The 108,404-nt window shown below is 61.6% G+C and carries 100 protein-coding genes and 3 tRNA genes; 62 read left to right on the top strand and 41 right to left on the bottom strand.

From position 1 onward, the window contains the following. Positions 1-33: 33 nt before the first annotated feature. Entirely contained in the window at positions 34-717 is a 684-nt protein-coding gene (locus NDI72_RS14420; protein ID WP_113155391.1) for an HAD family hydrolase, read from the bottom strand. Positions 718-861: 144 nt separating this feature from the next. Between NDI72_RS14420 and rpiA the strand changes: the two genes are divergently transcribed. The 8 genes from rpiA to NDI72_RS14460 all read left to right on the top strand — a co-directional run bounded on the left by rpiA (position 862) and on the right by NDI72_RS14460 (position 8,805). After that, entirely contained in the window at positions 862-1,551 is a 690-nt protein-coding gene (gene rpiA / locus NDI72_RS14425; protein WP_206546308.1) for a ribose-5-phosphate isomerase RpiA, read from the top strand. A 22-nt stretch (positions 1,552-1,573) separates the two neighbouring features. Next, the gene (locus tag NDI72_RS14430) at positions 1,574-2,125 is read left to right on the top strand and encodes a DUF2059 domain-containing protein (protein WP_206546307.1); all 552 of its coding nucleotides are present in this window, start codon (positions 1,574-1,576) and stop codon (positions 2,123-2,125) included. Between the two features lie 287 nt (positions 2,126-2,412). Next, positions 2,413-3,798 carry a glutathione-disulfide reductase gene (gene gor / locus NDI72_RS14435; protein WP_283800791.1) on the top strand — a complete coding sequence of 462 codons (1,386 nt, stop codon included), beginning with the start codon at positions 2,413-2,415 and terminating at the stop codon, positions 3,796-3,798. 1 nt (position 3,799) lies between these two features. Further along, positions 3,800-4,381: a gamma-glutamylcyclotransferase family protein gene (locus NDI72_RS14440; RefSeq protein WP_283800792.1), complete on the top strand. Its 582-nt coding sequence runs from the start codon at positions 3,800-3,802 to the stop codon at positions 4,379-4,381. Between the two features lie 154 nt (positions 4,382-4,535). Continuing rightward, a complete protein-coding gene (locus tag NDI72_RS14445; RefSeq protein WP_206546304.1) occupies positions 4,536-5,912 on the top strand; it encodes a class II 3-deoxy-7-phosphoheptulonate synthase in 1,377 nt (458 codons plus the stop codon). Positions 5,913-6,012: 100 nt separating this feature from the next. After that, positions 6,013-6,444, top strand: a complete 432-nt coding sequence (locus NDI72_RS14450; protein ID WP_113155385.1) for a GFA family protein — start codon at positions 6,013-6,015, stop codon at positions 6,442-6,444. Then, positions 6,441-7,034 carry a hemerythrin domain-containing protein gene (locus tag NDI72_RS14455; RefSeq protein WP_206546302.1) on the top strand — a complete coding sequence of 198 codons (594 nt, stop codon included), beginning with the start codon at positions 6,441-6,443 and terminating at the stop codon, positions 7,032-7,034. Before NDI72_RS14450 ends, NDI72_RS14455 begins: the two co-directional genes overlap by 4 nt. Positions 7,035-7,119: 85 nt before the next feature. Beyond that, a complete protein-coding gene (locus tag NDI72_RS14460; RefSeq protein ID WP_283800793.1) occupies positions 7,120-8,805 on the top strand; it encodes an NAD+ synthase in 1,686 nt (561 codons plus the stop codon). Between the two features lie 129 nt (positions 8,806-8,934). Here the strand turns inward: NDI72_RS14460 and NDI72_RS14465 are convergent, their stop codons facing one another. Genes NDI72_RS14465 through NDI72_RS14475 form a run of 3 tightly spaced genes read right to left on the bottom strand, consistent with a single transcriptional unit; the run spans position 8,935 to position 10,263 of the window. Then, complete coding sequence (locus NDI72_RS14465; protein WP_206546300.1) at positions 8,935-9,555, bottom strand: ATP-dependent Clp protease proteolytic subunit; 621 nt, start codon at positions 9,553-9,555, stop codon at positions 8,935-8,937. A gap of 40 nt (positions 9,556-9,595) precedes the next feature. Then, a complete protein-coding gene (locus NDI72_RS14470; protein ID WP_283800794.1) occupies positions 9,596-9,952 on the bottom strand; it encodes an SRPBCC family protein in 357 nt (118 codons plus the stop codon). After that, positions 9,949-10,263 carry an ArsR/SmtB family transcription factor gene (locus tag NDI72_RS14475; RefSeq protein ID WP_113155380.1) on the bottom strand — a complete coding sequence of 105 codons (315 nt, stop codon included), beginning with the start codon at positions 10,261-10,263 and terminating at the stop codon, positions 9,949-9,951. Before NDI72_RS14475 ends, NDI72_RS14470 begins: the two co-directional genes overlap by 4 nt. Positions 10,264-10,327: 64 nt before the next feature. Between NDI72_RS14475 and NDI72_RS14480 the strand changes: the two genes are divergently transcribed. Beyond that, entirely contained in the window at positions 10,328-11,644 is a 1,317-nt protein-coding gene (locus NDI72_RS14480; RefSeq protein WP_328850143.1) for an MFS transporter, read from the top strand. Positions 11,645-11,693: 49 nt separating this feature from the next. After that, the gene (gltX, locus tag NDI72_RS14485) at positions 11,694-13,067 is read left to right on the top strand and encodes a glutamate--tRNA ligase (protein WP_283800795.1); all 1,374 of its coding nucleotides are present in this window, start codon (positions 11,694-11,696) and stop codon (positions 13,065-13,067) included. On the opposite strand, the gene NDI72_RS14490 is transcribed toward gltX, so the two are convergent. After that, a complete protein-coding gene (locus NDI72_RS14490; RefSeq protein WP_283800796.1) occupies positions 12,985-14,085 on the bottom strand; it encodes a DUF2865 domain-containing protein in 1,101 nt (366 codons plus the stop codon). The genes gltX and NDI72_RS14490 overlap by 83 nt on opposite strands. Before the next feature lie 199 nt (positions 14,086-14,284). After that, entirely contained in the window at positions 14,285-16,600 is a 2,316-nt protein-coding gene (locus tag NDI72_RS14495) for an NADP-dependent malic enzyme (protein WP_206546296.1), read from the bottom strand. Positions 16,601-16,909: 309 nt separating this feature from the next. Here NDI72_RS14495 and NDI72_RS14500 point away from each other — a divergent pair, with 309 nt between their 5' ends. After that, a complete protein-coding gene (locus NDI72_RS14500; protein ID WP_113155375.1) occupies positions 16,910-17,746 on the top strand; it encodes a UDP-2,3-diacylglucosamine diphosphatase in 837 nt (278 codons plus the stop codon). A 19-nt stretch (positions 17,747-17,765) separates the two neighbouring features. Here the strand turns inward: NDI72_RS14500 and dgcA are convergent, their stop codons facing one another. Further along, positions 17,766-18,749 (bottom strand): N-acetyl-D-Glu racemase DgcA, encoded by a 984-nt coding sequence (dgcA, locus tag NDI72_RS14505; protein WP_113155374.1) that lies wholly within the window; start codon positions 18,747-18,749, stop codon positions 17,766-17,768. A gap of 115 nt (positions 18,750-18,864) precedes the next feature. Between dgcA and NDI72_RS14510 the strand changes: the two genes are divergently transcribed. The 4 genes from NDI72_RS14510 (at position 18,865) to NDI72_RS14525 (ending at position 22,964) form a co-directional block, all read left to right on the top strand. After that, complete coding sequence (locus NDI72_RS14510; protein ID WP_113155373.1) at positions 18,865-20,055, top strand: ABC transporter permease; 1,191 nt, start codon at positions 18,865-18,867, stop codon at positions 20,053-20,055. Between the two features lie 12 nt (positions 20,056-20,067). After that, the gene (locus NDI72_RS14515) at positions 20,068-20,880 is read left to right on the top strand and encodes an ABC transporter ATP-binding protein (RefSeq protein WP_113155372.1); all 813 of its coding nucleotides are present in this window, start codon (positions 20,068-20,070) and stop codon (positions 20,878-20,880) included. Positions 20,881-20,890: 10 nt separating this feature from the next. After that, on the top strand, positions 20,891-22,264 hold the full coding sequence (locus tag NDI72_RS14520) for an MlaD family protein (RefSeq protein WP_113155371.1): 1,374 nt from the start codon (positions 20,891-20,893) through the stop codon (positions 22,262-22,264). A gap of 97 nt (positions 22,265-22,361) precedes the next feature. Next, entirely contained in the window at positions 22,362-22,964 is a 603-nt protein-coding gene (locus NDI72_RS14525) for an ABC-type transport auxiliary lipoprotein family protein (RefSeq protein WP_283800797.1), read from the top strand. A gap of 282 nt (positions 22,965-23,246) precedes the next feature. Here the strand turns inward: NDI72_RS14525 and NDI72_RS14530 are convergent, their stop codons facing one another. Next, the gene (locus NDI72_RS14530; protein WP_283800798.1) at positions 23,247-24,287 is read right to left on the bottom strand and encodes a zinc-dependent alcohol dehydrogenase family protein; all 1,041 of its coding nucleotides are present in this window, start codon (positions 24,285-24,287) and stop codon (positions 23,247-23,249) included. A gap of 162 nt (positions 24,288-24,449) precedes the next feature. Further along, positions 24,450-29,285 carry an apolipoprotein A-IV repeat region-like domain-containing protein gene (locus tag NDI72_RS14535; protein WP_283800799.1) on the bottom strand — a complete coding sequence of 1,612 codons (4,836 nt, stop codon included), beginning with the start codon at positions 29,283-29,285 and terminating at the stop codon, positions 24,450-24,452. Positions 29,286-29,552: 267 nt separating this feature from the next. Between NDI72_RS14535 and NDI72_RS14540 the strand changes: the two genes are divergently transcribed. Together NDI72_RS14540 and NDI72_RS14545 are read left to right on the top strand one after the other, a co-directional pair. Next, the gene (locus NDI72_RS14540; RefSeq protein ID WP_113155368.1) at positions 29,553-29,912 is read left to right on the top strand and encodes an Hpt domain-containing protein; all 360 of its coding nucleotides are present in this window, start codon (positions 29,553-29,555) and stop codon (positions 29,910-29,912) included. Between the two features lie 155 nt (positions 29,913-30,067). Continuing rightward, the gene (locus tag NDI72_RS14545) at positions 30,068-30,388 is read left to right on the top strand and encodes a 2Fe-2S iron-sulfur cluster-binding protein (RefSeq protein ID WP_113155367.1); all 321 of its coding nucleotides are present in this window, start codon (positions 30,068-30,070) and stop codon (positions 30,386-30,388) included. Between the two features lie 79 nt (positions 30,389-30,467). Here NDI72_RS14545 and NDI72_RS14550 read toward each other — a convergent pair whose 3' ends face one another. After that, positions 30,468-31,097: a DUF922 domain-containing Zn-dependent protease gene (locus NDI72_RS14550; protein WP_349632275.1), complete on the bottom strand. Its 630-nt coding sequence runs from the start codon at positions 31,095-31,097 to the stop codon at positions 30,468-30,470. A gap of 152 nt (positions 31,098-31,249) precedes the next feature. On the opposite strand from NDI72_RS14550, the gene folP reads away from it, so the two are divergent. The 3 genes from folP to folK are packed head-to-tail and all read left to right on the top strand — an operon-like array spanning position 31,250 to position 33,005. Next, a complete protein-coding gene (folP, locus tag NDI72_RS14555; RefSeq protein ID WP_283800801.1) occupies positions 31,250-32,095 on the top strand; it encodes a dihydropteroate synthase in 846 nt (281 codons plus the stop codon). Between the two features lie 7 nt (positions 32,096-32,102). Then, on the top strand, positions 32,103-32,462 hold the full coding sequence (gene folB, locus NDI72_RS14560) for a dihydroneopterin aldolase (protein WP_206552784.1): 360 nt from the start codon (positions 32,103-32,105) through the stop codon (positions 32,460-32,462). Beyond that, complete coding sequence (folK, locus tag NDI72_RS14565; RefSeq protein ID WP_283800802.1) at positions 32,463-33,005, top strand: 2-amino-4-hydroxy-6-hydroxymethyldihydropteridine diphosphokinase; 543 nt, start codon at positions 32,463-32,465, stop codon at positions 33,003-33,005. Between the two features lie 42 nt (positions 33,006-33,047). On the opposite strand, the gene NDI72_RS14570 is transcribed toward folK, so the two are convergent. The 4 genes from NDI72_RS14570 to NDI72_RS14585 form a co-directional block, all read right to left on the bottom strand. Beyond that, positions 33,048-33,593 carry a hypothetical protein gene (locus NDI72_RS14570; RefSeq protein WP_283800803.1) on the bottom strand — a complete coding sequence of 182 codons (546 nt, stop codon included), beginning with the start codon at positions 33,591-33,593 and terminating at the stop codon, positions 33,048-33,050. Positions 33,594-33,799: 206 nt separating this feature from the next. Beyond that, complete coding sequence (locus NDI72_RS14575; protein ID WP_113155361.1) at positions 33,800-34,864, bottom strand: YcjF family protein; 1,065 nt, start codon at positions 34,862-34,864, stop codon at positions 33,800-33,802. Continuing rightward, the gene (locus NDI72_RS14580) at positions 34,861-36,339 is read right to left on the bottom strand and encodes a YcjX family GTP-binding protein (protein ID WP_283800804.1); all 1,479 of its coding nucleotides are present in this window, start codon (positions 36,337-36,339) and stop codon (positions 34,861-34,863) included. The genes NDI72_RS14575 and NDI72_RS14580 overlap by 4 nt, the downstream gene beginning before the upstream one ends. 79 nt (positions 36,340-36,418) lie before the next feature. Next, entirely contained in the window at positions 36,419-36,928 is a 510-nt protein-coding gene (locus NDI72_RS14585; RefSeq protein ID WP_283800805.1) for a SixA phosphatase family protein, read from the bottom strand. A 267-nt stretch (positions 36,929-37,195) separates the two neighbouring features. On the opposite strand from NDI72_RS14585, the gene dksA reads away from it, so the two are divergent. Further along, the gene (gene dksA, locus NDI72_RS14590) at positions 37,196-37,612 is read left to right on the top strand and encodes an RNA polymerase-binding protein DksA (RefSeq protein WP_113155358.1); all 417 of its coding nucleotides are present in this window, start codon (positions 37,196-37,198) and stop codon (positions 37,610-37,612) included. Between the two features lie 202 nt (positions 37,613-37,814). Here dksA and NDI72_RS14595 read toward each other — a convergent pair whose 3' ends face one another. After that, entirely contained in the window at positions 37,815-38,732 is a 918-nt protein-coding gene (locus tag NDI72_RS14595) for a flagellar biosynthetic protein FliO (RefSeq protein ID WP_283800806.1), read from the bottom strand. Between the two features lie 227 nt (positions 38,733-38,959). On the opposite strand from NDI72_RS14595, the gene cckA reads away from it, so the two are divergent. After that, entirely contained in the window at positions 38,960-41,545 is a 2,586-nt protein-coding gene (gene cckA, locus NDI72_RS14600) for a cell cycle histidine kinase CckA (protein WP_113155356.1), read from the top strand. 93 nt (positions 41,546-41,638) lie between these two features. On the opposite strand, the gene pncB is transcribed toward cckA, so the two are convergent. Continuing rightward, entirely contained in the window at positions 41,639-42,943 is a 1,305-nt protein-coding gene (gene pncB / locus NDI72_RS14605; protein ID WP_113155355.1) for a nicotinate phosphoribosyltransferase, read from the bottom strand. A gap of 321 nt (positions 42,944-43,264) precedes the next feature. Between pncB and NDI72_RS14610 the strand changes: the two genes are divergently transcribed. Further along, a complete protein-coding gene (locus NDI72_RS14610; RefSeq protein ID WP_206552785.1) occupies positions 43,265-43,534 on the top strand; it encodes a hypothetical protein in 270 nt (89 codons plus the stop codon). 19 nt (positions 43,535-43,553) lie between these two features. Here NDI72_RS14610 and NDI72_RS14615 read toward each other — a convergent pair whose 3' ends face one another. Next, entirely contained in the window at positions 43,554-45,086 is a 1,533-nt protein-coding gene (locus NDI72_RS14615) for an acyl-CoA carboxylase subunit beta (protein ID WP_206546283.1), read from the bottom strand. A 107-nt stretch (positions 45,087-45,193) separates the two neighbouring features. Continuing rightward, entirely contained in the window at positions 45,194-45,634 is a 441-nt protein-coding gene (locus NDI72_RS14620; RefSeq protein ID WP_113155353.1) for a VOC family protein, read from the bottom strand. 227 nt (positions 45,635-45,861) lie between these two features. Here NDI72_RS14620 and NDI72_RS14625 point away from each other — a divergent pair, with 227 nt between their 5' ends. Genes NDI72_RS14625 through NDI72_RS14640 form a run of 4 tightly spaced genes read left to right on the top strand, consistent with a single transcriptional unit; the run spans position 45,862 to position 48,665 of the window. Beyond that, positions 45,862-46,458 (top strand): cold-shock protein, encoded by a 597-nt coding sequence (locus tag NDI72_RS14625; RefSeq protein ID WP_113155352.1) that lies wholly within the window; start codon positions 45,862-45,864, stop codon positions 46,456-46,458. A 34-nt stretch (positions 46,459-46,492) separates the two neighbouring features. Next, entirely contained in the window at positions 46,493-47,020 is a 528-nt protein-coding gene (locus tag NDI72_RS14630; RefSeq protein ID WP_206546282.1) for a DUF192 domain-containing protein, read from the top strand. A 24-nt stretch (positions 47,021-47,044) separates the two neighbouring features. Further along, positions 47,045-47,809, top strand: a complete 765-nt coding sequence (locus tag NDI72_RS14635; protein WP_283800807.1) for an alpha/beta fold hydrolase — start codon at positions 47,045-47,047, stop codon at positions 47,807-47,809. Then, positions 47,796-48,665, top strand: coding sequence for an alpha/beta fold hydrolase (locus NDI72_RS14640; RefSeq protein WP_283800808.1), 870 nt, complete (start codon positions 47,796-47,798; stop codon positions 48,663-48,665). Before NDI72_RS14635 ends, NDI72_RS14640 begins: the two co-directional genes overlap by 14 nt. 21 nt (positions 48,666-48,686) lie before the next feature. On the opposite strand, the gene NDI72_RS14645 is transcribed toward NDI72_RS14640, so the two are convergent. Then, positions 48,687-49,487 (bottom strand): enoyl-CoA hydratase/isomerase family protein, encoded by an 801-nt coding sequence (locus NDI72_RS14645; protein WP_283800809.1) that lies wholly within the window; start codon positions 49,485-49,487, stop codon positions 48,687-48,689. Between the two features lie 108 nt (positions 49,488-49,595). On the opposite strand from NDI72_RS14645, the gene cysE reads away from it, so the two are divergent. After that, positions 49,596-50,432 carry a serine O-acetyltransferase gene (cysE, locus tag NDI72_RS14650; protein WP_113155347.1) on the top strand — a complete coding sequence of 279 codons (837 nt, stop codon included), beginning with the start codon at positions 49,596-49,598 and terminating at the stop codon, positions 50,430-50,432. Between the two features lie 303 nt (positions 50,433-50,735). Next, the gene (locus NDI72_RS14655; protein WP_113155346.1) at positions 50,736-50,942 is read left to right on the top strand and encodes a DUF3126 family protein; all 207 of its coding nucleotides are present in this window, start codon (positions 50,736-50,738) and stop codon (positions 50,940-50,942) included. A 101-nt stretch (positions 50,943-51,043) separates the two neighbouring features. Here the strand turns inward: NDI72_RS14655 and NDI72_RS14660 are convergent, their stop codons facing one another. Then, positions 51,044-51,712, bottom strand: coding sequence for a hypothetical protein (locus NDI72_RS14660; protein ID WP_283800810.1), 669 nt, complete (start codon positions 51,710-51,712; stop codon positions 51,044-51,046). A 179-nt stretch (positions 51,713-51,891) separates the two neighbouring features. Here NDI72_RS14660 and NDI72_RS14665 point away from each other — a divergent pair, with 179 nt between their 5' ends. Together NDI72_RS14665 and NDI72_RS14670 are read left to right on the top strand one after the other, a co-directional pair. Further along, a complete protein-coding gene (locus NDI72_RS14665) occupies positions 51,892-52,212 on the top strand; it encodes a DUF6949 family protein (RefSeq protein ID WP_283800811.1) in 321 nt (106 codons plus the stop codon). A gap of 72 nt (positions 52,213-52,284) precedes the next feature. Next, positions 52,285-52,812 (top strand): gamma carbonic anhydrase family protein, encoded by a 528-nt coding sequence (locus NDI72_RS14670; protein ID WP_283800812.1) that lies wholly within the window; start codon positions 52,285-52,287, stop codon positions 52,810-52,812. A 199-nt stretch (positions 52,813-53,011) separates the two neighbouring features. On the opposite strand, the gene NDI72_RS14675 is transcribed toward NDI72_RS14670, so the two are convergent. Beyond that, positions 53,012-53,626, bottom strand: a complete 615-nt coding sequence (locus NDI72_RS14675) for a transglutaminase-like cysteine peptidase (protein WP_113155342.1) — start codon at positions 53,624-53,626, stop codon at positions 53,012-53,014. 228 nt (positions 53,627-53,854) lie between these two features. Here NDI72_RS14675 and NDI72_RS14680 point away from each other — a divergent pair, with 228 nt between their 5' ends. Then, entirely contained in the window at positions 53,855-54,571 is a 717-nt protein-coding gene (locus tag NDI72_RS14680; RefSeq protein WP_283800813.1) for a haloacid dehalogenase type II, read from the top strand. A 22-nt stretch (positions 54,572-54,593) separates the two neighbouring features. On the opposite strand, the gene NDI72_RS14685 is transcribed toward NDI72_RS14680, so the two are convergent. Together NDI72_RS14685 and NDI72_RS14690 are read right to left on the bottom strand one after the other, a co-directional pair. Beyond that, positions 54,594-55,211 (bottom strand): PilZ domain-containing protein, encoded by a 618-nt coding sequence (locus tag NDI72_RS14685; RefSeq protein ID WP_113155341.1) that lies wholly within the window; start codon positions 55,209-55,211, stop codon positions 54,594-54,596. A 91-nt stretch (positions 55,212-55,302) separates the two neighbouring features. Beyond that, on the bottom strand, positions 55,303-55,941 hold the full coding sequence (locus NDI72_RS14690; RefSeq protein ID WP_113155340.1) for a PAS domain-containing protein: 639 nt from the start codon (positions 55,939-55,941) through the stop codon (positions 55,303-55,305). A gap of 486 nt (positions 55,942-56,427) precedes the next feature. Here NDI72_RS14690 and NDI72_RS14695 point away from each other — a divergent pair, with 486 nt between their 5' ends. Together NDI72_RS14695 and NDI72_RS14700 are read left to right on the top strand one after the other, a co-directional pair. After that, positions 56,428-57,108 carry a rhomboid family intramembrane serine protease gene (locus tag NDI72_RS14695; RefSeq protein ID WP_349632276.1) on the top strand — a complete coding sequence of 227 codons (681 nt, stop codon included), beginning with the start codon at positions 56,428-56,430 and terminating at the stop codon, positions 57,106-57,108. A gap of 89 nt (positions 57,109-57,197) precedes the next feature. Further along, positions 57,198-57,629, top strand: a complete 432-nt coding sequence (locus NDI72_RS14700; RefSeq protein ID WP_113155338.1) for a CBS domain-containing protein — start codon at positions 57,198-57,200, stop codon at positions 57,627-57,629. 36 nt (positions 57,630-57,665) lie between these two features. Here NDI72_RS14700 and NDI72_RS14705 read toward each other — a convergent pair whose 3' ends face one another. After that, the gene (locus NDI72_RS14705; protein ID WP_113155337.1) at positions 57,666-57,923 is read right to left on the bottom strand and encodes a YjhX family toxin; all 258 of its coding nucleotides are present in this window, start codon (positions 57,921-57,923) and stop codon (positions 57,666-57,668) included. A gap of 310 nt (positions 57,924-58,233) precedes the next feature. On the opposite strand from NDI72_RS14705, the gene gatB reads away from it, so the two are divergent. The 4 genes from gatB (at position 58,234) to NDI72_RS14725 (ending at position 61,561) form a co-directional block, all read left to right on the top strand. Further along, entirely contained in the window at positions 58,234-59,736 is a 1,503-nt protein-coding gene (gene gatB, locus NDI72_RS14710) for an Asp-tRNA(Asn)/Glu-tRNA(Gln) amidotransferase subunit GatB (protein ID WP_206552391.1), read from the top strand. After that, positions 59,729-60,235, top strand: coding sequence for a GNAT family N-acetyltransferase (locus NDI72_RS14715; RefSeq protein WP_283800815.1), 507 nt, complete (start codon positions 59,729-59,731; stop codon positions 60,233-60,235). The genes gatB and NDI72_RS14715 overlap by 8 nt, the downstream gene beginning before the upstream one ends. Positions 60,236-60,620: 385 nt before the next feature. Next, the gene (locus tag NDI72_RS14720) at positions 60,621-61,019 is read left to right on the top strand and encodes an NADH:ubiquinone oxidoreductase subunit NDUFA12 (RefSeq protein ID WP_113155334.1); all 399 of its coding nucleotides are present in this window, start codon (positions 60,621-60,623) and stop codon (positions 61,017-61,019) included. Positions 61,020-61,132: 113 nt separating this feature from the next. Beyond that, complete coding sequence (locus tag NDI72_RS14725; RefSeq protein WP_206547493.1) at positions 61,133-61,561, top strand: DUF2155 domain-containing protein; 429 nt, start codon at positions 61,133-61,135, stop codon at positions 61,559-61,561. Between the two features lie 34 nt (positions 61,562-61,595). Here NDI72_RS14725 and aat read toward each other — a convergent pair whose 3' ends face one another. The 7 genes from aat to NDI72_RS14760 all read right to left on the bottom strand — a co-directional run bounded on the left by aat (position 61,596) and on the right by NDI72_RS14760 (position 70,173). Then, the gene (aat, locus tag NDI72_RS14730) at positions 61,596-62,216 is read right to left on the bottom strand and encodes a leucyl/phenylalanyl-tRNA--protein transferase (protein ID WP_283800816.1); all 621 of its coding nucleotides are present in this window, start codon (positions 62,214-62,216) and stop codon (positions 61,596-61,598) included. A gap of 123 nt (positions 62,217-62,339) precedes the next feature. Next, the gene (gene accC, locus NDI72_RS14735; RefSeq protein WP_113155331.1) at positions 62,340-63,683 is read right to left on the bottom strand and encodes an acetyl-CoA carboxylase biotin carboxylase subunit; all 1,344 of its coding nucleotides are present in this window, start codon (positions 63,681-63,683) and stop codon (positions 62,340-62,342) included. Between the two features lie 16 nt (positions 63,684-63,699). Beyond that, a complete protein-coding gene (gene accB, locus NDI72_RS14740; RefSeq protein ID WP_113155330.1) occupies positions 63,700-64,170 on the bottom strand; it encodes an acetyl-CoA carboxylase biotin carboxyl carrier protein in 471 nt (156 codons plus the stop codon). 21 nt (positions 64,171-64,191) lie between these two features. Beyond that, positions 64,192-64,635, bottom strand: coding sequence for a type II 3-dehydroquinate dehydratase (gene aroQ, locus NDI72_RS14745; protein WP_206547495.1), 444 nt, complete (start codon positions 64,633-64,635; stop codon positions 64,192-64,194). 130 nt (positions 64,636-64,765) lie between these two features. Next, positions 64,766-65,533: a DsbA family protein gene (locus tag NDI72_RS14750; protein WP_206547496.1), complete on the bottom strand. Its 768-nt coding sequence runs from the start codon at positions 65,531-65,533 to the stop codon at positions 64,766-64,768. Between the two features lie 74 nt (positions 65,534-65,607). Continuing rightward, positions 65,608-66,978, bottom strand: coding sequence for a M48 family metalloprotease (locus NDI72_RS14755; protein ID WP_113155328.1), 1,371 nt, complete (start codon positions 66,976-66,978; stop codon positions 65,608-65,610). Positions 66,979-67,170: 192 nt separating this feature from the next. Continuing rightward, positions 67,171-70,173: an Rne/Rng family ribonuclease gene (locus NDI72_RS14760; protein WP_283800817.1), complete on the bottom strand. Its 3,003-nt coding sequence runs from the start codon at positions 70,171-70,173 to the stop codon at positions 67,171-67,173. Between the two features lie 687 nt (positions 70,174-70,860). On the opposite strand from NDI72_RS14760, the gene NDI72_RS14765 reads away from it, so the two are divergent. The 3 genes from NDI72_RS14765 to prfB all read left to right on the top strand — a co-directional run bounded on the left by NDI72_RS14765 (position 70,861) and on the right by prfB (position 76,067). After that, positions 70,861-72,027, top strand: a complete 1,167-nt coding sequence (locus tag NDI72_RS14765) for an N-acetylmuramoyl-L-alanine amidase (protein WP_222473919.1) — start codon at positions 70,861-70,863, stop codon at positions 72,025-72,027. A 332-nt stretch (positions 72,028-72,359) separates the two neighbouring features. Then, the gene (locus tag NDI72_RS14770) at positions 72,360-74,816 is read left to right on the top strand and encodes a penicillin-binding protein 1A (RefSeq protein ID WP_283800818.1); all 2,457 of its coding nucleotides are present in this window, start codon (positions 72,360-72,362) and stop codon (positions 74,814-74,816) included. A gap of 119 nt (positions 74,817-74,935) precedes the next feature. Further along, a protein-coding gene (gene prfB, locus NDI72_RS14775) for a peptide chain release factor 2 (protein ID WP_113155324.1) occupies positions 74,936-76,067 on the top strand; the annotation gives its coding sequence in 2 pieces (ribosomal slippage) (positions 74,936-75,004 and positions 75,006-76,067; 1,131 coding nt in all). Positions 76,068-76,133: 66 nt separating this feature from the next. On the opposite strand, the gene NDI72_RS14780 is transcribed toward prfB, so the two are convergent. Both NDI72_RS14780 and NDI72_RS14785 read right to left on the bottom strand, forming a co-directional pair. Continuing rightward, on the bottom strand, positions 76,134-77,435 hold the full coding sequence (locus NDI72_RS14780) for a M23 family metallopeptidase (protein ID WP_283800836.1): 1,302 nt from the start codon (positions 77,433-77,435) through the stop codon (positions 76,134-76,136). Positions 77,436-77,616: 181 nt separating this feature from the next. Next, positions 77,617-78,096 (bottom strand): peroxiredoxin, encoded by a 480-nt coding sequence (locus NDI72_RS14785; RefSeq protein WP_283800819.1) that lies wholly within the window; start codon positions 78,094-78,096, stop codon positions 77,617-77,619. Between the two features lie 194 nt (positions 78,097-78,290). Between NDI72_RS14785 and NDI72_RS14790 the strand changes: the two genes are divergently transcribed. Beyond that, positions 78,291-81,569 carry a YhdP family protein gene (locus tag NDI72_RS14790; protein WP_283800820.1) on the top strand — a complete coding sequence of 1,093 codons (3,279 nt, stop codon included), beginning with the start codon at positions 78,291-78,293 and terminating at the stop codon, positions 81,567-81,569. Positions 81,570-81,646: 77 nt separating this feature from the next. Here NDI72_RS14790 and tyrS read toward each other — a convergent pair whose 3' ends face one another. After that, the gene (gene tyrS, locus NDI72_RS14795) at positions 81,647-82,900 is read right to left on the bottom strand and encodes a tyrosine--tRNA ligase (RefSeq protein WP_113155320.1); all 1,254 of its coding nucleotides are present in this window, start codon (positions 82,898-82,900) and stop codon (positions 81,647-81,649) included. A 66-nt stretch (positions 82,901-82,966) separates the two neighbouring features. Then, on the bottom strand, positions 82,967-83,641 hold the full coding sequence (locus tag NDI72_RS14800) for an alpha/beta hydrolase (RefSeq protein WP_113155319.1): 675 nt from the start codon (positions 83,639-83,641) through the stop codon (positions 82,967-82,969). A gap of 260 nt (positions 83,642-83,901) precedes the next feature. On the opposite strand from NDI72_RS14800, the gene NDI72_RS14805 reads away from it, so the two are divergent. The 8 genes from NDI72_RS14805 to NDI72_RS14840 all read left to right on the top strand — a co-directional run bounded on the left by NDI72_RS14805 (position 83,902) and on the right by NDI72_RS14840 (position 91,456). Then, complete coding sequence (locus tag NDI72_RS14805; RefSeq protein ID WP_283800821.1) at positions 83,902-85,065, top strand: cysteine desulfurase family protein; 1,164 nt, start codon at positions 83,902-83,904, stop codon at positions 85,063-85,065. A gap of 183 nt (positions 85,066-85,248) precedes the next feature. Further along, positions 85,249-86,772 carry a Fe-S cluster assembly protein SufB gene (gene sufB, locus NDI72_RS14810; RefSeq protein ID WP_090326480.1) on the top strand — a complete coding sequence of 508 codons (1,524 nt, stop codon included), beginning with the start codon at positions 85,249-85,251 and terminating at the stop codon, positions 86,770-86,772. A gap of 27 nt (positions 86,773-86,799) precedes the next feature. Further along, positions 86,800-87,555, top strand: a complete 756-nt coding sequence (gene sufC, locus NDI72_RS14815; protein ID WP_283800822.1) for a Fe-S cluster assembly ATPase SufC — start codon at positions 86,800-86,802, stop codon at positions 87,553-87,555. 9 nt (positions 87,556-87,564) lie between these two features. Then, positions 87,565-88,836, top strand: a complete 1,272-nt coding sequence (gene sufD, locus NDI72_RS14820) for a Fe-S cluster assembly protein SufD (protein WP_206547500.1) — start codon at positions 87,565-87,567, stop codon at positions 88,834-88,836. A 159-nt stretch (positions 88,837-88,995) separates the two neighbouring features. After that, positions 88,996-90,237, top strand: a complete 1,242-nt coding sequence (locus tag NDI72_RS14825; protein WP_206546258.1) for a cysteine desulfurase — start codon at positions 88,996-88,998, stop codon at positions 90,235-90,237. Positions 90,238-90,242: 5 nt separating this feature from the next. Continuing rightward, positions 90,243-90,641, top strand: coding sequence for an SUF system Fe-S cluster assembly protein (locus NDI72_RS14830; RefSeq protein ID WP_283800823.1), 399 nt, complete (start codon positions 90,243-90,245; stop codon positions 90,639-90,641). 98 nt (positions 90,642-90,739) lie between these two features. Beyond that, entirely contained in the window at positions 90,740-91,120 is a 381-nt protein-coding gene (gene sufA, locus NDI72_RS14835; RefSeq protein ID WP_113155314.1) for a Fe-S cluster assembly scaffold SufA, read from the top strand. A gap of 9 nt (positions 91,121-91,129) precedes the next feature. Continuing rightward, positions 91,130-91,456, top strand: coding sequence for a TfoX/Sxy family protein (locus NDI72_RS14840; protein WP_283800824.1), 327 nt, complete (start codon positions 91,130-91,132; stop codon positions 91,454-91,456). 91 nt (positions 91,457-91,547) lie between these two features. Here NDI72_RS14840 and NDI72_RS14845 read toward each other — a convergent pair whose 3' ends face one another. After that, positions 91,548-92,990, bottom strand: coding sequence for a DEAD/DEAH box helicase (locus NDI72_RS14845; RefSeq protein ID WP_283800825.1), 1,443 nt, complete (start codon positions 92,988-92,990; stop codon positions 91,548-91,550). Positions 92,991-93,153: 163 nt separating this feature from the next. Beyond that, positions 93,154-93,927, bottom strand: coding sequence for an NAD kinase (locus NDI72_RS14850; RefSeq protein ID WP_113155311.1), 774 nt, complete (start codon positions 93,925-93,927; stop codon positions 93,154-93,156). Positions 93,928-94,088: 161 nt separating this feature from the next. Here NDI72_RS14850 and NDI72_RS14855 point away from each other — a divergent pair. The 6 genes from NDI72_RS14855 (at position 94,089) to NDI72_RS14880 (ending at position 99,873) form a co-directional block, all read left to right on the top strand. Further along, positions 94,089-94,164, top strand: a tRNA-Thr gene (locus NDI72_RS14855). 190 nt (positions 94,165-94,354) lie between these two features. Next, positions 94,355-94,690, top strand: coding sequence for a hypothetical protein (locus tag NDI72_RS14860; protein ID WP_283800826.1), 336 nt, complete (start codon positions 94,355-94,357; stop codon positions 94,688-94,690). Positions 94,691-95,218: 528 nt separating this feature from the next. Then, on the top strand, positions 95,219-95,704 hold the full coding sequence (locus NDI72_RS14865; protein ID WP_425523540.1) for a Csu type fimbrial protein: 486 nt from the start codon (positions 95,219-95,221) through the stop codon (positions 95,702-95,704). 20 nt (positions 95,705-95,724) lie between these two features. Next, positions 95,725-96,441, top strand: a complete 717-nt coding sequence (locus NDI72_RS14870) for a fimbrial biogenesis chaperone (protein ID WP_283800827.1) — start codon at positions 95,725-95,727, stop codon at positions 96,439-96,441. Beyond that, entirely contained in the window at positions 96,410-98,815 is a 2,406-nt protein-coding gene (locus NDI72_RS14875; protein WP_283800828.1) for a fimbria/pilus outer membrane usher protein, read from the top strand. Before NDI72_RS14870 ends, NDI72_RS14875 begins: the two co-directional genes overlap by 32 nt. A gap of 146 nt (positions 98,816-98,961) precedes the next feature. After that, complete coding sequence (locus NDI72_RS14880; protein WP_283800837.1) at positions 98,962-99,873, top strand: Csu type fimbrial protein; 912 nt, start codon at positions 98,962-98,964, stop codon at positions 99,871-99,873. Positions 99,874-99,945: 72 nt separating this feature from the next. Here the strand turns inward: NDI72_RS14880 and NDI72_RS14885 are convergent, their stop codons facing one another. Then, positions 99,946-100,794 carry a TrmH family RNA methyltransferase gene (locus tag NDI72_RS14885; RefSeq protein WP_206552506.1) on the bottom strand — a complete coding sequence of 283 codons (849 nt, stop codon included), beginning with the start codon at positions 100,792-100,794 and terminating at the stop codon, positions 99,946-99,948. 187 nt (positions 100,795-100,981) lie between these two features. Here NDI72_RS14885 and NDI72_RS14890 point away from each other — a divergent pair. The 4 genes from NDI72_RS14890 to NDI72_RS14905 all read left to right on the top strand — a co-directional run bounded on the left by NDI72_RS14890 (position 100,982) and on the right by NDI72_RS14905 (position 103,613). Continuing rightward, a tRNA-Tyr gene (locus tag NDI72_RS14890) sits at positions 100,982-101,066 on the top strand. A 30-nt stretch (positions 101,067-101,096) separates the two neighbouring features. Next, positions 101,097-101,170 (top strand) — tRNA-Gly (locus tag NDI72_RS14895). A gap of 517 nt (positions 101,171-101,687) precedes the next feature. Next, positions 101,688-102,116, top strand: coding sequence for a bleomycin resistance protein (locus tag NDI72_RS14900; protein WP_283800838.1), 429 nt, complete (start codon positions 101,688-101,690; stop codon positions 102,114-102,116). Between the two features lie 465 nt (positions 102,117-102,581). Next, positions 102,582-103,613: an alpha/beta hydrolase family protein gene (locus NDI72_RS14905; RefSeq protein WP_283800829.1), complete on the top strand. Its 1,032-nt coding sequence runs from the start codon at positions 102,582-102,584 to the stop codon at positions 103,611-103,613. Here NDI72_RS14905 and NDI72_RS14910 read toward each other — a convergent pair. From NDI72_RS14910 to NDI72_RS14920, 3 genes are all read right to left on the bottom strand, one after another. Further along, positions 103,576-104,652 carry a helix-turn-helix domain-containing protein gene (locus tag NDI72_RS14910; protein WP_283800830.1) on the bottom strand — a complete coding sequence of 359 codons (1,077 nt, stop codon included), beginning with the start codon at positions 104,650-104,652 and terminating at the stop codon, positions 103,576-103,578. The two genes, NDI72_RS14905 and NDI72_RS14910, sit on opposite strands and share 38 nt — an antisense overlap. A 64-nt stretch (positions 104,653-104,716) precedes the next feature. Then, positions 104,717-106,135, bottom strand: a complete 1,419-nt coding sequence (locus NDI72_RS14915; RefSeq protein WP_283800831.1) for a hypothetical protein — start codon at positions 106,133-106,135, stop codon at positions 104,717-104,719. Further along, complete coding sequence (locus NDI72_RS14920; RefSeq protein ID WP_283800832.1) at positions 106,128-106,889, bottom strand: hypothetical protein; 762 nt, start codon at positions 106,887-106,889, stop codon at positions 106,128-106,130. The genes NDI72_RS14915 and NDI72_RS14920 overlap by 8 nt, the downstream gene beginning before the upstream one ends. A 421-nt stretch (positions 106,890-107,310) precedes the next feature. On the opposite strand from NDI72_RS14920, the gene NDI72_RS14925 reads away from it, so the two are divergent. Next, positions 107,311-107,532 (top strand): hypothetical protein, encoded by a 222-nt coding sequence (locus tag NDI72_RS14925; protein WP_113155302.1) that lies wholly within the window; start codon positions 107,311-107,313, stop codon positions 107,530-107,532. 123 nt (positions 107,533-107,655) lie between these two features. After that, positions 107,656-108,147: a DUF2867 domain-containing protein gene (locus NDI72_RS14930; RefSeq protein WP_283800833.1), complete on the top strand. Its 492-nt coding sequence runs from the start codon at positions 107,656-107,658 to the stop codon at positions 108,145-108,147. The last annotated feature ends 257 nt before the right edge of the window (positions 108,148-108,404 follow it).

Consider the following 108,404-nt stretch of genomic DNA (forward strand, 5'->3'; position numbering starts at 1 on the left):
GGCCGGGTGTCAAGCGGGCTTTCGAAACTGATTTCAGGATGCCGTGGCGGCGATCAGGCTCTCGGCCATCTCGACAGTCAGTTCGTCGAACCCCGAGATGACGCGGGACGGTTCGAATGCGCTGACATGGCGGTCCGTATAGCCGAAGTCGACTGCAATGACGGGAATGCCGGCCGCCTTGGCAGTGTCGATGTCGGTGCGCGAATCGCCCACCATCACGGCACGCTCCGGGTCGGCCCCGGCCATGGCGATGGTGCGCAGAAGGTGGCCCGGATCGGGCTTGCGCATCGGAAACGTGTCGCCGCCGCAGATTGCCTTGAAATGACCGATCACGCCCAGCGCCTCGAGAAGCGAGAGCGACATGCCTTCAAGCTTGTTGGTGCAAACGGCGGTCGTGTATCCCGCAGCCTGAAAGCGTTCGATGGCTTCGATCGCGCCGGGGAACGGTTTTGAGCGGCCGGGAACATTGGCCGTATAGTGGTCGAGGAAGATAGCCTGCAGCGCGTCGAGCTGGCCTTCCGCAAGATGCCGCTGGCGCAGCGCGAAGGCGCGTTCAATCATCACGCGGCTGCCAAAACCGACAATGCGGTTGATGTCTTCGCTTTTCACCGGTTCCATGTCGACGGTTGCAAGGCAGTGGTTGAGGCTGTCGAGCAGGTCGGGTGCCGTATCCACGAGCGTGCCGTCGAGGTCGAAAACGATGATTGGCGCTGACATGTTGTCCCCTTCTTGAATAATCTTGGGATAGCGCGCAGTGCAGGTCTAGGCAAGGTATGCCGCTTATGTGCCTTGCATTGCGGGGAGCGGTAAAACGGGTTAGGAACCGCTCAGAACGGACCGGGGGCTAAATTGTCGGCTGATATGCGTGAATTGAAGATCGAGGCGGCGCGTGCCGCATTGGACCAGGTGCAGGATGGAATGCGTTTGGGAATCGGCACCGGATCGACTGCCGAAGAATTCGTGCGCGTTCTGGCCGAGCGCGTCGCTGGCGGGCTTTCCGTCATCGGTGTGCCGACGTCGGAACGCACGGCTGCGCTCTGCAAAGAACTCGGTGTGCCGCTGACCACGCTGGACGAAACGCCTGAACTCGACCTCACCATCGACGGCGCCGACGAGATCGGCCCGGAACTCGGCCTCATCAAGGGCGGTGGCGGCGCGCTCCTGCGCGAAAAGATCGTGGCTGCTGCCTCGCAGCGCATGATCGTCATCGCTGACAAGACCAAGATGGTCGAATCGCTCGGTCGCTTCCCGCTGCCCATCGAGGTCAACGCGTTTGGTCTGCGCGCCACCGTGGTGGCCATTGAAAAGGTTGCGAAAGAGCTTGGGCTTGAAGGACCGCTTGCGGTTCGTGAGCGCGATGGCAAACCCTTTGTGACCGATGGTGGACATCTCATCGTCGATGCATCTTTTGGCCGCATTCCCGATCCAAGAGCATTGGCAATCGCCTTGAACGCCATACCCGGCGTTGTTGAACATGGCCTGTTTCTCGACCTTGCCGACACCGCCTTCGTGGCGGGAGACGGTCAGGTGCGAACCGTCGGGGCCGCATGAACAAGAATGGAGTGAGAAACACATGAACCTGGCAACCCGCATGCGCCTTGCCGCTGCCTCTGCAGCCGTGGCGATGACGTTCGCATTCGCTCCTGCCAACGCGCAGGACATTTCCGCTTCGCATCTTGCTGCGGCGCGTTCCGCAATCGATGCGATTCACGCGACCGACGATTTCGATGGCGTGCTGCCGCAGGCCGCCGCCGCGCTGAAGTCCGAGCTGATCCGCAAAAACCCGGATCTGGTGGCGCTCATCAACGCCACGGTGGACGAGAAAGCCATCGAGCTTGCAACCCGCCGTGTGGATCTCGAGCGTGAGGCCGCTCAGGCCTATGCCCGCGTGTTCACCGAGCAGGAGCTGACCGAGATCGCGAATTTCTACGATTCGCCCACCGGTCGTAAGCTGATCGAGGACGGTCCAATCGTGACCCGCGAAGTGCTCAAGGCCGGCGAGATCTGGCGTCGCGGCATTGCCCGCGATCTGGCGCAGATGGTCGGCGAGCAGATCCAGGCCGCCGCCCAGGCGACCGGTGGCGGAGCTGCTGCCGGCGAGGGCGAAGCCGCCCCGGCCCAGTAAGCTTTCGATCACGAAACAGTTAGAGCCCGGTCGTCGCACCGGGCTTTTATTCTTGTGCGGCGGTTTCTACCTCTGGATCGCTGCGCGTCCATCCGGACGCACAACGGGCGATCTGGACGATCGACGGGGCATCGGAACAACCCGAAAACCGGATGCCACTTTCCGGTCCGATGCTCTGGACCGCTGTAGGATTTTGGCGCCACGCGTTGGCGCCGCATGTTTGCGATAGGGGCGCAATTCGCTTTCGAGACGCGCTCCGCAAGGCCCTGGGGGGCGAGGATCAGAAGATGAGCGAATTCGATTACGATCTCTTTGTCATTGGTGGCGGATCGGGCGGCGTGCGCGCTGCGCGTCTGGCGGCGGGGCTTGGAAAGCGCGTCGCCGTGGCCGAGGAGTACCGTTTCGGCGGCACCTGCGTCATTCGTGGCTGCGTCCCGAAAAAGCTCTATGTCTATGCCTCGCAGTTTCCCGAGCATTTCGAGGATGCCGCCGGTTATGGCTGGACGGTGCCGGAAGCCACTTTCGACTGGAAGACGCTGGTCGCCAACAAGGAACGCGAAATCACGCGGCTTGAAGGGCTTTACCGCAAGGGGCTGGAAAATTCCGGGGCCGAGATCATCGAAGCCCGCGCCACGCTGGTTGATCGCCATACGCTCGATGTTGGCGGCAGGCGCGTGACGGCTGACAAGATCATCATCGCTGTCGGTGGTCGTCCCAACCCGCATCTGGCGCTTCCCGGCCACGAACATTGCATCTTCTCGAATGAAGCCTTCGATCTGGCGGAACTGCCCAGGGCCATCGTCATCGAGGGTGGTGGCTATATCGCCGTCGAGTTCGCCAACATCTTCCATGGCCTGGGCGTCGACACAACGCTCGTTTACCGGGGCAAGGAAATCCTGTCGCGTTTCGATCAGGATCTGCGCCGCGAGCTTCACGCCACGATGGAAGCGAAGGGCATCAAGATCCTGTGCCATGACGTGCTGACCGAGGTCGAAAAGCGCGGCGAGGGCGATCTTCTGGTGCATCTGAAATCGGGCAAGACAATCGAGGCAAGCCAGGTCATGCTGGCCATTGGCCGTCTGCCCAACACGGAAGGTCTCGGGCTTGAGGCTGCCGGCGTGGAGACGGGCAAGGGCGGCGAGATCCCGGTCGACAATTACTCGCGCACCAATGTCGACAATATCTGGGCGCTGGGCGACGTCACCAACCGCGTGCAGCTCACCCCGGTCGCGATCCACGAGGCCATGTGCTTCATCGAGACCGAGTACCGGAACAACCCGACCGAGGTCGATCATGACATGATCGCCACGGCCGTGTTCTCGCAGCCCGAGATCGGCACTGTGGGCCTCTCCGAAGATGAGGCCGCGAAGCGTTTCGACAGGCTCGAGATCTACCGCGCCAGCTTCCGCCCCATGCGTCACACCCTGTCTGGCCGTCAGGAAAAGATGCTCATGAAGCTCGTTGTCGATGGCGACAGCCGCCGCGTGATCGGCGCTCATGTGATGGGTCCGGATGCCGGCGAGATGGCGCAGCTTCTGGGCATCGCCTTGAAGGCGCGCCTGTCGAAGGACGATTTCGACCGCACCATGGCCGTGCATCCCTCCGCCGCCGAAGAGCTTGTGACCATGTACGCGCCGACCTATCGCGTCGAGAAGGGCGAGCGGGTCGGCTGACATGGACAGGCGTGCGGGTGAAGGCGCTCTGGTCGCCTATTTCGGTTATGGATCGCTCGTCAATCGCGACACCCACCGCACCGAGATCGTCGACGCGCTGCCTGCGCGCCTGAAAGGCTGGCGACGCCACTGGGTGCGTCGTGACGAAGAAAGCAGCCGCGCGCTTCTGAGCGTGCGGCGCGATCCGGCATCCGTCATCGACGGGCTCCTGGTGATTGACCGGGCGGAAAACCTGCCGGCGGTCGATCTGCGCGAAGAGCGCTATCAGCGCGTGTCGCTTGTGCCAGCAGACCTTGAGCTTTCGGCGGACTTGCCCGCCGATTGCCCGCTTCACGTCTATGAAGCGAACCTGGTTCATGCGCCCGTTCGGCTTGAAATCATCCAATCCTATCTCGACGCCGTGCTTCAGGGATTCCTGCGTGAATATGGCCGTTCCGGCGTCGAGCGCTTCGTCTCCGAGACCGAAGGATTTGACGCGGAAATTCTTGCTGATCGCAAGACGCCAACCTACCCGCGTGCGGTGGTGCTCAGCGATGAAGAAAAGAGCCTGTTCGATGCAATTTTGATGCAAAAAATTGAATGAAATGCAGTTTTCGTGCGTCGGTGTTTCCTGTCCGCCACAATTGCGGGCTAGTATCGGGCGCATCCTTTGGTTAAGGAGATGGCCTTCCAGTATCCGTCTTGGAGTTTTGAGCGGATAGAGGGCATGATCCTATAGCAACTGTCGAGTAAGCAAGATGACGAAGTGGTCGCCGAATTCGTGGAGAAACAAGCCTATCCTGCAGGTTCCGGCTTATCCGGACGCCGCCGCCCTGGCCGAGGTCGAGGCGCGCATGGCCACGTATCCGCCGCTCGTTTTTGCAGGTGAGGCGCGCAAGCTCAAGAAACAGCTCGCTGCCGTGGCCGAGGGCAACGGTTTTCTGCTGCAGGGCGGCGATTGCGCCGAGAGCTTTGCCGAGCATGGCGCGGACAATATCCGCGACTTCTTCCGCGCATTCCTGCAGATGGCCGTCGTCTTAACCTATGCTGGCTCGCAGCCCGTGGTGAAGGTTGGCCGCATTGCCGGTCAGTTCGCCAAGCCGCGCTCCTCTGACAACGAGACCAAGGGTGATGTGGTTTTGCCGAGCTACCGCGGCGACATCATCAATGGCATTGAGTTCGAGGAAAGCTCGCGCATTCCCGATCCGGCGCGCCAGGAAATGGTCTATCGCCAGTCGGCAGCGACCCTGAATCTGCTGCGCGCTTTCGCGCAGGGCGGGTTCGCCAATCTGGACAACGTTCACAAGTGGATGCTGGGCTTCCTGTCCGACAGCCCGCAGGCTGAGCGTTACCAGGAACTGGCCAACCGCATTTCCGAGACGGTCGATTTCATGCGCGCCATCGGCATCACCGGTGAAAGCACGCATGCGCTGCGTGAGACGGATTTCTACACCAGCCATGAGGGCCTGCTTCTCGGTTACGAAGAGGCGCTCACGCGCGTCGATTCCACCTCCGGCGACTGGTACGCAACGTCCGGCCACATGATCTGGATCGGCGACCGCACCCGCCAGCCCGACCATGCGCATGTGGAATACTGCCGTGGCATCAAGAACCCGCTCGGCCTCAAATGCGGTCCTTCGCTTTCGCCGGACGGTCTGCTTGAGCTGATCGACATTCTGAACCCGGAAAACGAACCGGGCCGTCTCACCCTGATCGCCCGCTTTGGTGCGGACAAGGTGGGCGACTACCTGCCCAAGCTCATCCGCGCGGTGGAGAAGGAAGGGCGCAAGGTCGTCTGGTCCTGCGATCCGATGCACGGCAACACCGTCACGGCCGCTGGCTACAAGACGCGTCCCTTCGACCGCATTCTCAAGGAGGTTCAGACCTTCTTCGAGGTGCACCGCGCCGAAGGCTCGCATCCGGGCGGTCTGCATGTGGAGATGACCGGCAAGAACGTCACCGAGTGCACGGGCGGCGCGCGCGCCATCCGCGACGAGGAACTGCAGGATCGCTACCACACCCATTGCGACCCGCGTCTCAACGCCGATCAGGCGCTCGAACTGTCTTTCCTGGTGGCTGAACTCCTGAAAAAGGACCGTGAGGCTCTGCCGGCAGACAAGGTCGCCAACGCGTGAAGCTGGCCTGAACCCTGGGTTCAGGCTTTCGCGATGCCTGTTGCGGCGCGCGGCTGATATCATGGTTCCGAAACGGTTCGACTGGTTTCGGAGGGATGCCATGACTGAACGACATGACGGATCGTGCCTTTGTGGCGCGGTCCGTTTTCACACTGAGGGCGCGCTGCGTGGCGTCGTCTATTGCCATTGTTCGCAGTGCCGCAAGCAGACCGGGCTCTATTACGCCGCCACCGATGTGGATGTCTGTAACCTTGCCATTGAGGGTGAAGACAGTCTCACCTGGTATGCGGCATCCGGTTTTGCCAAGCGCGGTTTCTGCAAAACCTGCGGCTCTGCGCTTTTCTGGAAGCGGGACGGCGCAGACCGGGTTTCCATCCTTGCCGGCGCGTTCGATCTGCCATCCGGCCTTGCGGCGGAACGTCATATTTTCGTGGCCGGCAAAGGCGATTTCTATGCTATCGCCGACGGGTTGCCGCAGCATGCGCGCGGCAGTCCCGATATTATCGTTGCCGGGAGTGATACACAGGAATGACCGAATTGCCCGAAACGCTGAGGCTGGATACGCGCCCCGGTCTGCCTGCCGATCTGCGCTATCTCGTGGAAAAATACCCGCGCGAGGTCTGGCCCACCCATCCCAATCTCGGCGAGATGGCGCAGTTCTGGCTGCAACGGCACGACATGTTTCGCGAACTTGGCGGCATGTTGAAGACCAGCATGGGCGATTACAGGGAAGGGCGTCTCGCGCCGCGTGAGTTCGCCGGCTGGTTTGCGCCCCGCCTTCGCTTCTTCCTGCAGCAGCTCAATGGCCACCACCAGATCGAGGATATGCATTACTTTCCGGTCTTCGCCGCTGCGGAGGCGCGGATGAAACACGGCTTCGATCTTCTGGACAGCGATCATCACGTCATCCATGACGCGCTGGAGCGCAATGCGCAGGCAGGAACCGCTTTCCTTCAGGCGCTTCAGGCCGATCAGGATCGCCAGCGATTTGCCGCCGACGCCTATGCGCGCGAGAACGAGGCGCTGCTTGCCATGCTTCTGCGGCATCTGGACGATGAAGAGGATCTGATCATCCCGCTCATTCTCGACCGCAGTGAGGAGGGGCTTGGCGTCAGCCTCTGATCCCCGGCAGCGTGTTGCAAGCAGGGGATGCAAAGGCTAAACGCTTTGAAGTCCAAGCAGTTCTCGCCCATTGAACAGGAACGTCATGGCCCCCAAACCTGCCTCTCCCGATATTCTGCGCATCGCCACCGCCCAGCTCAATCCGGTTGTGGGCGATGTGGCTGGCAATTTAGCAAAGGCGCGTGAAGCACGCGCGGATGCTGCCCGTCATGGCGCCGATCTGGTCCTGTTCACCGAACTGTTCATCGCCGGCTACCCGCCGGAAGATCTGGTTTTGAAGCCTGCCTTCGTTGAAGCGTGCGAGCGCGCGGTGCGGGAACTCGCCGAAGAGACGAAGGACGGCGGCCCCGGTGTCATCATCGGCGTTCCGTTGAAGCGCAAGAGCGGTCTGCACAATGCGGTCATGGTGCTGGATGGTGGTGAGGTGATCGCCGAGCGTTACAAGCTGGACCTGCCCAATTACGGCGAATTTGACGAAAAGCGCGTCTTCCAGCCGGGGCCGGACATGCCGGGACCGGTCAATTTCCGCGGCATTCGCATCGGCATTCCTGTCTGCGAGGACATCTGGGGCGATCTCGATGTGTGCGAAACGCTGGCCGAATCCGGCGCGGAGATGCTTCTGGTGCCCAACGGCTCGCCCTATTATCGGGGTAAAGTCGAGGTGCGCCACCAGGTGGTCATCCGTCAGGTGATCGAGAGTGGCCTGCCGATCCTCTACGCCAACCAGCTTGGCGGTCAGGACGAGCTTGTCTTTGACGGCGCATCCTTCGCCATTCAGGCCGACAAGTCGCTGGCCTTCCAGATGAGCGAATTCGAGGAAGCCGTTTCCATCTCCACATGGAAGCGGGATGGCGAGGGGTGGCGCTGCGACGATGGCCCGCTTTCGAAGATCCCGGAGGCCGAAGAGGCCGATTATCGCGCCTGCATGCTGGGCCTGCGCGATTATGTGAACAAGAACGGCTTCAAGAATGTGGTGCTGGGCCTTTCCGGCGGCATCGATTCCGCGATCTGCGCGGCGCTTGCCGTTGATGCTCTGGGCGAGGAGCGGGTGCGCTGCATCATGCTGCCCTATCGCTACACGTCCGAGGAATCGCTCAAGGATGCGCAGGATTGCGCCCGCGCGCTCGGCTGCCGTTATGACATCGTGCCGATCTCCGAGCCGGTCGAGGGCTTTTCGAGTGCGCTCGCCGCGCTCTTTGAGGGCACGAATGAAGGGGTGACGGAGGAGAACCTCCAGAGCCGTACCCGTGGCACCATCCTCATGGCCGTCTCCAACAAGTTCGGCTCCATGGTCGTCACCACTGGCAACAAGTCGGAAATGTCGGTCGGCTACGCGACGCTCTATGGCGACATGAATGGCGGGTTCAATCCCATCAAGGATGTCTACAAGATGCAGGTCTACGCCCTGTCGGCGTGGCGCAACACGACTGTGCCGCCCGGCGCGCTCGGTCCATCCGGCGAGGTCATCCCGCAGAACATCATCGACAAGGCGCCCTCGGCAGAGCTGCGCCCCGACCAGACGGATCAGGATTCCCTGCCGCCCTATCCGGTGCTCGACGATATTCTGGAATGTCTGGTGGAAGGCGAGATGAGCGTCGACGCCATCGTCGCGCGCGGCCATGACCGCGACACGGTGCATCGCATCGAGCATCTTCTCTACATCGCCGAGTACAAGCGCCGGCAGGCAGCGCCTGGCGTCAAAATCACGAAGAAGAATTTCGGGCGCGACCGTCGCTATCCGATCACGAACAGATTCAGGGATCGTTCGTAAGGCTCTGTTTCGAAATTGCTTTCTGAATTTTCATGCGGCTCGCGCCAATCCGGTGCGGGCCGCGTTTCTATTTGCAGATTGAGTCCGGGATGAAGTGCAGAGTGCTGTTTCTACTGTCTTTTCCCGTTTCTATCGCTCTCTCTCGTTTTCCAGTTCCGCCCGCGTTGAGTAGACCCGGTCCACCAGCCCCCAGTCGCAGGCTTCCTGCGCGGTCATGAAGAAATCGCGGTCGAGCGTGCGCTCCACCTCGTCTTCCGTGCGCCCGCAATGATGCGCATAAAGCCCGATCAGCCGCCGCTTCAGTTTGAGGATGTCCTCGGCATGGCGCTGTACGTCGGATGCCTGGCCGCGAAAGCCGCCGGAGGGCTGATGCAGGACGATGCTCGCATTGGCGAGTGCAGCGCGGCGACCGGCTTCCCCGCCCATCAGGAGGAATGATCCCATGGAGCCGGCAGTGCCCATGCACACGGTCGCCACCGGGCTCTTGATGAAGCGCATCGTGTCGTAGATCGCAAAGCCGCTCGACACCACGCCGCCCGGCGAGTTGATGTAGAATGAGATTTCCCGCTCCGGGTTCTCCGACTCCAGAAACAGAAGCTGCGCGCAGATCAGTGCAGCCGAGTCGTCGTTCACCTCGCCATTCAGAAAGATGATCCGCTCCCGCAGGAGCCTTGAAAAGATGTCGAAGGAGCGTTCGCCTTTCGGCGATTGCTCCACCACCATGGGGACGAGCGCCATCGTTTCGCGCATGCGCGATCTCCTTTGTTGTCGATGTCGGTTTGCGTGGGCGTCAGGCGGCGCGCGCCATCGGCACTCCATTGGCATTGGCGGCCATGCGCGGCAACGTGCTGGCGCTGTGCGTCAGACGAAAATGCGTGTGCCCGCCGGGGGCGGGGCTGATCTCGAAGGTGACCAGCGTATCCGGCGCGTCGGTGTTCCGGTCGCGCCAGGCATAGCGAACACGCGAGCAGGGCTCTTCGTCCACCATCTCATAGGCGGGCGATGTCTCGCCGTCGCCGGGTTCGCCGAGCCAGCTTGCCGCCAGTTCGGGAATGGTGAGGGCACGCCAGACCTTCTCCGGCGATGATTTCAGAACATACTCCAGAACGATGTTTTCGTTCGTCTTTTCGTCGTTCGCGTCGCTCACTGGTCCATCTCCCTGAGCAGCGTTTTGAGCCTGTCGACCCGTTCGGGCCAGAAGGCGCGATAGCGGGCGAGCCAGTCGACCACCGGGGCGAGCCCGTCGGGCCGGATGCGGTAGCGCATCTGCCGGCCGCTCTTTTCCTCTTCGATCAGGCCCGCGCTGCGCAGCACGGCCAGATGCTGCGAGATCGCCGGCTGTGACATGGCGAGCCCTTCGCGCAGCTCTGTCGCGTTGCGTTCGCCAGCACTCAGCCGTTCCAGCATGTGCCGGCGGGTCGGGTCGGCCAGCGCCTTGAAGATATCCGTTTCTGTCATGCGCAATAGATAAGTCGATTCTTATGTATTACGCAAGGGGGCTTCTGGCGCATTTCATGGGGCCATCGCGGCCATTGCCATATTTGTGCCTGCGTCTACGATGCGCCCAACCCGCTTTCGCGGTCTTCCCACGGCGCGCGCCGCCAAGCTCCAGAGTTCGTCGATGTCCTATCTCGTCTTTCTTCGCGAAAATGCGCGCTGGCTTGCGGGCGGCTTCCTGCTCACGCTGTTTTCTTCTTTCGGGCAGACCTTCTTCATCTCACTCTCGGCAGGCGATATCCGCGCCGAATATGATCTGTCCCACGGGGCGTTCGGCACGCTCTACATGCTGGCGACGCTCGCCAGCGCCTTCACCCTGCCAAAGCTTGGCCAGATCGTTGACCGCCATTCGGCGCGAACGGTCACCTTCATCATTATCCCGCTTCTGGCGCTCGCCTGTGTCTCGATGGCGCTGTCGCATTCCATCATCGTCCTGGTGGTCACCATCTACATGCTGCGCCTGTTCGGGCAGGGGATGATGACCCACAATTCGCTGACCGCCATGGGGCGCTGGTTTTCTGCCCAGCGCGGCCGTGCGGTCTCCGTCGCCACGCTCGGGCACAATGTGGGTGAGGCGATCCTGCCGCTCGCTTTCGTTGCTGTTGCAGCGGTCGTCGGCTGGCGCAACAGCTGGTTCATCGCCGCTGGCCTGCTGCTCGTTTTCGCACTACCGGTCATCACCGGCCTGATCGCTGTTGAGCGCGCCCCGCGCGACAGCGATCCGGTATCACGCCGCAGCACCGTGCGTGACTGGACGCGCGGCGAGGTGGTGCGCGATCCGGTTTTCTATCTTCTGCTGCTCGGCGTCATGGCGCCGGGCTTCATCGGCACCACCATCTTCTTCCATCAGATCTATCTGGTGGATCTGCGCGGCTGGTCGCTGGAGGTGTTTGCATCTTCCTTCACCTTCATGGCGTCCATGACGGTCATTTTTGCGCTGATCTCGGGCCAGTTGATTGACCGTTTCTCCGCTGTCGCGCTTCTGCCCGGCTTCCTGATCCCGCTGGGGGCTGCCTGTCTCATTCTGGCAGGCAGTGAGGCCCAGTGGAGCGCCTTCGCCTTCATGGGGCTGATGGGTGTGTCCTACGGCTTCTCGTCCACCCTGTTCGGCGCGCTGTGGCCGGAAGTCTATGGCATCCGGCATCTGGGCTCCATTCGCGCGCTCACGGTCGCGATCATGGTCTTCGCCACGGCGATGGGGCCGGGCATTACCGGCTTTCTGATCGACCGTGGCGTGAGCTACCCGCTGCAGATCAGCGTGATGGGCGTCTATTGCCTTGCGGCATGCGTGGTTCTTTTCTTTGTCTCGCGCTCTCTGAGCGCGCGGCTGAAAGGGGCCTGAGGCCACGTTCTTCTTGCCAGCTGCGGCACTTTTGGCTACGCCCGCAGGCATGACAGTCACCGTTCGTTTCGCGCCGTCTCCGACCGGCCACATCCATATCGGCAACACCCGCACCGCGCTTTTCAACTGGCTCTATGCGAAGAAGCATGGCGGCCGTTTCATCCTGCGTTTCGACGACACGGATGTGGAGCGCTCGCGACAGGAATATGCCGAAGGCATCGCCCGCGATCTCACCTGGCTTGGCATCGAGCCGGATCAGACGGTCGCCCAGTCGGCGCGCTTTGATCGCTATGACGCCGCGGCTGAAAAGCTGAAGGCCGCAGGCCTTCTCTACCCCTGCTACGAGACGCCCGAAGAGCTGGAGCGCCGGCGCAAGATCCGCCTGTCGCGCCGTCTGCCGCCCGTCTATGGCCGCGAGGCGCTGAAACTCACCGAGGAGGAGAAGGCTGCACTTGAAGCCGAGGGCCGCAAGCCGCACTGGCGCTTTCTCCTGCCCAATTTCGCAGACGATCCCTTCGTGACCAGCCGCACCGAGGTGCATTGGGACGATGTGGTGCGCGGGCCGCAGACGGTCGATCTGGCTTCCATGTCCGATCCCGTCCTCATTCGCGGCGACGGCACTTATCTCTATACGCTTCCTTCCGTGGTCGATGACATTGATCTCGGCGTCACGCACATCATCCGTGGTGACGATCACGTCACCAACACTGGCGCGCAGATTGCGCTGTTCCGGGCGCTGCGCGCTGAGCCGCCGGCCTTCGGCCACCACAATCTTCTGACCACGGTTTCTGGCGAAGGGCTTTCCAAGCGCACAGGCGCACTTTCCGTGGCGAGCCTTCGTGAAAGCGGCATCGAACCCATGGCGGTGGCGTCGCTGGCCGTCCTGATCGGCACGTCGGAAAACGTAACGGCTGCCGCATCCATGGATGAACTCGCTGCCCTGTTTGACCCCACTTCCACATCGAAATCGGCTGCCAAGTTCGACCCGGCAGAGCTATCAGGTCTCAGCCGGCATCTCATTCAGGCCATGACGTTCGGCGATGTGAAAGAGCGGCTGGCGGGGCTTGGCATTGCCGGCGTCGATGCAGAAGCCTTCTGGCTTGCCGTGCGCGGCAATGTGGAGACGGTCGCCGAGGCGGCTGACTGGTGGGCCATCCTTCGCGGGAAACCTGCTCAGGATGCCGTTCTTTTGGACGAGGATCGTGACTTTGTTCGCGAGGCGGGGAAGCATCTCCCGCAGGAGCCATGGGACGCCGAGACCTGGCGCGCATGGACGGGCGCCGTGAAGGCGGAGACGGGCCGCAAGGGCCGGGGCCTCTTCATGCCGCTGCGGATTGCCCTTACGGGGCGGGAGCAGGGGCCGGAGCTCGCAGGTCTATTGCCCCTTTTGGGTCGGGAAGAAACGCTGGCCCGACTATCCTGACACGGCGCTGCTCGGCCTCGTCGTCGAGCGACCGCGCCGGGTTAGGACCCTGCTGAAGCGCTGATGCATCGCCAGCGCTGTCTATCGGTTTTGGTTCTGGCGCCTTTGCAATGTAGAAGCTCGCCTCCTTTGCGCTGGCAGCTTCACTGGCCGGAAATTCCTCTTTCACTTCCGGTTCCTGCCACGGTTCACCGCGGGCGAAGCCTTGCAATTCGACCGCCCTCTGGCCGGCAATAATCGTGAAATTCCTGTCCTTGCGACAGCCGCACGCGGCTTTCGAGACCCCGTTTTCACGGTAGCTGAAAGCCTTGGGCAACTCCCGATACGGCGTGCCGTCCGCGACCGAGATCATGTTTTCGGCTTCTTCGTTCAGCACGTCATGCGCGTAAAGCGCCACTTCTGCGCCCGGGCACCGGGCCGTGCATGTCTCGGCATCTCGTGAGAACTTGTCTTTCGAGACTGAAAACGAGATCGGGAAATAATATCCGTCACACGTGCGAACGCACATGGTCTGGAAGACCGTGCCAGGGCGACGCAGCTTCCGGGAGCTCGTGGTGCCCGAATTTGCCGCCTTCTTGGCCTTGCGAGGCCGGGATGCCGTTTTTGCATCGCAATTGTTTGCCTTGAGCGCGGCGCGGATTCGAGAGCGCTGGCCAGGAGAACCACCACCCTTCCAGCCCCGCTGACGCCGCAATTCGGCAATGTTCTGCGTCATACGGGCGGCAGATCTGTTGAGTTGCGCGCATTGCCGGGCATTATCCCCGAAAATGGCGAACCCGCATCGCATCTTTCTGAGCCGGGCGCGAACGACGCCGAGTTCTTTCTTCTGTTTGGCAATTGCCCGATCGTAGCGTTTGGCTTTGCTGGACGATCCGCCAGAGGCTGCGGCGAGCTGTGTTTCAAGCTTTCTGCATGTGCGCGACTTCGCCTCGGCGTCTGCAATGGTTGCAGCCATGCCGACCATGCTAATGACAGCCACAAGCATCAAACAGAACAGGTTTTTGCCGCGCAGATACATCACTCGTACCGTTCAAACAGCGCCGGTCAGAGTGGGGATACTCATTCCACGCTCACAGGCCTCCAAAACCGCACTGGTTTCCGAGACACCACCGGCTGATTGGCGCGAAGATGCGCCAATCAAGTTAAGTTACGGTTAGAAATGCAACTCTATCGCGAAATTTTGATCCGTGACAACTAAAATTGCGACTTTTCCGCAATCAGCTTGTCATGATGGCCTTGCTCTTCTGCAGCGCCTCGACGGCGGCCAGCGCAGTCATGTTCACAACACCGCGCGACGTGACGGACGGCGTGAGAATATGCGCCGGCATGGCGGTGCCGAGAAGGATTGGGCCGACATGCAGCGCGTCGGTCATCACCTTGAGCGTGGTCAGGGTGATGTTGGCTGCATCGAGGCTCGGGAAGACCAGAAGATTCGCCTCACCGGAAAGAGCGGCCTGCGGATAGACACGCTGGCGCAGCACTTCCGAGAGCGCGGAATCGCCATGCATCTCGCCTTCGGACACCAGGTCCGGCGCAACGCGCTTCAGCGTCAGCGCCGCTTCGCGCATCTTGATGGCGCTTTCGGAATCGCGCGACCCGAAGTTCGAATGCGACAGCAGCGCCGCCTTCGGCTCGATGCCGAAACGGCGGATTTCCTCCGCAGCCAGGATCGTCGTTTCCACGATCTCGGAAGCCGACGGGCAGAGCGTGACATAGGTGTCGGTGAAGAAGGTCACGCCGAACTGCGAGATCAGCATGGAGAGGGTGGAGAGATCGCGCACGCCCTCGCGCCTGCCGATGATCATGTCGACATAGCGCAGGTGTTTTTCGAAACGCCCTTCCAGACCGCAGATCATGGCGTCGGCCTCGTCACGCATCATGGCGATGGCGGCGATCACCGTGGTATTGGTGCGCACCAAGGTGCGTGCGGCCTCCGGCGTCACGCCACGACGGCCGGCAAGCTGCACCAGCATATCGACATAGTCGCGATAGCGCGGATCGTCTTCCGGGTTGATGATGGAGAAGTCTTCGCCCGGACGAATGCGCAGGCCATAGCGCTTGAGGCGCGTTTCCACCACGTGCGGGCGACCGATGATGATCGGCTCGGCAATGCCTTCCTCGATCACCACCTGGGCTGCGCGCAGCACGCGCTCATCTTCGCCATCCGCATAGATGACGCGCTTGGTGCCCGCACCCTTGGCGGCCGAGAAGACAGGCTTCATCACCAGGCCGGAGCGGAACACGAAGCGGTTCAGCCGGTCCAGATACTGGTCCATGTCCTCGATGGGCCGCGCCGCGACGCCACTCTTCATCGCCGCTTCGGCAACCGCCGGCGCAATGCGCAGGATAAGCCGCGGGTCGAAAGGCGAGGGGATCAGGAAGTCGGGTCCGAAGATCGGCGTCTCGCCCGAATAGGCGCGCGCTGCGACATCGGAAGGTTCTTCGCGTGCAAGGCCCGCAATCGCCTTCACGGCGGCGCGCTTCATTTCCTCGTTGATCGCGGTTGCGCCCACATCGAGCGCCCCACGGAAGATGTAGGGGAAGCACAGGACGTTGTTCACCTGGTTCGGGAAGTCCGAACGCCCGGTGCAGATCATGGCGTCAGGCCGCGCTTCGCGCGCCACGTCCGGCATGATCTCGGGAACGGGGTTGGCAAGCGCCAGGATCAGTGGCTTTTCAGCCATGTCAGCCAGCATTTCCGGCTTCAGGACACCGGCCGCCGAGAGGCCCAGGAACACATCCGCTCCGCCGATCACTTCGGCAAGCTTGCGGGCGTCCGTATCCTTCACATAGGGCGCTTTCCAGCGGTCCATCTCTTCCTTCCGGCCCTCATAGACGACGCCGTGGCGGTCGGTGAGCCAGATATTCTCGGTCTTCGCACCCAGCGAGACCAGCAGGTTGAGACAGGCAAGGGCGGCAGCGCCAGCACCGGAGGAAACGATCTTAGCCTTGGCAATGTCCTTGCCGGCAAGCTCCAGCCCGTTCATGACGGCTGCGGCAACAATGATCGCGGTTCCGTGCTGGTCGTCATGGAACACCGGAATGCCCATGCGCGCCTTGAGCTGTTCCTCGACCTCAAAACACTCCGGAGCCTTGATGTCCTCAAGATTGATGCCACCGAAGGTGGGCTCGAGTGCTGCGACGGTTTCCACCATCCGGTCGATTTCCGGAGCATCGATTTCGATGTCGAAAACATCAATGCCGGCAAACTTCTTGAAGAGGACCGCCTTGCCCTCCATCACGGGTTTGGAGGCAAGCGGGCCGATATTGCCGAGGCCGAGCACCGCCGAACCATTGGAAACCACGGCGACGAGATTGGCGCGGGCGGTGTAGTCTGCCGCCGTGCTCGGATCGTCATGGATGGCCATGCAGGGAGCCGCAACGCCCGGCGAATAGGCAAGCGCCAGATCGCGCTGGTTGCCGAGCGGCTTGGTCGCCTGGATCTCCAGCTTTCCCGGCATGGGATGGCTGTGGAAGAAGAGCGCGGCTTCGTCGAATTCGGATCGTTGCGGTTTCTTGGTATTGGAAGACATCCAGCGGCTCCACATCATGGCTCTGTCGGTGGGGCCGTTTGGCTCGCGGCCCGGCGTTCGCGCGCCTTTCCGTTCCCGCAGGGAACAAGGCACTCAAACGATTTGAATCATCACTTGTGCTTAGGCGCTCATAACTGCTTTTTCCAGCGTTGAATGCCGAGAAGCAGTTTCATCCGCCAGAATTGCTGCTTTCGGGCTGTTCTGACGCAGGATGGGGCCGGGTTTGCGGTAACGCTACGGAATCCGTCATATGCCTGTGACATGAATCTGGCCATAGAATGCGCGACTTAACAGGGCTCAGGCGGGACAATGACCGGCGCTGAACATCGAAAATTTCGCGCACTCTTCATCTCCGACATTCACCTCGGTTCGAAACCGGCCAAGGCCGAGTTTCTGATCGATTTTCTGCGTTATCACGATGCGGAGCAGATCTATCTGGTTGGCGATATCGTCGATGGCTGGCGTCTGAAGCGCTCCTGGCACTGGCCGGCTGCCCATAATGACGTGGTGCAGAAGCTCCTGCGCAAGGCGCGCAAAGGCACCGGGATTACCTATATCGCCGGCAATCACGACGAGTTTCTGCGCTCGTTTCAGGGCGTGCATTTCGGCGGCATCGTCGTTGCCGACCGCGTGATCCATGAGGCAGCAGACGGGCGCAAATTCCTCGTCATCCATGGCGACCAGTTCGATCAGGTGGTGCACAATGTGCGCTGGCTCGCCTATCTGGGCGACAAGGCCTACGATCTCGCCATCGTCGTGAACCGGGTCATCGCCCGGGTGCGCCGCATTCTGGGGCGGCCTTACTGGTCCTTCTCTTCCTGGGCGAAGATCAAGGTCAAGAAGGCGATCAAGTTCATCAGCTCGTTTCAGGATGTTCTCGCCCAGGAGGCGCAGCGCTCGGAAGTCGACGGCGTCATCTGCGGTCACATCCACCATGCCGCGATGGAAGACATTCGCGGCGTCACCTACATGAACACGGGCGACTGGGTGGAAAGCTGCACGGCGCTGGCCGAGAATTTCGACGGGAGTTTCGAAATCATCACCTGGGCGCAGATCCTTGAGACGGCGCCTGTCCCGGCCACCCGGGAAATCGAGAAACGCGGCGTTGTGACCGCGTTCCGAAAGGATGGGGTCAAGGCCGCCTGAGCGGCCCCGACCCTGCGCCTCAGCCCCAGAGCTGTGGCGAAGGCGGCGAAACGAGCGAGCCCGAATAGCTGAGCCCGTGCGCACGGTCCTTTGCCAGAAGCAGCGGGCCGTCGAGATCCACGTAATCTGCGCCCTGCGCAAGAAGCACGGCCGGCGCCATGGCGAGCGACGTGCCCACCATACAGCCGACCATCACGCCAAAACCCATTTCGCGGGCGCGGTCGCGCAGCTCCATCGCGGCGGTCAGGCCGCCGGTCTTGTCCAGCTTGATGTTCACGAAATCATAGAGCCCGGCGAGTTCGGGAAGGCTCTGCGCCGTGTGCACGCTTTCATCTGCGCAGATCGGAACCGGATGCGGGATTTCGCGCAGGATTTCATCCTTGCCGGCCGGCAGGGGCTGCTCGATCAGCGCCACGTGAAATTCGGCCGCTGCAAGCATGTTTTCGCGAATGTTCTCTTCGGTCCAGCCTTCATTGGCGTCAACGATGAGGCGGCTGTCGGGTGCTGCGCCCGCCACGGCGTGAATGCGCGCGGCATCGTTTTTGCCACCCAGCTTCACTTTCAGGAGAGGGCGGGTCGCATGGGCGCGGGCCTGTGCGGCCATCTCCTCGGGTTCCGCCAGCGAGATCGTATAGGCGGTCTGGAGCGGACGTGGCGGGATCGGGCAGGCCGCAGTCGATGCGCGCTTGCCTGAAAGCTTCGCTTCCAGATCCCAAAGCGCGCAGTCAACGGCGTTGCGCGCCGCACCTGCCGGCATGGCGGCGATCAGATCGGCGCGGCTGATGCCGTTGGCGATCTCCTGACGCGCGGCCTCGATCTGGCCGACCACACTGTCCTCGGATTCGCCATAGCGCGGATAGGGCACGCATTCGCCGTGACCGCTGACGCCGTTTTCACTCACCGTGCATCTGACGACTCGCGCCTCGGTGCGTGAGCCTCGGGAGATTGTGAAGACGCCGGCTATCGGAAAACCTTCGATGTCTGTGGCCAGTTCGCGTGTCATTTCCGCCCTTCTTCTCGCAAAAAATCACAATTATCAGAGGAACAAGCCTTATATGCCCCCTCCGGGAGCCCGCAACCGGTTCCCTTTGGACCTGCTCCACACTAATGATGGTGCCATGTTGACCAATTCCGTTGACGACGCAAGCGACGCAGGACGTCCCTCCGGCCAGAATGGCGAGCCGCGCCTCGAAATTCACGAGGAGGGGAGCGCGCTTTCCTGTCGTCTGTCGGGGGCGTGGAACACACGCACGGTTGCCAAGGTCGATGCGCGCATGCGCAAGCTCGAAGCGCAGAACAGCCTGCAGCATGTCGGGCTGGACCTTTCTGGCATCACCAGCCTCGATACGGCCGGAGCCTGGCTGATCGAGCGCCTCGTCTACGCACATCAGTCGCGCGGTGTTGAGGTCGAGCTGACCGGAGAGAGCGAAGCGGCCAGAATTCTTTTGCCGGCTGTGCGCGAAGCGGTCGTGCAGGACGGCGAAGCCAAGCCGCGCCCCAAGGGCTCGATCATCATCAACACGCTGGAGCGGATCGGACGCGCCATGTACGAGGCGCGCGACGACATCGTCTATGGCGCGCATATTCTCGGGGCCACCATTGGCGGCGCGCAGATGAAGCTTGGCCGCACCCATGCCATCAACCCGGCGGCGATCGTCAGCCAGATCGACCGCATGGGCGTCGGCGCGGTGCCGATCATCGTTTTGATGTCGGCCATCGTCGGCGCAATCATTGCCCAGCAGGGCGCGTTCCAGCTTCGCTATTTCGGTGCGGAGATCTTCGTTGTCGATCTGGTCGGCATCCTGATCCTGCGCGAGCTCGGCGTGCTGATGACCGCGATCATGATCGCCGGTCGCTCCGGCAGCGCCATCACTGCTGAAATCGGGTCCATGAAGATGCGCGAGGAGGTCGATGCGCTGACCGTCATCGGCCTCAATCCGGTCGGTGTTCTGGTGTTCCCGCGCCTCGTCGCGCTGATGGTTGGCGTTCCGTGCCTGACCATTGTCGCCAATTTTGCCGCCCTTGGCGGCGCGATGCTGATCGCGTGGCTCTATTCGGGCATTCCGCCGGAAGCGTTCATCGACCGGCTTCGCGATTCCATCGATCTTTCAACGATCTTCGCCGGTTTGATCAAGGCGCCCTTCATGGCGCTCATTGTCGGCATCATCGCCTCCATTGAGGGGATGAAGGTGGGCGGCAGTGCGGAATCGCTCGGCAATCACGTCACCGCCTCGGTGGTGAAGGCGATCTTCGTGGTGATCGTGGTGGATGGTCTGTTCGCCATCTTCTATGCGGCAATCGATTTCTAGGGTTTTGGGCGTATGGTGCTGATCGACGAACAGCGGGAGACGCAGACGGGCGAGACGCGGGACGTGGTCCTGTCGGTGCGCGACGTCACCGTTGGTTTTGGCGACACCGTGGTGCTCGACGGCCTGTCTCTCGATGTTTATCGGGGTGAGATCCTCGGCTTTGTCGGCGCATCGGGTTCGGGGAAGTCCGTCCTTCTGCGCACCATTCTGGGCCTCATTCGCAAGCGTTCCGGCATGATCCGCCTTCTGGGGCAGGATCTCGACAAGGCCAATGACGAGCAGCGCCTCAAGGTGGACATGCGCCAGGGTGTTCTGTTCCAGCACGGTGCGCTGTTTTCAGCGCTCACCGTTCTGGAAAACATTCAGGTGCCGATGCGGGAATATCTCGATCTTCCGCGCGCCCTTATGGATGAGCTTGCCTATCTGAAGCTCGAACTGGTGGGCCTGCCGCGCACGGCCGCGCCCAAGTTTCCGTCCGAACTTTCAGGCGGCATGATCAAGCGCGCAGCACTTGCGCGGGCTCTGGCGCTCGATCCGGACATTGTTTTTCTGGACGAACCGACCTCGGGGCTTGACCCGATCGGCGCTGCGGAATTCGATGAGCTGGTCGGTAAACTGCGCGACACGATGGGGCTGACCGTCTATATGGTCACGCACGATCTCGACAGTCTTTTGACGGCGTGTGACCGCATCGCCGTTCTTGGTGGCAAGCGTGTTCTGGTGGATGGCACCGTCGACGACATGCTCGCATGCGACGATCCTTGGGTGAAAGCCTATTTCAGGGGAAAGCGGGCCCGGCAGATCGACCGTTCCGCAAGAGGTTAGCAGGCATATTATGGAAACCAGAGCCAACTACGTTCTTGTCGGCTTCTTCACCGTTCTGGTCATTCTGGCCGCGTTCGGTTTCGTCTATTGGTCTGCCAATATCGGTGACCGGGGGGAGACGGCGCTGCTGCGGTTTCGCATTCCGGGTTCCGCTTCCGGCCTCTCGCGCGGCAGCGCAGTGCTGTTCAACGGCGTGAAGGTGGGTGACGTTCGACGGGTCTATCTCGATCTTTCCAACCCCAGCGTTGCAATTGCCGATGCGCAGGTGGATCGCCTGACGCCGATTACCAGTTCCACCAAGGCTGATGTCGGGCTTGCCGGCCTGACGGGCACCGCGAATATCGAAATGACCGGCGGCAACCCAAACGAACCCAATCTGTTTGATCTCGCCGAGGACGAAGACACTGTTGCCGAGATCCAGGCCAGCCCCTCGGCCGTGACCAATCTTCTTCAGACCGCACAGAGCCTGCTGACGCGGGCGGATTCCGTTGTCGATCAGCTTGAAGGGTTCACGCAGGATGCCCGTCAGCCGCTGACCGAAACCGTCAAGAACGTGCAGCGCTTCTCCGAGGCGCTTGAGCGCAACGCGTCCGGCATTGATGATTTCCTGTCCAATGTGAGCGATCTCTCCGGCACCATTTCCAAGGTTTCCGGGCAGCTCGACAGCACGCTCAAGGCCGCCGAAGAACTGATCACCTCCGTGGACCGGGACAAGGTCTCTTCGATGGTGACCAACTTCGATGAATTCTCGGCGCGTCTCGAAAAGGCCAGCCGCAACATCGACACGGTGATGAGCAGCGTCGATGAAACGGTCCGCTCCATCGGCACCTTCTCCACCAACGCCAATCAGACGCTGGCCAAGCTCGACGGCGTGCTCGACAGTGTCGATCCGGCGACCGTCAAATCCGCTGTGGGGAATTTCGAGGAAGCGAGTGCAACGGTGAACCGGGCCGCCAAGAGCATCGCCGATGTCAGCGAAACCGTGGACAAGCGCAAGGAAGACATCGATTCCTTCATCACCAATGCAAGCGAACTCGCAAGCCAGCTCAACAAATCGTCCGTGCGGCTCGATTCCGTTCTGGCAAAGCTCGACGGCATGCTTGAATCCGGGGATGGCGAGGGCCTGATGGCCGATGCGCGCGAGACGCTCAAATCCTTCCGCAAGATGGCCGAGACGCTCACCGTCCGCGTTGATGCGATTTCCGGCAATCTGGAGCGCTTCTCGGGCGGTGGTCTGCGTGAGGTGGAGGCGTTGGTACGCGACGCCCGGCGTTCGATCAACCGCATCGAAAGCGCGGTCTCGGACTTCGAGCAGAACCCGCAGCGCATCATTACCGGTGGGGATGGCACGATTCGTCGCTACGATGGGCGGGTGCGGCGTTGACATTCATGCTGCATCATCCCAAACAAATTAAGGATTTTGCATTTCTAGAGGGGCGAATCTCCCCGGTTTGTCCGGCGTTTGGTTCGAGGAGCGTTTTTTGAAAACGAGTGCGAGGATTTCCGCGCTGTTGGTGCTTGGAAGCGTGTTGGCGGGCTGTGCGGCTCTGCCGGGGGGCGGTCCTGCACCGGTTGATGCCTTTGACCTGACGCCACCGCCGGTTTCGACCGATGGCCGACGCGCAGCGCGAACGCAGATCCTCGTCACCGAACCCACCGCCATCAAGATGCTTGATGGACAGGACATCGTCGTTAAGACCTCAGGCGGCGCCATCCAGTATCTGGGCGGCGTTCGCTGGGCTGATCGCCTGCCGCGCATCGTACAGACCAGCATGGCCGATCTTTATCAGCGCTCCGGTCGCTTTGGTGGCGTTGGCATGCCGGGTGAAGGTCTGGCCATTGACTATCAGATCCTCGCGGATCTGCGCAGTTTCGATGTGCAGGTCAATGGCGCGAAGCGTGCCGAAGTCGAGCTGTTCGTCCGCGTTCTGAACGACCGCAATGGCGTCGTGCGGGCCTCGCGCACCTTCCGCGCGTCTGCTCCCGTCACGGGGACGGGCTCGGAGGCTTTCGCCGCAGCACTCGACCGCGCGTTCAGCGCCGCCGTGGTCGACCTGGTGGACTGGACAGTCACCAGTATCTAGATCGCTCTGCGATCAGTCAGATACCATCACATTCGTGATATGGAATTTGCGGCCACAGTGCGGAGCGTGGTTCGCCCCTCGACAGGCTCAGGGGGCTCACCATGAGGGGGCATTGTCTCTGAAATCCGCCGCAACACCTTTGATCGAGGTTTCCTGCAAGCGGCCTCTTCCCTCATGGTGAGCTTGTCGAACCACGCATCGCATGAATGCAATGCGATTGCGCGCTATGTTCAGACGCTCGTTACCATCGTTCTGCGCCCCGCTGAACCGTCCCTCAAACCTTTAGAAACGGTCGACCACGGTCACGCCGGTCGCCTGAAAGCTGTCCATCCCCGTCAGCGCTTCTATGGCCTCTTCCAGCGCGATGCGCTTTCCGATGAGACGCTGCGGCTCCACCTTGCCTGTGGCGATCATGGCCATCATCGCATCGTAGCGATGGGCCTGCATGCCGTGGCTTCCCAGTATTTCCAGCTCATTGGCAATGATCTGCGCCATCGGAACCTGCGGCGTGCTTTGCTCCGCCACCATGAGGCCGATCTGCACATGCCTGCCGCGTTTGCGCAGGTTGCGGATGGAGTTGAAGCAGGTCTCGGGATGACCAAGCGCATCGATGGAGACATGCGCGCCACCCTGGGTGATCTCGCGCACCGCTTCGGCCACATCAGGAACCGTTCTGGCGTTGATCGTGGAGACCGCACCCAGCGCCTTTGCTAGCGCGAGCTTGTCGTCGGCAATGTCCACCGCCACGACGTTTGCCCCAAGCGCATTGGCGATCATGATGGCTGAAAGCCCCACACCGCCGCTGCCGTGAACGCTCACCCAATCACCGGCTTTCGTCCGGCCCTGATCCACAACCGCGCGAAACGAGGTGGCGAAACGGCAGCCGAGGCTGGCGGCGGTCACGAAGTCCATGTTTTCGGGCAGGGCGACGAGGTTCAGATCCGCCTGATGGATGGACACATATTCTGCGAATGAGCCCCAATGAGTGAAGCCGGGCTGAAACTGGTGGTCGCAGACCTGCTGATGTCCTGCATGGCATTGCGGACAGCCACCGCACCCACCGACGAAGGGGACGGTGACCCGGTCACCGATCTTCCATTTGCTGACGGAACCGCCGACAGCGGCCACGGTCCCTGCCAGTTCATGTCCGGGCACATGCGGCAGTTCGATGTCGTCATCATGCCCCATCCATCCGTGCCAGTCGCTGCGGCAGACACCTGTCGCTTCGACCTTCAACACCACGCCATGCGGTTCCGGCGTCGGGTCGGGGAGGGTGGCCAGACGCGGCATCTCTCCAAATGCCTCAAAGAACAAGGCCTTCATTCTGTCCCTCCCGATTCTGTGTCAGTCTTTCCATATCGGATTGCCTGAACGCAGCTTTGTCAAAGCGTTTTGCACGGCGCTTGTCTGGACATGCCTGTGACGCCGGCCACAAAAAAAACGGGCCCTCGCGGGCCCGTTTTCATTGGTGAGGGTTCGTCTGCTTTAGCGCAGGCGACCGCTGGCATGGGCCAGCATGGTGTAAACCTTGCCTGTGTCGGAGGTCAGGTAGGTCTGGGTCATCATGTTGTCGCGGTCCGAACGGGACACGTCGCGCAGCAGCTTCTCGAAATCGCGGCAGTAAAGGTCTACGGCCGAATGGAACTCGGGGTCGGAACGATACTTGCGCTGGATCTCGTCAAAGGTCTGCTGGCCCTTCAGCGTGTAGAGACGGCGCGTGAAGACATTGCGCTCACCGCGGCGGTAACGCTCCCAGAGGTCGATGGACGCTTCGTGGTCGATTGCGCGTGCAATGTCGACCGACAGCGAGTTGAGCGATTCGACCACATGAAGCGCCGAACGATCTTCCTTCTGGACCGATGGTGCAGCCGGTTCGCGTCCCTTGCCGCCTTCCTCGCTTGAGGCGCTGCGCAGAAGATCGCGGATCCAGCCACCGCCGGGCGCCTGAGGCGCTGCCTGCGGTGTCGGGCTGGGGGCACGAGCGGTTTCCTGCAGACGCTCTGCCGGGCGAGGCGCCACGGGTGCAGCGGGCTGACGCGGACGCTCGATCACGGGCTGCTGCGGTGCGACGGAGGCTGCCGGCGCCTGCGGAGCGGGCGTCGGGGCCTGTGTCGGCCGGGGCTGCTGAAGCGGAGCGGGCGCTGCGGTCAGGCGTGTCTCGCTTGCCTGTTCCACATGGTACATCTTGCCCGATTTCGAAACGATGTCCGAAAGCTCCTTGAGCGCGTTGACCTGCTCGCTGATCGCGTTGCGCATGGCCGAGGTCGACTGTTTGGCTTCGGCCGGGAGTTCGGCAATGCCGCGCTTCACATCGGTGCGGGTCTGCTCCAGCTCGGTGCGGATCTCCGAGGCGGTGCGACGGATCTCGTCGGTTGCGCCGCTGAAACGGCTGGTTGCCGATTCCACGACCTCTGCAATCGCTTCGCGGATGCCGTCCACCGACTGGCGCGTACGGCCCTCGGCGGAGGTCAGGATGCGCTCCACGAAGTCCTCGAACGAGTTCATCGTCTTTTCGATGTGCTCGGACTTTTCCACCAGACCGCTTGCCAGCGCTTCCAGCGCCTTCTGGCGGTCTTCCAGATTGCCGGTCAGGCCGGACTGGGCGCGCTCGAGAAGCTCCGATGCGGTTTCCAGAACCTTGCTGTGGTCCTCGAAACGGCTGGCGATGGCCGAAACCTCGCGCAGGGTCCGCTCCGAGAAGTCGGCGAGGCGACCGGAGTTCGCATTGATGAGGCTTGCCGAATTGGAGAAGGTCTCCGCGGCTTTCTCTGCATTCTCGGCAAAGGATGTGGCCGTGCCGCTCAGGCGCTCGTCCACCTCGGAAAGGTTCCGGGAGGCGGTGGAGATGAGTGCGCCGAGGCGCTGACCGGAAACACCGAGCTTCTGGAGAAGATCGTCGATATTGCCGGTAATGCTCGCCTGTGCCTGCTCGAAGGCCGAGAGGGTCTCGTGGGTGCGGTTGGAGAGTGCGTTGACCAGCGCGGCATTCTCCGACTGCAGACGTTCGGTCGTCTCTTCGGTGATGGCCCGGATGCTGGAGCGCAGCTGGCCGCCGCTCTCGGCAAACTTGTCGACCAGCGGCTTCGCCGTCTCGTCAAGAATGCGCGACAGTTCGGAGGTGCGGCCTGCAAGCATGGCGTTGAGTTCGCGCGTCCGCTCTTCAAGATTGGACACGGTCTCGCTGGTGCGCTTGCCGATATGGTCGTCCACGGAGGCGAAGGTCTGGGCAATCGTATCTGCGGTGGAGACCAGACGCGCCTGCGTTGTCGAAAGCTGCTGGTTGACGTGCTGGGCAACCGATTCTGCGCTCTCACGCAGACGGGCGTCCGCATCCTCAATGCCGCCGGAGATCGCACCGGCAATCGTGCTGGCGCTGTTGGACAGACGCTCCTGAAGGCCCGACAGCGTATCGCTCATGGCATTGGCGCGCGCATCCAGCTCAGCCGACGTCTGATGCGTACGGGCGATGATGCGCTGATCGAAGTTCTCGAACGTGCTGGCCAGCTGTTCGGTGCGCTCTGCGAGCTGCTCCGAAGTCTGGTCGACACGGCTGACCAGCTTGCGGTCGGCGGCGTCAAACGTGTCGGTGATTGCCTTGGTGTGCTGCGACAGCGTTTCCGCCGTCGTCTCGAGACGCGAAGCGATACGGCCGTCGACCTCTGCGAAGGTCTGGGCGAACACGCCTGCGCGTTCGGTGAAGCGCGCCGAAGCGTCGTCGAAGGTGCGATCAATGTCCTCGATGCGCGAACCCAGCGTGGAAGCGGTCTGCTCGGCGCGGGCGGCAATGCGCTTGTCCGCATCCTCGAACACCCTGGAGGCTTCCTGGTTCAGCGTGGAGGTGGCTTCGATCACCTTGTCACGCAGCGCGCCTGCCACGACCACCGCGCTGTTTTCCAGCGTGGAGCGGACATTCTCGACGCCCATGGAGAGTGCTTTCTCCATGGTCTGCGTACGCTCTTCGATGATGTTCGTCTGCTTGGAGAACATCTCGTTGACGCGGGTTGCCTCGTCCTCGATCACGGCGTTCAGCGCCTGACGACGCTCGTCGATCTTCGCGATGTTGACGTCCAGCGCCTCGGCGAAGCCGTCGCGCGTCTTGGCCAGGTGCTGAACCTGCTCGCCAATGCCTGCCTCGAAGGTCGTGCGGGCTTCGTCGAGCTTCTCCATATCCGACTGGAAGGCGCCGGAGAGGCGCTGATGCGTCTCCTCGAAGGCTTCGATCTGGCGCTTTGCAGCGTCGCTCATGCGCGCCTGCGTCGCGTCGATCCGCTCGATGCCTTCATCGAAATGGGCGCTCATCTGCGACCAGTTCTGATCGATCTGCTTGCCGAAGTCGCTGGCGGTGTTCTCCAGCATGATGCTGGTGGAGGCCACGAGATCGGACATCTCGGAGCCGAGTGCGGCCTTGCCGGCTTCCACGGCTGCCGAAACATCGTCCTTGCCCTGGGCAAAGGTCGTGGCGATCTCGCGGGTGCGTTCCACCAGCGTCTCATTGATGCTGCGTGCGCGGGCCTCAAGCGCCGAATTGAGCTTTTGCGTGCCCGAGTCGAGCGCTTCTGCGCGGGTGGTGAACTCGGAGATCAGAGCGCGGCCGCGCTCGGTGATAGCGGTTTCCAGCTGACCGAGGCGCGAATCGAACTCGCCGGTCAGGGATTCGCTTGCTTCGCCGAGCGAAGAGAGCAGGGCCGTGCTGCGCGTCTCGAACAGCGTGTTGAGCGAGCGCGTGGTCTGGTCGGTGCGCTCGGCCAGCGTGGCCATGCGCTCGTCGAACAGGGTGCTCAGCGTCTTTGCGGCATCCTCGGTTTCCTGCGTCAGCGTGCCGAGGCGCGATTCCAGAACCCGGGTGAGGTTCTGTTCGGCGTTCTGCGTGTTCTCGCTGAACGTCGCGATGCGCGAATCGAGAACGCTGCCAATCTTGCTCACAGCCTGTTCAGCGCCATCGGTGAGGGCCGAAACGCGCGAATCCAGCAGTCCGCCAATCTTTTCATTGGCTTCCTCGGTGCGCTCGGCGAGCGTCGCCATACGCGTGTCGAACAGCGTGGTGAGCGTCTGCGTCGCGTCTTCCGTGCCCCTGGTCAGCGAGGCAATGCGCGTGTCGAGCAGGTTGGCAACCGCATCGCCGGACGTGGTGATGCGCTCGGACAGGCTCTGAATGCGATCGTCGATGCCCTTGTGCAGGTTGCCGCCGGTGCCGTCGAGCTGCTTGAGCAGCGTTTCGCTGGAAGCGTTGACCGAGGCGGCAAGCTGGCGCGAAGCATCAGCGATGGTGGCGCGGATGCGCTCGCCGGCCGTGTCCAGCTCGTCTTTCAGGATTTCGTGTGCGCCGGCGATTGAAGCGCGCACGCGCTCTGCGTGGCCGACAATGCCTTCGCGCTCTGCGCCAAGGCCGTCCACGAGATGGCGAATGCGCGATTCGTTGGCCGAGTAAGCGCGCTCGAGTTCGCTCACTTCCGTGTGGACCAGCGATTCCAGTTCCACGGCGCGGGTGAGGGTGCGGTCCATGCCGTCGCCCATTGCCTGCACCTCGCGGCGCACGGCCTGGCCGACCGTCATGACGCGCTCATGGGCAAGGCTCTCCGGCTCTGCAAGGCGGAAAGCGGCTTCAGCCATGGACTGGGCTGCCAGGCGCATTTCCTGTGCGCGGCGCACCATCACGGCAAAGCCCCAGAAAAGGATCACGGGAACGATGATGCCGATGAGCAGCGCAATGGCGTGCGGAGCCGCCATGAAGGCTTCGGTGGAGCGAATCTGCCAGAGATCGGAGCCGTAAAGCAGCTGGCCAAGCATAAGGCCGCCGCCGACCCAGAGAACCGAAAGGGCTGCCACGAGCCAATAGGCGGTGTTGGGTGCGCGACGATCGAATTTGCGCATGACGCTCGAAAAGTCGCCGGCGCGGTCGTCATTGGCAGGTGCGAAGGGCTGTGAGGCTGTCTGTTCGGGCGCGGGTTCGACCGGGGTGAGGTCCTTGCGATTGGCCGGCGCTTCGAGATTGGCGGGCTTGGGCGCAGCAGTGCTGGCCGCCGGGGCTTCTGCCTTGGCGGGCGCGGGCTTCTCTGCTTCGCTGGAGCCCTTGGGGGCATCCTTTTTGTCGCTCAAGGGGCTCTCGCTCACGGTGACTTTCTCGTCTCCGTTCTGATCGCGGTTTTCGCGTGCGAGTTCCTCAGCCGCTGCAGAAATCTGCGCTTCCAGATCCTCCATGGATGCGGCGATGTCCAGATCGCCGTTCTCCAGTCCGTCCGCAAGCTCCAGATCGAGTGCATCCTCGAGTTCCTTCGCAAAATCGCGCTTGGATTGATTTTTCTTTGCTACTGTACGCGCCATACCGCCAAACCTTCAGCTACTCACCGCCGGAGTCCCATACGCAAACTTCGGGACCTCGTACTCCGACACTATGCCCAAATTGAGCCAAGCGTATCGTAATGGGACATCGCGCTGTTGAAAACATCCAATCAGCCGGATGTGTAAAAGTTTAAACATAAGGTTAACGTGGTTTTTGGCGAATTACTCATTTTGCACCGATGCCGTTAACCCGTTGTCCATCCGGGATTAATAGTGTGTGAAGGGTGACGTTGGGGGAAGTAAAGTCGGATGCCGGCAAACATTAAGGCCGAAGCCCCGGGCAGGGTGAGGGAACTGGGGCCGGAAGGGCTTCCTCTCGATATGGAACACCTGACCCGGCAGACGCTCGGAGACAAGGCCCTGGCGACCGAGGTGCTGAAACTGTTCCAGACACAGACACTTGGGCTTGTGGATCGCATGGAGGCGGCAGACATGCGCAACCGCCGCGAGCTGGCCCATGCGCTGGTCGGTTCGGCCCGGGGCATTGGCGCGTTCCGCGTTGCCGAATGCGCCGCGCGCATCGAAAAGGGCGAAACCGGTCCGGGCGAAATCATGCACCTGTCGAGCCTCATCGACGAAGTGCATGAATTCATTTCATCTTTATCCTGATCAACCCGCTGCGGCATCGCCGACAGATTGCGTTTCCCGATCAAAGCCAATATGTGAAGCGCCAAGTCTTGGCGTCGGGTGCGTTCGAACAGGGCCGGAGTGCCCGCTTCATGCTACGCGACGAAACGCTTTCACTATTCTGCCGGGAAACTTGCATGCCGAAAATCTCCTACATCGTCCCCGATGGCACACGCTTTGACGTAGAAGCCGAGAATGGCTCCACTGTCATGGAAAACGCCATCCGAAACGCCGTTCCGGGCATTGAGGCAGAGTGCGGCGGCGCTTGCGCCTGCGCCACGTGCCATGTCTATGTGGATGACCAGTGGGCGGAAACGGTCGGCCAGCCGGAGGCCATGGAAGAGGACATGCTGGACTTCGCCTATGAAGTGCAGCCCACTTCGCGCCTTTCCTGCCAGATCATTGTTCGTGACGAGCTTGACGGTCTCGTGGTGCGCATTCCCGAGCGGCAGGCCTGATTTTCAGGCGTGCTGGCGGAAGGGGGCGGGTGCCAGCCTCTGCCCCTCTGCCCGCGGTCGCTTCAGCGGGGGCTCCGGTTTAGCCGGGATTGCGCCCGCGTTCGAGCTGCTCCAGCCGATAGTTGAGGAGGCGCATCAGCCTCCATTCAAAATTCCCGCTTTCAATACGGTCGAAGCGCGCCTGCGCTGCATCGTGTGCATTCAGCGTTTTCTCGGTGATTTTTTCGGCGCGTTCCTGAAGCGCCTCGCAGGAAGCGCGTGGCCTGAGCCGGGCCACATCTTCCTCGATCTTGCGGGCATAGCGCTTTGCAATGCCAAGATGGCTTTCTTCGTGCCGCTTGATGTCTTTCGAAAGCGTGTCCCAGATCAGCGCGGTTTCGGGCTCGGCGCGCTTGCGGTTTCGCCAGCGCGGCAGGAAGACCTGCGCATCCACCGAAACATTCACGGCGGCGATCCGGCAGCGCCTCTCATCTTCCTCGTAAGTGATCTTGGTTTTGAACTCCATGCGCGTCGCGCCCGGGTGCCGTTGCCCGGTGCTTTGCACTTCCGGGCCGCGGGAGCGCAGCTGCTCCTCAATCTCTCCAAGCGTTTTCCCGCCGATGGAGAAATAGCTGTAGCTGCGCGAAATATCGGCGCTTGCTGCTGGAAGAACGCTGGCAGCCATAAGGACAGGCGCCAGAAAGGTGAGAGTAAGCGTCGTGCGTTTCATCATGTCTCCGATACTCACCCTGCGACCTTGGCTGAGCGATGGCAACCCCGGATCGGCGGAGCGCCGACTCAATCTGTTCACCACATTGCGGTTGATTTTGGCGGCAATGAGCCGCAAAAACGCCTGATTGTGATCCGGAGGCCAAAAGCCCGATGACCATTCCGACATGGAAGCTTGCCCACGGGCGCGAACTTGCGCTTGGACCGGAAGCGATTGTGATGGGGATTCTCAACGTCACACCGGACAGTTTTTCCGATGGCGGCGCGTTTCTGGATGCCGATCATGCGCTTCGTCAGGCCGAGAGGCTCGTGAGTGAGGGCGCGCGAATCATCGATATTGGCGGCGAATCCACCCGTCCCGGCAGTGAACCGGTCTCCGCTGCCGAAGAGCAGGACCGCATCCTGCCGGTGTTCGAGGCCCTTGCCGGTCGCGACGATGTTTTGCTCTCCGTCGATACCTACCGGGCCGAGACCGCGCGGCTCGCAGTCACCGCCGGCGCGCATATCGTCAATGATGTGTGGGGCCTTCAGCGTGAGCCCGACATTGCCGAGGTTGCCGCTGCAACCGGTGCAGGCCTTGTCATCATGCATACCGGCCGCGAGCGTGAGAAGCTCCCCGATGTGATTGCCGATCAGTTCGCGTTCCTGCGCCAATCGCTTAAAATCGCCAGTGGGGCAGGGGTGCGCGATGAGCAGATCATGCTCGACCCCGGTTTCGGCTTCGCCAAGGATGTGGATGAAAACATCGAGATCATGAATCGCTTTGGCGAACTCTCGGGTCTTGCGTTTCCGCTGCTTGTCGGTACATCCCGCAAGCGTTTCGTTGGTGCGATAACCGGTCATGAGAAGGCCGAAGACCGCGATGCGGGAACCGCAGCGACGAGTGCGCTGTTACGAATGAACGGTGCAGCCGTTTTCCGGGTGCACAATGTCGCAATCAACAGGGATTCGCTAAAGGTGGCGGATGCTATGCTGGCGACCAGAGAACGGGCCGGGTGAGGCGATGATGTATGTGATCCGGATGATGAACTGCGCTTTCTTCGCGCGGCATGGCGTCCTCGACGAGGAAGAGAGGCTGGGTCAGCGTTTCTATGTCGACGCGGTTCTGACGGTGGAGCCCGGTCGGGCCCTGAGCGACGATTCCCTGGAGGGCACCGTCGATTACGGGGCGGCCTTCAAGGTCATCGAAGAGATTGTTGCCGGCAAGCGGCGTTTTCTCATCGAATCGCTGGCGCTTGAGGTTGCCAGGGCGCTCTGCGCCCGCTTTCCCGAGATCGCCCGGTCCGACATCACGATCCGCAAGCCGAATGCACCGGTTCCGGGTGTTCTCGACTATGTCGAGGTTTCGGTGGCCTGGCCCCAGTAAATGCCGAAAACGCACGATGCCTATCTTGGTCTGGGCGGCAATATCGGAGAGCCGCGCCGGGCAATGCAGCTGGTCCTGCAGGCGCTGGATGAGCGCGCGGATACTGCAGTTCTTTCGGTTTCCGCGCTCTATCGCACGCCGCCCTGGGGTGTGGTCGATCAGCCGGATTTCCTGAACGCCGTCGCTCTGGTGCGCACCGAACTCGCACCCCACGCCCTGCTGGAGGAATGTCTGTCCATCGAGCGCGCGCTCAAGCGTGTTCGCGCCGAGCGCTGGGGGCCGCGCCCCATTGATGTGGACATTCTGCTTTATGGCGATCTGAGCATTGATGATGAAGGCCTGACCATTCCCCATCCGCGTATGGGCGAGCGCGCCTTTGTACTGGGTCCGCTGTCCGAGATCGCGCCGGGGATCGAGATTGACGGTCAGATGATCGAAAGCCGCCTTGCGACGCTCGATCAGGCCGGCATGGAGCGCATTACCGCCGATGGCGGCTGGTGGCGCAGCCCACCAAACAACCCGACAAACAAAAAGAGCGGCTGACGGCCGCTCTTCTTTCAGTCTCTGATTTCTGGGCCCGCGTGACTACTGGCGGGCAATGGCTTCAAGGCCACCCGATTTGGTGCGCTTCAGCTTCATGCCGATCACCGGGACCATGTCATCTTCCACCTGCACGGAGATGGTGATGTGCATGGTGTTGTTGTCGCTGATGCGGGCACGCATCGCGCCACTGAGCGACGAGCGGTGCAGTGCAAACACAACGTCCTTCCCCATCACCTTGCCGCCCGTGACATCCAGCCCCTTGCCGGCTGCACCGTCGAGGAAGGTGCCGCGATAGTCGGAACCGGTGAGAACCACATTCGCTTTCATGGGCTGGTTGAAAACGCCGACACGGCAGCTTCCGTCGAGCGCCATGCCGATTTTCTTGTCCGGCGTGCCGCCGTCGAAATTGCAGACGAACTTCGTGCCCTTGTATTTGCCGGCCACGATTTCACCCGGACCGGACCAACTCCCCTCGACAGTCTGGAAAAAGCGCCGCTCCTTCTCTGAAGCTTCCGCCTTGCCGGCGAGGCCGGAGATCGGAGCTGCTGCCGCCGTCAGAAGAGCAAGCCTGAGCGCGAATTTAAGCATGAGCGAAGTGACCAAACTTGTTTGAAACTGGGAACTGCGGGGAATCTTGCCGCAGATTGGTTAAGGCTTTGTCTACCATGTCCCGGCTTCTGTTTGGAGACGGTTCCCGCTTCAAACCTCGGTTGCAATGCACGCTGCCGGTCGGGTGTGTCTTTTCGGACTCACCCAAAAGAGGCAGCAGCCGTCCAGCTTGGGTGCTCACAAGCCTATGCCTTCGGCGCTTCCTTCTTGTCTTTTTCGCTTGATGCAAAGCTTGTCAGCGCTTTCAGGAAATCACCGACGCCGGGGCGCTGCAGGGCCGTGAATGGCAGAGGGCGGGCCGCGTCCATCGCTGCGATGCCGATCCGCGCCGTCATCATGCCGTTGACGACGCCTTCACCGAGCTTGGCGGAGAGGCGGGCTGCAAGCCCGTGTCCCACCACCTGCTGCACCAGTGTCTCGCCAGCCGCCATGGAACCGGTGATGGCCAAATGCGTGAAAATGCTGCGCACCAGCCGCATGAAGCCAAGGAAGCCCGGACGACCGCCATAGAGGTCGGCGATGCGGCGTGTGAGCCTTGCTGCTTCGAAGAGCACATAGATGATGTCGACCAGCGCACGCGGAGAAACGGCTGTCACCACGGAAACGCGCTTGGCCGCGTTCAGCACCTGCTGGCGGGCGGCGGCATCCAGCGGGGCCAAAAGCTCCTTCTCCGCCACGGTCAGAAGATCCGCGCCGTCGATGACATCGTCTTTCAGGCTTTCAAGCGTTGCGCGTCCGGCTGCCGTTTCCGGCTTTCCGGCGAGAAGCCCCATCAGGTGGTCGACCGTCTTGCGCGCCTCTTTGGCATCATTGCGTTCGATGGCGTCGGCGGCGTCCCGGCGCATCGTCTCGATTGAGGCAAGCCGCATGATGCCCAGCGCTTCGCGGGTCAGGATGGCGATGAAGGCGGTGAGCCCGATCGCAGCCACGCCAAGCGCCAGCCATCCCAGCCAGTCTGCGCGGTTGTAAAGGTCGCGGATCAGCTGATCCGTCCACAGGCCGATGGCCAGCGACAGGAGAACGCCGAATGCGGCGAAGAAGACCCGTCCCAGAATGGAGCGCCGGCGTGGCGGGATCGGCGGGGGATCTGCGAGCGCCATGTCCTGTTCGGCAAAATAGTCTTCACTTTCGGCGACCACCGCCACGGCGTTGCCGGGGTCGATGGCCTGCGGCTTTCGCTTCGGCGCCGTCTTTTCAGGCTTCTCAGGCTTTGGCGGGTCCACGCGGAAGGATGCGGGCGCTCTGCTCATGCGAGATGGTCTCCGACGAGAAATTCAAGGGCCCGGTCAAGCCGGATATGGGGTAGCGACAGGGTGACGCCTTCCGCCGTCTGCTCAAGCCGGGGCGGGCGGAAGCGCACGAAGCGGATCGGATGGTCCGGCGGGCTGTCCGACCCGTCTTCCGCTTTCTTCTGCTGAAAGATCAGGCCGGGCTTTTCCGGCAGGTCGCCGGGAAAGATTGCGGTTTCGGTTTCGCCGTCAAATGTCTCACCGGCAATGGTCTCGCCGGCCAGCGGGGTGCCGATGATCACCGGCAGCGTTTCCTTGCCCTGCCGAACCGTGCCTTCGCGTGTGGCCCGCACGGCGGCCATGGCCAGCACATCCACTGCCGCACCTGAAAAATCCGCACGCGCGATGGCGCGGTCGGCCAGCCGCCGCACAATGGCCTGCAGGCGGTCATGGCTTTCATGATGAATGTGATCCGCCTTGGTCGCCGCCACCAGAATGCGGTCGATGCGGTGGGCGAAGAGCCCCGTCAGCAGATTGCCGCGTCCCTGTCGAAAACACGACAGGATCTCCGTCAGTGCGCGCTCCAGATCGGTCACGGCTTCCGCACCCGCATTCATCGCCTGCATCGCGTCCACAAGCACGATTTGCCGGTCCAGCCGTGCAATGTGGTCGCGGAAGAAGGGGCGGATGACATGCGTCTTGTAGGCCTCGAAACGTCGCTCCATCATCGCGTGCAGCGATCCTGGCTTGTGTTTCTTGCCCGGCGCGACCTCGAGCGGCGCAAAGGTCAGCGCCGGCGATCCTTCCAGATCGCCCGGCATCAGAAAGCGTCCCGGCGGCAGTGTCGAAAGCGCCCTGTGGTCGGCCTTGCAGGCGCGCAGATAGGTCGAGAAGGCTTCGAACAGCCGCCGCGCGGTCATCTCGTCGGCTGGCGCGTCCGGGTCAATCCCGCTCGCCATCTCACGCCATTCGGCTGAAAGTTCCGCGCGGACGGGCAGGCGCGCCATCTCCATGGCCTCCTGACAGAACGTGACGTAATCCTTGCCGAGAAGCGGCAGGTCGAGCAGCCATTCTCCAGGATAATCAACGATGTCGAAGGAGAGTTTTCCGCGCGACAGGAGCCGGTTCCAGGCGGACGCGGACTCGAATTCCACCGTCAGCCGCAGTTCTGAAATGGCGCGCGTGGACTCCGGCCAGATGCGGCTTTCGACCAGGGCTGCGATGTGGTCCTCATACTGGAAGCGCGGCACCGCGTCGTCCGGCTGGTGCTCCAGATAGGCTTTGGATATCCGCCCCGATTTCTGGGCGTCGAACATGGGCAGCCGCCCGCCATGCAGCAGATTGTGAATGAAGGCGGTGATGAAAACCGTTTTGCCGGCGCGGGACAGCCCTGTCACGCCGATCCGCAGCGAAGGCGAAATCAGACCGGCAGCGCGTCCGGTCAGCGTGTCGAAGGCGATCCGCGCTTCGTCGGAATATGTCGTCAATGAAGCCAAGAGGCGAAATCCTCAAAAATCGCAAGACCTTGCATATAGGAAATCAAGCCTGTGATTGAAGAGCCGCCGGCAAGGCCCGTTATCCGCGGTCGGGGCGCAGGAACATGTCGAGACGCCCGCTTCTGCGCTCGATATCGGCCAACGCGCCGGGAAAGCTGATGACTGCAAGCCCGCATGTGGGGAAGCCGGAAGAGGCGGCCTGCGTGGCCTCGGCGTCGCCGCCTGATGAGAGCTCGTAAGCCAGGTCTTCCATCATCGGGTTATGTCCCACGACCAGAATGGTCTCTGCCTGCGGCGCTTCGCGCACTGCGAACAGATAGTCGGTCGCGTCAGAGTTGTACAATTCGGCCAGGAATTGCGTCTCCGGTTTCTGATCCAGCATGGTGGACGAAACGCCATCCAGCGTTTCGATGGCGCGTCTGGCCGTCGAGCAGAGGATCAGGTCGGGGAGGAGGTGGATTGCGCGCATCCGTTTTCCCAGCGCCCTTGCGTCCTCTTGCCCCGATGCGGTGAGCGTGCGGTCAAAATCGGACATGCCGGGCGCCGCCCAGCCAGCTTTTGCATGGCGAAGGAGAAGAAGCCGCGTCATATCACGAAATCCTGATCGATGGCGCTGAAAACGCACCTGAACGGGTTGGAAATGCCCTCAAACTGCGCGATTTCGGCTGCATTTTTCCCTCCGCAATGGCTTTTGAAGCTAAATGCAGACTTTATACGCATCCACAGCCCCGGGTAGAGCGGATTCACTTTTTCCGCTGCATTTAACAAAAGCGTGAAAGAGGCAGCCTTTGTGCTTGTGGTTGTGGAGGTGCGCTAATATATAGGCGCGGGCGAAAAAACATCCCAGGGTGACTCGATGAATGAGCTCAGTAATGCTGAATATGTGCCCACCGAGGACGAGCCCTTCATGAATGATCGCCAACGCTCGTATTTTCGTGCGAAGCTACAGCGTTGGAAGAGCGACATTCTCAAGGAGGCGCGTGAAACCCTCGAGGCGCTACAACAGGAAAACGCCAATCACCCCGATCTCGCAGACCGGGCGTCGTCGGAGACCGACCGTGCAATCGAATTGCGCGCGCGTGACCGTCAACGCAAGCTGATTTCCAAGATTGACGCTGCCTTGCAGCGCATTGAGGAAGGCACCTACGGTTACTGTGAGGAAACGGGGGAGCCGATTTCTCTGAAGCGGCTTGACGCGCGGCCGATCGCTACCTTGTCGATCGAGGCGCAGGAGCGTCATGAGCGTCGTGAAAAAGTTTATCGCGACGACTGACTGGCAGACAAAATAACGATTAGGGCGTTAGCCCAGTTTTGTATGCGCCACGCCGCCGCGGCTGGCGCTTTTTCTTTGCCTGTTTTCCGGTTTGCCGACGCCCGCGCACTTTGGTTTTCGGGCATCAGCTTGGATGTATGGCCTATGGCCTGCCCATCCCGCCTTTGCGCAGAGATCGGGCAAGCGAGACGTTTCTAAAAACCTAGTGCTTCTGTTCCGAGAGTTCTTCCAGAAGCTTGCTCATTTCATCTTCGAGTGTGTGTTCGCTCACCGGCTCTTCGATGTGGTCCCGCCGCGGAGCCTCGTCAGATCGCGTTTCCACGGGAGGATCGTTGCGCGTGGTGGGCATGGCCGCTCGCGGGGCGGATGCGATATGAGTGCGTTCCACATAGCGCTCGTCAGGTTCTGCAGGGCGCACATCTGTCGCTACCCTCTCGGGTGCAGCCGCGCGCAGCGGTGTAGCCATGCCAGCCAGCCGCGCTGGCTCCGGGGCGGTCGCGGAAGGCAGGGTGCGATGGTCGTGGTTCGGCGATACCGGCAACGGCGCTGGCCTCACGGGAATGGGCCGGGGGATGGACCGGCGCTGTGGCGCTTGTTCGCTGAGCGTCGGTGTGCGCTCGGCAATCTGAATGCTGGGCTCCGGCTCCGGTGCAGGCGGCTCCACCTCTCGCCGGGACTCTGCCGGGGCCGGCTCGGGAACCACCCGTTGGCGAGTTTCCGGGCGCTGGCGTGTTTCGGGCCGGGGCATTTCCGGCTCTGGCATTGCGCGCGGAGCCGGCTCACTCTGCCGCTGCGGCGCGACTGGCTCAATCCGCGCTGGGAGCTCTTTCCCGATATTGGCCTCGACGACAATGTCGCTGGGGCCACCGATCAGGATCAGATGTTCCACGTCGTCGCGGCGAACGAGCACAAGACGGCGATGATTGTCGACCGGTGTGGCGTCGGTCACCGCCAGCCTTGGCTGCTTGCCTCTGCCTCCGGAGATGAACGTGCCTGCCGTAAAGCGCCGGTTCACCCGCACGAACACGAGAAGCACTATGGCGATTACAATGAGGATTATGGTCCAAAGGGCCGCAGTCGCGTTTGCTTCTCCAAAAATCCCCACGAGCCAGTCGCGCATTCGTTTACTCCAGTTTCCGTCAGATCAGACAAGGTATGCGTGTCACGCCATGGCAGCAAGCCGCCAGCAAAACTGTGGCCATTCAACAGAACATTTCGGGCAAAGAAAGGCGATTTGCGTTTCGATTACACGTGTGCGCTTGCAGATGGCGGGAGCCCTGATATATCCCGAATGGGTCGGGTTCGCGTGGAAGCCGGCGGGAATTGGGCGCGATAAACGGGAAACGCATGGCCAAGCAGACCGGGGGAGAAATCCACGCAGCACCGATCGTCGACCAGAGTTCGCGACCCGGTGCCATAACGCGGCTAATCATCTTCATTGTCGTACTGACGCTGTCTGCGGTTGCCTTCTCCGTGTTCCGCGACCGGCTGGGCGACCCGTTCCTGCTGGGACTTCTGGGCGTTCTGGCGATGATCGGGGTGGGATTCCTGTTCGCAACGGCGATCGGCTTCGTGCAGGTCGCGCCGCGTTCGGCAGGCAGTGAACTCTCCAGGGCCTTTGTTGATTCCATGGAGGAGGGCCTCGTGGTTGCAGACACCAAGGGCCGCATCCTCTACGCAAACAATGCTTATGCCCAAATGACCGGTGCGACATCAGTTGCCGACGTGAAGACGGTCGATGGTCTGCTTTCAGACAATCCCGAAGCCGCGCCGGTGATCGAGAAGCTCGCCGCCGGTCTGCGCGATGGCCGGGCAGGGGATGGCGAGTTCCGTCTGACCCGTTCGATCCGTCCGGGCGGTGAACTGGGCGCGCGCTGGTACCGCACCTGGGCGCGTATTTTCAAACTGCCGGGATACCGTCAGCCGGTCTCCGCCTGGCAGATTGCCGACATTTCCGAGGAGCGCGCCGAGCAGGAACGCTTCTTCCTCGATCTCCAGAAGGCTATCGATCATCTCGATCACGCGCCGGCAGGCTTCTTCGCTGCCGACCCTGATGGCCGCGTCACCTATATCAACGCGACGCTCGCCGAATGGCTGGGCATCGATCTCGCCAATTTCGTGCCCGGCGCGGTTCGTCTGCCGCAGATCGTTGCCGGCGACGGCATGGCGCTGGTCAACGCTGTGAAGGCCGATCCGGGAACCGCACGCAATGCGGTGATCGATCTCGATCTCTCCACGATGGGCGGCGAGGTTCTGCCGGTGCGCTTCATGCATCGTGTCATGGCAAGCCGCGAAGGTTCTTCCGGTCCGACCCGCACCATCGTGCTCAACCGGCAGGTGGGCGAGGACGCCTCTGCGGATCTGCGCGCTTCCGAGGTTCGCTTCACCCGCTTCTTCAATTCGACGCCGATGGCCATTGCCTCGGTCGACCATGACGGGCGCATTCTGCGCACCAATGCGCCGTTCCTCTCGCTGTTCTCCCAGGTGGTCGACAGCGATGCGATGGAACGCCAGGTGCGTCTCGATGCCGTCATTCACGAGAATGACCGTGAGGCCTTTGCCAACGCTCTGGAACGGGCGAAGCACAGGCAGGCCGAGATTGCCCCCATCGACACCGTTCTGCCCGATGATGCCGAGCGGCATGTGCGCTTCTACGTCAATCCCGTCGTCGATCATGATGGTGCAGAAGGGGCCGAGGAAGCGGCCATCGTCTATGCCGTGGAGACCACCGAGCAGAAGGCGCTCGAAGCGCAGATGGCGCAGAGCCAGAAGATGCAGGCCGTGGGCCAGCTTGCCGGCGGCATCGCGCACGACTTCAACAATGTGCTCACCGCCATCATCATGGCTTCGGACCTGTTGCTGACCAATCATCGCCCGTCCGATCCGTCTTTCCCGGACATCATGAACATCAAGCAGAACGCCAACCGCGCCGCATCGCTGGTGCGCCAGCTTCTGGCTTTCTCGCGTCGCCAGACGCTTCGCCCGGAAGTGCTGAACCTGACCGACGTGCTGGCGGATCTGCGCATGCTTCTGGCGCGTCTGGTCGGCAACGAGGTGTCGCTTTCCATCGAGCACGGACGCGACCTGTGGCCGGTCAAGGCCGATATCGGCCAGTTCGAGCAGGTCATCGTCAACCTGACGGTGAACGCACGCGACGCCATGCCCGAGGGCGGGCAGCTGACGGTGCGCACGCGCAATATCTCGGCCGATGAATGCGCGCAGTTCCCCTATCGCGAGCTGGCAGTCGCAGATTATGTGGCCGTCGAAGTTTCCGACACCGGCACGGGCATTGATCCCGAGACGATCCGCAAGATCTTCGAGCCGTTCTTCACGACCAAGGAAGTGGGCAAGGGAACCGGTCTCGGCCTCTCCATGGTCTATGGCATCGTCAAACAGACCGGCGGTTTCATCTTCTGCGATTCCGAGCTGGGCGAGGGCACGACCTTCCGCATCTTCCTGCCGCGTTACATTCCAAGCGAGGCGGAGAAGGCGGCCGAGGAGGCAAATGCTGCAGCTGAAAATGGCGCCGCCAAGCCAAAGGAAGAAAACCGCGATCTCTCCGGCTCAGCGCGGGTGCTCCTGGTTGAAGACGAGGATGCCGTGCGCATGGGCAGCGTGCGCGCGCTCTCCTCGCGCGGCTACGAGGTGCATGAGGCGAGTTCCGGCGCGGAAGCGCTGGAGATCTTCAACGAGCTCGACGGCAAGGTGGATATCGTCGTTTCCGACGTGGTTATGCCGGAGATGGACGGTCCCACGCTGCTCGGCGAACTGCGAAAGGTGCAGCCGGACATCAAGTTCATCTTCGTCTCCGGTTATGCCGAAGACGCCTTTGCGAAGAACCTGCCGGAAGATGCGCAGTTCGGCTTCCTGCCCAAGCCCTTCTCGCTCAAGCAGCTTGCAACGGTGGTCAAGGAGATGCTGGAGGAAGGCTGAGACCGGCCCGTTTCGGCTCAATCAAAAAAGAAGGGGTGACTGGCAATGTGCCGTCACCCCTTTTTCTTGTCTCAGGCTCTGAAATTCCTGACCCTAGACCGAAACCGTGCGCCTCACACGGTTCTGCGTGCCGAACAGATCGATGTAGCGCTGGATCTCTGCTGGATCGCCGGTTGCCTTTTCCGGGTTGTCCGACAGTTTGACGGCGGGCCGGCCATTGGCCTCGCTCACCTTGCAGACCACGGAAATCGCCTTCAGCCCGTTGATTTCCGTAGGGGCGCAGTCCTCGAAATCATTGGTCAGGTTGGTTCCCCAGCCAAAGGCCATGCGAACCTTGCCCTGGAAGTGGTGGTAAGCCGCCTCGATGGTCTCGACGTCGAGACCGTCGGAGAAGATCAGGAGCTTGTCGCGCGGGTCTTTTCCGTGTCTGCGCCAGAATTCCATGATGCGCTCGCCGCCTTCGATGGGCGGTGCGCTGTCGGGGCGGAAGCCGGTCCAGTCGGCCACCCATGGCGGTGCGTTGCGCAGGAAGGATTCGGTGCCGAAGGCATCCGGCAGGACGATCAGAAGATTGCCGCCATAATAGCTCTGCCAGTCTTCCAGCACCCGGTAGGGGGATTCCAGAAGTTCCCTGTCGGTCTTGGCAAGTGCGGCCAGAACCATGGGCAGTTCATGCGCATTGGTGCCGAGCGCTTCCAGATCCGTGTCCATCGCCAGAAGCACGTTGGATGTGCCGGTGAAGGAATCGCCGATCCCCTCTTTCAGGGCTTCCACGCACCAGCGCTGCCAGAGGAACGAATGGCGGCGGCGTGTGCCGAAATCGGAAATCTTGATTTCCGGCAGCTTTTTCAGCCGCTCCACCTTGGACCACACCTTGGCCTTTGCGCGGGCGTAAAGCACATCCAGCGCGAAGGGGCCAAGCGAACGCATGGCCGCGCGCGAGCGCAGCTCGTTGATGATGGTCAGCGCCGGGATTTCCCACATGGTGGTTTCCATCCAGCGGCCATGGAAATGCAGTTCATACTGCCCGTCGCGGCGGGTGAGTTCGTATTCCGGGAGCCGGAAATCGGCCAGCCATTTGAGGAATTCCGGCTGGAAGATCTGCTTGTGGCCGTAGAACGTGTTGCCGGCGAGCCAGATCATCTCCTTCTTGGTGAAGCGGATGGCGCGCGCATGGTCCAGCTGTTCGCGCAGCTCGCCCTCATCGATCTCGTCTGCCAGAAGAACCGTCTTGTTGCGGTTGATCAGCGAGAACGTCGCGTCGACCTTCGGATAGAGGCCCCAGATCATCTGCAGCATGAGCAGCTTGTAGAAATCCGTGTCCAGCAGGCTGCGGCAGATCGGGTCTACCTTCCAGGCGTGGTTGTAAACGCGTCGCGCGATATCGGTTTTCGGCATGGTATGCGTGTATCCTGCGAGTAAAGGCCACCGTTTCGCGGCATTCGTTCGGTTGGGCAGACCACAACGGCAGGCCACGATTGTCAACGACTACGTGATCCACTTTCGCGATCTTGCGACGAAAACCACACATGAATTCAACGACAAGTCGTTGAAGTTCAGTCAGGCCCCATGGCCGGATCGGGCGTGGTTAATCGCCCGTTAACGAAAGGGGCGAACACTGATTGCCGGGAGGAGCCCAAGGAGGTGACGATGTTCAACTCTGGATCCACCCACTATGGCCGGTCACTGGCCGGTGCATTTGCCCTGATCACTTTCATCATGTGCCCGTATCCTGCCGAGCCCCATGAGGCTCCGACCGGATGGCGCTACCCCTATGCCTGTTGCTCGGACCGGGACTGCCGCACCGTCTCCGATGCAGCGGTGACCGAAGGCCCGGAAGGCTATGTCATCAAGGTGACAGGCGAGGTTCTGCCTTACACCGACAGGCGCGTGCGCAACTCGCCGGATGGCGTGTTCCACTGGTGTTCGATGGCCGGTCAGGAAAACAGCCGCACCATCTGCCTGTTCGTGCCGCCCCGCGCATTCTGAAAGGACCGTGCTGCACCGCCTAAAGCGGGATGTTGTCGTGCTTCTTCCAGGGGTTCTGGAGGTCCTTGTTGCGCAGCATTCTGAGCGCGCGGGCGATGCGCTGCCTGGTCGAGTGGGGCATGATGACTTCGTCCACATAGCCCCGCTCGGCGGCCACGAAGGGGGAGAGAAAGCGATCCTCATACATCTTCGTGTGCGCCGCGATTTTTTCGGGATCGTCGATGTCCTTGCGGAAGATGATCTCGACCGCGCCCTTTGCGCCCATCACCGCGATCTGCGCGGAAGGCCAGGCATAGTTGATGTCGCCGCGCAGATGTTTTGACGCCATCACGTCATAAGCGCCACCAAAGGCCTTGCGGGTGATGACGGTGATCTTCGGCACCGTGGCCTCCGCATAGGCGAAGAGCAGCTTCGCGCCGTGTTTGATCAGACCGCCATATTCCTGCGCGGTGCCGGGCAGGAAGCCTGGAACATCGACGAAGGTGACGATCGGGATGTTGAAGCAGTCGCAAAAGCGCACGAAGCGGGCAGCCTTGCGCGAAGCGTCGGAATCGAGAACGCCCGCCAGCACCATGGGCTGGTTTGCCACAAAGCCCACCGTGCGGCCCTCGACACGCCCGAAGCCGGTGACGATGTTTTTGGCGAAGGACGCCTGAATCTCGAAGAAATCCGCCTCGTCGCAGGTCTTCAGAATGAGTTCGCGAATGTCATAGGGCTTGTTCGCATTGTCGGGCACCAGCCGGTCGAGCGAATGATCCGCCTCGGTCACCGACTGGAAGCACTCCACTTCCGGCAGTTCCGCCGTGTTCGATGTGGGCAGGAAGTCAATCAGGCGGCGCATCTGCAAGAGCGCCTCCACATCATTGTCATAAGCGCCGTCGGCGATGGACGACTTGACCGTATGCACCGATGCGCCACCGAGCTCTTCTGCCGTCACGGTCTCGTTGGTCACGGTCTTCACCACGTCCGGACCGGTCACGAACATGTAGGACGTATCGCGCACCATGAAGATGAAATCGGTCATGGCGGGGGAGTAGACGTCACCGCCGGCGCATGGGCCCATGATGACAGAAATCTGCGGAATGACGCCGGAGGCGAGCACATTGCGCTGGAAGATCTCGGCATAGCCGCCGAGTGCCGCCACGCCCTCCTGGATGCGCGCGCCGCCGGCATCGTAGAAGCCGATGATGGGTGCGCGATTCTTCAGGGCCATCTCCTGAACCTTGACCACTTTCTCCGCATGCGCCTCTGAAAGAGACCCGCCGAACACGGTGAAATCCTTGGCGAAAACGAAAACCGTGCGGCCGTTGACCGTGCCCCAGCCGGTCACCACGCCATCACCCGAGATGCGGCTCTTTTCCATGCCGAAATCTGTGGAGCGGTGCTCGACGAACATGTCGAATTCTTCAAAAGAGCCTTCATCGAGGAACGCCTCGATGCGCTCGCGCGCCGTCAGCTTGCCCTTGGCGTGCTGGGCGTCGATGCGCCTTTGGCCTCCGCCTTCACGCGCAGCGGCGCGGCGGCGTTCCAGCTCGAGAAGAACCTCTTTCATGCTTGTCTCCCCCAAAGGCGATAAACGGTTCTCATGCTGGTAGCATGGCCGCATCGACAGGCAAATACGCCGTGCGTCCTAGATGACGCACGGCGCGTTTGCAGATTTTACCAGCTGCCCGTGTTTTCCATGGAAGCCCAGGGCTCCATCGGCTCCTTCGCACCGCCTTTCTGCAGCAGTTCGATGGAGATGCCGTCGGGCGAGCGCACGAAGGCCATGCGGCCATCGCGCGGCGGGCGGTTGATGGTGACGCCGGCCTTCATCAGGCTGTCGCACAGGGCGTAAATGTCGTCGACCTCATAGGCGAGGTGGCCGAAATTGCGCCCGCCATCATAATCTTCCGGATCCCAGTTATAGGTCAGCTCCAGCAATGGAGCGTGCTCGTCGGCAGCGCGCGCGCCGTCGGCGGGAGCGGAGAGGAACACCAGCGTGTAGCGGCCCTTTTCGCTCTCGGAACGGCGCACTTCGGTGAGGCCGAGCTTGTTGCAGTAGAAGTCGAGCGATGCGTCGATATCCTTGATACGGACCATCGTGTGCAGGTAGCGCATGTTTCCTCTCGCTTGCTGGTTTACGTATGCGGTACGGGCATCCTACCCGCGCCATCCGGCAATGTTGCACGTTAACCAATTGTGCCGCACTGCCGAAGACCTTCAAATCCAGTTGTTTTCACCTGTTGTTGAAAATCAGAAACTGGGTCTTGCTATGCCACAAAGCGCAAATGCTATCTTCGAACTACACAGTGAGTCGGGCGGACTTGAAAAAAAGGCTTGATGGGATGGACGACAAGTCCTCGACAACCAAGAGGTACGAGGCTGGCGGTACGGCGCCAACGGCGGATGACGCTACGGAAGCCATTGAGCTGGTGGAGATCACCGGCGCGATCAAGTGGTTTGACGTGGCGAAGGGCTATGGCTTTATCCTCCCGGACGACGAAGAGCATGGAGATGTGCTACTTCACGTAACCTGCCTGCGCAAGGACGGCTTCCAGACGGCGCTGGAAGGCGCCCGGATCGAATGCCTCGCCCGACAGGGCGACAAGGGCCTTCAGGCCTTCAAGGTCGTTTCTATCGACCTGTCGACTGCGGTGCACCCGAGTGAGGATCAGGAGCCTCGGACGCATGTCACGGTGGCTGCGGAAAGCGGTCTGGAGCGTGCACTCGTCAAATGGTTCAACCGCACCAAGGGGTTCGGCTTCCTGACCCGCGGCGAGGGGACCGAGGATATTTTCGTCCACATGGAAACGCTGCGCCGCTACGGCGTGACGGAACTGCGCCCCGGCCAGGTTGTGCTGGTGCGCTTCGGGCGCGGTGAAAAAGGCCTTATGGCTGCCGAAGTCTACCCCGATCTTGGCACGCTGAATGCCGCGCACTGATCATTGCGCGGCCCTTTTCACGAGAGTGCCGCCAATGTCGCATTTTTCCTTCCAGCCGGTTGAGGCTTTTCGTTCGTTGAGCCAGCGTGTCCTGCAGGCGTTTCTCGCGTCTGTTTTCCTGATTTTTCTCGCCGCTGTCGCTTCTGCGCAGGGATCGGCCATGCGCCTGCCGGTCGATCCTGAGCCGCTTGTCGCGGTCACGGCGGCGGGCGAGGTGCGTTTCGACATTGAAATCGCCGACGAGGCGCATGAGCGCCAGCGTGGGCTCATGTTCCGTCAATCCATGCCGCAGGATCGCGGCATGCTCTTCATCTTCCCGGCAGAGGGCCGTCAGGGGTTCTGGATGCAGAACACACCGCTGCCGCTTGATCTTCTTTTCGTGGCGGCTGATGGCACGGTTCGGGCGATTGCGCCCGGCACGCCGTTCTCCACCGCTTCCATCTCGCCGGACGTCGAATCCCAATTCGTGCTTGAACTGGTCGCCGGAACCGCGCAGAAGACGGGGATCGAGGTCGGTGACCGTTTGCGCCATCCGCGCATAGAGGCCGCCGGCGCCCAATAGTCAGCAAGGGCGATTTTCCGGAAAATGAAGTCTTTCCTCCATGACGGGTTCGAGCTCGCTTTCATTGATGAAGGCCAGGGCGATCCCATTCTCCTCATTCACGGCTTTGCCTCCACGCATTTCGTCAACTGGGTTGCGCCGGGCTGGGTGAAGACCCTGCGGGATGCGGGCTTCCGCGTCATCGCGATCGACAATCGCGGCCACGGAAAATCTGCCAAGAGCCATGACAAGGCGGATTACACGCCCGGTAAGATGGCGGGTGATGCAGCCGCTCTGCTCGATCATCTGGGCATCGGGAAGGCGCATGTGATGGGCTATTCCATGGGCGCGCGCGTCTCCGCTTTTTTGGCGCTTGAGCACCCCGAGAAGGTCGCCACGCTCATCCTTGGCGGGCTTGGGCGCGGCATGATTGACGGCGTTGGAGAGTGGGACGAGATCGCCGAAGCGCTTCTTGCCGACGATCCGGAGAGCATCACCTCCGAGCGCGGCCAGATGTTCCGCAAATTCGCCGATCAGACAAAGAGCGACCGCATTGCGCTCGCCGCCTGCATCGCCACGTCCCGCGAACTCCTGACCGCCGAAGACGCCGCGACGATTGCCCAGCCGACGCTGGTTGCCGTTGGCACCGTCGATGACATTGCCGGTTCGCCTGAAGGGCTGGCCGATCTGTTGCCTAACGGCACGGCATTTGCGATTGAAAGACGGGACCACATGCTGGCGGTGGGCGACCGGACATTCAAGGCGCGCGCGCTGGCGTTTCTGGAGGAGCACCCTCTTGATCGAACGTAAGGCGATTTCCTTTGTCGGGGCCGAAGGCAACAGGCTGACCGGCGATATCTGGGATGGCGGCGGGCAGCCCGTCGTTTTCCTGCATGGCGGCGGGCAGACACGGCGCGCCTGGGATGCCACGGCGCGTGAGGTTGCCGAGCGCGGCATGCGCGCCATCTCGGTGGACCAGCGCGGCCATGGCGAGAGCGCGTGGGTCGAAAGCGGCCGCTACGGATTTCACCATTATGGCGAGGATGCCGCTGCCATCTTCCGTCAGGTCCATGAGCAGTTTCACATCAGGCCATCAGCCGTTGGCGCGTCGCTTGGCGGTCTGGCGTCCCTGACAGCGGAGATGCGGGACGGGCCGCTTCTTGATGCGCTCGTGCTTGTCGACATCACGCCGCGCCTCGATCCCAAAGGGGTGAACAAGATCCAGGGTTTCATGGGCGCGCGCATGGAAGAGGGCTTCGCATCGCTTGAAGAGGCTGCCGATGCAATCGCCGCCTATCTGCCGCACCGCGCGCCGCGTCGCTCGCTGGAGGGCCTGCGCAAGAATCTGCGGCAGGATGAGGATGGCCGCTATCGCTGGCACTGGGACCCCGCCTTCATCAAGGGGGCCGAGAGCATCAATTATGGTGCGGAAGCGCTGATGCAGGAGCTGCTTGCGGGCCTGCCGCAATTGAGCCTGCCGGTGCTTTTGGTGCGTGGCATGCGTTCGGAACTGGTGCAGGAAGCGCATGCCCGGGAGTTCGTTTCCCTTGCGCCTGCGGCTTCCTATGTGGATGTCGGCGGGGCCGGGCACATGGTGGCCGGCGACCGCAACGATGTTTTCGCAACCGAGATCCTGAAGTTCCTGTGCCGCGACGAGGCGGCCTAGAGCATTTCGCGGTCAGGCCGGTCAGCGTCCTGCAAAATGGGGCGGCCGGCGTTCGCGAAATGCGCGCCGGCCTTCCGCATAATCCGCACTTTCGAACGTGACGTCGCCGAGCGCCTGAGCGCGTTCGGCTTCCTGCGTGTTGCAGGTCAGAGCCGCCGAAATCGAAACCTTCGATGCGCGGATGGAAAGCGGGGCATTGCGGGCAATGGTTGCTGCAAGGTCCGTGGCCCGGCTGATCAGCACGTCAGAAGGCACGACCTCCAGCAGGAACCCGCATTCGCGGGCGCGCGCCGCATCGATCCGCGCGCCGGAAAAGGTGAGGTAGCGCGCCATCTGTGCGCCTGCCGTGGCCACGATGTCGCCCATCGCCTCCACCGGATAGGCAAGGCCGAGCCGCGCTGCCGGTACTGAAAAGAGCGCATCGGGCGAGGCTATCCGCAGGTCGCAGGCCGCAGCAAGGCCAAAGCCGCCGCCGAAGCAGACACCGGAGATAGCCGCAATGGTCGGCAGATGCGTGTTGCGAATGGCTGCAAACGCGCCGGCATTCAGCATTTCGTAGCTGCGCGCGGTTTCCGCATCGCGCCGCACCGTGTCGAACTCGGAAACATCCGCGCCCGCGCAGAAATTGTCGCCCGCGCCGCGCAGAAGCAGAACGCGCACCGTGTCGTCGGCCTCCAGTTCACCGACCAGATCGATCATCGATCGCCACATGGCCTGTGACATCGCGTTCATCTTTGCTTCCCGGGAGATCAGAATGGTCGCGATGCCATTCGAGCGGGAAACACGTAAACCTGCCTCATTTTGCTGCGATTGGACCGTCATGCATCAATTTTCCTGTAGCTGCTGTCACAGTTTTTTGCGGTTCAATTACCTTGGCTTCTGACGTATGTTTGGCTTTAAGGCAAGGTTAGGCCTCTGGCGGAGAAATCGATGAACGCTCGCAATGCTATCCGTGAACGCAGTTCCGGCAAAAGCGCGCCTCAACCGGTGGACCCGATCTGGTACGCGGTCCGTGAAGAGGCTGAGGCCGCTGTCGCCAATGATCCGCTGCTTGCGGCCTTTCTCTATGCGACGATCCTCAATCATGACGATCTGGAAAGCGCGGTCGTGCACCGGGTCGCCGAGCGGCTCGATCATCCCGACATGGGCGCGGACCTGATCCGCCAGACTTTCCACGCCATGCTCAATGCCGAGCCTGAATGGCGCACCACGGTGCGTGTGGACATTCAGGCCTATTACGACCGCGATCCGGCCTGCGACCGTTTTCTGATGCCGGTGCTCTATTTCAAGGGCTTCCACGCCATCCAGACCCATCGTCTGGCACACTGGCTTTGGAAGGAGGGACGCAGGGATTTCGCGCTCTACCTGCAAAGCCGCTCGTCGGCCGTCTTCCAGACGGACATCAATCCCGGTGCGCGGATGGGCAAGGGCATCTTCATCGACCATGCAACCGGCGTGGTCATCGGTGAGACGGCGGTTGTCGAAGACGATGTGTCCTTATTGCATGCGGTGACGCTGGGCGGCACCGGCAAGGAAACGGGCGACCGGCACCCGAAAATCCGCCATGGCGTGCTGATCGGCGCTGGAGCGAAGATCCTCGGCAATATCGAGGTCGGCCATTGCGCACGGGTTGCGGCGGGCTCTGTCGTGCTGAACGATGTGCCGGCTGCCAAGACCGTTGCCGGCGTGCCGGCGCGTGTCGTTGGTGAGTCGGGCTGCAGCGAGCCGTCCCGCTCCATGGACCAGATCCTGCACGGTCAGTCCTGAGCGCGTCTGCGGCGCTCATTCAGCTCATCTCTATTTTGTCAGGGCAGGGAGGTTTCCCGGCATCACGACTGGTGACTGTTCGCAGCAAAAACGTCTGTTGACCCGCAGAGGCTTTACGGCTGAAATCCCGGTTTCAGGGTTTACAGTGGCGCTGGCCTCATGTCAGAAGCGCCGCGATCACAGCAGGGCTACCGGGTGTTCGTACGGATATCCGGCGGGTCTGCATCAAATCTGAAGCTGTGCGTCGTGCTGTCCCGAAACCGGTCCGGTTTCACACGATGCGCCAGGCACTGGAGATGTTTCTTGAAGCCCGAAGAGATCCGAAAGCTCGAAGCGTATTTCAAACGTACCTTCAACAATGATGCGCTGACCGTGAAGGCGCGTCCGCGCAAGGACGATTCCTGCGAGCTTTATCTTGGTGACGAGTTCCTCGGCATCGTCTTCAAGGATGAGGAAGAGGGAGAGCTCTCCTACAATTTCTCGATGGCCATTCTCGACATCGACCTCTGAGCCGTTTTGGCCAGAAGCACGCAGGCGCCCCTGGCGCGGCGGCGTGAATTCGAAAGCCCGTATGCGCTGTCGCATGCGGGCTTTTTTCTGTCAAAGGGGGCTTACAGCGGGGTCTTGATGTGCTCTGCGACCTTCCGGCGAATGTCCTTGTCCAGAAGCCGCCACTGGCCGAGCAGCGAGGCGGGAAAGCGGTAGGTCATGCTCAGCCGGTTTCCCAGGTTGATGTCGCGTTCGCACGGCGCGAGCGCCTCCCGCGCCGCAGTTCCTGTCAGGCAACGCGCCACGAAAGGTTCTTCCCCCGGTTCTGAAGCCGAAACCGCAAGCACTTCGCCCTCATAGCCGGAGCCCTGTTTGAAGCGGTGAAAGCGAATGCTCTCCGGTCCGCCAACCGAGTGCGCCTCGATCACCTGCCGGTAGACGGGTTCAAGGCGGTTGCTCATGTCGCGCGACATCATCTGTTCCTCGAATGTCACAAACAGGATGCGTCGCGAACCGTCCACATGGTTGAAATAATCGCTTCGGTCAGGCGAATAGCCCTCGAGTTCGGGCCAGACCATATAGACATCCAGGCGCTGTCTCACGCCATCCTGCCGTGCAGCCTTGAAGCGGATCATGTTTTCCGGAAATGTCAGCACATTGTTGCCGATGACGATCTCGCGCGGCTTCATGGACGCGGTGTGACCGGCTTCCGACAGCGTGTCTCCATACCACTGGCCGACAAACAGGATGCCGATGGAAAGCGCCAGCAGCAGCAGAAAGAACTGAAACACACGGCGCGCAAACCGGTTTCGTTGCACGGCGGCAGATGTGTTGGCAGCGCTGATGTCGTTTTCGGTCGCCAGTTTCAGATCCTCGCTTGTGTCTCGATACGGGACACGGGAATCGGCACAAAGTTTGCCTCAAAGGTTGTATTGACCTTGGGTTCTTATGGTAAATGGAGCGTAAAGACATGGTCCATATCTGGCTTTGCGGGGCGGCGTTTGTCGCCGGACTTGTCTTTTGCGGTCTCTTTTCAAGTCTCTTTGAGCTTCTGACCGGCAGGCGTGTGCGCTTCCAGTCGCCCTTCATCGTTCGTCGGCGTGTTTTGCGATCCCTCGCGGTCATGCTGTGCGTGGGACCGGTCGTTTTCCTGCGTGAAGCGCTCGCAAGCCACAGGCAGAGGCTGATCGGGCATGGCGCGCTGGCGGGTGCGGCTTTCACGTCCGGATTATGGGTGACGGCGACCGGTGTGGTTGTTATCGAGGTGGTGCTGGCTGTCGGGCGGATTTGAAGTGGCGAAATGCAGATTCTGATTCCCGCCCGCGTGTTGTAGTGTGCCGCCTTAATCTACCGGGAGTTTTTCATGCCGATTTATGCGTTGGAGGGCGTGAGCCCGCAGTTCGAGGACAGGGACACAAACTGGATTGCGCCGGACGCCTCGCTGATCGGGCGTGTGCGGCTCGGACGCAATGCGGGTGTCTGGTTCGGCGCTGTCCTGCGCGGTGACAATGAGCTGATCGATATCGGCGAAGACACCAACATTCAGGAACATTCCGTGCTTCACACGGATATGGGCTTTCCGCTGGTCGTGGGGCGCGGCTGCACGGTCGGGCACCGCGCGATCCTGCATGGTTGCCGGATCGGCGAAAACAGCCTGATCGGAATGGGCGCGGTGGTGCTCAATGGTGCCGAGATCGGCAGGAACTGCCTGGTCGGGGCCGGCGCGCTCGTCACCGAGAACAAGAAATTTCCCGATAATTCGCTGATCGTCGGTTCGCCTGCCAAGGTCGTGCGTGAACTGGATGAGGAAGCGGTGCGCGGGCTCCGCTGGTCTGCCGATCACTATGTGAAGAACGGTCAGCGCTTTTCTGTGGAGCTGAAGGAAGTCTGAGTTCCCGAAAAAGGTGGAGCCGACCCATGGGGTGGGCCGGCTCCTGACCCGGTCGTTGGGGACGGGGAGGTGGGGACTCGACCGGGTGTCCCGCAACGGATGCCGCCGGTCCGAAGATCGGGAGCGCGGCGTTCTCCGTTGGTGTTCAGAAAGACATGGGCGCGTTCACTGGATTGCGCCCATACATGTTGTTGAAAGATCAGCGGCTCGAAGCGACGCTGCCAACGGCGACGGGCTGTCCGTTGTTGATGTTGACCCACTTGCCCGAATGCGAAGCGGCCTGGCGCTTGAGATAGGTGTAATCCGTATCGCCCCACAAAGAGACGCGGGCTTCCAGATTATCGAGAATGAAATCGCCCATATTGGTGACCACGGTCAGAACGGCATGGCCGTCGCCATTGGGCTGGCGCACCACCGTGATCAGCAGATTGCCGGCAGGCACGCCGGCTGCCATCAGGCGGCGGCGCTTCTCGAGAACATAGTCCTCGCAGTCGCCATAGGCCGTCGGGTAGGACCAGTACTCTTCCACGCCCCACATTTCCATGTCGGTGCGCGGCAGAACCGTTGAGTTCACCGCATTGTTGACGTCGATCATGGCTTTCCACATCTCGCGCGTCAGCTTCACCGGGCGCGGGCGCGCCGTTGTCTGGTTGCACTCTACCGGCTCGCGCTGGCAAAGTTCATAGTGACCGATCGGCTGGCTGGTAAAGCCACCGGTCTTCATGAAATTGGGTGTGGCGAACGCCCCCGTGGTGAACGCCCCGAATGCAAGTGCGGCGGCCGCGATCAGCCGTGCGCTCTTTGAATGCCCCATAGTCTTGTCTCCCCGTTTGAGAGGACAATGACACAGGGGAATTTATTCCAGGCAAAAGTGCGAAGTATAAATCGCGCTAAATTCTATTTGTATTTTGATCTAATCAATATAAAAATCGAATTATATTTGAATAAAATTTGTCTAAAATTGTAATGAAATTCGAAGGCGTCACGGCGCTCGGTTCGCGCCGCACTTCACGGGCGGATCGACGATGGAGAGGAGAGCGGCATGAATGGTGTGAAGGCTCTGGTGTTCGATGTATTCGGCACGGTGGTGGACTGGCGCGCAGGTGTGGCGCGCGAGGCGGCAGAGTTTCTGCAGCGTCATGGGGCAGGGGGCGTTGATCCGGCAGCATTCGCGGATTTGTGGCGGGCGCGTTATCAGCCGGCCATGGAGGAGGTGCGAAGCGGTCGGCGGCCCTTTGTGCGGCTCGATGTCCTGCATCGGGAAAATCTGGAAGTGATCCTTCCGGATGTCGGCGTAGACCCTTCGCACGTTCCCGCGTACGAACTGGATGCGCTGAACCGCGCATGGCACCGGCTCGATCCCTGGCCCGATGTGCTGGCGGGGCTTGCGCGCCTCAAGACGCATTACATCATCGCGCCGCTCTCCAATGGCAATGTTCTTCTCATGCTGAACATGGCCAAGCGCGCCGGCCTGCCGTGGGACGCCATTCTGGGCGCGGAGGTCGCGCAGGCCTACAAGCCCGCGCCGGAAGCCTATCTGCGCACCGCCGATATTCTGGGGCTTGAGCCCGGGGAGGTCTGCATGGTGGCGGCACACAACAGCGATCTGGCCGCCGCCAGCGCCTGTGGACTCAGGACGGCTTTCGTTGCGCGTCCGCTGGAATATGGCAGCGGATCTTCACGCGATCCTGTCGCAGAACGGGACTGGGATGTGATCGTCTCGGATTTTGCAGAGCTGGCGACGCGGATGGGCGCTTAGGCCGCTGTTACGAATGCAGCGGTCAGGCTTCCGTCGGCAGCGAGAACTCTGCTTCCAGCGCCTGACGGTTCTGGATGCTTGCAAATTCGATGGCGACGCCATCGTCGAAATGGCGCACCACCTGTCCGCGCATCGTGCCAAGATGAACCTGCGTTCCGCGTTCAGGCCGCACTTCGCTCTCCACGGCTGCGCCGGAAAGAGACAGGTCGATGATGCGGCAGCGATATTCGCGGCCGTCCGGCAGGCGCAGAACGCTGATCGGGTTGCGCGGTGCGATACGCTCATGACGGCGATCTTCCGGCAGATCCAGCTCGTGCTTGTTGGCAAGCCATGTGAGCTGGGCTGCGAGTTTGTCGCGCTTGCGCTCGGAGGCAACCACCGTCATGGCGAAACCGTCGCGGTTGACGCGGATCACTTCGCCTTCAATGCGGCCGATATGATCGAGATAGGCAATCACGCGCTCGCCCTGCCTGCCCGAATGCTGTGCGATCAGGCAAACGTCGCCCGGTGACATGTCTGTCACCCGGCAGGGGTGTTCGCTGCGATCCTCAAGCATGAAGCGGCCATAGATCGACACCTTGACGCGCTGAAAGCTGCGTCTTTCATCGTCTGATGGGGATCGGTTGATCGCCGCTCTCATCGTGTCTTGCGCCCTTCGATCTGAAGATTCCAGCTGGCCCATGGGGCAGCGAGACACTACGCCTGATCCGTTAATAAGCGGTAAGGAGCAACTATTCGTTGCGCCCGCCGTCGAAAACCACAAGATGGCGGAAGCGGCGGCCCTGGCCGGGTTCGATGAGGCTGTCGGTGATGGAGCGGCGCTCCGGCACCAGTGGCGGCACCTGGACGGCTGGCCGGTTCTTCAGGAGGGAGGGCTCGCGGTCGGCGTCGATGATCCGCAGCGAGGTGACTTCACATTCCACGATTGGTTCTGCGCCAAGCCAGAAAGGCTTGTGGCAGGCCAGCAGCGAGCCCATGGCGCGCGGGCTTTCCATGCCGCCTTCAAGCGGCAGAAGCAGAAGCTCGAAGGCTGCGGCATCGCCGCTCCTGTTGCGTCCCGCAAAGGAAAGAACCACCACGGATTTCATGTCGAACACGCTGCGCGCAAGCTTGCCGACCACGGCCTGATCACGGCCCGGCCACAGGGAGGCGAAGGAGAGGCCCTTCAGTTCCTTTCCGAATGTGGCGCACAGCCGGGTGCCGGCGAGGCGGAACACGGCTTCGCCGCGCGCATCGCGTTCCAGAATGAACGTATCGGCCAGCAGTGTCTTGATCTCTGCCGGCTCGACTTCCGTGCGCCTGGGGGCCGGACGGTTGCCACGCAACCTGTTCCAATATTGGAACAACGTCACCGAACCATCATGTTTCATGCCTCTTGGCTCCTTACTCTCGGCCCGGGCCTGTCCCATAGGCGGACAGGTGCAGGCATTTTCAATAGCGACATGTGGATGGGTGCAGGATGCGTGCCAAAGCGATGGGGGTTGTTCGCGCAGCCGCTCTGTTAGGGTTAACAAAGGGTTTAGATTGCGCGGGTTTCGGGCCGGTGGCAGTGTCCGGCCGTTAGCAAGACCGAATCAACCAGATCGCCATGCGCCCACGTGGACGCCTGAAGGACGATCTGAATGATTGAGGGAGTAGCGGGGGCGCCCGATGCTCCAACTGACGGGCCGGGGCCGGTCTTTCACACGAAAGCCGGAGTGGGGGCTCGACCAGGCCGTTCAGGTTCATCCTGAGCGGCTTTTTTCTTTTCCGCGGGTCTGCTACGCAAAATCATGAACAGAGATGAAGAGCGGGCGATTCCTGAAGCGGAATCCGAAAATGGGTTTGAGCGGAACGGCGGTGATGGCAGGGAGCCAGTGTTCAACCTGGCACCGGCAGTTACGGTCCTCGGCCTGATCTGCGTTGCAATTTTTGCCATCGAGACATTCTGGATGAGCATTGATCAGCAGGTCTGGCTGATGGTGCATTTCGCGTTTCTGCCGATCCGCTATAGCGGGCAGTTTGCGCTCGACGCTTACGCTTTCATCAGCCCCGTCACCTATTCCTTCCTGCATGGAAGTTGGGGGCATCTTCTGGTCAACATGATCTGGCTTGCCGCCTTCGGGTCTCCGCTTGCCAACCGCATCGGAAGCGCGCGTTTCGTCCTGTTCTGGGTGGCAGGCGCGCTTGCCGCTGTCGGGCTGCATTACCTGCTCTATCCATCCTCGGCAGTGCCGCTTGTTGGCGCATCCGGCTCCATTTCCGCGATGATGGGGGCTGCAGCCCGCTTTGCGTTCCGGGTGGATCGGCGTCAGCCCAAGCCGGCCTTCACCGGGCCGGTGCTTCCTGTCTCCCTGGTCGTGAAATCGCGCAGCGTCGTGGTGTTCCTTGGCGTCTGGATGGTGGCCAATGTGGTGACGGGCCTGATGAGCGGCACCGTGGTCAACGGTCCCCAGATCGCCTGGGAAGCCCATATCGGCGGTTTTCTCCTGGGTTTCTTTGGCATCCAGTTCTTTGATCGCCCGCCCGCGCGGCGTCAGGCCCATTTCCCTTCCTGATTTCCGGCCACGCGCATAAGCATTCGTCTACTTGCAAAGCGCTCTTTCACGGCGCAACATTGCCCTGTTGCCAGAAGAAGGAGATTGCCATGACGGTGAAGGCCATTCTGGACGCCAAAGGGCGCAATGTGGTCACCATCGGTCCGGACAGGAGGCTGGCGGAGGCCGCCCAGCTTTTGTCCGAACGCGGTATCGGTGCCGTCGTTGTGACGGAGCCCGACGGGCGTATCGCAGGTATATTGTCGGAGCGCGATATTGTGCGCGTGATCGGGCGCGATGGCGCGGACATGCTTGAACAGCCAGTTTCTGCGGTCATGACCGCAAAAGTTCGCCGCTGCCATGAGCAGAACACGGTCAACGAGGTCATGCAGATCATGACCGAAGGCCGTTTCCGGCACCTGCCGGTGGAAGAGAACGGCAAGATTGCCGGCATCATCTCGATCGGCGATGTCGTGAAAAAGCGCATCGAGGAGGTCGAGCGCGAGGCCGAAGACATTCGCAGCTACATCGCGACCGCCTGAAAAGACGGAGGCTGCCTTTCGGCAGCCTCTTTTGTTTTAACGGTTATCGAGCTGTGAGCGGACCAGTTGAAGGCCGCGGCGCGTGATGCGGTAGGGACCGCTGTTGCGCGACTGGATTGCCCGTTTGCGTTTGATTTTTCTGAACAGTGTCAGGTCTAGGCCGGGAAACTGCCAGCCGTCACGTGTGATGCAGTTCAGTTCGAGAATCTGGCCTTGCTCGTCCTTTTCGATGACGATCCGGCCGCCCTGCGCCAATATGTGCAGGATGCGCTGCTCTGCGCGCGAAATATCCATATCTTGAAGTCCTGGAAAACCACTGGCGCGAACCAATGGGAAAACCACCGGCCAAATGGCCGGCAAACATCGCTGCGCCGCCTTGCGATGGCGCAGGGTTTCAAGGTTTTCTCGCCCCGACCCTGTGTTGGTTCAGGTTCGGGGCCCTACCGGGCCTCAAGATAGTTGGACATAAAAACTCCGTTGATGTTGCATTTCATAACGCAAACTGTGGCCGGAATAAAGCGCTTGGCTTGCCACGCGGGTATGTTTGGTCTAGCGAATGCGGCAGTCCATTCCGAACCATCCGACTGCACGGCACCGTGAAACCATGACACTCATCGATACACGCACGCCCGATCCCAAGCGTTTCATCTCCGGCGCTACCGGCGACTGGGAAATCATCGTCGGCATGGAGATCCATGCCCAGGTAACGTCTGAAGCAAAGCTGTTCTCCGGCGCTTCGACGACTTTCGGTGCTGCCCCCAATGCGAATGTCTCCCTCGTGGATGCGGCCATGCCCGGCATGCTGCCCGTCATCAACGAGGTCTGCGTCAAGCAGGCAATCCGCACGGGCCTTGGCCTGAAAGCGCAGATCAACCTGCGCTCGGTCTTCGACCGCAAGAACTATTTTTATCCGGACCTGCCGCAGGGCTACCAGATTTCGCAGTTCAAGCAGCCGATCGTCGGCGAGGGCAAGGTGACGGTATCCGTCGGCCCCGCCAAGGACGGCTCGTTTGAGGAAATCGAAGTGGGCATCGAGCGCCTGCATCTGGAGCAGGATGCCGGCAAATCGATGCACGACCAGCATCCCACCATGTCCTATGTGGATCTCAACCGCTCGGGCGTCGCGCTCATGGAGATCGTCTCCAAGCCCGATATCCGTTCTGCGGACGAGGCCAAGGCGTTCCTGACCAAGCTGCGCACCATCCTGCGTTATCTGGGCACCTGCGATGGCAACATGGACGAAGGCTCCATGCGCGCCGACGTGAACGTGTCCGTGCGCCGGCCGGGCGGTGAATTCGGCACGCGCTGCGAGATCAAGAATGTGAACTCGGTGCGTTTTGTCGGTCAGGCAATCGAATCGGAAGCCCGTCGCCAGATCGCGATTCTCGAGGATGGCGGTTCCATCGATCAGGAGACCCGCCTGTTCGATCCGGCCAAGGGTGAGACGCGCTCCATGCGCTCCAAGGAAGAAGCGCACGATTATCGCTACTTCCCCGATCCGGATCTGGTGCCGCTGGAATTCGATCAGGCCTATGTGGATGCGCTTGCAGCCGACCTCACGGAGCTGCCGGATGAGAAGAAGGCGCGTTTCATCGAAGCCTTCGGCCTGTCCGAGTATGACGCTTCGGTCCTGATTGCCGAGAAGGCTACGGCAGACTTCTTCGAGAAGGTTGCAGAGGGACGTGACGGCAAGGCTGCCGCCAACTGGGTCATCAACGATCTGCTCGGCGCGCTGAACAAGGCCGGGCAGGGGATCGACGAGACCCCGGTTTCCCCCGACCAGCTCGGCGCGATCATCGACCTGATCAAGAACGGCACGATTTCCGGCAAGATCGCCAAGGATCTGTTTGAGATCGTGTTCACCGAGGGCGGCGATCCGGTCGCCATCGTCGATGAGCGCGGCATGAAGCAGGTCACCGACACCGGCGCAATCGAGAAGGCCGTTGACGAAGTCATCGCCTCCAACCCGGAAAAGGTCGAGCAGGCCAAGGCCAAGCCGACGCTGGCCGGCTGGTTCGTCGGTCAGGTGATGAAAGCCACAGGTGGCAAGGCCAACCCGCAGGCCGTCAACGCGCTGGTGAAGGAAAAGCTCGGCATCAATGATTGATGCCGGCGGTTATTTTGTCCGCACGGCCGGCGAGCGTGACTTGCCGGCCGTGCGTGCGCTCCTCGTTGAAACCTGGCACGACACCTATGACGCGATCTACGGCCGCGAGCGTGTGGATGAGATCACCGATGCCTGGCACGCCATCGAGGCCCTGAGGGCGCGGCTGAAACAGCCGCACTCGGAATTCGTTCTGGCAGACAATGGCAGCGATATCGGCGGTGTTGCCTTCGCCGTCGCCGAGCATGAAGGCAAATCCATAAAGCTGCATCAGCTTTACGTCCGTTCGGCCTGCCAGGGGCGTGGCATCGGTCAGGCCCTGTTCGACGAGGTGGCGATCTGCTTTCCCGAGGCGCGCGAAATCACGCTCGAAGTGGAAGAGGCCAATGGCCGGGCGCGTGGCTTCTATGAGCATCTGGGATTTGAGCAGATGGGCCAGAGCGAGGATTGCGGCAGCGCCGGTTTCGATATCCCGGCTCTGATCTACCGCAGACTGCTTTAGGGAAGGGGCCGCAAGACAGGCTCCCCGACGCAGGGCGCGGCCCTGATTCGAGACCGAATCCTTTTGTCAGCCGGCTATCCCTCTTGCGGCATTCGCGCGCATCAGGCCTCATGCCGGTGACAGGCGTGGGCTTTGACCGCTGCGCGGAAGGCGCTCTCCATCCGGTCCCCGGAAACCACGTCCTCGCCGCGCTTTCAGCTTTTCCAGCCATGAGACAGGTGAGGGGCAAAACCCCTTTGCCGGCCCGAAAACAGCCGTAATACGGCGAATGCGATGAAATGAACTTTGAGCAATCCGTAACGGGCCTTGCCTTCTGGCGATGCGGACGCCATAACGCAACTCACGAGCCATCTCGAACGATGATAGCGAGCGACTTGAGGACGCCATGAAGAAGTTCCTGCTTCAGTTTTTCACCTGGTGGAATGGCCAGACACTGGGCACCCGCTTCCACACGTGGCGCAAGGGCACGCGCGTCGGTGAAGACGAGTTCGGCAACATCTATTACGAAGGCGGCAAGGATTCCGAAGGGCGCACGCGCCGTTGGGTAATCTATAACGGCATTTCCGATGCGTCTCTGGTTCCCGCTGGCTGGCACGGCTGGCTGCACCACCGTGTCGATGTTGCGCCGGTGAACGAAAACTACACGCCGCGCGAATGGCAGAAGCCGCATCAGCCGAATCTCACGGGCACCCCCGCCGCCTATCGTCCGCAGGGATCGATTGCGACCGGCAAGGAACGCCCGCGCGTGACCGGCGACTATGATGCGTGGACGCCCGGCGGTTGAAGCCGCGCGCTGTTCTCGCCACAATTTAACATTAGTTGTGCGCCTTCCCATGGACTTGGTGATTCCACCGGTCTATCCCGGATGACAAGCGAACAGGACGGGTGTCGAGCCACATGAATTCAGGCCACAAGAAGAAAGCCGGTTTCAGGCTTGTTGCAGCGCTGGGACTGGGAATGGCGACGCTCGCCGCCCTGCCGGCGCAGGCAGAGCGTTTGCAGCACCCGGTGGCCGAATTCACCGGCATCGACAAGATTACCGGCCGCATCATCTCCTTCGACGTCTATATGCATGAGACCGTCCAGTTTGGCGCTCTGCAGGTTACGCCGCGCGTCTGCTACAGCTCCGAGGAGACCGAGGAGCCGCGCACCGACGCTTTCGTGGAAGTGGACGAGATCACGCTGGACCGTGAGATCCGCCGCATCTTCACCGGCTGGATGCTGGCCGAAAGCCCGGGCCTCAATGCCGTCGAGCACGCGGTTTACGACGTGTGGCTCAAGGCCTGCAAGGAAGACACGGAAGTCCCGCCGCCGGACGCGGACTGAGTGAAACCCTACTGATTTCCATCGACGCGGACTGTCAGGGGCTGAAGCGCGCTTCGCCCTTTTGCAGCGCGTCCTGAAGCATCTGCTCATAACGGCTGCGGGGCACGTCGATCGCGCCGAACTGTTTTAGGTGCGGCGTTGTGAACTGCGTGTCGAGCAATGTGAAGCCGCGTTCGCGCAGGCGCTTGACCAGATGCACAAGGCAGACCTTGGAGGCATCGGTCTGGCGCGAGAACATGCTCTCGCCGAAGAAGGCGCGGCCAAGTGTGACGCCGTAGAGCCCGCCCACCAGCCCTTCATCCGTCCAGGCTTCCACCGTGTGGCAGTGCCCGTTCTCGAATAGAAGCCCGTAGGCTTCGCGGATGGGCGCGTTGATCCATGTGTCGTCGGTGTCGCGCCGCGCCTCTGCACAGCCTTCTATGACGCCCTCAAAGTCCGTATCGAAGGCGATACGGAAGGGCGCGCGGCGCAGCGTCTTGGCGAGGCTTTTGGGGATGTGAAAGGAATCGAGCGGGATGACCCCGCGCATTTCCGGCCGCACCCAGAAAACCTCCGGGTCATCGGCACTTTCCGCCATCGGGAAAACCCCGGTGGCGTAAGCGCGAAGAAGAAGATCCGGAGGGATCCGAAATCCTGGTGCGAAAGGTCGTGCCATCGTGCTCAACCGGCCAGATCGCCGGAGAATCACATGGGGCGGCGAGCTTTGGATCGCCCGGCGTCCACTGGACGCACAAAGGGCGATCTAAATCACTGACAGAGAAACGGGGTAACCGAAACTCTAGCTCGTTTTCGCCAGGTAATTCTCCAGCCAGTGGATGTCGTAATCGCCATTGGCGATATCGGGATTGCCGACCAGATCCTGGAACAGCGGAAGCGTGGTCTTGATGCCGTCGACGACGAACTCGTCCAGCGCGCGGCGCAGACGCATCATGCACTCGACGCGGTTGCGTCCATGCACGATCAGCTTGCCGATCAGGCTGTCGTAGTAAGGCGGGATGCGGTAGCCCGAATAGACGCCCGAATCGACGCGGATGCCAAGACCGCCCGGCGTATGGAAATGCGTGATCGTGCCCGGCGAGGGGGTGAAGGTGCGCGGGTCTTCCGCATTGATGCGGCACTCGATGGCATGGCCCTCGAAACGCACCTCATCCTGCGTGCAGGACAGTCCACCGCCGGAAGCGACGCGGATCTGCTCATGCACCAGATCGATGCCGGTAATGGCTTCCGTCACCGGATGCTCCACCTGCAGGCGGGTGTTCATCTCGATGAAGTAGAATTCGCCATTCTCGTAGAGAAACTCGATCGTGCCCGCGCCGGAATAGCCGAGATCGGCAATGGCCTTGGAGACGATTTCGCCGATGCGGTTGCGCTGCTCGACATTGAGGGCAGGCGAGTTGGCTTCTTCCCACACCTTCTGGTGGCGGCGCTGCAGCGAGCAGTCGCGTTCGCCCAGATGGATCGCGTTGCCCGCACCATCGCCCATCACCTGAACCTCGATGTGGCGCGGCTTTTCGAGATATTTCTCGATATACACCGCGTCGTCACCGAAGGCCGCACCCGCTTCCGTGCGGGCGGTGGAGAGCGCCTCGGCAAGGTCCGCCTCGGTGCGCGCAACCTTCATGCCGCGTCCGCCGCCGCCGGCCGATGCCTTGATCAGCACCGGATAGCCGATATCGGCGGCAATGCGCTTGGCTTCCACATCGTCGGTCACGGCGCCATCGGAGCCCGGAACCACGGGAATGCCAAGAGCCTTCACCGTCTTCTTGGCGGTGATCTTGTCACCCATGATGCGGATGTGGTCGGCCGAGGGGCCGATGAAGGTGAGATTGTGTGCGGCCAGAATTTCGGAGAACTTGGCGTTTTCCGAAAGGAAGCCGTAGCCCGGATGCACGGCGTCGGCGCCGGTGATCTCGCAGGCGGCCAGAATCTGGTGAATGTTCAGATAGCTGTCGCGCGAGGGCGGCGGCCCGATGCATACGCTCTCGTCGGCAAGGCGCACATGCATCGCATCCGCGTCCGCCGTGGAGTGCACGGCTACGGTCTGGATGCCGAGCTCCTTGGCGGCGCGCAGTACGCGCAGGGCGATTTCGCCGCGATTGGCGATGAGGATCTTGTGAAACATGCGCGCCTGCCCCGGACTATTCGATGACGACCAGCGGCTCGCCGAACTCAACCGGCTGCGCATCCTCGAAGAGGATCGCCGTCACGGTGCCGGAACGGGGCGCGGGAATCTGGTTCATGGTCTTCATCGCTTCGATGATGAGAAGCGTCTGGCCTTCCTTCACGGACTGGCCGACTTCGATGAAGGCGTTCGCGCCGGGCGCGGGAGACTTGTAGGCGGTGCCGACCATCGGGGAAGGAACGGCATTCTTGGAATCGGCCGGGCTCTTCTTGGCTTCTTCAGCCGCGGCCGGGGCCGGCGCAGCCGGTGCGGGCGCGGGGGCGGGTGCCGGAGCGGCATAGCTCTGCACGGCGACTGCGCCCTGCTTGGCCACGCGAATCCGCAGGTCGTCCTGCTCGACTTCGATTTCCGTCAGATTGGTGTCGTTCAGGATCGTCGCAAGCTCGCGAATGAGTTGCTGATCGACCCCCGTCTTTTTTGTCGACATGTGTTTTGTCCTGCTTTTGTCTCAATCCGGCCGGTGTGCGGCCAGCGCATCCAGCGCGAGTACATAACCGATTGTGCCCAATCCGCAAATCATGCCTTTTGCCGCCGGGGCAATCATCGAAACGTGGCGAAACGCTTCGCGGGCATGAATGTTGGAAATGTGCACCTCAATCACCGGGAGCGGGCTCACCGCACGGATCGCATCATGCAATGCAATCGACGTGTGCCCATAGGCGCCGGGATTGATGACGATGCCGGCAGCTTTCTGGCCGGCCTCATGGATCCAGTCAACGAGGTCGCCCTCGTGATTGGACTGGCGAAACTCAATGTCCATTCCAAGTGAAGCGGCCTTGTCCCGGCAGTTCTTCTCGACGTCCTCAAGGGTGTCGCCGCCATAGATGCCGGGTTCGCGCTTGCCGAGCGCATTCAGATTGGGCCCGTTCAGAATGAAGACTGTTTTCGCCATAAAATCGTCCCCTGGCCCTTTTGCGGCACCATCACAAGCTCCTCTATAGAGGGCTTAGACCGTACCGCAAAGATGGCAAGGGGCTTCTTTCTCTGTCCACAGAGCGCTCCGGAGGCTTCCGGCGTGCGCGTCAGTTGCTTTCCGTGCGGGCCTGTTCGATCTTTTCGCCGAGCACATCCTTGCCCAGCGCGCCGAACACAACCTCGTTTCCGACCACATAGGCGGGCGTTCCGGTAACCGCAAGCTGATTCGCCAGTTCATAGGTTTCCGCGAAAGCCTTCTGGATCTCCGGATTTTCCATTTCCTTGCGAAGTGCTGCCTCATCAAGACCAAGGCCGGTCGCAATCGACATGGCCAGTTCGCCATCGGCGCGGGATTCCGACCCCATCAGCTGCTGATGGAACTCGGCGTACTTCTCGGGCGCGGTCGCCTGAACAGCCATGGAAACCACATGGGCCTCGCGCGATTCTGCGGAGAGGATGGGGAATTCCTTGAGCACGAAGCGCACATCGTCATTCTCTTCGAGCAGCGCCTGCATGTCGGCCATGGCGCGTTTGCAGAATCCGCAATTGTAGTCGAAGAACTCGACCACGGTGACCTGGGCCTCCGGATTGCCGATCACGCCGTCATGCGGGCTGTTCAGGAGATCATCCTTGCGATCCTGCAGCACCGTCTTCTGGGCCTCGGCCTGCTGCTCGCGCTGCTTGGTTTCGAGTGCTGCCTGAACCTCGAGCAGGATTTCCGGGTTTTCGAGCAGGTAGTCGCGCACGATCTGTTCGACTTCCGGTTTGCCGAGCGCTGCGCCGTCCGATGCCTGCGCGACATTGCCGAGCACCATGGCGGGCAGGAAGAGGGCGGTTGCCGCCGTAAGGGCGCGGAGTTTGCTGGAAAGAGTCATGATCAAATCCGATTTCATCTGAATTGAGGATATCTGTTTGTTGTGTGGCCCATTTGGGGCGAAAGGTTCACCGATCAACCGGGAGCCTTGTACTGAATGATGTCCTGCGCGCGCAGCCAGCCGGGCGAGCCGCGCTTCATGCGCTTCTGCGCCCTGATGGCGAAAAGCTTCGCATCGCGATACTGGCCGGCATGAAAATAGCCCTCTGCTGAAGCAAGCTCCGCATTGGCGATGTCACCCAACTGACCATAGGCCTGGGCAAGGTAGCGATAGCCATTGGCGAATTCCGGCTCACGCGAAAGCCCGGTCTGCAGTTCCGATGCCGCCTTCTTCACGAGGTCCGGCTGACCGGTCGCCAGAAGCGCCTGCCCATAGCCCACCTGAAGCAGTCCGGGCGTGCCCGGAGCAAGCGATAACGCCCTGGCATAGGCATTGGCTGCATCCTTCGGGCGGTTCGCCTTGATGAGGATGTCGCCGCGCAGCTCCTGCAGATAGGGATTGCGGGGCATTTTGGAGATCAGTGCATCGACCTTCTGGAGTGCCGTGCGGGGATTTCCGGTGAGAAAGGTGGCAATCGCGTCGCCATACATGGCGGGAATGCCGCGCGGGTCCTGCCTGAACAGCCGCTGTACGGCCTGCGCGCCTTCCGTATGCGCGGCGATCTTTGCGCGCATCATGTCATGGCGCTGCTGAAGTTGCGCCGGGTCCTTGCGGTCGTAGAAGCGGCTCTTGCGCGCAAGCTCTTCCAGATTGGCGATACGCTCGCGCGGCATGGGGTGGCTGATCTGGTAGGGATCGACATTGACGCCTGCGAGCGCCAGGCCGCCCGCCAGACGGTCGAACGTCGTCAGCATGCCCTTGGCCGACTGGCCGGTCTTGTTGAGATAATCGATGGCCGTGCGGTCTGCGGTCACCTCTTCGGAGCGCTGATAGCCGAGCAGGCCGCGCCGCGCCATTTCCGCACCGCCGGCAGCCATGCCGACACCGGCCGAAGCCAGACCGCGCGTATCCGTTGCTGCACCTGCAACGCCGGCTCCAATGCCGATCAGCGCCGACACGATGGCCATGGTCTGCGCACGCTTCAGCTGCTGGCGCAGACGCTCCTGATGTCCACCCGCGATATGCCCGGCTTCGTGAGCGATCACGCCGATGATCTCGTTGGGCGTTTCAGCCTGTGTCAGAGCGCCGGTGTGAATGAAGATGCGACGCCCATCCACGAAGGCGTTGAAGCTGCGATTGTTGACGAGAATGATGTCGATCCCCGAACGGGACAGACCGGCCGCCTTCAGTATCGGGGCGGCATATTCGGTAACAAGAGCCTCGATTTCCGCGTCACGAACGACGGTCACACGCCCCTGCGCCTGTGAAGCCGGCACCGAAACGACAATCAGATAGGATGCCAGCATGAAGAGCGTGGCTGCCCGCGCGATAATCCTGTGAACCATGGTGTCTCTCTCAAGCATTGCCGAATTGGTAGACGAGCATAAGGGCAATGGGAAGGCACAACAGTCTTCGATCATGGAGTTTTGATCTGTGCTCTTGCCGTGTCGCCAATGCAAAAAGGCCGGCGCTATGCGCCGGCCTTCCAGTTTTTTGTGTTCCAAATGCGCCAGCTGCAGAAGCCGGCGCACGTCCCTCTAGAAGAAGCTCTTGCGCTGCCACCAGCCGGTCTTGCGGGGGCGATCGCTCTCTGCCGGTTCGGAAGAGGAGACAACCGGTTCCGAAGATACGGCGACTTCTTCCTTGGCAGGCTCTTCGACCGTTTCCTCGACCGCTTTCTGGGCCGGTGCTGCCTCGCTGGGAGCCTCTTCGGCGGTTTCCGGGGCAACCGTCTCTTCTGCAGCCGGCTTGTCTTCGGCTGGCTTGTCTTCAGCCGGTTTGGCCTTGGCGGTGCTGCGACGCGTGGTCGTGCGACGCCGTTTCGGAGCCGGCTTTTCTTCAGCGGCTGCCTCTTCGGCAGGCTTTTCCTCGGCTGCCGCTTCTTCCGTTATGGCTGGAGCCGCTTCGTCGGCTGTCTCGGCAGGCGCGGTTTCAGCCGGTGCAGCAGCCTTGCGGGTGCGGCGGCGCGGCTTGCGAGCAGGCTTCTCCTCGGCGGGCGCATCCGTTGCCTCGGCAGAAGCCTCCGCCTCTGTCCCTGCCTCGGGTGCGGCGGCCTGCGCCTCGGGTACAGCTGCCGGAGCCTCATCGGCAACAACCGGCGTATCGGCTGCTGCCGCCGCCTGCGGGGCTTCTGCGCCTTCCGCAGTCGGAGCGTCCTCGGAAACGTCTGCCTCTACAGAGGCGTCGCCCTCGGCCTGGGCTTCCTGCGTATCGCTGTCGCGACGGTTCCTGCGGCCACCACGCTTCCCGCGATGGCGCTTCTTGCGCTCGCCTTCGCCGGCTTCTGCCGGCTTCGTCTCGGCTGCATCCTCGGAAACTGCTGCGCCATCCTCAGCCGTGGCTGCGACGGCATCGTCGTCGCCTGGCATCTGATCTGCGTTCTGATCCTGATTCTGCTCTGCACCCTCGGCGCCGCCATTGTTGCGGTTGCGGCCGCCCCGGCGCTTGCGCTTGCGGCGGCGCTTGCGCGGTTCGCCATCCTCACCGGCTTCGGCTTCCTGTGCGGGGGCAGGGGTTTCAACCACCTGTGCGGGCGCCGCCTGCGGGGCTGCCGGCTGCTCCATTCCCGACTTGTCGGCGGGCTGCTGCTTGGTGATCGCAAAATGCTGCGAACCCACGCTGTCATCCGCCTCGACCGTGATGGTCACGCCAAAGCGGTTTTCCATCTCGACCAGATTGGAGCGCTTGTGGTTCAGCAGATAGAGCGCGGTCTGCGCAGGCGTGCGCACGGCGATGTCGTTGCGCGCGTCCTTGAGCAGGTACTCTTCGATGGAGCGCACCACATAGAGCGCCACCGACGAATCGGAGCGGATGTGTCCCGTGCCGCCGCAATGGGGGCAGGGCTGCATGGTGCTTTCCAGAACGCTTGCCCGGATGCGCTGACGCGACATTTCCAGAAGGCCGAAATGCGAGATGCGGCCAACCTGGATGCGGGCGCGGTCATTCTTGAGGCATTCCTTGAGGCGCTTCTCGACCGCCCGGTTGTTCCGGTTCTCCTCCATGTCGATGAAGTCGATCACGATCAGGCCCGCCATGTCGCGCAGCCTCAACTGACGCGCCACTTCCTCCGCCGCTTCCAGATTGGTCTGGAGCGCGGTGTCCTCGATCGAGTGCTCTTTCGTTGAACGGCCGGAGTTCACGTCGATCGCCACCAGAGCCTCGGTCTGGTTGATGATGATGTAACCGCCGGATTTCAGCGTGACCTGCGGCTGCAGCATGCGGTCGAGCTGCGCCTCGATGCCGTTGCCGGCAAAGATCGGCGTCACTTCGCGATAGGGCTGAACGACCTTGGCATGGCTCGGCATGAGCATGCGCATGAAGTCCTTGGCCTCGCGATACCCTTCCTCACCGGCCACCAGGATTTCCCCGATGTCCTTGTTGTAGAGGTCGCGCACCGACCGCTTGATGAGGCTTCCTTCCTCGTAGACGAGGGCGGGGGCCGTGGATTCAAGCGTCAGGCTGCGAACCTTCTCCCAAAGGCGCATCAGGTAGTCGTAATCGCGCTTAATCTCCGCCTTGGTGCGGTTTGCACCGGCAGTGCGCAGGATCACGCCCATGCCCTGCGGCACTTCCAGGTGCTTCACGACATCCTTGAGGCGCTTGCGGTCCTGCACATTGGTGATCTTGCGGGAAATGCCGCCACCGCGTGCGGTGTTGGGCATCAGAACCGAGTAGCGGCCTGCCAGCGACAGATAGGTTGTCAGTGCGGCGCCCTTGTTGCCGCGCTCTTCCTTGACGACCTGAACGAGCAGGATCTGGCGGCGCTTGATGACCTCCTGGATCTTGTAGTTCTTGCGGGCGGCGCGGCGCGAGGGCTGCGCTTCTTCCATCGCATCGTCAGCGCCAACCGTGTCGACGTCGTCTTCGTCGTCGTTGCCATTGTTATCGTCATCGGACCGGTTGCGGCGCGAGCGCCGGCTGCGCGGCTCTTCCGAAACCACGTCGGCAGAGGCCTCTGCAGCCATGGCCTGCGGCTTGTCTTCGCCGTCCGCGTCCTGCGCAGTGTCGGCATCGTCGTCGGAAACCGCGTCGGCGTCCGCCTCGGCTTCAGGTTGCGCCTCGGCAATGGCGTCGCTGTCGCCGTCCTCTTCCTGTGCAGCCTCTTCCTGTGCAGCCTCGTCCTGGGAAGCGTCGTCCTGGGAAGCGTCGTCCTGCTGGGCGGTCTTCTTGCGGGTGCTGGCGCGGCGGCGCTTGCGTCCGCCTTTCTGTGCCTGGCGGGGCTCGCTGTCTTCGTCGTCGTCATCGGCCTTGGCTTCTGCGGCTTCGGCCTCCAGAAGCGCCTGACGGTCGGCTACGGGGATCTGGTAATAGTCGGGATGGATTTCGCTGAAAGCGAGAAAGCCATGCCGGTTGCCACCATACTCTACGAAGGCTGCCTGAAGGGAAGGTTCGACGCGTGTGACGCGTGCCAGATAAATATTACCGCGAAGCTGCTTCTTATCCTGAGATTCGAAATCAAACTCTTCGATGCGATTACCGCGAAGGACAACAACCCTCGTTTCCTCCGGATGGGAGGCATCTATCAGCATTTTGTTTGGCATAAATACTTGTCTCCCCGGCAAGGAAAGATTGTCGGGCCGGGCTCGACGGGCGTAGCCGCAAGCCAACGTGACAATCTGTGCCGGATAATCTGAGGCTCGCCGGCGTTGAAGGCCGCGCCAAATTGGGCCGGAGCACCGAGCTTGCGGTGCGTTTCAATCCGGATCTCGTTCCAATTGCGCCTGATGCCATTCCATCGCCCGGCAGAACCGTTTCAACCAAGGCCCGATTTTGCGGGCCAGCTTTTGCTCATGTAGAGCCGGCGCGGACAGTGATGGTCCGGCCGTTTCCTGAAGCCAGGGCTTCCATGCTCGAGGAAGGCCCTGAAAAATTCCTCTTGAATCACCACCCGTTCGGGTTTGCGGCGGCGGATAAAGGTTTGCCCCGTTGCTCATCGCCGTTTGTCAGCTGGGACTCAAACCAAGGACGGATATCGCGATGATTCAAAGATGCTTTTATGATTTGACAGTTGTATTGGCAACCCTGATTTCTATCGCGCCCTGGCTGGGGCGGCCTGCAAATATCATCCAGCTTATTTGCCCAATGTCCCTGCACAGCGCATAAAATATGATCGTTGGCGGTCGATTCGAAGAAAAATTGCCATTTTCTTTCGCTGGAAATGGGGTTGATTCGACTAAATCCGCATGACGCATCGGAGAGAAGCGGTTTTGCACAGACCAGCGTTTTTTTTGACGGTTGTCCTCACCGGGCTCTTTCTCGTTCTCAACAATGCCCTTGCCGATGGTCCTGCGCTCAAGGCGCATGACTACAAGATGGCCGGTGACCAGCAATACACGCGCATCGTCGTGCATTTCGACCGCGCGCCCGATTTTCGCTGGTTCCTCCTGCGCGATCCCAACCGGCTGGTGATCGACATGCCGGCCACCGAATTCACCTTCGATCCTCTGGAGCTGGAGCCACGGGGGCTGGTTGCCGGTGTGCAATATGGCGCCGTCGATGCGCAGCGCGCGCGTCTGCTCTTCAACGCCAAGGGGCCGTTCTCGGTCGAAAAGGCCGAGGTTATGAAGAACGAGACCTCCGACGGGTTTCGCCTCATCATCGAAATGCGCGCCAGTTCCGTTGAGGATTTTGACAAGGCCCTGCGGGCCAGCATGACGCCGCCCGACCTTGGTTCCGCCAAGGACGAGGCCGTTGCGATGAAGGATCGTTTCACCGTTGCGCTTGATGCGGGGCATGGCGGCGCCGATGGTGGCGCGCGTGGCGTGAACGGTACGGTCGAAAAACAGATCACGCTTCTGTTCTCGCTCGAACTCAAGAAAAAGCTCGAGGAGACTGGCCGGTATCGCGTTGTTCTCACACGAGAGGATGACCGTTTCCTGCGTCTTGACGAGCGCGTGCGCATTGCGCGGGAGAAGGGGGCTGACCTCTTCGTTTCGGTCCATGCCGATGCGATTGCCATTCGCAGCGTGCGCGGTGCGACCGTCTACACGGTTTCCGACAAGGCGTCCGACGCCGAGGCTGCGGCAACCGCTGCACGCGAAAACCTGTCTGACGAGATCGCCGGCAAGGTGCCGGAAGAAGAGCAGGACGAGGTCGAGGATATTCTGGTCGATCTCATCCGGCGCGAGACCCACGCCTTCTCCATCCGCTTTGCGCGCACGCTCATCGGCGAACTGTCGAGCACCGTGCAGATGGTGAAAAACCCGCATCGCTATGCGGGTTTCCGCGTTCTGCGCGCCCCGGATATCCCCTCGGTTCTTCTGGAACTGGGCTATCTTTCCAATCCGAAGGACGAAGCGCAGCTGCGCGATCCGGCATGGCGGGAGAAGACAATGGCGGCGATCATTGATGCGATCAGCTATTTTGCCAAGGCAAATGGTGCAGCTGGAGGTTGATCTCAGAGCCCAATTCGTTGCAAGTCTGCAACGGCGCTCCCGTTTTGTGCTGTTCGCGCCCGGGGCGCTGCAATCGCCGTATTTTGCCCACAAGCGTGAGGCATTAAGAGCAGGCGCATGATTTTCCGGCTGTCCTTGCACGAGCGGGCGAAGATCGTGAAAAGAAATGGTATATTGGAATCGCATGGAATGAAGACAGCGGACTGCGTTGCGGTGGCAATCCACCATTCGCCTGTCCCTCTTTGTCCTGCCGATAAGACTTGGAAAGGCTGCGCGGGGCAGTTGCCGCTGACGGGCGGTGAAGTTGCGACCGGGCTTGAATTGGAGCGGGCATGATACGTCTCATCGGGTATTTCTTCGGCGTCGGCATTGTGCTGGCGCTGCTGGTGGCTGCGGGCATCGCGCTCTACATCGGCGATCTGACCAAGGATCTGCCCGATTACGAGGTGCTGGCGAAATATGAGCCGCCGGTCACGACCCGCGTTCACGCCTCCGATGGCGCTCTCATGGCCGAGTTCGCGCGCGAGCGTCGCCTCTACCTTCCGATCCAGGCCGTTCCGGATCGCGTCAAGGCTGCGTTCCTTTCCGCAGAAGACAAGAATTTCTACAAGCATCCGGGCATCGACGTGACGGGCCTTGCCCGCGCCGTGGTGACCAATGCGCGCAATCTGGGTTCGGGCCGGCGTCCGGTCGGCGCGTCCACGATCACGCAGCAGGTGGCGAAGAACTTCCTTCTCACCTCCGACCAGACCATGCAGCGCAAGATCAAGGAGATGGTGCTCTCCTTCCGCATCGAGCAGGCCTATTCCAAGGATCGCATCCTCGAACTCTATCTGAACGAGATTTTCTTCGGTCTCGGTGCTTACGGCATCGCCGGCGCTGCGCTGACCTATTTCGACAAGTCGGTCAACGAGCTGACGCTGGAAGAAGCGGCCTATCTCGCTGCTCTTCCCAAGGGCCCGTCGAACTACCATCCCTTCCGTCACACCGAGCGCGCCATCGAGCGCCGCAACTGGGTGATCGACCAGATGGTCGAGAATGGTTACGCCACGGCTGAAGAGGGCGAGAAGGCCAAGAACACCGGCCTCAACGTTTCGCCGCGTCGCCGGGGCACCTATCTGTTCGCCGGCGAGTACTTCACCGAGGAAGTGCGCCGCGACATCATTTCGCGCTATGGCGAAGATGCGCTCTACGAGGGCGGCCTTTCCGTCCGCACCACGCTTGATCCGCAGATGCAGCTTTATGCGCGCAAGGCGCTGCACAATGGCCTTCTGCGCTATGACACGCTGCGCGGCTATCGCGGACCGGTCACGCAGATCGACGTTTCCGGCGACTGGGGTGCAGCCCTCGGCGAAGTCGATGGGCTGAGCGATGTTCCCGAGTGGAATGTGGCCGTGGTTCTTGGAACCGAAGACAACAAGATTTCCATTGGCCTCAAGCCTGAGCGTGAGGTTTCTGGCGCACTGTCCGAGGAACGCACGACCGGTACGATTGCGCTGGAAGACATGAAATGGGCCATGCGGCACGTGGTGGACGGCAAGCGCCTCAAGGCGGAACGCCAGTCCGACGTTCTGAAGCCGGGCGATGTGATCTTTGTTGAGAAGAAAGCTGACACGGACCGCGCGTGGACGCTGCGCCAGGTGCCCGAGGTTGAGGGCGCGCTTGTCGCCATGGACCCGCACACGGGCCGCGTTCTGGCCATGGTCGGCGGCTTCTCCTACGCCGAATCCGAATTCAACCGTGCAACGCAGGCCTATCGTCAGCCCGGCTCGGCCTTCAAGCCGGTCGTCTATGCCGCCGCGCTCGACAATGGTTACACGCCTGCCTCCGTGGTGCTTGATGCTCCGATCTCGGTGCAGGTCGGCAATGATGTGTGGGAGCCGAAGAACTACGGCGGCAAGTTTGCCGGCCCTTCGACCCTGCGCGCCGGTATCGAGCGTTCGCGTAACCTGATGACCGTGCGGCTTGCCAAGGATATGGGCATGCCGCTCGTTGCCGATTATGCCGAGCATTTCGGCATCTACGACAAGATGCTGCCGGTTCTGGCCATGTCGCTCGGCTCGGGCGAAACCACAGTCATGCGCATGGTTTCCGCCTATGCGGTCATGGCCAATGGCGGCAAGCAGATCGTTCCGTCGCTGATCGACCGTATTCAGGATCGCTACGGCAAGACTGTCTACAAGCATGACCGTCGCGAATGCGTGGGCTGTGTTGCCAGCGAATGGACCAATCAGGAAGAGCCCGAGATCATCAATGATCGCGAGCAGGTTCTCGACCCGATGACCGCCTACCAGATCACCTCCATGATGGAAGGCGTGGTGAAGCGCGGTACGGCAACCTCCATTGCCGAACTCGGCCGTCCCATCGCTGGCAAGACCGGCACCACCAATGACGAGAAGGACGCCTGGTTCGTTGGCTACACGCCTGATCTCGTGGTTGGCGTCTTCATGGGCTTCGACACGCCGCGCCCGATGGGCCGTGGTTCGACCGGTGGCGGTCTGGCCGCGCCGATCTTCAAGGAGTTCATGGGCAATGCGCTCCAGGACATGCGCCCGGTGGACTTCCAGGTGCCCGAGGGCATGAACATCATCCCGATTGACCGCAAGACCGGCATGCGCGCCGAGTCGGGCCAGCCGGGCGTCATCATGGAAGCCTTCAAGCCCGGCACGGGACCGGCCGACAGCTACTGGGTGATCGGCATGGAAGATTTGGAAGGCATGGGCGGGCCGCGGGTTGTTTCGCCACAGGCCAACCGGGCGGTGAATTCCGGCGCCGGCGGCCTCTACTGACGCAGCGTTCTGAATCTGTGACGCGCCCGCTTTACACAGGCGGGCGCGGTTCATATGGTCCGTCGCGATTCAGGAAGCGTTTCCTGAAAAATCCAACAAAGCCGAGGTGTTGATCTGCAATGCGTGCGGAAACCGAAAATCTTGTCGACGAAATCAAGCAGGCCATAAGCCTGCTGAGGAGGCATCTTTGACTGGGATGAAGCAGTAAAGAGGCTGGAATACCTGAATTCGCGCGCTGAAGAGGCCGATCTGTGGAACGATCCGCAGGAGGCGCAGAAGCTGATGCGCGAACGTCAGATGCTGGAGGACAATATCAGCGGGGTCCGTGATCTGACCCAGGCGCTTGAGGACAATATCGGCCTCATCGAGCTTGGTGAGGAAGAGGGCGACGCTGACGTGGTGACGGAAGCCGAGAGCGCGCTCAAAGTGCTCAAGGACGAGATTGCCGCGCGTCAGGTGGAGACGCTGCTCTCCGGCGAGGCCGATGGCAACGACACCTATCTCGAAATCCATGCAGGCGCCGGCGGCACCGAGAGTCAGGACTGGGCACAGATCCTGCTGCGCATGTACACGCGCTGGGCCGAACGTCGCGGCATGAAGGTCGATGTCATGGAAGTCCATGACGGCGAAGAGGCAGGCATCAAGTCGGCAACCCTTCTGATCAAGGGGCGCAACGCCTATGGCTGGCTGAAGACCGAATCGGGCGTGCATCGTCTGGTTCGCATTTCGCCTTTCGACAGCGCTGCGCGCCGGCACACATCCTTTGCCAGCGCCTGGGTCTATCCGGTCATCGACGACACGATCGAGATCGACATTCCCGATTCGGACGTGCGCGTGGATACCTATCGCGCTTCCGGCGCGGGCGGGCAGCACGTCAACACGACCGACTCGGCCGTTCGCATCACGCACATTCCGACCGGCATTGTCGTGCAGTGTCAGAAGGAACGCTCCCAGCACAAGAACCGCGCAACCGCGTGGGACATGCTGCGCGCGCGCATTTACGAGGACGAGCTGAAGAAGCGGGAAGATGCGGCCAGCGCCACCGAGGCGTCCAAGACCGACATCGGCTGGGGACACCAGATCCGCTCCTATGTCATGCAGCCCTATCAGCTGGTGAAGGACCTGCGCACAGGCGTGGAAAGCACCAGCCCGCAGGACGTGCTCGACGGCAAGCTTGATGCGTTCATGGAAGCCGCACTTTCGCAGCGCGTGCATGGCGGGGAAGGGGCCGAGGTCGAAGACCTCGCCTGAACCGGCTTATGCGTCGGCGTGAAGAGTAGAACAGCGGGCGGGCCTCAGGCTCGCCCGTTTTGCATCTCAGGAGCCGTCCTTGAGAAACGCGGCGACCTTTCGACCAGCCGTGATGAACTGCGAGGGATTGATGGCCGTACCACCCTTGCGCACTTCATAGTGCAGGTGAGGGCCGGTGGAGCGACCACTGGAGCCGACCTTGCCGATCAGCGTTCCCGGCTCGACCTTCTCGCCCTTCTTGACCAGAAGCTTGCTCATATGCGCGTAGCGTGTGGTCAGTCCGTTGCCATGGTCGATTTCGACCATGCGTCCGTAACCACCGTTCCAGCCGGACTTGATGACGGTGCCGACGCCGGCCGCGTGAATGGGCGCTCCTGTCCGGGCGCGAAAGTCCATGCCGGAGTGATGCGCCCTGCGACCCAGAAACGGGTCGCGGCGGGAGCCGAAGCGGCTGGTGATCTGCGCACCGGGAACCGGATTGGCCAGCGGCAGCGCGCGCGCCTTGCCCTTGATGTCGTTGAGGCGAGACAGCGCATCGTCCAAGTCGCGTACCTGGTCTTCGAAGGCGAGCGCACTGGCCGATGTCAGAAGCGGGCCGCCGACATGCTGTTCGCGCTCGTCTTCCGAAACGCGGACCCCGACATCATCAAGTGCGTCCGCGATGACCTCGGCGCTCTGATAGGCGTTGTCGGCCAGCGTCCTGACGCGGTCGATCTGCTCCGTCTCGATTGATGCGAGCGCGCGGTTGAGCTTCACGAAGAGAAAATCGGCCTTGTCTGCGGCAGAAAGCGGTCGGTCGTCCGATTGCGTCTGCGAACGAAGCGGCCATGGGACAGTGTCGGCTTTGGTGGGAGCCAGTGCTGCAACGGCGATGCTGCCGGTCCGTGTCGGATCGAGAAGCGGCTCGGTGTCGGCCTTGATCTGTGGGCGCGGGGCGGGAACCGGCCCCTTTTTGGGCAGGAGTTCCGTGCCGGCGCGGTTTAGAACCGGTTCCAGGCGGCTCTGGCGCTTGGTCAGCTGATCCTGCCGGGCAAGAAGTTCGCCCACCTTTTCCTGCATGAACTGCTGGTCGAGCAATTGACGGCTGGTCACGCGGTCGAGCTGGGCGCGCAGCGACGAGATACGGTCTTCATAGGCCTGCTGGATGCGGGCCTGCCGGGCCACCGTCGCGCCGATCAGATCGTCGCGCATAACCAGATAGGACGTTGCAAGAATGTAGCCGATGCCGATCGCAGCGATCGCTGAGCCCACTGATGCGGCCATCCATGGGCGAACAGTGAAATGTCGTATCTTTTCACCCCGCGCGATGATGATCGTGTGGGGCTCTTTTCGCTTGCCGAAAACCGCAGATTGCTGTGAACGCATCAGAAAATCGAACTTCGTTGCAGGTGAGCTTTGTTCGATTTTGATTACACTTGATTAGGGTTAATAAAGCTTTTCCCGATCAGGTGTGGCGTTAAAGAAAGCGGGGCAGGTGTGCTGCTCCGCTATATTTTATCATTCCCGCCTGTATGCGCACGTCAGGCGATCCTGCCTGACCGGAGCTGCTCTAGGCGACCTGCCTGAGCTTCTTGGCGGCCTCGAGAACGGCCTGTGCGTGACCGGGCACCTTCACCTTGCGCCACACTTCCGCAATGCGGCCTTCAGGATCGATCAGGAAGGTGGAGCGTTCCACACCCATATATTTGCGGCCATACATGCTCTTCTCGACCCACACGCCATAGGCCTGCAGCGTTTCTTTTTCCTGATCGGAAACAAGGCCGACGGTAAGGCCGTGCTTGGTCTTGAACTTGTCATGGCTCTTGGGGCTGTCGGGAGACATGCCCAGCACGACCGTATCGACCACGTCGAATTCGGGCTTCAGTGCGGTGAAGTCGATGGCCTCGACCGTGCAGCCGCTGGTGTTGTCCTTGGGGTAAAAGAAGAGCACAACCGTCTTGCCGCGAAAGTCGGACAATCTGACCTCGCTGCCGCCATCGGCTGGCAGCACAAAATCCGGTGCTTCGCTTCCTTTGACGGGTTCTGTCATTTTCTTTCCCCTGTTTGTGGATAGGCGATGAAAGGGAGAGATATAATGATGTCGATGGATTCGTCCATGGCTGCGGTGTGTCGACGGGAACGGTTGTGGATCAGGAAGGCGCTTCTCACAGGAAAATCAGGTTCAGACGGGGCGAGATAGCGGCTTTGGAGACCTTCCCTTCGACTGAGGGCAGGGCTCGTGGCGTGCTGCGGCGTTCGCTGTTCTGGCTGTGGTGCCGGCGCATTCTCATTGTTCTGGTCTCCCTGATCGCGCTTCTTGTGCTGGCCGGCCTTCTGCTTCAGTTCGTTGGCACCGGCTCCATCGGGCAGGATCGCCTCCGCGCCGCTGCCCAAAGGGCGCTGACCTCCGCCGCCGGTTACGAAATCCAGACCGACATGGGGGAGCTCGGGCTGGTTCTGAGTGATCGCAGTCTGGTTGCTCTGGAAATCCGCGATGCGCATCTGAGCAAGGCCGAGACTGGCCACAGAATGGTCGATGCGGACGTTTTGCGTATCGGATTCCGTCTGCTCCCGCTTCTGAGCGGGAAAGTGGAAGTGGGAAGCGTCGAGCTTTCCGGCGCGCGGGTGCACCTGTCAGCACTTTCCGCGAAGTCCGACGAGGTTGCAGCGGTTGCCCGCTGGCAAAAGCCCATCGATCCGTCTGTTCTGGAAGAGAGCGTGTTTGCGGGCCTGCGGCGGGTCTATGCGATCTCCGAGCGCACCGGAACGCGCTATCTGCGCATGCGTGATGTCGAGATTGTTCTGGATGACGAGACGGGCCGCGCCGTAGCCCTCGACGTCAATGCCGCGCTCGCACCTTCGGGAAAGCTGGAATTCAGGGCCAATGCGGCGCTTGGTGAGCGGGAGGTGGAGCTTGTCGGATCGGCGCTTCGCCCGCTTGCCGATGGACCGATCAAGTCGCTCGAGGTGGAAATCGGTTCCCCCGATCCAACGCTTCTGGAGGCGGCGCGGTCCGTTGCTGGTGAACTGAAGGGAGCCGATGCGCTTCTTGCCGCCACAAGGCTATCGCTCAAGGGCGGCGAGCAGGAGGTCGGAAAAGGCAGGCTACAGTTCGAGGTGGCGCTGCAGGAAGCGCCGTTTGATCTTGGCGAAGATGGCATTCTGACCGCAACGGGCCGTATCCGCGCCGAGATTGGCCGTGAAGCCGGCATGATCGTCATCAATCAGGCAAACCTCGTTGTCGGCCGTTCGGTCTTCAACGTTACCGGCAGGATCGTTCCTCTTGAGAACGAGGAGGCCGACAGCGCGCTTTATGGCTTCGATCTGGTCAGTCCGAAATCGACCATCGCTCCACTCGATTCACCGCAGGCTGCCGTTCCCTTCGTGGCGGGTGTTTCCGGACGCATCGACACCGGCAGCGGCCGCATCGTCGGCGATACGATCCGTATCGCAACGACATCCGGCGTCATCACCGCAAGCGCTGCTGTAACGCTGGAAGCCGGCAAGACGCCCGGGCTTTCGCTTGCCGTCTATACGAGCGGCATGCCGACCAATGAGGTCAAGCAGTTCTGGCCGTGGTTTGCGGCCTCGGGCGCACGGGAATGGGTGCTTGAAAACCTGTTTGGCGGGCATGTGGTGGAAGGCAATCTGCGTTTGCGCGTTCCGCCCGGCCGGTTCGGCAATGGCCAGCCGCTGAACGATGAGGAAGTGAACGGCGCATTCTCCGTCGCTGATGCCCGTTTCGATATTGCAGGCCGCATTCCGCCGGTGCGGGACGCCGCCGGCAGCATCGCCTTCAAGGGCTCCGACATCGATATTGCCATCGAGGCGGGCACCGTCTTCATGCCAAGCGGACGGCAGGTTGCGGCCAGCAATGGCACGCTGTCCGTTCGCAACGCGCATGTGAAGCCGCGCATCGGCAAGCTCGCCATTGATGTTGCCGGCAAGGCGCCCGCCGTCGTCGAACTGGCCTCCTACGAGCCCATCGACGTGTCAGAGCGCATCGATCTGACGCCCAAGGACGTGACCGGTGACGTTACCGGTCATGTGACAGCCGACATCCCCCTGAGCGACGGCATTCCGCGCGACCAGCTTGGCTGGCGGGCGACGCTTGAATACTCCGACCTCTCGATCTCCAAACCCTTCAACGGGCAAATGGTCGCCAATGCCGATGGCGTGCTCATGGTCGAGCCGGGGCGGGCGGATATTTCGGCCACCGCCACACTCAACGGCGTGCCGGCGCGGCTCGAACTGGTGGAACCCTTTGGCGAATCCGATCAGGCGCGCTCGCGCAGGATCGAACTGACGCTTGACGATGCGGCGCGGCGAAAGATCGTGCCGGGCCTTGATGGCATTCTCTCCGGTCCGATGACGGTCGACTATGACGAGCTTGAGGATGGACGCAAGGCGCTCAAGGTCAATCTGGACAAGACGCGCCTGACGCTGCCCTGGATCAACTGGAGCAAGGGAGCGGGCATTCCAGCCACCGCTTCCTTCATTCTGGATGAGAAATCATCCTCCATGGAACTCACGGATTTCAGGCTTTCCGGAAAGACCTTTTCCGCAACCGGGCGCATCACCATTGCGGGCGGTCGGCTCGCATCGGCCCGCTTCGACAAGGCACGGCTGAACCGGGGTGACGATTTCTCCGTCTCCATCAACCGTTCAGGTTCCGCCTACAATGTGTCGGTGCGCGGCGCGTCGGTCGATGGCCGCGCCATGGTGAAATACTATCTGGGTGCGCGGCAGGGCGCGTCAGGTGGCGATGATGACGGCGCAGACGCGGGCATCACATTCGACGCCCGTCTCGGCCGCGTGTCCGGTTTCGGGGGCGAAGTGATGCGCGATGTATCGCTTGACTACAAGGCGGGGGCCGGTGAGACCGGCAGGCTCGATTTAAAGGGCGTCACCGCATCTGGCGGAAGCGTTTCCCTGTCGCGCGACGCAGGCGGCATTCGCGCCAATTCCTCCGATGCCGGTGCGGTCATGCGTTTCGTGGATTTCTACGAACACATGGAAGGCGGGCGCATGGTGCTGGCCCTGACGGAAGCTGGCGGTGGCCGCTTTCAGGGCAGCGTGACGGCCGAGAACTTCTTCATCGTCAACGAGCCGCGTCTGGGGTCTCTGGTCGCCGCAACGGACAATAGCGGCAATGGCGACAAGGTCGATGCCGCACGTGTCAGCTTCGAGCGTGGTTTTGCCAACATCATCAAGGGACCGGGCAGTCTGGCGCTGAGCGATGGCGTTCTGCGCGGTCCGCTGATCGGCACCACGTTTCAGGGCACGCTGTTCGACGCCAATGACAACATCGCGATCACCGGCACCTTCATGCCGCTTTACGGGCTCAACCGCATTTTTGGCGAAATCCCGCTGTTCGGCGCCATTCTCGGCAATGGCCGTGATCGCGGCCTGATCGGCATCACCTATCGTCTCTATGGCAAGCTGAAGGATCCGCAGATGGAGGTGAACCCCATCTCGGCCATTGCGCCGGGCATCTTCCGGCAGATCTTCGAGTATCGATAGCAGGCAGCCGCCCATAAAGAAAAAGCGTGCGCCCGGTTGGGCGCACGCTCATTTTTCAAATGCGATTGTTGCGAGGCTCAGACCGGGCGCAGAAGCACGTGCTTCTTCTTGCCGAGCGAGAGCTTCACCACGCCTTCCTCGGTGAGGTTGTCGAGGGTTACGGCCTGCCGGTCATCGCTGACGGGCTGGTCGTTGAGGCGCACTGCGCCACCCTTCACATGCCGGCGCGCCTCGCCATTGGAGGCGGCAAGGCCTGCGGTCACGAAGAGCGCCAGAACACCGACGCCTTCCTCAAGCGCAGAGCGCTCGACTTCGACCGTCGGGAGCGTCTGCGCCAGTGCGCCTTCCTCGAAAGTCTTGCGCGCCGTCTCCGCGGCCTCTTCCGCCGCATCGCGGCCATGCAGCATTGCCGTTACCTCGGTGGCGAGGATCTTCTTGGCCTCGTTGAGCTCTGCTCCCTGAAGTGCTGCAAGGCGGGCAATCTCATCGAGCGGCATCGTCGTGTAGAGCTTGAGGAAGCGCTCGACGTCGGCGTCCTCGGTGTTGCGCCAGTACTGCCAGAAATCATACGCGCCGAGCATGTCCGGGTTGAGCCAGACAGCGCCGTCGGCGCTCTTGCCCATCTTCGCGCCCGACGAGGTGGTCAGAAGCGGCGAGGTGAGGGCGTAGAGCTGCGGCGTGCCCATGCGGTGGCCGAGATCGATTCCGTTGACGATGTTGCCCCACTGGTCGGAACCGCCCATCTGCAGGCGGCAGCCAATCCGTCTGTTCAGTTCAACGTAATCGTAGGCCTGGAGGATCATGTAGTTGAATTCCAGGAAGGACAGCGACTGCTCGCGGTCGAGGCGCGTCTTCACCGAATCGAACGACAGCATGCGGTTGACCGAGAAGTGGCGGCCCACATCGCGCAGGAATTCGAGGTAATTGATGCCCAGAAGCCAGTCGGCATTGTTGACCATCAGTGCATCCTGAGGGCCGTCGCCGAAGGTCAGGTAGTTGGAGAACACCTTCTTGATGCCGGCAATGTTGTCGGCAATCGTTTCCGGCGTCATCAGCTTGCGCGCCTCGTCCTTGAAGGACGGGTCGCCGATCATGCCGGTGCCGCCGCCCATCAGGGCGACCGGGCGATGGCCGGTCTTCTGCATCCAGTGCAGCATCATGATCTGGATCAGACCGCCGGCGTGCAGGCTCGGCGCGGTCGGGTCAAAGCCGATATATGCCGTGACCGTCTCGTTCCGGAAGAGTTCATCGAGACCCGCATTGTCGGAGGTCTGGTGAATGAACCCGCGTTCGCTCAGCGTGCGCAGGAAGTCGGATTTGAAGGCGGTCATGATCTTTCAGGCTCTTTGATGTTTGACGGAGGGCGCTGCCGGGGCAGCGCCTGCCCGTCGGACAGTTTACTTGAGGCGTTTGGGGCGGGGCTCGGACAGCTCGCCGCGCAGGCGGCGGTCGAGATAATCCGAGCATTCACCGATCAGGTTGTCGATCTGGTCGGTATAGAAGTGATTGACGCCGGGCATCGTCTTCTGGGTGATCGTAATACCCTTCTGCGACTGCAGTTTGTCAACGAGACCCTGAACGTCTGCCGGCGGCGCGACCCTGTCGGCGTCGCCATGGATGATCAGGCCCGAAGACGGGCAGGGGGCGAGGAACGAGAAGTCGTAGAGGTTCGGCTGCGGCGAGATGGACATGAAGCCCTCGATCTCGGGACGGCGCATGAGAAGCTGCATGCCGATCCACGCACCGAACGAGTAGCCGGCGATCCAGCAGTTCTTCGAATCGGGATGGAGCGTCTGCACCCAGTCGAGCGCCGCCGCTGCATCCGACAATTCGCCGGTGCCGTGGTCGAATGCGCCCTGGCTGCGGCCGATGCCGCGGAAGTTGAAGCGAAGCGTGGTGAAGCCGCGGCTCTGGAACATGTAGAAAAGATCGTAGACGATCTTGTTGTTCATCGTGCCGCCGAACTGTGGGTGCGGGTGCAGGATGAGCGCGATCGGAGCGTTCTTTTCCTTGGACGGCTGATAGCGTCCTTCCAGGCGTCCGGCCGGTCCGGCGAAAATGACCTCAGGCATGAGTACTCCACATTGGGCGTCGCAGCGCTTCGGGTTGCACAAGGAACTATGTTCCTTACCCTTGACGCGACGCCGACGCCTCCATAGAAGCTAGTTTAGAATTATTCAAAAATGACAGACGCAAAGCGTCCATCATGTCGGCAAGCCGGGTAGATAGGACGGCTCGCCCTAAAAATTCAAGGAAATTACGCCATTGAGGCCAAGTTTGGCCAAGAAGGCGTAAAGCAGACGTCGGATTCGCGGAGAAAAGCGGAAAATCAATGTCGGCAGCCCGTGCTTATCTTGATTACAACGCCAGTGCGCCTCTCCTTGAGTGCGCGCGCGCGGCCATGATTGATGCACTGGCCATGCCTGCGAATCCCTCTTCCGTTCACAGCGAAGGGCGTGCCGCCAAGCGTGTTCTCGAGACGGCGCGCCGACAGGTTGCCGCACTCGTCGGCGGAGAGCCCGCCCATGTGGTGTTCACTTCCGGTGCGACCGAGGCTGCGGCAACGCTTCTCTCTCCACGCTGGACGATGGGGCGTGCGCCGCTGACCTTCTCTGCGCTCTACGTGAGTGCCGCCGATCACCCCTGCATTTTGAAGGGCGGGCGCTTTTCCGCCTGCGCTATCAATACGATAGCCGTTCGTCCTGACGGCTTGGTCGATCTGATCGATCTTGAGGCGAAGCTCGCCGCCCATGATCGCGGCGAAGGGCTTCCGCTGGTCGCCGTGCACGCGGTCAACAATGAAACCGGCATCATTCAGCCGCTTGAAGATATCGGCCGTATCGCAAAGACGGCAGGCGCGGTGGTCGTCATCGACGCGGTGCAGGCTGCCGGTCGGATTCCGCTCGATATTTCAGCGGGATACGCAGACTACTTTATTCTTTCCTCGCACAAGATCGGCGGCCCGAAGGGCGCAGGCGCCATCGTCGGCAGCGCTGACCTGATGATGCCTGAACCGCTGATCAATGGTGGCGGGCAGGAGAAGGGACATCGCGGCGGCACGGAGAATCTGGCTGCTATCGTAGGCTTTGGCGCAGCAGCGTCCGAGGCGCTCGGCAAACTGTCTGGCATCGATGCGCTTGCCGCCATGCGTGACCGTTTCGAGGCTGCCATTCTGGCGCATGTACCCGATGCCGTGATCCATGGCCGGGGCGCGCCGCGCGTTGCCAACACCAGCTTCTTCTCGATCCCCGGCACCAAGGCCGAGACAGCGCAGATCGGCTTCGACCTTGGCGGTGTGGCCCTGTCTGCGGGATCCGCCTGTTCTTCTGGGCGTGTGGGACCAAGCCACGTGCTTGAAGCCATGGGGCTTGGTGATCAGGCCAGTGCGCTGCGCGTTTCCATCGGGCACGCGACGGGCGAGAATGAACTGGCACTTTTCGATGCGGCGCTGGCCAATATCGCTCGGCGGCGCAAGGGCGCTTCCGAGGCCGCCTGAGGCGGCGCTGTGAGAAAAATGGAACTGATGCAGATTAAAATGGAGAAAAAGACACATATTTAATATGTGACCGGATGAAACATCTGCTCCGATGCACTACATGAGGGTTGCCGCAAGGCAATCACGGTGTGCTCAATTTTGAAGACGGCCGGGTCTTGACCCCGGCATGGATGGAGAACGCATATGCCTGCCGTGCAGGAGACGATTGATCAGGTCCGCATGATCGATGTGGACCAGTACAAATATGGTTTCGAGACGCTCATCGAGAGCGAGCTGGCCCCCAAGGGCCTCAACGAAGACATCATCCGCTTCATTTCGGCCAAGAAGGAAGAGCCGGAATGGATGACGGAGTGGCGGCTGAACGCCTACAAGCGCTGGCAGGCCATGGAAGAGCCGAGCTGGGCGCGCGTCAGCTATCCCAAGATCGACTTTCAGGATCTGCACTATTACGCAGCGCCGAAGAACCAGACCGGCCCGAAGTCGCTGGACGAAGTTGATCCGGAATTGCTCAAGACTTACGAAAAGCTCGGTATCCCCTTGAGGGAGCAGGAAATTCTTGCCGGCGTTCGCAAGCAGGGCGAGCCGAGTGAGCTGGACGAAAACCCGAGCGACAATGTCTACAGCTCCGGTCGCGTTGCGGTTGATGCGGTCTTCGATTCCGTGTCGGTCGTGACCACGTTCAAGGAAGAACTCGCCAAGGCCGGCGTGATCTTCTGCTCGATCTCCGAGGCGATCCGCGAGCATCCCGAGCTGATCCAGAAATATCTGGGATCGGTCGTGCCGGTGTCGGACAATTATTATGCTGCGCTGAACTCCGCCGTCTTCACCGATGGCTCCTTCGTCTATGTGCCGAAGGGCGTGCGCTGCCCGATGGAATTATCGACCTATTTCCGCATCAACGAGCGCAACACCGGCCAGTTCGAGCGCACGCTGATCATCGCGGAAGAGGGCGCCTATGTGTCCTATCTGGAAGGCTGCACCGCGCCGCAGCGCGACGAGAACCAGCTGCACGCCGCTGTGGTCGAGCTGATTGCGCTGGACGATGCGGAGATCAAATACTCCACGGTCCAGAACTGGTATCCGGGCGATTCCGAGGGCAAGGGCGGCATCTACAACTTCGTCACCAAGCGCGGCGATTGCCGGGGCAATAACTCCAAGATCTCCTGGACCCAGGTCGAGACCGGTTCGGCGATCACCTGGAAGTACCCGTCCTGCATCCTGCGTGGCGACAACAGCCGCGGCGAGTTCTACTCGATTGCCGTTTCCAACGGCCATCAGCAGATCGATTCCGGCACCAAGATGCTGCATCTGGGCAAGAACACGTCGAGCCGCATCATCTCCAAGGGCATCTCTGCCGGCAAGTCGCAGAACACCTATCGCGGACAGGTTTCTGCGCACCGCAAGGCGGCCAACGCCCGTAACTTCACCCAGTGTGACAGCCTGCTGATCGGCAATGACTGCGGCGCGCACACGGTGCCCTACATCGAAGCGAAGAACGCCACGGCGCAGTTCGAGCACGAGGCGACCACGTCGAAGATTTCCGAGGATCAGCTGTTCTACGTCATGCAGCGCGGCATTCCCGAGGAAGAGGCCATCGCGCTCATCGTCAACGGCTTCGTCAAGGACGTCATCCAGGAACTGCCGATGGAGTTCGCCGTCGAGGCGCAGAAGCTCATCGGTATTTCGCTTGAAGGTTCGGTCGGCTGAGGCCGGCGCATTTGTTTGGAAAAAATCATGCTTGAGATCAAAAACCTGCACGCCCGCATCGCCGAGGATGGCACCGAGATCATCCGTGGCCTCAACCTGACCGTTAAGGCCGGCGAAGTGGCCGCGATCATGGGGCCGAATGGCTCCGGCAAGTCCACGCTGTCCTACATCCTCGCCGGTCGTGACGACTATGAGGTGACCGAGGGCGAGATTCTCTACAATGGCGAGTCCATTCTGGAGATGGATCCGGCCGAGCGCGCCGCCGCCGGCATCTTCCTTGCCTTCCAGTACCCGCTCGAAATCCCGGGCGTTGCCACGATGGAGTTCCTCAAGACCGCCATCAACGCGCAGCGCAAGGCGCGCGGTGAGGAAGAGCTGAAGATCCCCGAGATGCTGAAGCGCGTTCGCACCTCAGCCGACGAGCTGGAGATGAGCATGGACATGCTCAAGCGTCCGCTCAATGTCGGTTTCTCCGGCGGTGAGAAGAAGCGGGCCGAAATCCTGCAGATGAAGCTTCTGGAGCCGAAACTCTGCGTTCTGGACGAGACCGATTCCGGCCTGGACATCGATGCTCTGAAGATCGTTGCCGACGGCGTGAACGCCCTGCGTTCGCCGGATCGCGCCGTGCTGGTGATCACCCACTACCAGCGTCTTCTCGACTACATCGTTCCCGACACGGTTCACGTTCTCTACCGCGGCCAGGTCATCAAGTCTGGCGACAAGGATCTGGCGCTTGAGCTGGAGAAGAACGGTTACGCCGGCGTCATCGACGCAGCCGCTTGAGGTGACGAGATGAACCTTCATGCTCAAAACACGCTGACGGAGGCCGAAACGGCGCTGGTCAACGGCTATTCCAGCCGTTTCTCTGACCTGCCCGGCGATGCCGATGTCACCGTCCGTCGCGATGAGGCGCTCGAGCTTCTCAAGCAGGGCCTGCCCACGCGCCGCGTCGAAGCCTGGCACTACACCGATCTGCGCCGGCTTCTGTCGGTTGTTCCGGATTTCAAGCCGGTCGCCAATGCCGAGGCTGTTGATCCGCTGATCGAAAACGCGCTGGTCCTGCCCGTGCTGAATGGTGCAGCGCATGGCCGTGCCGCCGGGCCGGAAGGCCTGACCATCGCCACGCTGGCCGACAAGCTTCAGGAAGGCGCGCTTTCTGCCGAATGGCTGACGGCCTCCGACCGGTTCGACGCCGTTGGTGCGATCAACGCGGCTTTCGTTTCTGATGGCTACTGGCTCGATATCGCCGAAGGCGCGGAGCTCAGCCGTCCGGTCGAGCTTCAGAACATCCATGCGGGCGGTCAGGTGCATGGCCGTTTCGTGGTCAATGCGGCCGCCGGCTCGCGGGCGACCATCATCGAGCGCCAGACCGGTGTCGGCGATGCGCTTGCATCATCCGTCACGCATCTGGACGTTGCCGATGGCGCGCATGTGTTCTGGATCCTGCTTCAGGAACAGCCGGACGATGCGGCCTATCTCGGCCAGTTCACGGCCTCGCTGGGCAAGGAGTCGAGCCTGACGCTCTTCATCCTGAACAGCGGCGGTAAACTGGTTCGCCAGGAAGTGAAGGTTGAGGCGCGGGGCGAGGGCTCCGAGTTCAAGCTTCGTGGCGTGAACCTTCTTGGCGGCGAGACCCATTGCGACGTGACCATGGTGCTCGATCACCTGGCGCCCGACACGGTCTCCACCGAGACCTTCCGCAATGTCGTCACGGGCAAGGCCAATGGCGTGTTTCAGGGCCAGATCCGCGTTGCGAAGATCGCCCAGAAGACCGACGCCAAGATGGCCTGCAACACGCTGTTGCTGTCCGATGATGGCGGTTTCTCCTCCAAGCCGGAACTCGAGATCTTCGCCGACGATGTGGCCTGCGGCCACGGCGCGACGGTGACCGATATCGAGAAGGAGCACCTCTTCTACCTGATGGCGCGTGGCATCGATGAGAAGACCGCACGCGGTCTGCTGGTCAAGGCCTTCGTGGCCGAGGTGATCGAAGAGCTCGAGGATGAAACCGTGATCGAGGCGCTGGAGGCCAGGCTGGTCGACTGGTTCGCCGAGCACGGCTAGAGCGCCGTGCGTCCATCCGGACGCACAAAGGACGCTCTAACCTGTTGGATCTACGCATCGTGCTTTCCGAAAATCGATTCCGAATTTCGGGCCGATGCGCTAATCCTAAACCACTCACGCCCGCCTTTCTGAGCGAGGGGCGGGCACGCGGGGTTCGAAATGGACCAGAAGGTCGACACTATGCGTTATGACGTTGAAGCCGTTCGCCGGGATTTCCCCATCCTGGCGCGAGAGGTGTACGGCAAGCCGCTCGTCTATCTCGACAATGGCGCGTCCGCGCAGAAACCGCAGGCGGTGATCGATGCGATCACGCATGCCTACAGCAATGAATACGCCAATGTTCATCGCGGCCTGCACTTTCTCTCGAACGCCGCCACGGATGCCTATGAAAAGGCGCGTGAAACGGTTCGGCGCTTCCTGAATGCGGAAAGCACCGATCAGATCATTTTCACCAAGTCGGCCACCGAGGCCATCAACACCGTCGCCTATGGCCATGCGATGCCGAATATCGGCGAGGGCGACGAGATCGTTCTGTCGATCATGGAGCATCACTCCAACATCGTGCCCTGGCATTTCCTGCGCGAGCGCCATGGCGCGAAGCTCGCCTGGATTCCGGTCGATGAGCAGGGCGTGCTCACGGTCGAGGCGTTCGAGAAGACGCTCACCGACCGTACGAAGCTCGTCGCCATTACGCATATGTCGAATGTGCTTGGCACCGTCACGCCGCTGAAGGAAATCATCCGCATCGCCCATGAGCGCGGCATTCCGGTTCTGGTCGATGGCAGCCAGGGCGCCGTCCACCTGCCGGTCGACGTGCAGGCGCTCGACTGCGATTTCTATGTCTGCACCGGGCACAAGCTCTACGGGCCTTCGGGCATTGGCGTGCTCTATGGCAAGAAAGAGCGCCTTGCAGCCATGCGGCCCTTCCAGGGCGGCGGCGAGATGATCGAGGACGTGACGCTCGACAGTGTCACCTATAACGATCCGCCCCACCGCTTCGAGGCCGGCACGCCGCCCATCGTGCAGGCGATCGGGCTTGGCGCGGCGCTTGAATATATCGAAGGCGTTGGCCGTGAGGCGATTGCGGCTTACGAGGCCGATCTGGTGCGCTATGCGCATGAGCAGCTGTCGCGCATCAACGCGCTGCGCATCTTCGGCAATGCGCCGGACAAGGGCGCCATCGTCTCGTTTGAGATCGAGGGCATTCATGCGCATGACGTGTCCATGGTGATCGACCGTTCGGGCGTCGCCGTCAGGGCAGGAACGCACTGCGCGCAGCCGCTGTTGAAACATTTCGGGGTAACCTCGACCTGCCGCGCGTCGTTCGGCATGTACAACACGCGCGAGGAGGTCGACGCCCTCGCTGAAGCGCTTGAGAAAGCGCGGCGTTTTTTCGGGTGAACAAGATGACTGACACACCGCAGGACACGGACCAGACAGTCGAGGCCACGGCCCCGCAGGAGACGGCAGCCAAAACGTCTTCCATTCCGCAGGAAGAGCTTGCTCGCCTGACAGACGACATCGTCAGCGCGCTGAAGACGGTCTACGATCCGGAAATCCCCGCCGACATCTATGAGCTCGGCCTGATCTACAAGGTCGATATCGAGGATGATCGCTCGGTGAAGATCGATATGACGCTGACCGCTCCGGGCTGTCCCGTGGCCGGGGAGATGCCCGGCTGGGTGCAGAACGCCGTCAGCACGGTCGAGGGGGTCAGCAATGTGGAAGTGACCATGGTTTTCGATCCGCCATGGACGCCCGATCGGATGTCCGAGGAAGCCCAGTTCGCCGTTGGCTGGTACTGAGCAGGTGATGCGTGGCCCTTGCAAGAGCCACGCATCTTGCCCATCTTGAAGACAGGACCTTTCCGCGAGCCTTTCACTCGCCGTGAACGGAGAATTCGATGAGCCGATTTCAAGTGATGACCATGACCGACGCGGCGGCAGGCCGCGTGCGCGACATCGTTGCCGCCCGTGAGGGCGCGAAGGGCGTGCGTGTCGGCATCAAGAAGGGCGGCTGCGCCGGCATGGAATACACGGTGGACCTCGTCACCGAGGCGGACCCCAAGGACGACCATGTGGAACATGAAGGCGCGCATGTCTATGTCGCGCCGGAAGCCGCACTGTTTCTTCTGGGCACGCAGCTCGACTTCGAGGTCACCAAGCTGCGCACCGGGTTCACCTTCAACAACCCGAACCAGACATCGGCCTGTGGCTGCGGTGAATCCATCGAGCTTCAGCCGGCAGACCTGAAAGCGCTTGCCGAAGCGCGCGGCGCGGCCTGACGCGCCGCCGTGGACGATGATGCGATCCACGATCTTTTCGCCGGGCTTGGGCCCGTTTCCATAAAACGCATGTTTGGCGGGAAGGGCATCTATCATCAGGGTGTCGTCTTCGCTCTGGAGGTCAGCAGCGAAATCCTTCTGAAGGCTGATGCGGAAAGCGCGGCTGATTTCGCCGAGGCCGGTTGCCGCCAGTGGGTCTATGAGGGCCATAAGGGGCGGGGGCCTGTCGCCATGCCTTACTGGTCCATTCCGGACGCTGCCCTTGATGATCCCGACGAGATGGCTCTCTGGGCGCAACGGGCCTTTCAGGCTGGCCTCAGAAGCCGGAAGCGCTGACAGGCGCAAGAGACACATCACGCAATAAGAAAAGCCGCCGCAGGCAGGAGCCAGCGGCGGCTTTTTCAATTCGTCACAAGATCGGATCGGGTCAGGTCTTGACCTGGATCTTCATGAAGGCGGGCACATCGTCGCCGAAGCCGACGATCGTGTTTTCCTCTTCACGCGGCTTGCGCCTGTTGTCGCGGCGCTGCTCGGAGCGGTCCTGCTGGGGCCTGTCCTGCTTTGCCTTGCGCTCGGCATTGTCGGACTTGATCTCTTCCTTGCGCGACTTCCTGTCGGTGTCCTGCCCGGAATTCTGTGCAGAACCCTGCTTCTCCTTCGCGCCGGCATCCTTCTTGCCGCCACGCTTGGAGCCGCGCCCGCGCTTCTCCTCTTCAGGGCTTTCGTCAGCCTGAAGCGTCGAAAGATCGCCGTCCAGCCATTCGACGTCCTGGCCGATCAGCTTTTCGATGGAAACCATATATTTGCGATCCGCTTTGGTGATCAGCGTGAAGGCAGCGCCCTTGCGTCCTGCACGACCCGTTCGGCCAATGCGGTGCACATAATCGTCGGCATGGGTGGGAATGTCGAAGTTGAAGACGTGGCTGACATCCGGGATGTCGAGACCGCGTGCTGCAACATCGGAGGCCACGAGCAGCTTCAGATTGCCCTTGCGGAAATTCTCCAGCATCGTCATGCGCGCGCGCTGATCCATGTCGCCATGCAGGGCGCCTGCATCATATTCATGACGCACCAGCGAACGGAACAGGGTCGCAACCTCGCTCTTGCGATTGCAGAAGATGATCGCGTTTTTCAGCGTCTCGCCTTCATCGTCGATCAGCTTGCGCAGCCGCTCGCGCTTGTCCCACGGCTTGGAGCCGCTCTTGACGAAGCGCTGCGTGATGTTGGTTGCGGTGGTGGCCGGACGGGAGACCTCGACGCGCACCGGCGCCTGCAGAAACTGCTCCGTAAGCTTGGTGATCTCCGGCGGCATGGTGGCCGAGAAGAACAGCGTCTGACGCGTAAAGGGAATCAGCTTGCAGATGCGCTCGATGTCGGGGATGAAGCCCATGTCGAGCATGCGATCCGCCTCGTCGATCACGAAAATGTCGACGCCGGTCAGAAGCAGCTTTCCGCGTTCGAAATGATCCAGCAGGCGGCCGGGCGTCGCGATCAGCACATCGGCGCCGCGCTCCAGCTTCTTTTCCTGCTCTTCAAAAGAAACGCCACCGATCAGAAGAGCAATGTTCAGTCGGTGATTCTTGCCGTATTTGACGAAATTCTCTTCGACCTGGGCGGCAAGTTCGCGCGTCGGCTCCAGAATGAGCGTGCGCGGCATGCGTGCTCTTGCACGGCCGCGCTCGAGGCGCGTCAGCATCGGCAGAACGAACGAGGCCGTCTTGCCGGTGCCCGTCTGTGCGATGCCCAGCACATCCTTGCCGGCCAGGGCATGCGGTATCGCACCCGCCTGGATCGGGGTTGGTTGCGTATAGCCCGCGTCGGTCACGGCGGAGAGGACCTTTTGGGACAGGCCCAGATCGGAAAATGTCAACGCTTCCTGAGCGGTGTCTTGTTCTTCTGCTGGCACGTTTCGGCTGTCTTTGGTTTCTGCGGCCTGATGCCGCCTCATAAGGCATGGAGCCTCGAATCTTAGGTGGCGTACGGCTTGGAGCGCCCGATGTCAACAGATGGCTTGCCGTAAAGTCACCTATTGTTCAATAGCGGAACTGCTCTGAGAGGATGCGTTCGTTCCAAGAATGGCTCTCGTCGAAAAGCACTGTAACGGTCTCATCGTGCGATTCGCGCACGGTCACGGAGACGACGGATTTGATCTCCGTATGATCCGCAACCGCATTTACGGGGCGTTTTCCCGGCTCCAGAATGTCGAAATGCACGGTCGCCTGATTGGACAGAAGCGCCCCGCGCCAGCGACGCGGGCGGAACGGGCTTACCGGCGTCAGCGCCAGAAGCGGCGCGTCCAGCGGCAGGATCGGGCCATGCGCGGAAAGATTGTAGGCTGTGGACCCGGCCGGCGTCGCCACCATCACGCCGTCACAGATCAGCTCTTCAAGCCGCACCTTGTCGTCTATAGCGATGCGGATCTTTGCGGCCTGGTAGGACTGGCGCAGAAGCGACACTTCGTTCACGGCCAGCGCCTTCACCGTGTTGCCGTCAGCATCCACGGCGATCATCTGGAGCGGTCGCACCGTTTCGGGAATGGCCGCCGCCACACGCTCGCGCAGCCCGTCCTCACGGTATTCGTTCATGAGGAATCCGATGGAGCCGCGGTTCATGCCATAGATGCGTTTGCCGGCACCCATGGTTTCGCGCAGAATGTGCAGCATGAAGCCATCGCCGCCCAGCGCGACAATCACATCCGCGTCCTCGGGGCGCTCCTGGCCGTAGAGTGCGGACAGGCGCTTTGCAGCTTCCTGTGCGTCCCTGGTGTCGGCGCAGACGAAGGAAAGGGCCATCGGCTTTCGGGTCATGGTAATCTAAGGGCCCTTGAACTTGAGGCAGGAGCCTATCGGTTAGCATGCGTGCGAACGCGTGCAAAGGCATATGCGGCTGCATTGATGTGGGGATCGCAACCGGCTGTCGCCAGTTTTGATTTCACTTGAGCGCGGATTGTGCTAACGCATCGCCGGATGCCCTTGTAGCTCAGTTGGTAGAGCACCTGATTTGTAATCAGGGGGTCGGCGGTTCGAGTCCGTCCGGGGGCACCATTCCAACCTTCTCGCTTTGTTTTTGCTAGCTTTGCTCCGATTGTTTCCTCACCCGGATTTTGGGTGCGGTCCGGTATGTTCTCCAACTGTATCGAGATTCGGCCTGCTTTTTTGCGCCTCTGCGCTCGCTCTGGCCTTTTACGTCCGGGCGCGACCCGCTCAGATAAAACACTACACCGCTGACGAACTCATGGGGTTCAATTGCGAAGAGCTTGGTGCTGCGCATGAGGACCTGATCGTCGCCTATCATGATGCCGAGATCGCCCGCCACAGAAGGGAAGGTTCGTTTAGCGATGACCTTGGGCTTCTTAAGGAGGATGTCCTGCCGTTTGTCGTTCTCATGAGGCGGTTCATGCAGGACAACGACATAAGAGAAGCCGACCTCGCAAAACCTTCATCGCCCTCTGCAACACTCCAGAAGTCCAGCTTTTATGCCGAAATATCCGGTCTATGCGCGGGAAACCCCTCGTTGGGAGCCGTTGAGGCAATGCGGCAGGCCGCAACAAAACTCAATCTGATTGATTAGTCCGCAAATCCATAGTGGCGTGAGAAGCTCTTGAAGCCTGGTCAGGTTCAGGGAGGAGGTTGCGTTCATGCTCGTTGCTTCTGGCGTGGATGGTTGCCGGGATTGTCCTGAATTCTTCGGCTGTCCTGTGCGGTGTCGCGCAGAGAAGGTGTGGGACGCCGGTAACTGCAGAGTGTTCAACCAGTATGGCGTGGCCGAGGTTTGGGTTTCTAAGTCGGACAGCTTTGAACGACCGCCACTCGTCCTTTGCAATTTGAAATGAGTTTTCGAAATATCTCGGGACCGAGCGCAATCGAATGTATCGATGTGATCGATCCCCATGAATGTTCTTCCGTGAAATTTTCCGTATGTTGTATATCAATTCAAATATCGCGCCATGGTAGATAAAGTTAGCTGACAAATTTATTTTTCTACTTTTGGGCGAATCGTATTACTTTCTCCTCAATACGTAATTCTTGGCGAAGCCACCGTTAGTCCGGCAGCAAAACGCGCCCGTGACCAAGAGGAGCCAGCGTGCGTAGGATTTGCATATTGCTCGTTTCATCAGCCGCCTTCCTGACCTGGGCAGGTGGCGTTGTGGCGCAGGCGGCGACTGCGACCAGCACTCTGAACGTGCAGATCACCATTCAGGCCGAATGCACCATTGTATCCGTCGGAAGTCTCGATTTTGGGGCGCAGGGTGTCATTGACGCCAATATCGATCAGAGCAGCACGATTTCCATCCAATGCACCGATGGCACGCCATACGAGGTGGGGCTGGATGCCGGCGCGGGTTCAGGTGCAACCGTGGCGACACGGTTGATGACCGGTCCCGCGTCGGCAACCATTTCCTATGGTCTCTATCAGGATGCGGCGCGTTCCGTTTTGTGGGGAGACACGACCGGTGTCGACGTGGTGACGGGGACGGGCAATGGAAACGCGCAGGCGTTGACCGTCTATGGCCGGGTGCCGCCGCAGGCAACGCCCGGCGCTGGCGTTTATGCCGACACGGTGACGGTGACCGTGACCTATTAGGATTGCCAAGGGAGACCGGAATGCCAATGCGTTTTTGTTGTCTCGTTGTCCTGTTCCTTGCGTTGCAGATGTCCGCTGCTTCGGCTGGCAGTCTGCGTGTCGCGCCGACCACGCTCGACCTGATTGCGCCCGATAGCGCGGCCGTGCTGCGGCTGCGCAATGATGCGGCTGCGCCCATGCAGGTTCAGGTGCGCGTTTTTCGCTGGAGTCAGTCTGGCGGCCAGGATCGTTTCGAACCCACGCGCGATGTCGTTGCGAGTCCCCCGGCAACGCAGCTTTCGCCGGGTGTCGATTACACGATACGTGTGGTGCGCACCGCCCGGACGCCTGTTCGCGGGGAGGAAAGTTATCGCGTCGTGGTGGATCAATTGCCCGACCCGGCAAAGCGACGGGCCGGGGCGGTCAATCTTGTGGTGCGGCACTCCATCCCGGTTTTCTTCCGCGCGCCCGATGCTGCACCGGCGCGGGTCGCGCTGGGGTTGGTGCGGATGGACGGGCAGCTTCTGCTGGTTGCCCGCAATCAGGGCGCGTCACGATTGCGGCTTGCCGACGTCGTGCTGCTTTCAGGTGGCGGTGTGGTTGGGCGGGATGAGGGCCTGACGGGTTACGTGCTTGGTGGCGCGAGCATGCAGTGGCCGATCAGGACAAGTGGAAGGGTTGGCGCGGGGCCGCTTGTGATGCGGGCGCAAAGCCATCTCGGTCCCATTGAAACCAGTCTGGCCATACAGCGCCGCTAGTGCGCTTCTCACCATCGCGCTGGGGCTTGTTGGCAAGCCCGTCAGCGCCAGCGAGGGCGGTGCTTTCTCCGGCGCTGCTCCCGGGCTCGTGGAGGTGGTTCGCGAGCTCTATCTGGAAGTGTTCATCAATGAGCGGCCGGTCGGGATGATCGGGAACTTCAAGGAGCTGTCGACCGGCGAGCTGGCGGCGACGGGGCAGGAGCTGCGTGAGGTGGGTATCGAGCCACGCGGGGATTCAAGATTCGGCGAAAACATATTTCTTTTAAATGAATTGCCGGATGTTGTTGTTGCAGTGGATGAGGCCGGGCAGCGACTGTTTGTGACCGTCGGGCATGAGGGGCGCGCTGCCAGAACGCTGGATCTGTCGCAGGATGCCAATGACGAAGGCGGGGCCGGTCGCTCCATCTATGGGGCGCTTTTGAACTACGCGCTGTTTGCCACCTCGCACTCATTCGAGCGCGGGCAGACCGGGCTTCTGAAGGGCGTCTCCGGCAGTTTCGAGGCGCGGCTCTTCAGTCCGCACGGCACGTTCAGCCAATCGTTTCTCGCCGGCTATACGGATGGTCAGCTCGATGGGCTAACGCGGCTTGCGACCAGCTGGACCCGCGATGACGACGAGCGCCTTTTGACCTGGCGCGCCGGCGATCTGGTGAGCGGCGGTCTGGCCTGGACACGGCCCGTTTATCTGGGCGGCGTGCAGCTGCAGCGCAATTTCGGCATGCGCCCTGATCTGGTCACGCTGCCACTGCCATCCTTTTCGGGCACGGCGGCCGTTCCATCGACGCTTGAAGTCTATGCCGACAACACGCGCCGCTTTTCCGGCGCTATCGATGAAGGTCCGTTTGAACTGGTCAATCTGCCGGCTGTTTCCGGCGCCGGGTCGGCACGCATCGTCCTGCGCGATGCGCAGGGGCGCGAGACCGAGGCCACACTGCCTTTCTACGCCTCGACGCGGCTGTTGCGGCGCGGACTGCTCGATTTCTCGGTCGAGGCGGGCTTTCCCCGCCGCGCCTTCGGCAGCCGCTCCTCCGATTACGACAGCCGGTTGATGGCGTCGGCCAGCATGCGCTACGGCCTCACCGACAGGCTGACGCTGGAAGGCCATGTGGAAGGCGGGGGCGGGCTGGTGAATGGCGGTGCAGGCATCGCCTTTCCCATCGGTCCTTATGGTGCTGCCTCTCTCGCGGCTGCGGCAAGCCATTTCGATGGTGAGAGCGGCGGTCTCGTCAACGGATCGGTGGAGCTGGGCTTTGAGGGGTGGTCGCTGCGTGGGCGGCTGCAACGCAGCTTCGGCGCGTATCACGATATCGCATCGGTCACGGCGCTGCCGGTGAATGGCGATCTGGAAGCCCGCTGGCTGGGTGCCGGCGTTCCGCGCGCCATCGACCAGATATCGCTCGGCATCCCGCTGCGCTTCGATCCCTCGACCCTCAGCCTCTCCTATACGCATATCGAGGATGCGCACAGCGAAAGCAGCCGCATTCTCTCGCTGTCCTACAGCCGGCGCATAGCCCGTCGCGGCAATTTCTATCTCACCGGTTTTGTTGATGCCGAGGAAAAAGAGAATTTTGGCGTTTTCGGTGGAATTTCAATCGCTTTTGGAGAAAACTTCAACGCTTCCAGCGGCATTGAAAGCCGCCCGGATGGCACGCGTCTGGTCTCGCAGCTCTCCCGGCAGGAAACGCGTGAAGAGGGGAGTTTCGGCTGGCGTCTGCGAAGCGCGGAGGGCGGGCGTTCCGAGCGTTCCGCATCGCTCAGCTATCGCGGACGGCACGGGCGCATCGAGGGCGCGCTTTATCAGCACGACGACGCGTTTCAGGCGGAAGCGTCGCTCGATGGCGCTCTGGTTCTGGCTGGCGGCGGGGCATTTGTCGCAAACCGCATTGATGGGGCATTTGCCGTTGTCGATACCGGCGCGCCGGGTGTTGCAGTTTCCCATCAAAACCGTCCCGTCGGAACGAGCGACCGGTGGGGGCGGTTGCTCGTTCCCGATCTGGTGGCGAATGAGGAAAACGCCTTCTCCATCGACCCGGCGGATCTGCCGCTCGATGCGGACATCCCGATGACTGCGACGAGCGCCGTGCCGCCGCGCAAGGGCGGGGTAGCGGTTGCCTTCGGTATTGAGCGGCAGGCGCGTGGCGCGCTCGTTTCATTCGTGGATGGAGAAGGCGCGCCGCTTCCCGTCGGATCGGTCGGGGCGTTTCAGGGCCACGCCTTCTTCATCGGCTATGATGGCGCGACCTATCTGACGGGGCTTGGCCGGGAGAACGCCGTGCGCATCGAGCTGCCCGATGGGCAGGTCTGCGCTGCCTCCTTCGCCTATCGGTCACAGCCGGGCGAGCAGGTGCAGCTGGAGGCGGTGCCATGCCGCTAGAGCAATTTCAGAAAAAGGGGGAACCGGTTTTCTGTCCAAAATTGCGTAAAAACAATATGTTGGAGCGTTTTCGCGATCCACCGAAAAGCGAAAACCCTCCAGGCCGGGAAAGGGCGCTTCTCGCAGCTCTGCTCTTCCTCGCCTTCATGCTGGGCGCGCTTTCGCAGGCGCGTGCGCAAAGCTGCAACTTCACCATCTCCGACATGGGTTTCGGCGCGGTCGACACGCTTTCAGGCGGGGCGGTGAACGGGACGGCCACGATCAATGTGAACTGCACCGGCCTTTCGCTCACGCGTATCCTGATCTGTCCGAGCATTGGCGCGGGCAGCGGCGGCGCGACCGTCTCTGCGCGGCAGATGGCGAGCGGCGGCGACACACTCGCTTACCAGCTCTACTCCGACGCCGGGCGCACGGTGGTGTGGGGTTCCTATTTTTGGGGCTTCGCCGCCACGCCGCCGACGCTCGAACTCACACTCGGCGTGCTTGGCAGCGGATCGGCGAGTTTCACGCTCTATGGCCAGGTGTTCGGCAGCCAGTCGACCGTGCCGGCGGGAACCTATCTGTCCGCCTTTTCAGGCGCGGACGTGAATTTCATCTATCGCTACACGCTTCTGAGCGACTGTTCGAACCTGTCGGGCCAGACGGCGTCCCCGTCCTTCACCGTTTCGGCCTCCATTGCCGACAATTGCCTCGTCGCCACGCAGGATCTGGATTTCGGTGCCCATGGCGTTCTGACGGGCAATGTGGACACGACGGGCGGGGTGACGGTGACCTGTACGCCGGGCACGGCCTACACGGTCGGGCTCGATGGCGGGCAGGCCGCAGCACCGCCAGCGGCGCGGCTGATGAGCAAGGGAAGCGAAACGGTGACTTACGGGCTCTATCAGGATGCAGCGCGCAGCCTGCCATGGGGGCTGGCCGCCATTCCGGGCGAGGCGGTGCCCGGCACGGGTAGCGGCAGCGGGCAGGTGCTGACCGTCTATGGCCGCGTGCCGCCGCAGACGACGCCTTCGCCGGGAACCTACACGGACACGGTGGTCGTGACCGTTACTTACTGAGCACCGGATTGATCCGATGCTCCATCAATGAGCCGGATCGTCCTTTGCGCGTCCGGGAGGACGCAGGGCGATTTAGCGGCTGCCGAGATACTGGCGCGCCGCATAGAGCGACACGGCGGCGGCATTGGAAACGTTCAGCGAGCGGATTGCGCCGGGCATGTCGAGACGGGCGAGTGCGGTGACGGTGTCGCGTGTCTTCTGCCGGAGCCCCTTGCCCTCCGCGCCCAGAACCAGCGCGATGCGGTCTGCGGCGAATGTGGCCTCAAGCTGGGCCGGCCCGTCCGAATCGAGACCGATGGTCTGGAAGCCGGCGGCGGAGAGTTCTTCCAGCGCCTCGGCCAGATTGCGCACGGTCAGATGGTCGATATGCTCCAGCGCGCCGGAGGCGGCCTTGGCGAGCACACCCGATTCGGAGGGGCTGTGCCGCGCCGTGGTGACAAGCGCGTTGACGCCGAAGGCGACGGCCGAGCGCATGATCGCGCCGACATTGTGCGGATCGGTGACCTGATCGAGCACCAGCACCAGGCCTGCGCCTTCCAGATCGCCGAGCGGCCTTGGTTTCAGCGGTTCCGCCTCGATCAGAACGCCCTGATGCACTGCGTCCGGCCCGGTGAGGCCATCGATGGCGCGCGGCTCGACGATCTCCACGGGGAAGGGCAGGGCCGAGGGCTCGCCCAGCTCCAGCCGGGCAGCGGCGTTGCGGGTGACGCGCATATGCTTGATTCGACGCTGTGGATTGTCGAGGGCGGCGCGCACCGTGTGCAGGCCATAAAGCCGCACAAGGCCGTCGCGCGGGCCTTCGCCGCGTCGGGAATCGCTTTTGCCATCGCCCTGCTTCTGCTGTGTACGGTCCCTGTGGGCCCGCCGGAGGCGTGCGTAATGGCTGTCTTTCGGGGTCTTTGAATTCTGATCGTCGCTCATGCGTTCTCTATAGGCGCGCCGGGCGATTGTGGAAACAGGATTTGCGTTCTGAAAATTTTTGACACCAGATTTGCGACAGGCGGTTGACACTTCGAAGCGGTCTCTGCATAAGGCGCGCATTGCGGGACTGAGCGGGGCGATTTGCCCACACGAAGTTCACGCCACGTCGCTGAGCTCTGACGGAAACGGAGGGGTGTCCGAGTGGTTAAAGGAGACGGACTGTAAATCCGTTGGCTAAGCCTACGCTGGTTCGAATCCAGCTCCCTCCACCACCGTCTCCCAGAGCCAGCGCAGCGAACCCGGCGGGTATAGCTCAATGGTAGAGCAGCAGCCTTCCAAGCTGAATATGCGGGTTCGATTCCCGCTACCCGCTCCAGGTTGCCTCCTCAAAAATTGCTGAATTTTGTGATGGCGTTCGCTTGCCGTGCCTTTGGCCTGGCAAGGCGGCTGGTTTTGGCTTGAGAATGAAGCGGCCTTCGCCGGTCTCGCTGTGGAACGGGGGGAGCTTTAGCAGAAACGGGCGGGCGCTACTTAGAAGTCATCCCAAGCGCGGGGATCGGAATGTGCAACCTTGGTTTGGGACCGCGTGGAGGGCGTCAATTAACCGGGGGGCGGGGCGGTTCTGATAGGGTGGTGCTGGATATTGCGGGGAGCTGACCTAATGGCAGTAATGCTGCGCGCCCATCCCAGCCGTTTAAACCTTTCGATATGGGGCACGGAAGCCGCCATTCGATACCATTGGCAGTAGTGGCAGAGAGGGGCGGGAAACGACGCCATCGAAGTCGATTGGATACGGCTGGCCTGCCGCGCCGCCGCGCCGCATGGCAGCTCCGAGCCCCTCCCGAATGGGTCACCTCGAGCTAAAGCTGACCAATACTATTGGAGGGCATGATTTGGGTAACGCATTAGTTCCGGAGTTTTCAGTCTCGGATTGGCGTCTTTCAAAGGTGTTCTATTGCGATGTGCTTGGTTTCGAGTGTGCTTATGAGCGTCCCGAAGAAGGCTTCTGCTATCTCCGACTTGGTGATGCGGAGCTGATGATCGATCAGATAGGACAGGGCCGCACCTTCGATGATGGGTATCTTCCTGTAAGCTATCCCTTTGGTATGGGCCTGAATGTTCAAATCCGTGTGCCCTCGGTTGACCCGCTTATTGAAGCTCTTGCCAACATCAATCACCCACTTTTCCTTCCCGTGGAGGAAAAGTGGGTGATTGATGTTGGCGATGGCGAGAGCGGAAACAGGCAATTCGTAGTCGCCGACCCGGATGGCTATCTGCTGCGGTTCTGTCAGGACCTCGGAATGCGTAGCCCCACCGCTTGATGCAGGCCTATGACGGAATGCCCGCTCCGTCCGCATTGCCGCCGTTTGGTAGCCAGCCGCCTTCGCAGATGCAATGGATGGCGGCGTCGGCGGGTTGCACCGCAGCATCCTATCAGCAGGTGAATGACCGGTTTGGGCCGCAAGCATCGACGTATTCTGTACCAACCAATGTCAGCTAGCCGCCAGTCACCTGATGGCCCCAGAGTGGCGGTTCTCCGGGATATTCGTTATCCAGCTGAGGCAAGCTTGAGAGTGCACCTGTCGGGAAGCAACAGAAGCACGCATTCAAATGAAAGTAAGATCAGCCTTCTTCCGGTGTCAGCGCAGCATCGCTCATGCGGCACAAATCCGTCCGCCGATGGGCCAAAACACGCCCTACCAACCCGTCCTGAAACGTGTTTCAGGTCTCCGAACCCGTTTCCGGTCCCTATGCCTCCCCGGATCTGATCCAAGGAGAGACCTGAAATGTTCAAGATCTGCTTCAGCGCGGTTGCGCTGGTTTTTCTGGGTTCCGCTGCGCAGGCCGATGTCGGGTTTCGCACTGTCGGCATTGGCGGTGAGGGGCCGCGGCCGCTCAATGTTGCGCTGTGGTATCCGGCTGAGGGCGGTGCGCCCGGGGTGGTGGTGGGGGAAACGCCGGCCTTCGTCGGCGGGCGCGTTGTGCGTGATGCGCAGCCTTCGGCGGGTGCGCATCCGCTGGTCGTTCTTTCGCATGGCTATGGCGGCACCTGGCGCAATCTCAGCTGGCTTGCGGTCGCGCTTGCCGATGAGGGCTATGCCGTCGCCGCGCCGGATCATCCCGGCACCACGCATTTCAATCGTGATCGACGGCAGGCGGCCATGCTCTGGGAGCGGCCGCGTGATCTGGGCCGGGTCATCGATGCAGTGCTGGAGGAGCCGGCGCTTGCCGGTTCCATCGCACCGGAGCGGATCGCGGCCATCGGCCATTCGCTCGGTGGCTGGACCGTTACGGCGCTGGCGGGTGGCCGGTTCGATCCGGATTTGTTTGCGCGGGACTGCGCGTCGGGCATTGCTTCGAGAGCCTGTCCCACAAGCGATCTGAACGATATGGGCGATCTGAAGCTCGATGCACCCGGCCTCAGGCAGGATATGCACGATCCGCGCATCCGCGCCTTTGTCTCACTCGATCCCGGTTTTGCGCGCGGCTTTACGCCTGAAAGCCTTGGCGGTGTCGATGTGCCGGCGCTGCTGATCGGGGCCGGTGTCGATATCGGGGATCGGCCTGCCGAGCTGGAAAGCGGATGGCTGGCGGAGCACCTTCCCGCAGACACCACGGAATGGGTGATGCTCCCGGATGCGATGCATTTCAGCTTTCTGCAGCTGTGCAAGCCGGGGGCGGCGGCCATGATCGAGGCGGAAGATCCGGGTGACGGGATCGTCTGCCGCGATGGCGCGGGCCGGGGCCGCGCCGCCATACACGCGGAAGTTCTGGACCGGATCACGGCGTTTCTGGGCCGCTCGCTTTCGCTGCGCTGAGGCCCGCTTCGCCGGTTTCTTTTGCCCGCCGCCGCCAGTCGCTGGGCGAAAGGCCGGTCACGCGCCGGAACGTGTTGTTGAAGTTCGATTTCGTCTGAAAGCCGCAATCGAACATGATCGCGGTGACGGGGCGGTCGGTCTCTTCCAGAAGCGTCATCGCCTCGCGGATGCGCCACTGGTTGATTTCCTGCGAAACATTCCGGCCGAGCCTGCGGTTGATTGCCTGCGAAATCTGCCGCCCCGGAATGCCGACGCGCCGCGCCAGCCGCTCCAGTGTGAGATCTGGATCGCGATAGAGCTGGCGCTCGCTCAACACCCGATGGGTTGCGGCCAGCACAAGCGCATCGTCGGCGGTGGGCTGATCCCGTTCTTCCACGCGCGTGGTTGCTTCTGCTGCCGGAGGCTCTTCGGTCTCGGGCAGGCTGCGCGCGACGGCGAGTGCTGCCCATGCGATCAGGGGCAGCACGGCCATGTTGCCGACGCTGACGATGGTTGCGGCATGCGCGCCGCCGGCAAGGCCGAAGTCGAAGGCGATGGCCAGATCGATCATGCCTGAAAAGACAAGCAGGGCGCCGACAAACATTGCCGCGCGGCAGGGGTCGACGGCCGCACCGAGCCGGGCTCCTGCAAAATTTTCTTCGCCCTGCAGTCCGCGCCACATCAGAGCGCTGCCATAGCCAAAGAACAGGAAAGCCAGCAGGGCGTCGATGGGCGTCTGAAAGTGTGGCCACAGAAGGGAAAGCACCAGGATGACCGCGCCGGGCAGGTAGTGCGGCCAGGCGGGCCGACGCGCGCCGCCCTCAAGGCCCGCAAAGCAAAGCCACGCCGTTGCCGGCAGGAGTGCGGCGAACACGGGCTGGAGGAAGCGGAAAACCGGCGCGTCGAAGCTCCAGCGCAGGCTGACGAGGGTCATCAGGGCGGTGCTGACGGCGAGAAACACGATGATGGGCCGGAACCTGCGGTCTCGCTTCAGGGCGACAAGGCAAAGCACAAAGCCCAGCAGGAGCGCGACGATGGCGGGCAGGGGGATCAGGATCATGCGCTATCTATATGGCACCGGGCCCGCGGATAAAGGGCGGATCGGCGGTGCGGCGTTGCTTGTTTCAGAACCCCGAGCAGATCTGAACCGAGTGCGGCAGCGGTTTCGGGTCGGTTGTACACGTCCAGCGGGAATGGGCGGGGTCGGGCGGTATGATCTGCAGTGTGGGGCTGGAAGCCGCGCCGATGCGGCATTCGGGGTGCTCGCGGGTCATGTGACGGGCAAAGCCGCGCAGGAGCCCCTTCATCTCAGACATGTGCTGCGCCGGGAAATCGAGCGGGTGGGTGAAATCGTCGGTCTTGCGCTGGTAGCCGAGCGCCATGAACCCGCTGTCGCAGAAGTCCGCCGGAAGGTCGCTAGAGCGGAAGGCGACAAACATCGCCTTGTCGATTGTCCCGTTGAACGGCTTCTCGCAATGCTGGAACAGGCGCACGCGGCACCCGTCCGTTTCCGCCTGATCGGCCCCGGGAGGCGCTTTCGGCTGGCGGGTGCTGCCTTTTGGTTCGGCTGCGGCGGTCCCGCTGCCGTCGAAGCGGGGCGGGTGGCCGCGATCATGGAGCGCGCCCGGGTTCACCTGATCGCTTTCAAAGCGGGGAGCCCTCTCGCGGGCATTGATGATCATGCGGCGCGCCTGATCGCGCGCGACCTCATAGGGGGCGTGATTGCCGCCGGTTCGAAAGCGGTCCGGAATGTCCAGAAGTTTGCGGTAACGGCGCTCGTAGGAGGCGACGAAATCGAGCCTGTCGCGTACCGACTTGATGAAGACGGTTTCGAGCGCCTCCGGTGTGGTCTCGTTGTAGCCGTAGCTCACGCGCACGCCGTCCTCCAGATGGCGGATGGCCGCGCCATAGGCCTTCAGATGGTAGTCCGGGTTCTCCCGTTCGTACCACTGGTGGAGGCGGAGCAGGGTGACATGGGCTTCAACAATGGAACCTGCGGCGAGTGTCAGGCCACGGCGCACCTCTTCGCGCGCGCGGCCGGCGCTCAGATAGCGCGGGTCCTCGAGCGTGGAGCCCGGCCCGCGAAACAGCGTTCCCCAGTCGGGACTGCCCGGCACGTTGAACGACCAGTCGCCGGCGGGACCGGGGCGGCCGACATCGACAATCAGGTGGAAATCGCCTTCATCGCCGCGAAAATCGAGCCGTAGCCGCACGCCGTAAAGCTCGATCAGATCCATGGCGCTGCGCGGCAGGCTGGCGAGGCTGTGCGTTTCGTAGTGCGACGCCCCAAGCGCCGTTGAGATGGGCAGGGTGACCGTGCCGCCCTGAAGCGCGTATCGAAAACGCGCCGAGACCACCGGCTCGCCCAGAAGCTGGCCGATCTTCGTTTCCGCCTCCCAGTCGAAGCGCAGCTCCGCGCCATCGCCGCTGCTGCCTTCGCCGGCAACGCGCTCGCCATCGGCTGCAAACGTCAGAACCTGCTGCGCCCGCGCAGGAGAAAGCGCCAGAAACAGGAGCATCAGAAAGAGAAGAGGTCTAGTCATTCAGCCAGCTCGCAAATTCCTGGGCCTGCCTTGCGGACGGCGTGGGCGTGACGCCGTTTGAGTGACGCGCCGGGTCTTCGAGAACCACGCCATAGGCGCTGGGGTTGAACAGATGCGCCGGGCTGAGATCGACATGGATCCCGTTGTCCTCCAGCGTCTCGGAGATGAGGGCTGCGGGCAGCAGGAAGATGACGGCAAGAAGCCCTGCCGCAATTGTTCCCGCTGTGGCGAGCCGGTTGGGCGACGGGTGAAGACGTGCGGCGATGCCGGTGGAGAACCAGACGCCGGCAAGAAAGGCGGCGAGGATCAGCCCCCAGCGCGCCGCTATGGCGTCTTCGAAAAAGTCCGGGAATGCCAGTTCGCAAAGGAGGAAGGCGGCAAAGGCTGCAAGAGCAGGCAGCAGAAGCGAGACGGCGGCAGCCAGCCAGCGCCCGCCTGCACGTTTTTCAGGAGGTTGCGTCTCTGGCGTGGGTTCCGGCGCTCTTGCCTGCTCCCTTGGCGCCGGCGCGGTTTCGGGCAGGGGCTCGAGTGTGAGGAAGGGCATAGGCCTGTCGAGCGTGGTCCCGGATGGAAAAATGGGTGGGCACACGCGCCCGCGCTGTGGCGCCTTGATGAGAATGTCCCGGCCATCCTTCATGGTGAAGACGTAAAGCCCCTCATCCTTTTCGACGATCTGTCCGGGCGCGACGCGGGCTTCCCGCGCAGTCAGTGGGTAGAGTGCTTTTGCCGGTGTCTTGACGTGAAGACTATCCATCCGGGGCTTCTTTCTGGTGCATCGTCTTGAGCGGGGAGCCGTTTGAGGCTGGAGATGGCTTGGGCCGGGAGCTGTTCATCGAAAGCTTGCAGATTCTGCTGCGACGTTCAATCGCAGGCGCGAAATGCGTGCTCTGCAGGGTGCGTCAATGGGGCTGTGGGAGAAGCCGCACTCTTTGTCGCAGCCGGTGTCCGATCGATTGCCTCGACCCTACATTTCTGGCAGTCGCTCGGGCGAATGGGAACTGGCGATGGCTGCATTTGCACATCCGGCACTGGCCCGCGTGCTGCGGCTACGCTTCATTCCCGCAGCCCTGCGTGGCGTCTGCGCGCCATGTCGATCCGTCTTCGGGCAGCCGCGCCCGAAGAGACAAAGCCCTCCCAGGCACCGACCCGTATGTACCATTCGAAAGGCTCCCCCAATGGTTCAGAAGCTCATCTATTCCATCCCCGTGTTTGGCTGGATGCTTAAAAGCGCATCCCTTGGCGATACGGCGGAGAAGGTCTTTTTCATTTTCAACCTGCTCGCATTCTGGGCGATCGCCATTTACTTCTTCGGCTATCCGGCGATCATCTTGCCGGCGCTTGGCATTGTCGGCTGCTACATGCTCGTGCTGGCGCTTCTGACCTCCGGCGACGTTTAGCCGGACCGGGCCTGTGCGCCCGTTTGCCGCATTCTTTCGCCGCACACTGGCAAGCCTTGCCAATGTGCGGCACGATGCTCCGGTCTGTTCGCCCGTGCGGTGAATGCATCAAGGAGCTGCGTCATGCTGACCTCGAAGATGGGGCTGATGTCGAAGACGGGCCGGGCCGAAGCGCCGCTGACACTGCCCGGTGCAGGCTTCTCCGATACATATTCCGGTGTTTCAAAAGACACTTTCGATGCAAGCGCCGCGCTGACGCGGGCCTTTGCGCGCCCGCCGCGCTGGATCGGGACGCTCATGCGTTGGCGCAATGTGATCGTCCGGCCTTTCGGTCTGAAGACCGGGAAAGACGCCCTGGACCAGGTGGTCGGAACGGAGCAGGCCCCGTTTCCGGTTCTTGAACGCTCTTCCCGGCGAATCGTATTGGGGACGGACGACCGGCATCTGGACTTCCGGCTGATCGTGGAGGCCGATCCGGCCGACGGGCCGGGCACACGCGTTTCGTGCACCACACTGGTGCGTCCGCACAATCCGTTCGGATGGCTCTATCTCCTGACGATCATGCCGTTTCACAAGCTGATCGTGGCCAATACGGTGCGTCGCATCGTGGCCTGAAATATCCGTTCGTGCTGTGTGGCGTTGCCACCCTGGCGTGTGTCAATCCTCGGTAAGAGGCTCCCTGCCTGTGGCATACGGGACGCTCTTTCGGGCAAAGGGCGCGGTTCGACGGGGGCGAAACGGCAAAGGGGCTTGTAATTTCGCGCCTTTGCCGTTAATCGCCGCGCATCTGAAACCCAAACGCATCCAGGGCGCCAAAGGAAGTTGCAATGGCCAAAGGTAAATTTGAGCGTACGAAGCCGCATGCGAACATC

Source organism: Nitratireductor sp. GZWM139 (genome assembly GCF_030068685.1).
Taxonomy (GTDB): Bacteria; Pseudomonadota; Alphaproteobacteria; order Rhizobiales; family Rhizobiaceae; genus Nitratireductor; species Nitratireductor aquimarinus.

Coding starts and splice junctions, on each gene's coding strand:
- gor (WP_283800791.1), top strand. CDS start 2,413: ATGAGCGAATTCGATTACGATCTCTTTGTCATTGGTGGCGGATCGGGC.
- NDI72_RS14705 (WP_113155337.1), bottom strand. CDS start 57,923: ATGGATATTTCGCGCGCAGAGCAGCGCATCCTGCACATATTGGCGCAG.
- NDI72_RS14465 (WP_206546300.1), bottom strand. CDS start 9,555: ATGCGCGAAACGATGGCGCTCGTCCCCATGGTGGTGGAGCAATCGCCG.
- NDI72_RS14680 (WP_283800813.1), top strand. CDS start 53,855: ATGAATGGTGTGAAGGCTCTGGTGTTCGATGTATTCGGCACGGTGGTG.
- NDI72_RS14880 (WP_283800837.1), top strand. CDS start 98,962: ATGCTGGGCGCGCTTTCGCAGGCGCGTGCGCAAAGCTGCAACTTCACC.
- NDI72_RS14545 (WP_113155367.1), top strand. CDS start 30,068: ATGCCGAAAATCTCCTACATCGTCCCCGATGGCACACGCTTTGACGTA.
- NDI72_RS14805 (WP_283800821.1), top strand. CDS start 83,902: ATGTCGGCAGCCCGTGCTTATCTTGATTACAACGCCAGTGCGCCTCTC.
- tyrS (WP_113155320.1), bottom strand. CDS start 82,900: ATGACCGCCTTCAAATCCGACTTCCTGCGCACGCTGAGCGAACGCGGG.
- NDI72_RS14585 (WP_283800805.1), bottom strand. CDS start 36,928: ATGACGCGGCTTCTTCTCCTTCGCCATGCAAAAGCTGGCTGGGCGGCG.
- NDI72_RS14910 (WP_283800830.1), bottom strand. CDS start 104,652: ATGATCCTGATCCCCCTGCCCGCCATCGTCGCGCTCCTGCTGGGCTTT.
- NDI72_RS14620 (WP_113155353.1), bottom strand. CDS start 45,634: ATGCGCTACCTGCACACGATGGTCCGTATCAAGGATATCGACGCATCG.
- accB (WP_113155330.1), bottom strand. CDS start 64,170: ATGTCGACAAAAAAGACGGGGGTCGATCAGCAACTCATTCGCGAGCTT.
- NDI72_RS14460 (WP_283800793.1), top strand. CDS start 7,120: ATGGCCCCCAAACCTGCCTCTCCCGATATTCTGCGCATCGCCACCGCC.
- NDI72_RS14630 (WP_206546282.1), top strand. CDS start 46,493: ATGTCGCATTTTTCCTTCCAGCCGGTTGAGGCTTTTCGTTCGTTGAGC.
- NDI72_RS14495 (WP_206546296.1), bottom strand. CDS start 16,600: ATGTCTTCCAATACCAAGAAACCGCAACGATCCGAATTCGACGAAGCC.
- NDI72_RS14625 (WP_113155352.1), top strand. CDS start 45,862: ATGGACGACAAGTCCTCGACAACCAAGAGGTACGAGGCTGGCGGTACG.
- NDI72_RS14455 (WP_206546302.1), top strand. CDS start 6,441: ATGACCGAATTGCCCGAAACGCTGAGGCTGGATACGCGCCCCGGTCTG.
- dgcA (WP_113155374.1), bottom strand. CDS start 18,749: ATGACACGCGAACTGGCCACAGACATCGAAGGTTTTCCGATAGCCGGC.
- NDI72_RS14755 (WP_113155328.1), bottom strand. CDS start 66,978: ATGGTTCACAGGATTATCGCGCGGGCAGCCACGCTCTTCATGCTGGCA.
- NDI72_RS14905 (WP_283800829.1), top strand. CDS start 102,582: ATGTTCAAGATCTGCTTCAGCGCGGTTGCGCTGGTTTTTCTGGGTTCC.
- NDI72_RS14510 (WP_113155373.1), top strand. CDS start 18,865: ATGTTGACCAATTCCGTTGACGACGCAAGCGACGCAGGACGTCCCTCC.
- accC (WP_113155331.1), bottom strand. CDS start 63,683: ATGTTTCACAAGATCCTCATCGCCAATCGCGGCGAAATCGCCCTGCGC.
- NDI72_RS14645 (WP_283800809.1), bottom strand. CDS start 49,487: ATGACGGTCCAATCGCAGCAAAATGAGGCAGGTTTACGTGTTTCCCGC.
- NDI72_RS14930 (WP_283800833.1), top strand. CDS start 107,656: ATGCTGACCTCGAAGATGGGGCTGATGTCGAAGACGGGCCGGGCCGAA.
- NDI72_RS14445 (WP_206546304.1), top strand. CDS start 4,536: ATGACGAAGTGGTCGCCGAATTCGTGGAGAAACAAGCCTATCCTGCAG.
- NDI72_RS14490 (WP_283800796.1), bottom strand. CDS start 14,085: ATGTATCTGCGCGGCAAAAACCTGTTCTGTTTGATGCTTGTGGCTGTC.
- sufD (WP_206547500.1), top strand. CDS start 87,565: ATGAACCTTCATGCTCAAAACACGCTGACGGAGGCCGAAACGGCGCTG.
- dksA (WP_113155358.1), top strand. CDS start 37,196: ATGAATGAGCTCAGTAATGCTGAATATGTGCCCACCGAGGACGAGCCC.
- pncB (WP_113155355.1), bottom strand. CDS start 42,943: ATGCCGAAAACCGATATCGCGCGACGCGTTTACAACCACGCCTGGAAG.
- NDI72_RS14475 (WP_113155380.1), bottom strand. CDS start 10,263: ATGACAGAAACGGATATCTTCAAGGCGCTGGCCGACCCGACCCGCCGG.
- NDI72_RS14450 (WP_113155385.1), top strand. CDS start 6,013: ATGACTGAACGACATGACGGATCGTGCCTTTGTGGCGCGGTCCGTTTT.
- NDI72_RS14575 (WP_113155361.1), bottom strand. CDS start 34,864: ATGAGCAGAGCGCCCGCATCCTTCCGCGTGGACCCGCCAAAGCCTGAG.
- NDI72_RS14685 (WP_113155341.1), bottom strand. CDS start 55,211: ATGAGAGCGGCGATCAACCGATCCCCATCAGACGATGAAAGACGCAGC.
- NDI72_RS14635 (WP_283800807.1), top strand. CDS start 47,045: ATGAAGTCTTTCCTCCATGACGGGTTCGAGCTCGCTTTCATTGATGAA.
- NDI72_RS14920 (WP_283800832.1), bottom strand. CDS start 106,889: ATGGATAGTCTTCACGTCAAGACACCGGCAAAAGCACTCTACCCACTG.
- NDI72_RS14665 (WP_283800811.1), top strand. CDS start 51,892: ATGGTCCATATCTGGCTTTGCGGGGCGGCGTTTGTCGCCGGACTTGTC.
- aroQ (WP_206547495.1), bottom strand. CDS start 64,635: ATGGCGAAAACAGTCTTCATTCTGAACGGGCCCAATCTGAATGCGCTC.
- NDI72_RS14570 (WP_283800803.1), bottom strand. CDS start 33,593: ATGCTTAAATTCGCGCTCAGGCTTGCTCTTCTGACGGCGGCAGCAGCT.
- NDI72_RS14925 (WP_113155302.1), top strand. CDS start 107,311: ATGGTTCAGAAGCTCATCTATTCCATCCCCGTGTTTGGCTGGATGCTT.
- rpiA (WP_206546308.1), top strand. CDS start 862: ATGCGTGAATTGAAGATCGAGGCGGCGCGTGCCGCATTGGACCAGGTG.
- folK (WP_283800802.1), top strand. CDS start 32,463: ATGCCGAAAACGCACGATGCCTATCTTGGTCTGGGCGGCAATATCGGA.
- sufB (WP_090326480.1), top strand. CDS start 85,249: ATGCCTGCCGTGCAGGAGACGATTGATCAGGTCCGCATGATCGATGTG.
- NDI72_RS14760 (WP_283800817.1), bottom strand. CDS start 70,173: ATGCCAAACAAAATGCTGATAGATGCCTCCCATCCGGAGGAAACGAGG.
- NDI72_RS14830 (WP_283800823.1), top strand. CDS start 90,243: ATGACTGACACACCGCAGGACACGGACCAGACAGTCGAGGCCACGGCC.
- NDI72_RS14595 (WP_283800806.1), bottom strand. CDS start 38,732: ATGCGCGACTGGCTCGTGGGGATTTTTGGAGAAGCAAACGCGACTGCG.
- NDI72_RS14535 (WP_283800799.1), bottom strand. CDS start 29,285: ATGGCGCGTACAGTAGCAAAGAAAAATCAATCCAAGCGCGATTTTGCG.
- NDI72_RS14520 (WP_113155371.1), top strand. CDS start 20,891: ATGGAAACCAGAGCCAACTACGTTCTTGTCGGCTTCTTCACCGTTCTG.
- NDI72_RS14690 (WP_113155340.1), bottom strand. CDS start 55,941: ATGAAACATGATGGTTCGGTGACGTTGTTCCAATATTGGAACAGGTTG.
- NDI72_RS14915 (WP_283800831.1), bottom strand. CDS start 106,135: ATGACTAGACCTCTTCTCTTTCTGATGCTCCTGTTTCTGGCGCTTTCT.
- folP (WP_283800801.1), top strand. CDS start 31,250: ATGACCATTCCGACATGGAAGCTTGCCCACGGGCGCGAACTTGCGCTT.
- NDI72_RS14725 (WP_206547493.1), top strand. CDS start 61,133: ATGAATTCAGGCCACAAGAAGAAAGCCGGTTTCAGGCTTGTTGCAGCG.
- NDI72_RS14610 (WP_206552785.1), top strand. CDS start 43,265: ATGTGCCCGTATCCTGCCGAGCCCCATGAGGCTCCGACCGGATGGCGC.
- NDI72_RS14550 (WP_349632275.1), bottom strand. CDS start 31,097: ATGAAACGCACGACGCTTACTCTCACCTTTCTGGCGCCTGTCCTTATG.
- aat (WP_283800816.1), bottom strand. CDS start 62,216: ATGGCACGACCTTTCGCACCAGGATTTCGGATCCCTCCGGATCTTCTT.
- NDI72_RS14825 (WP_206546258.1), top strand. CDS start 88,996: ATGGACCAGAAGGTCGACACTATGCGTTATGACGTTGAAGCCGTTCGC.
- NDI72_RS14420 (WP_113155391.1), bottom strand. CDS start 717: ATGTCAGCGCCAATCATCGTTTTCGACCTCGACGGCACGCTCGTGGAT.
- NDI72_RS14430 (WP_206546307.1), top strand. CDS start 1,574: ATGAACCTGGCAACCCGCATGCGCCTTGCCGCTGCCTCTGCAGCCGTG.
- cysE (WP_113155347.1), top strand. CDS start 49,596: ATGAACGCTCGCAATGCTATCCGTGAACGCAGTTCCGGCAAAAGCGCG.
- cckA (WP_113155356.1), top strand. CDS start 38,960: ATGGCCAAGCAGACCGGGGGAGAAATCCACGCAGCACCGATCGTCGAC.
- gltX (WP_283800795.1), top strand. CDS start 11,694: ATGACAGTCACCGTTCGTTTCGCGCCGTCTCCGACCGGCCACATCCAT.
- NDI72_RS14870 (WP_283800827.1), top strand. CDS start 95,725: ATGCCAATGCGTTTTTGTTGTCTCGTTGTCCTGTTCCTTGCGTTGCAG.
- gatB (WP_206552391.1), top strand. CDS start 58,234: ATGACACTCATCGATACACGCACGCCCGATCCCAAGCGTTTCATCTCC.
- NDI72_RS14440 (WP_283800792.1), top strand. CDS start 3,800: ATGGACAGGCGTGCGGGTGAAGGCGCTCTGGTCGCCTATTTCGGTTAT.
- NDI72_RS14885 (WP_206552506.1), bottom strand. CDS start 100,794: ATGAGCGACGATCAGAATTCAAAGACCCCGAAAGACAGCCATTACGCA.
- NDI72_RS14500 (WP_113155375.1), top strand. CDS start 16,910: ATGACCGGCGCTGAACATCGAAAATTTCGCGCACTCTTCATCTCCGAC.
- NDI72_RS14750 (WP_206547496.1), bottom strand. CDS start 65,533: ATGACTCTTTCCAGCAAACTCCGCGCCCTTACGGCGGCAACCGCCCTC.
- NDI72_RS14540 (WP_113155368.1), top strand. CDS start 29,553: ATGCCGGCAAACATTAAGGCCGAAGCCCCGGGCAGGGTGAGGGAACTG.
- NDI72_RS14615 (WP_206546283.1), bottom strand. CDS start 45,086: ATGAAAGAGGTTCTTCTCGAGCTGGAACGCCGCCGCGCCGCTGCGCGT.
- NDI72_RS14850 (WP_113155311.1), bottom strand. CDS start 93,927: ATGACCCGAAAGCCGATGGCCCTTTCCTTCGTCTGCGCCGACACCAGG.
- sufA (WP_113155314.1), top strand. CDS start 90,740: ATGAGCCGATTTCAAGTGATGACCATGACCGACGCGGCGGCAGGCCGC.
- NDI72_RS14675 (WP_113155342.1), bottom strand. CDS start 53,626: ATGGGGCATTCAAAGAGCGCACGGCTGATCGCGGCCGCCGCACTTGCA.
- NDI72_RS14785 (WP_283800819.1), bottom strand. CDS start 78,096: ATGACAGAACCCGTCAAAGGAAGCGAAGCACCGGATTTTGTGCTGCCA.
- NDI72_RS14530 (WP_283800798.1), bottom strand. CDS start 24,287: ATGAAGGCCTTGTTCTTTGAGGCATTTGGAGAGATGCCGCGTCTGGCC.
- NDI72_RS14800 (WP_113155319.1), bottom strand. CDS start 83,641: ATGCCTGAGGTCATTTTCGCCGGACCGGCCGGACGCCTGGAAGGACGC.
- NDI72_RS14720 (WP_113155334.1), top strand. CDS start 60,621: ATGAAGAAGTTCCTGCTTCAGTTTTTCACCTGGTGGAATGGCCAGACA.
- NDI72_RS14715 (WP_283800815.1), top strand. CDS start 59,729: ATGATTGATGCCGGCGGTTATTTTGTCCGCACGGCCGGCGAGCGTGAC.
- NDI72_RS14770 (WP_283800818.1), top strand. CDS start 72,360: ATGATACGTCTCATCGGGTATTTCTTCGGCGTCGGCATTGTGCTGGCG.
- NDI72_RS14700 (WP_113155338.1), top strand. CDS start 57,198: ATGACGGTGAAGGCCATTCTGGACGCCAAAGGGCGCAATGTGGTCACC.
- sufC (WP_283800822.1), top strand. CDS start 86,800: ATGCTTGAGATCAAAAACCTGCACGCCCGCATCGCCGAGGATGGCACC.
- NDI72_RS14860 (WP_283800826.1), top strand. CDS start 94,355: ATGGGGTTCAATTGCGAAGAGCTTGGTGCTGCGCATGAGGACCTGATC.
- NDI72_RS14670 (WP_283800812.1), top strand. CDS start 52,285: ATGCCGATTTATGCGTTGGAGGGCGTGAGCCCGCAGTTCGAGGACAGG.
- folB (WP_206552784.1), top strand. CDS start 32,103: ATGTATGTGATCCGGATGATGAACTGCGCTTTCTTCGCGCGGCATGGC.
- NDI72_RS14515 (WP_113155372.1), top strand. CDS start 20,068: ATGGTGCTGATCGACGAACAGCGGGAGACGCAGACGGGCGAGACGCGG.